General features: G+C 41.6%; 84 protein-coding genes, 1 pseudogene and 1 riboswitch. Of the genes and pseudogenes, 50 read left to right on the plus strand and 35 right to left on the minus strand.

Annotated features, from left to right (window positions below; translation table 11 throughout):
- Positions 1–76: 76 nt before the first annotated feature.
- Genes hisC through CHI10_RS02175 form a run of 4 tightly spaced genes read left to right on the plus strand, consistent with a single transcriptional unit; the run spans position 77 to position 3,889 of the window.
- Positions 77–1,171 (plus strand): histidinol-phosphate transaminase, encoded by a 1,095-nt coding sequence (gene hisC, locus CHI10_RS02160; protein WP_095242636.1) that lies wholly within the window; start codon positions 77–79, stop codon positions 1,169–1,171.
- A 5-nt stretch (positions 1,172–1,176) separates the two neighbouring features.
- Positions 1,177–1,797, plus strand: coding sequence for a flavin reductase family protein (locus CHI10_RS02165; protein ID WP_095242637.1), 621 nt, complete (start codon positions 1,177–1,179; stop codon positions 1,795–1,797).
- A 4-nt stretch (positions 1,798–1,801) separates the two neighbouring features.
- Entirely contained in the window at positions 1,802–2,725 is a 924-nt protein-coding gene (locus CHI10_RS02170; protein WP_095242638.1) for a fumarylacetoacetate hydrolase family protein, read from the plus strand.
- Positions 2,726–2,734: 9 nt separating this feature from the next.
- Positions 2,735–3,889, plus strand: coding sequence for a homogentisate 1,2-dioxygenase (locus CHI10_RS02175; protein ID WP_095242639.1), 1,155 nt, complete (start codon positions 2,735–2,737; stop codon positions 3,887–3,889).
- A 33-nt stretch (positions 3,890–3,922) separates the two neighbouring features.
- Here the strand turns inward: CHI10_RS02175 and CHI10_RS02180 are convergent, their stop codons facing one another.
- The 4 genes from CHI10_RS02180 to arcA form a co-directional block, all read right to left on the minus strand.
- Entirely contained in the window at positions 3,923–4,777 is an 855-nt protein-coding gene (locus CHI10_RS02180; protein WP_095242711.1) for a DegV family protein, read from the minus strand.
- A gap of 238 nt (positions 4,778–5,015) precedes the next feature.
- Positions 5,016–6,569, minus strand: a complete 1,554-nt coding sequence (locus CHI10_RS02185; protein ID WP_095242640.1) for an ABC-F family ATP-binding cassette domain-containing protein — start codon at positions 6,567–6,569, stop codon at positions 5,016–5,018.
- 207 nt (positions 6,570–6,776) lie between these two features.
- Positions 6,777–8,234, minus strand: coding sequence for a catalase KatA (gene katA, locus CHI10_RS02190; RefSeq protein ID WP_095242641.1), 1,458 nt, complete (start codon positions 8,232–8,234; stop codon positions 6,777–6,779).
- Positions 8,235–8,515: 281 nt separating this feature from the next.
- The gene (arcA, locus tag CHI10_RS02195; RefSeq protein ID WP_095242642.1) at positions 8,516–9,751 is read right to left on the minus strand and encodes an arginine deiminase; all 1,236 of its coding nucleotides are present in this window, start codon (positions 9,749–9,751) and stop codon (positions 8,516–8,518) included.
- Between the two features lie 352 nt (positions 9,752–10,103).
- On the opposite strand from arcA, the gene CHI10_RS02200 reads away from it, so the two are divergent.
- Positions 10,104–11,294 carry a glycine C-acetyltransferase gene (locus CHI10_RS02200; protein WP_095242643.1) on the plus strand — a complete coding sequence of 397 codons (1,191 nt, stop codon included), beginning with the start codon at positions 10,104–10,106 and terminating at the stop codon, positions 11,292–11,294.
- A gap of 51 nt (positions 11,295–11,345) precedes the next feature.
- Positions 11,346–12,290: an L-threonine 3-dehydrogenase gene (locus CHI10_RS02205; RefSeq protein ID WP_095242644.1), complete on the plus strand. Its 945-nt coding sequence runs from the start codon at positions 11,346–11,348 to the stop codon at positions 12,288–12,290.
- A gap of 34 nt (positions 12,291–12,324) precedes the next feature.
- Here CHI10_RS02205 and CHI10_RS02210 read toward each other — a convergent pair whose 3' ends face one another.
- Complete coding sequence (locus CHI10_RS02210) at positions 12,325–13,068, minus strand: arylamine N-acetyltransferase family protein (protein WP_095242645.1); 744 nt, start codon at positions 13,066–13,068, stop codon at positions 12,325–12,327.
- Between the two features lie 179 nt (positions 13,069–13,247).
- On the opposite strand from CHI10_RS02210, the pseudogene CHI10_RS02215 reads away from it, so the two are divergent.
- Positions 13,248–13,430: pseudogene (locus CHI10_RS02215) on the plus strand (Rdx family protein); the annotation flags it as partial.
- Positions 13,431–13,515: 85 nt separating this feature from the next.
- On the opposite strand, the gene CHI10_RS02220 reads toward CHI10_RS02215, so the two are convergent.
- Positions 13,516–13,917 carry an Hsp20/alpha crystallin family protein gene (locus CHI10_RS02220; protein WP_095242647.1) on the minus strand — a complete coding sequence of 134 codons (402 nt, stop codon included), beginning with the start codon at positions 13,915–13,917 and terminating at the stop codon, positions 13,516–13,518.
- A gap of 92 nt (positions 13,918–14,009) precedes the next feature.
- Here CHI10_RS02220 and selA point away from each other — a divergent pair, with 92 nt between their 5' ends.
- Complete coding sequence (selA, locus tag CHI10_RS02225; RefSeq protein WP_095242648.1) at positions 14,010–15,407, plus strand: L-seryl-tRNA(Sec) selenium transferase; 1,398 nt, start codon at positions 14,010–14,012, stop codon at positions 15,405–15,407.
- Positions 15,408–15,451: 44 nt separating this feature from the next.
- On the opposite strand, the gene CHI10_RS02230 is transcribed toward selA, so the two are convergent.
- Positions 15,452–15,598: a small acid-soluble spore protein P gene (locus CHI10_RS02230; RefSeq protein ID WP_095242649.1), complete on the minus strand. Its 147-nt coding sequence runs from the start codon at positions 15,596–15,598 to the stop codon at positions 15,452–15,454.
- A gap of 261 nt (positions 15,599–15,859) precedes the next feature.
- Between CHI10_RS02230 and CHI10_RS02235 the strand changes: the two genes are divergently transcribed.
- Positions 15,860–16,117: a DUF2524 family protein gene (locus CHI10_RS02235; RefSeq protein ID WP_095242650.1), complete on the plus strand. Its 258-nt coding sequence runs from the start codon at positions 15,860–15,862 to the stop codon at positions 16,115–16,117.
- Between the two features lie 33 nt (positions 16,118–16,150).
- Here CHI10_RS02235 and sspO read toward each other — a convergent pair whose 3' ends face one another.
- Entirely contained in the window at positions 16,151–16,300 is a 150-nt protein-coding gene (sspO, locus tag CHI10_RS02240; protein WP_095242651.1) for a small acid-soluble spore protein O, read from the minus strand.
- A 352-nt stretch (positions 16,301–16,652) separates the two neighbouring features.
- On the opposite strand from sspO, the gene acnA reads away from it, so the two are divergent.
- The 9 genes from acnA to CHI10_RS02285 all read left to right on the plus strand — a co-directional run bounded on the left by acnA (position 16,653) and on the right by CHI10_RS02285 (position 24,622).
- The gene (acnA, locus tag CHI10_RS02245; protein WP_095242652.1) at positions 16,653–19,361 is read left to right on the plus strand and encodes an aconitate hydratase AcnA; all 2,709 of its coding nucleotides are present in this window, start codon (positions 16,653–16,655) and stop codon (positions 19,359–19,361) included.
- A gap of 101 nt (positions 19,362–19,462) precedes the next feature.
- Positions 19,463–19,879, plus strand: a complete 417-nt coding sequence (locus CHI10_RS02250) for a hypothetical protein (protein ID WP_095242653.1) — start codon at positions 19,463–19,465, stop codon at positions 19,877–19,879.
- Positions 19,880–19,934: 55 nt separating this feature from the next.
- Positions 19,935–20,456 (plus strand): peroxiredoxin family protein, encoded by a 522-nt coding sequence (locus CHI10_RS02255; protein ID WP_095242654.1) that lies wholly within the window; start codon positions 19,935–19,937, stop codon positions 20,454–20,456.
- Positions 20,457–20,689: 233 nt separating this feature from the next.
- Positions 20,690–20,821 carry an FbpB family small basic protein gene (locus tag CHI10_RS02260; protein ID WP_179288929.1) on the plus strand — a complete coding sequence of 44 codons (132 nt, stop codon included), beginning with the start codon at positions 20,690–20,692 and terminating at the stop codon, positions 20,819–20,821.
- A gap of 62 nt (positions 20,822–20,883) precedes the next feature.
- The gene (locus CHI10_RS02265; RefSeq protein ID WP_035332449.1) at positions 20,884–21,027 is read left to right on the plus strand and encodes an acid-soluble spore protein N; all 144 of its coding nucleotides are present in this window, start codon (positions 20,884–20,886) and stop codon (positions 21,025–21,027) included.
- Between the two features lie 148 nt (positions 21,028–21,175).
- Positions 21,176–21,427 (plus strand): small acid-soluble spore protein Tlp, encoded by a 252-nt coding sequence (gene tlp, locus CHI10_RS02270; RefSeq protein ID WP_095242656.1) that lies wholly within the window; start codon positions 21,176–21,178, stop codon positions 21,425–21,427.
- Between the two features lie 126 nt (positions 21,428–21,553).
- On the plus strand, positions 21,554–23,863 hold the full coding sequence (locus CHI10_RS02275) for an AAA family ATPase (RefSeq protein WP_095242657.1): 2,310 nt from the start codon (positions 21,554–21,556) through the stop codon (positions 23,861–23,863).
- 2 nt (positions 23,864–23,865) lie between these two features.
- Entirely contained in the window at positions 23,866–24,303 is a 438-nt protein-coding gene (locus CHI10_RS02280; RefSeq protein WP_095242658.1) for an acyl-CoA thioesterase, read from the plus strand.
- 19 nt (positions 24,304–24,322) lie between these two features.
- Positions 24,323–24,622: a hypothetical protein gene (locus CHI10_RS02285; RefSeq protein WP_095242659.1), complete on the plus strand. Its 300-nt coding sequence runs from the start codon at positions 24,323–24,325 to the stop codon at positions 24,620–24,622.
- Between the two features lie 28 nt (positions 24,623–24,650).
- Here CHI10_RS02285 and CHI10_RS02290 read toward each other — a convergent pair whose 3' ends face one another.
- The 5 genes from CHI10_RS02290 to plsY form a co-directional block, all read right to left on the minus strand.
- The gene (locus tag CHI10_RS02290) at positions 24,651–24,944 is read right to left on the minus strand and encodes a HesB/YadR/YfhF family protein (RefSeq protein WP_095242660.1); all 294 of its coding nucleotides are present in this window, start codon (positions 24,942–24,944) and stop codon (positions 24,651–24,653) included.
- Positions 24,945–25,051: 107 nt separating this feature from the next.
- Positions 25,052–25,864 carry a CPBP family intramembrane glutamic endopeptidase gene (locus CHI10_RS02295; protein ID WP_179288930.1) on the minus strand — a complete coding sequence of 271 codons (813 nt, stop codon included), beginning with the start codon at positions 25,862–25,864 and terminating at the stop codon, positions 25,052–25,054.
- 65 nt (positions 25,865–25,929) lie between these two features.
- The gene (locus tag CHI10_RS02300; RefSeq protein ID WP_095242662.1) at positions 25,930–27,090 is read right to left on the minus strand and encodes a CapA family protein; all 1,161 of its coding nucleotides are present in this window, start codon (positions 27,088–27,090) and stop codon (positions 25,930–25,932) included.
- A 114-nt stretch (positions 27,091–27,204) separates the two neighbouring features.
- Positions 27,205–27,921 carry a sensor histidine kinase gene (locus CHI10_RS02305; RefSeq protein ID WP_286136856.1) on the minus strand — a complete coding sequence of 239 codons (717 nt, stop codon included), beginning with the start codon at positions 27,919–27,921 and terminating at the stop codon, positions 27,205–27,207.
- Positions 27,922–28,080: 159 nt separating this feature from the next.
- Entirely contained in the window at positions 28,081–28,665 is a 585-nt protein-coding gene (gene plsY, locus CHI10_RS02310; protein ID WP_095242664.1) for a glycerol-3-phosphate 1-O-acyltransferase PlsY, read from the minus strand.
- Between the two features lie 195 nt (positions 28,666–28,860).
- On the opposite strand from plsY, the gene CHI10_RS02315 reads away from it, so the two are divergent.
- From CHI10_RS02315 to CHI10_RS22845, 4 genes are all read left to right on the plus strand, one after another.
- Positions 28,861–29,181 carry a DUF3243 domain-containing protein gene (locus tag CHI10_RS02315; protein WP_095242665.1) on the plus strand — a complete coding sequence of 107 codons (321 nt, stop codon included), beginning with the start codon at positions 28,861–28,863 and terminating at the stop codon, positions 29,179–29,181.
- 129 nt (positions 29,182–29,310) lie between these two features.
- Positions 29,311–30,753, plus strand: a complete 1,443-nt coding sequence (locus CHI10_RS02320) for a phospholipase D family protein (RefSeq protein ID WP_095242666.1) — start codon at positions 29,311–29,313, stop codon at positions 30,751–30,753.
- 128 nt (positions 30,754–30,881) lie between these two features.
- Complete coding sequence (locus tag CHI10_RS22840) at positions 30,882–31,865, plus strand: stalk domain-containing protein (protein ID WP_353615956.1); 984 nt, start codon at positions 30,882–30,884, stop codon at positions 31,863–31,865.
- Positions 31,835–32,602 carry a glycosyl hydrolase family 18 protein gene (locus tag CHI10_RS22845; protein WP_353615957.1) on the plus strand — a complete coding sequence of 256 codons (768 nt, stop codon included), beginning with the start codon at positions 31,835–31,837 and terminating at the stop codon, positions 32,600–32,602. Before CHI10_RS22840 ends, CHI10_RS22845 begins: the two co-directional genes overlap by 31 nt.
- Before the next feature lie 26 nt (positions 32,603–32,628).
- Here CHI10_RS22845 and ade read toward each other — a convergent pair whose 3' ends face one another.
- The 8 genes from ade to CHI10_RS02365 all read right to left on the minus strand — a co-directional run bounded on the left by ade (position 32,629) and on the right by CHI10_RS02365 (position 41,253).
- The gene (ade, locus tag CHI10_RS02330; protein WP_095242667.1) at positions 32,629–34,371 is read right to left on the minus strand and encodes an adenine deaminase; all 1,743 of its coding nucleotides are present in this window, start codon (positions 34,369–34,371) and stop codon (positions 32,629–32,631) included.
- A 38-nt stretch (positions 34,372–34,409) separates the two neighbouring features.
- Entirely contained in the window at positions 34,410–35,777 is a 1,368-nt protein-coding gene (locus tag CHI10_RS02335; protein ID WP_095242668.1) for an NCS2 family permease, read from the minus strand.
- 88 nt (positions 35,778–35,865) lie between these two features.
- Positions 35,866–36,180 carry an XdhC family protein gene (locus CHI10_RS02340; protein WP_095242669.1) on the minus strand — a complete coding sequence of 105 codons (315 nt, stop codon included), beginning with the start codon at positions 36,178–36,180 and terminating at the stop codon, positions 35,866–35,868.
- The gene (locus CHI10_RS02345) at positions 36,159–36,992 is read right to left on the minus strand and encodes an XdhC family protein (RefSeq protein WP_095242670.1); all 834 of its coding nucleotides are present in this window, start codon (positions 36,990–36,992) and stop codon (positions 36,159–36,161) included. The genes CHI10_RS02340 and CHI10_RS02345 overlap by 22 nt, the downstream gene beginning before the upstream one ends.
- Before the next feature lie 8 nt (positions 36,993–37,000).
- Positions 37,001–39,289 (minus strand): xanthine dehydrogenase family protein molybdopterin-binding subunit, encoded by a 2,289-nt coding sequence (locus CHI10_RS02350; RefSeq protein ID WP_095242671.1) that lies wholly within the window; start codon positions 39,287–39,289, stop codon positions 37,001–37,003.
- Entirely contained in the window at positions 39,286–40,161 is an 876-nt protein-coding gene (locus tag CHI10_RS02355; RefSeq protein ID WP_095242672.1) for an FAD binding domain-containing protein, read from the minus strand. The genes CHI10_RS02350 and CHI10_RS02355 overlap by 4 nt, the downstream gene beginning before the upstream one ends.
- Positions 40,162–40,165: 4 nt before the next feature.
- The gene (locus tag CHI10_RS02360) at positions 40,166–40,762 is read right to left on the minus strand and encodes a nucleotidyltransferase family protein (protein WP_095242673.1); all 597 of its coding nucleotides are present in this window, start codon (positions 40,760–40,762) and stop codon (positions 40,166–40,168) included.
- A complete protein-coding gene (locus CHI10_RS02365; RefSeq protein ID WP_095242674.1) occupies positions 40,759–41,253 on the minus strand; it encodes a (2Fe-2S)-binding protein in 495 nt (164 codons plus the stop codon). Before CHI10_RS02365 ends, CHI10_RS02360 begins: the two co-directional genes overlap by 4 nt.
- 181 nt (positions 41,254–41,434) lie before the next feature.
- Positions 41,435–41,532: riboswitch (purine riboswitch) on the minus strand.
- Between the two features lie 164 nt (positions 41,533–41,696).
- Between CHI10_RS02365 and CHI10_RS02370 the strand changes: the two genes are divergently transcribed.
- The 25 genes from CHI10_RS02370 to CHI10_RS22175 all read left to right on the plus strand — a co-directional run bounded on the left by CHI10_RS02370 (position 41,697) and on the right by CHI10_RS22175 (position 66,096).
- Positions 41,697–42,047: a Na-translocating system protein MpsC family protein gene (locus CHI10_RS02370; RefSeq protein ID WP_095242675.1), complete on the plus strand. Its 351-nt coding sequence runs from the start codon at positions 41,697–41,699 to the stop codon at positions 42,045–42,047.
- A 253-nt stretch (positions 42,048–42,300) separates the two neighbouring features.
- Positions 42,301–43,629, plus strand: a complete 1,329-nt coding sequence (locus CHI10_RS02375; protein WP_095242676.1) for a nucleobase:cation symporter-2 family protein — start codon at positions 42,301–42,303, stop codon at positions 43,627–43,629.
- Positions 43,630–43,699: 70 nt separating this feature from the next.
- Positions 43,700–45,160: a dihydroorotase gene (locus CHI10_RS02380; protein ID WP_095242677.1), complete on the plus strand. Its 1,461-nt coding sequence runs from the start codon at positions 43,700–43,702 to the stop codon at positions 45,158–45,160.
- A 28-nt stretch (positions 45,161–45,188) separates the two neighbouring features.
- Complete coding sequence (locus CHI10_RS02385) at positions 45,189–45,779, plus strand: cysteine hydrolase family protein (protein WP_095242678.1); 591 nt, start codon at positions 45,189–45,191, stop codon at positions 45,777–45,779.
- Entirely contained in the window at positions 45,772–46,359 is a 588-nt protein-coding gene (locus CHI10_RS02390; RefSeq protein WP_483294945.1) for a UbiX family flavin prenyltransferase, read from the plus strand. The genes CHI10_RS02385 and CHI10_RS02390 overlap by 8 nt, the downstream gene beginning before the upstream one ends.
- Positions 46,356–47,693: a UbiD family decarboxylase gene (locus CHI10_RS02395; protein WP_095242680.1), complete on the plus strand. Its 1,338-nt coding sequence runs from the start codon at positions 46,356–46,358 to the stop codon at positions 47,691–47,693. The genes CHI10_RS02390 and CHI10_RS02395 overlap by 4 nt, the downstream gene beginning before the upstream one ends.
- A 25-nt stretch (positions 47,694–47,718) precedes the next feature.
- On the plus strand, positions 47,719–47,982 hold the full coding sequence (locus CHI10_RS02400) for a BMC domain-containing protein (RefSeq protein ID WP_095242681.1): 264 nt from the start codon (positions 47,719–47,721) through the stop codon (positions 47,980–47,982).
- Between the two features lie 32 nt (positions 47,983–48,014).
- Positions 48,015–48,974, plus strand: a complete 960-nt coding sequence (locus tag CHI10_RS02405; RefSeq protein ID WP_095242682.1) for a hypothetical protein — start codon at positions 48,015–48,017, stop codon at positions 48,972–48,974.
- An 89-nt stretch (positions 48,975–49,063) separates the two neighbouring features.
- Positions 49,064–49,471 carry a BMC domain-containing protein gene (locus tag CHI10_RS02410; RefSeq protein WP_353615958.1) on the plus strand — a complete coding sequence of 136 codons (408 nt, stop codon included), beginning with the start codon at positions 49,064–49,066 and terminating at the stop codon, positions 49,469–49,471.
- 23 nt (positions 49,472–49,494) lie between these two features.
- Positions 49,495–49,779 carry a BMC domain-containing protein gene (locus CHI10_RS02415; RefSeq protein WP_009334686.1) on the plus strand — a complete coding sequence of 95 codons (285 nt, stop codon included), beginning with the start codon at positions 49,495–49,497 and terminating at the stop codon, positions 49,777–49,779.
- A gap of 26 nt (positions 49,780–49,805) precedes the next feature.
- Positions 49,806–50,519 (plus strand): hypothetical protein, encoded by a 714-nt coding sequence (locus CHI10_RS02420; protein WP_286136873.1) that lies wholly within the window; start codon positions 49,806–49,808, stop codon positions 50,517–50,519.
- A gap of 6 nt (positions 50,520–50,525) precedes the next feature.
- Positions 50,526–50,804, plus strand: a complete 279-nt coding sequence (locus CHI10_RS02425) for a EutN/CcmL family microcompartment protein (RefSeq protein ID WP_095242684.1) — start codon at positions 50,526–50,528, stop codon at positions 50,802–50,804.
- A gap of 3 nt (positions 50,805–50,807) precedes the next feature.
- Positions 50,808–52,619, plus strand: a complete 1,812-nt coding sequence (locus CHI10_RS02430; RefSeq protein ID WP_095242685.1) for an adenine deaminase — start codon at positions 50,808–50,810, stop codon at positions 52,617–52,619.
- A 59-nt stretch (positions 52,620–52,678) separates the two neighbouring features.
- A complete protein-coding gene (locus tag CHI10_RS02435; protein WP_095242686.1) occupies positions 52,679–53,362 on the plus strand; it encodes a cyclase family protein in 684 nt (227 codons plus the stop codon).
- A 21-nt stretch (positions 53,363–53,383) separates the two neighbouring features.
- On the plus strand, positions 53,384–54,010 hold the full coding sequence (locus tag CHI10_RS02440; protein ID WP_095242687.1) for a DUF1989 domain-containing protein: 627 nt from the start codon (positions 53,384–53,386) through the stop codon (positions 54,008–54,010).
- Complete coding sequence (locus tag CHI10_RS02445) at positions 54,007–55,179, plus strand: M20 family metallopeptidase (RefSeq protein ID WP_095242688.1); 1,173 nt, start codon at positions 54,007–54,009, stop codon at positions 55,177–55,179. Before CHI10_RS02440 ends, CHI10_RS02445 begins: the two co-directional genes overlap by 4 nt.
- Complete coding sequence (locus CHI10_RS02450) at positions 55,176–56,513, plus strand: 5'-deoxyadenosine deaminase (RefSeq protein WP_095242689.1); 1,338 nt, start codon at positions 55,176–55,178, stop codon at positions 56,511–56,513. The genes CHI10_RS02445 and CHI10_RS02450 overlap by 4 nt, the downstream gene beginning before the upstream one ends.
- 70 nt (positions 56,514–56,583) lie before the next feature.
- The gene (locus tag CHI10_RS02455) at positions 56,584–57,444 is read left to right on the plus strand and encodes a GNAT family N-acetyltransferase (RefSeq protein WP_095242690.1); all 861 of its coding nucleotides are present in this window, start codon (positions 56,584–56,586) and stop codon (positions 57,442–57,444) included.
- A 72-nt stretch (positions 57,445–57,516) separates the two neighbouring features.
- Positions 57,517–57,930, plus strand: coding sequence for a CoA-binding protein (locus CHI10_RS02460; protein WP_095242691.1), 414 nt, complete (start codon positions 57,517–57,519; stop codon positions 57,928–57,930).
- Positions 57,931–58,246: 316 nt separating this feature from the next.
- A complete protein-coding gene (gene parE / locus CHI10_RS02465) occupies positions 58,247–60,229 on the plus strand; it encodes a DNA topoisomerase IV subunit B (RefSeq protein ID WP_095242712.1) in 1,983 nt (660 codons plus the stop codon).
- Positions 60,226–62,670 (plus strand): DNA topoisomerase IV subunit A, encoded by a 2,445-nt coding sequence (parC, locus tag CHI10_RS02470; RefSeq protein WP_095242692.1) that lies wholly within the window; start codon positions 60,226–60,228, stop codon positions 62,668–62,670. The genes parE and parC overlap by 4 nt, the downstream gene beginning before the upstream one ends.
- 344 nt (positions 62,671–63,014) lie before the next feature.
- Positions 63,015–64,445 carry an alanine/glycine:cation symporter family protein gene (locus CHI10_RS02475; protein ID WP_095242693.1) on the plus strand — a complete coding sequence of 477 codons (1,431 nt, stop codon included), beginning with the start codon at positions 63,015–63,017 and terminating at the stop codon, positions 64,443–64,445.
- A 104-nt stretch (positions 64,446–64,549) separates the two neighbouring features.
- A complete protein-coding gene (locus tag CHI10_RS02480) occupies positions 64,550–65,311 on the plus strand; it encodes a hypothetical protein (RefSeq protein WP_095242694.1) in 762 nt (253 codons plus the stop codon).
- Positions 65,312–65,386: 75 nt separating this feature from the next.
- The gene (locus CHI10_RS02485) at positions 65,387–65,860 is read left to right on the plus strand and encodes a staygreen family protein (RefSeq protein ID WP_095242695.1); all 474 of its coding nucleotides are present in this window, start codon (positions 65,387–65,389) and stop codon (positions 65,858–65,860) included.
- Positions 65,861–65,958: 98 nt separating this feature from the next.
- Positions 65,959–66,096, plus strand: a complete 138-nt coding sequence (locus CHI10_RS22175) for a hypothetical protein (protein ID WP_179288931.1) — start codon at positions 65,959–65,961, stop codon at positions 66,094–66,096.
- A gap of 376 nt (positions 66,097–66,472) precedes the next feature.
- Here CHI10_RS22175 and CHI10_RS02490 read toward each other — a convergent pair whose 3' ends face one another.
- The 3 genes from CHI10_RS02490 to CHI10_RS02500 all read right to left on the minus strand — a co-directional run bounded on the left by CHI10_RS02490 (position 66,473) and on the right by CHI10_RS02500 (position 68,048).
- Positions 66,473–66,844 carry an rRNA methyltransferase gene (locus CHI10_RS02490; protein ID WP_095242696.1) on the minus strand — a complete coding sequence of 124 codons (372 nt, stop codon included), beginning with the start codon at positions 66,842–66,844 and terminating at the stop codon, positions 66,473–66,475.
- A gap of 30 nt (positions 66,845–66,874) precedes the next feature.
- Positions 66,875–67,660 carry an LAGLIDADG family homing endonuclease gene (locus CHI10_RS02495; RefSeq protein WP_095242697.1) on the minus strand — a complete coding sequence of 262 codons (786 nt, stop codon included), beginning with the start codon at positions 67,658–67,660 and terminating at the stop codon, positions 66,875–66,877.
- A gap of 91 nt (positions 67,661–67,751) precedes the next feature.
- Positions 67,752–68,048, minus strand: a complete 297-nt coding sequence (locus CHI10_RS02500) for a hypothetical protein (RefSeq protein WP_095242698.1) — start codon at positions 68,046–68,048, stop codon at positions 67,752–67,754.
- Positions 68,049–68,282: 234 nt separating this feature from the next.
- On the opposite strand from CHI10_RS02500, the gene CHI10_RS02505 reads away from it, so the two are divergent.
- The 3 genes from CHI10_RS02505 (at position 68,283) to CHI10_RS02515 (ending at position 69,639) form a co-directional block, all read left to right on the plus strand.
- Positions 68,283–68,486, plus strand: a complete 204-nt coding sequence (locus tag CHI10_RS02505) for a DUF1657 domain-containing protein (protein WP_095242699.1) — start codon at positions 68,283–68,285, stop codon at positions 68,484–68,486.
- A 68-nt stretch (positions 68,487–68,554) separates the two neighbouring features.
- Entirely contained in the window at positions 68,555–68,761 is a 207-nt protein-coding gene (locus CHI10_RS02510) for a DUF1657 domain-containing protein (RefSeq protein WP_095242713.1), read from the plus strand.
- Positions 68,762–68,781: 20 nt separating this feature from the next.
- The gene (locus CHI10_RS02515) at positions 68,782–69,639 is read left to right on the plus strand and encodes a DUF421 domain-containing protein (RefSeq protein WP_095242700.1); all 858 of its coding nucleotides are present in this window, start codon (positions 68,782–68,784) and stop codon (positions 69,637–69,639) included.
- Between the two features lie 68 nt (positions 69,640–69,707).
- Here the strand turns inward: CHI10_RS02515 and CHI10_RS02520 are convergent, their stop codons facing one another.
- The 11 genes from CHI10_RS02520 to pepF all read right to left on the minus strand — a co-directional run bounded on the left by CHI10_RS02520 (position 69,708) and on the right by pepF (position 82,017).
- On the minus strand, positions 69,708–71,072 hold the full coding sequence (locus tag CHI10_RS02520) for an amino acid permease (protein WP_095242701.1): 1,365 nt from the start codon (positions 71,070–71,072) through the stop codon (positions 69,708–69,710).
- Positions 71,073–71,174: 102 nt separating this feature from the next.
- Positions 71,175–71,516 (minus strand): hypothetical protein, encoded by a 342-nt coding sequence (locus tag CHI10_RS02525; RefSeq protein WP_095242702.1) that lies wholly within the window; start codon positions 71,514–71,516, stop codon positions 71,175–71,177.
- Positions 71,517–71,770: 254 nt separating this feature from the next.
- Positions 71,771–73,648, minus strand: a complete 1,878-nt coding sequence (gene htpG / locus CHI10_RS02530; RefSeq protein WP_095242703.1) for a molecular chaperone HtpG — start codon at positions 73,646–73,648, stop codon at positions 71,771–71,773.
- Positions 73,649–73,766: 118 nt separating this feature from the next.
- Positions 73,767–74,702 (minus strand): phosphotransferase, encoded by a 936-nt coding sequence (locus tag CHI10_RS02535; RefSeq protein ID WP_095242704.1) that lies wholly within the window; start codon positions 74,700–74,702, stop codon positions 73,767–73,769.
- Between the two features lie 106 nt (positions 74,703–74,808).
- Entirely contained in the window at positions 74,809–75,420 is a 612-nt protein-coding gene (locus CHI10_RS02540) for a polysaccharide deacetylase family protein (RefSeq protein ID WP_095242705.1), read from the minus strand.
- Positions 75,421–75,458: 38 nt separating this feature from the next.
- The gene (gene phnC, locus CHI10_RS02545; RefSeq protein WP_095242706.1) at positions 75,459–76,232 is read right to left on the minus strand and encodes a phosphonate ABC transporter ATP-binding protein; all 774 of its coding nucleotides are present in this window, start codon (positions 76,230–76,232) and stop codon (positions 75,459–75,461) included.
- Between the two features lie 12 nt (positions 76,233–76,244).
- On the minus strand, positions 76,245–77,000 hold the full coding sequence (gene phnE / locus CHI10_RS02550; RefSeq protein ID WP_095242707.1) for a phosphonate ABC transporter, permease protein PhnE: 756 nt from the start codon (positions 76,998–77,000) through the stop codon (positions 76,245–76,247).
- 11 nt (positions 77,001–77,011) lie between these two features.
- Positions 77,012–77,914: a phosphate/phosphite/phosphonate ABC transporter substrate-binding protein gene (phnD, locus tag CHI10_RS02555; protein ID WP_095242708.1), complete on the minus strand. Its 903-nt coding sequence runs from the start codon at positions 77,912–77,914 to the stop codon at positions 77,012–77,014.
- A 62-nt stretch (positions 77,915–77,976) separates the two neighbouring features.
- The gene (selD, locus tag CHI10_RS02560; protein ID WP_179288932.1) at positions 77,977–79,026 is read right to left on the minus strand and encodes a selenide, water dikinase SelD; all 1,050 of its coding nucleotides are present in this window, start codon (positions 79,024–79,026) and stop codon (positions 77,977–77,979) included.
- 20 nt (positions 79,027–79,046) lie between these two features.
- Positions 79,047–80,060 (minus strand): glycosyltransferase, encoded by a 1,014-nt coding sequence (locus tag CHI10_RS02565; RefSeq protein WP_179288933.1) that lies wholly within the window; start codon positions 80,058–80,060, stop codon positions 79,047–79,049.
- A 169-nt stretch (positions 80,061–80,229) separates the two neighbouring features.
- Positions 80,230–82,017, minus strand: coding sequence for an oligoendopeptidase F (pepF, locus tag CHI10_RS02570; protein WP_095242710.1), 1,788 nt, complete (start codon positions 82,015–82,017; stop codon positions 80,230–80,232).
- Positions 82,018–82,206 lie beyond the last annotated feature (189 nt).

The following is an 82,206-nucleotide window of genomic DNA, read 5'->3' on the forward strand; positions in this document are numbered from 1 at the left end:
CGGAAATCAACGGGCAAAATTGAGAATTGAAGATAACATAAGAAAATAACCATATTTATAGAAGGAGGCAATCCAGATGGCTAGAATCCAGACAAAAAGCGCTGTGGAGAAGATTGTTTCTTATCCGCTTGGCAGCTCGCCGGAAGAGATCAAAGAAAAGTACAATTTAATGGCTGTCCGGAAAATGTCTGATAATGAAAATGTGTATGGGTGTTCACCCGAAGTCAGGAACAGCATCAGCAAAGCAATGAACAGTCTTTACTTTTACCCGGATGGCACTGTTTCCCTGCTCAAACGCAAACTGGCCGGCTTCTATAATATAAGAGAAGATAACTTTCTGGTCAGCAATGGTTCAGAAGAAATCATCCGATTATTGACTAGAGCATACATATGTGCTGGAGATGAAGCGGTCATGGCTCAGAATACATTTCCGCGTTATGAAACAAACGTCCTGATTGAAGGAGGCAGTGCGATAACAGTGCCGCTGCAAAAGGGAACACATAATCTAAGTGCCATGTATGAGAAGATAAACGAAAAAACAAAAATGGTGTTTATCTGCAATCCCAACAATCCTACAGGAACAATAGTCGGTAAAACAGAACTGCTGCAATTCATTGATAAAGTTCCTTCGAATATACTGATTATTCTTGATGAAGCATACTTTGAATATGTGAATTCCGAGGATTATCCTGACTCTATTTCGCTTCTTGAACAGAGGCCTAACTTAATCATTCTAAGGACTTTCTCCAAAATCTACGGTCTTGCCGGACTCCGTGTCGGCTATGGAATCATGCATCCGGAGATCGTGAATGACCTTCATAAAGTAAAAGATGTTTTTAATGTCAACCACCTGGCACAGGCAGCGGCTTCTGCAGCACTAAATGATCAGGACTTTATAAAGGATTGTGCACATAAAAATGCCGAAGAGATGAAATTTGTGTGCCAAAAACTAACAGAATTACATGTCGGCTATTTTCCTTCCCAAACTAATTTTATATATATTTTCAGCCAGCTTCCTATTGCAGGCAACTTGATTGCAAATGGCTTAGTGGTCCGAAAAATGAAGCTTGAAGGCTATCTTGATGCTTTTCGGATGACTTTAGGAACAAGGGAAGATAATGAAGCGGCATTGGCTGTGATAAACAAACTTCTAAATGAAAAGGCGGTGTAGGGCATATGGAATTAAATCCACAGAGTCTTGAGTGGAAAGACGCATATAAGCTGATGGTTGGCTCAATTCTGCCGCGACCCATTGCGTTTGTTACCACAATGGATACCGATGGAAATGTCAATGCAGCCCCATTCAGCTTTTTTACTGCCATATGTGCAGATCCGATGCTGATTTGCTTTTCACCGATGCGAAAAGGGACTGATGGCTCTAAGAAAGATACGCTTGCTAATATTGAAGCCACTAAGGAATTCGTTATTAACATCGTCAGTGAAGACTTTACCGAAAAGATGAATATTTGTGCAGCAGATTTTCCGGCTGATACAGACGAACTGGCCGCCGCGGGTCTCGATAAAGAAAAGAGTGCCGCTGTCAAGCCGCCTCGGGTTAAAGAATCAAAAGTCCATTTGGAATGCAGTCTCTATCAGGTACTTCACTTTGGAGAACATCCCGGTTCAGGAAGCCTGGTGATTGGAAAAGTGGAGCATGTGCATGTTGCTGAAGAGCTTTACGAAAATGGAAGGATTAATTCCGAAAAGCTGAAGCCTGTTGGCCGGATGGCGGGACATATCTATACAAGGCCAATGACTGATATATTTGAATTAATCCGAAAAACGGACCCAAGGTGATGCCATGAAATTCATAACCTTTCAAAAACCGGATGGATCTATAAGAGCGGGCTGGCTGAAGAATCTGGAGTATGCCGTTGATATGCATGAAGCGACCAATGGTGTTCTTCCAAAAACAATGCTGGCTTTCCTTGAAAATCATGAGTTTTTTATGGAATACCTAACTTCCAGCAAAAAACTGATGAACACCGATAAAGGAGTATATCCAGTATCCGATGTGAACTTAATGGCTCCACTGCCAAATCCAAAAAGCTTTCGGGATTTCTATGCTTTTGAAGAACACGTAAAAACGGCAAGAGATAACCGCGGACTTGATATGATATCCGAATGGTATGAAATACCCGTCTTTTATTTTTCAAATCATCTGAGCATTAAGGGTCCAAATGAAGAAATTTCACGTCCCAAGCATTGCGAATGGCTTGATTACGAGCTCGAAATTGCCTGTATCATCGGCAAAGAAGGAAAGGATATTAAAGCTGCCGAAGCGGATGATTATATTTTTGGGTATTGTATCCTGAACGACTGGAGTGCAAGAGATATTCAGCGAAAAGAAATGAAGGTAGGTCTTGGCCCTGCCAAAGGGAAGGATTTTGCCACTTCTGTCGGGCCATATATCGTGACAAAGGATGAGCTTGAGAATTTCCGTGTTGAAAATGGCTATGATTTGCTCATGACGGCAAAAGTCAATGGAACACTTTTATCAGAGGGGAATATGCAGGATATCTACTATTCCTTTAACGAGATGATTGAGCGTGCTTCTGACGGTGTAACCCTCTGCCCTGGTGAAATGATAGGATCCGGGACTGTTGGCAGCGGCTGCATTCTTGAACTTGGTACGGATGTGCACCGCTGGCTGAAGCCTGGAGATGAGATCGAGCTTGAGATTAGCAATCTCGGAATATTAAAAAATCGAATTGCAAATGAGTGAGGTGGAAATATGTTTTATCGTCAAATGGGAAGAATTCCGCACAAGCGCCATACGACCTTCAAAAAATCGGATGGGACCCTATTCAGGGAACAGGTAATGGGGACAAAAGGTTTTTCCGGGACACAATCCATTCTTTATCATCACTACATGCCGACAGAAGTAGCGCGAACTGAACTGATCGGAAAATATGTTCCTGAGTATGAAGATCAGGAGAGCTTAAAGCATCGGCATTTGTTCACAGATCAAATTGAAAAGAAAGGGGATGCACTTTCAGCAAGGGAATATCTGCTCGGGAATGATGACCTTTTAATAGGCACCATAAATATTACTGAGCCGATGAAAAGCTTTTACCGGAATGGCGATGGAGATGAGATGCTCTATATTCACTATGGAACAGGGAAAGTTGAGACCATGTTCGGAACTTTAACCTATCGCCCCGGAGACTATGTCATTATTCCGATTGGCACTGTTTACCGCGTGATTCCGGATAAAGAGCAGCTGACTAAAGTGCTCCTTGTTGAGTCTTTCAGCCAGATTACAACACCAAGAAGATACCGGAATGAGTATGGGCAGCTGCTTGAACATAGTCCATTCTGTGAACGGGATATACGGGGACCGGAGACACTGGAAACATATGATCAAAAAGGAGAATATGAAGTTATCACCAAAACCAGGGGATACTTGCATTCTCATATTCTGAATCATCATCCGCTTGATGTGGAGGGCTGGGACGGCTATCTTTACCCATGGGTCTTCAATATAGAAGATTTTGAACCGATTACTGGAAGGGTGCATCAGCCTCCGCCGGTCCATCAGACATTTGAAGGACATAACTTTGTTGTGTGTTCCTTTGTTCCAAGATTATATGACTATCATCCGGAGGCCATCCCTGCCCCTTACTATCACAGCAATGTCAACAGTGATGAACTGCTGTACTATGTGGAAGGCAATTTCATGAGCAGGAAGGGGATTAGAGAAGGCTCCATCACCCTTCATCCGAGCGGGATTCCACATGGGCCTCATCCGGGGAAAACTGAAGCCAGCATCGGGAAAAAGGAAACACTCGAACTTGCTGTTATGATTGATACATTCAAGCCTTTAAAACTGGTGAAAAACGCTAAGTTAATTGAAGATGAAAATTACATGTTCACGTGGGTTGAATAGAAAAAAAGCACTTTCCTTTTGGAGAGTGCTTTTTTAACTTTCGTTTTGCCATATAATGGCCAATGTTCCCTCACCGGCATGGGCAGCGATCGTTGAACTTATATCACCAATGAGAATATCAAGCCGCGGAAAATGAGACTGTATTTCTTCGGCCAGTTCCTCCGCTTTGGCAGGCACATTCCCATGCATGATTTGAACCTGGGGAATTGTGTGGTTTTCATAGGAATTCCCTAGCAATTCTATCATTCTTTTAAATGCTTTTTTTTCTGAACGGACTTTATCAAACAGTTCAAACTCCCCGTCCCGGTTAATGCGGATAATTGGCTTTATTTTTAATATGCTTCCCAACAGGTATTGTGTGCCAGACATTCTGCCGCCTTTATAAAATTGCTCAAGGCTTCCAAGCAATATATAGTTCTCGGATTTGTTTGTCTCACTTTGCAGGATATCTGCAATTTTATGTGCCGGCACATCATTTTCAGCAAGCTTTAATCCTTTATTGATCAATGATGTAATGGCATAAGACATGCATTTAGAATCAACTGCAAAAATAGGTAACTCAGCCAGCTCTGCTCCGGTTAAACAGCTATTCAGCGTGCCGCTAAGCTTGCTGGATACATGGACAGCAACTGCAGCATCATATTCATGCTTCAATGATTCAAATAGTTCGGCAAATCTTCCGGCAGAGGGCTGCGAAGTTTTTGGAACTTCTTTTTCATTCCGAATCCGGCTATAAAGCTGATCTGTATTTAAATCAATACCATCTTCATACGATTCCTCACCGAATGTAATGGTTAGAGGAACTACATAAACGTCAGGATGTTCCAGCAGCTCCTTAGTAACATAGGCTGTGCTGTCTGTAATCCAGGCAATTTTCTTTTTTATCATGAATGTTTTAAGTCCTTTGTCAATTATTTTGGTATAAATTGAACCGCTTCCATTATTGAAAACTCCCCTCATTATACACGAATAGACCATTACCTGTATTGCTTTTTAGTGATCCATTTATAGGAAAGTCCTTAGTATGTCAGTTAGAAGGTATAGATGGAGCACTTGAAGGCAAATAAGAATGTTTTGTGAACAATAAAAAAATCCCCTGCGTGGCAGGGGAATGCTTGATCTTTATTTAAAAAACTTTAGTTGTCCAATCCTCACAATTCCAAATATCTGTGGCAATTTCACGATAGAAATCCGGTTCGTGGGATACCATCAAAATACTTCCGCGATATGCCTTTAGAGCACGTTTTAATTCTTCTTTTGCATCCACATCCAAGTGATTGGTAGGTTCATCCAGAATTAATAAATTCGTTTCTGTGTTTAAAATTTTACATAATCGAACTTTTGCTTTTTCGCCACCAGAAAGAACTTCGACTTTACTTTCAATATGTTTCGTCGTTAACCCGCATTTTGCAAGAGCAGCACGAACTTCAGCCTGATTCATACTTGGGAACTCGCTCCAGATCTCTTCAATACAAGTGTTGTAGTTTGACTGTTTAACTTCCTGCTCAAAGTAACCGATGTGTTGATACTCACCGCGTTCCACTTTTCCCGAAATGGGGTTAATCAAGCCAAGAATACTTTTTAAAAGAGTAGACTTACCAATACCATTAGCACCCACGAATGCAATTTTTTGTCCGCGTTCCATTTTCAAATTCAGAGGGCGGGAAAGTGGTTCGTTGTAACCAATAACAAGATCTTCAGTCGTGAAAATCCAGCGGCTGGCTGCACGGGCTTCTTTGAAAATAAACTCTGGTTTCGGCTTCTCTCTCCCCAATTCAATAACTTCCATTTTGTCGAGCTTCTTTTGACGGGACATCGCCATATTACGAGTTGCCACACTTGCCTTGTTGCGGGCAACGAAATCCTTTAAATTGGCAATTTCCTGCTGTTGGCGCTTGTATGCAGCCTCCAGTTGCTGCTTTTTCATTTCATATACATTTAAGAAGTTATCATAGTCGCCAACATAGCGATTCAATTCCTGGTTTTCCATGTGATATATCAAGTTAACAACACTGTTTAAGAATGGAATATCATGAGAAATCAAAATAAATGCATTCTCATATTCCTGTAAATAGCGCTTCAGCCATTCGATATGCTGTTCATCCAAATAGTTTGTAGGCTCGTCCAGTAATAGAATTTCTGGCTTTTCCAGCAAAAGCTTAGCCAGCAAAACTTTGGTACGCTGCCCGCCGCTAAGATCATCTATATCCCGATCAAGTCCAACTTCGTCTAATCCCAGGCCACGGGCAACTTCCTCAACTTTTGAATTAATTTGATAGAAATCATTACTATCTAAAGTTTCTTGCAGCTCTCCAACTTCTGCAAGTAATGCATCGATATCAGCACCTTCATCACCCATTTTTGCATAAAGTTCATTGATTTCTGTTTCAGCATCAAAAAGATATTGAAAAGCAGTACTTAAAGCCTCACGCATAGAAGTGCCTTTTTTAAGTACAGCATGCTGGTCTAAGTAACCTACACGAACCTTTCGTGACCACTCAACTTTCCCCTCGTCAGGCTGCAGCTTCCCGGTCACGATATTCATGAAAGTAGACTTACCCTCACCATTTGCCCCAACCAGTCCAACATGTTCACCTTTTAAAAGCCGAAAAGACACATCATTAAAAATCGCACGATCACCGAAACCGTGACTTAAGTTTTGTACATTTAATACGCTCATTTTTTTACCCCTTCTCTAATATTCCATGTGGATATCTTACTAGATTTAGAATGTTTTTTCTATCTAAAGTTATTTCCTGCTTCATTATTGGATAAATAGTAGTCGCGGCAGTAATGTTGGGGATCAGTAAATAGGGGGTCATACTAGCACTTCACCACGAAAAAAGGTGCCAAGCAGCTTATGGCACCTTTCGCTATTTTTAGTAGTTTACTTTACTCCCTGCGGCACTGCAAGGCCAAGACCTTTAGCAATACGTGTGCCGTAGTCAGGATCAGCTTTAAAGAAATGCTGAATCTGGCGAAGCTTTATTTCTTCTTTTTCCACAGGCGTCATGGCAGCAACAATGTTTGCTACAAGACGGGAGCGTTCTTCCTCACTCATTAAGCGGTATAGATCACCGGCTTGTGTGTAGTGGTCATTATGGTCGTACGCAACGCTTTCGGCTAAACCGGATACAGGGTATGCAGCCTGCTTGTGCTCCGGTACTTCAGTTGGCCCCCCAAAGCTGTTCGGCTCGTAATAAACAGTTCCTCCGCCATTGTTATCAAAGCGCATCTGGCCGTCACGCTGGTAATTTTGCACTTCGTTTTTAGGGCGGTTGATTGGCAGCATCTGATGGTTTGCACCTACACGGTAACGGTGTGCATCATGGTAGGCAAACAGGCGGCCCTGAAGCATTTTATCAGGTGACACATCAATGCCAGGTACTAGAGTTCCGGGAGAGAAGGTAGCCTGCTCAACTTCAGCAAAGTAGTTTTCCGGGTTTCTATTGAGAACCATACGTCCTACTTCGATTAATGGGTAATCTCTTTGTGACCACACTTTCGTGACATCGAATGGGTCGAAACGGTAAGTATTTGCATCCTCAAGCGGCATGATTTGCACGCAAAGCTTCCAGGAAGGATAGTCTCCATTCTCAATTGCATTGAATAAGTCCTCTGTATGGTAATCCGGATTTTCGCCTGCCATTTTAGCTGCAGCTTCGACACTGAGGTTTTTAACACCTTGCTCTGTTTTAAAGTGATATTTCACCCAGACGCCTTCGCCCTTATCATTTACCCACTTGAAGGTATGGCTTCCAAACCCATGCATATGTCTTAGTGTTGCAGGAATTCCCCGGTCAGACATTAAGATGGTTACCTGGTGCAGCGACTCAGGGGATAAGGACCAGAAGTCCCAGACGGCAGTCGGATTTTTCAAATGAGTCTTAGGATCACGCTTCTGTGTATGAATAAAGTCAGGGAACTTGATGGCATCCCGGATAAAGAATACAGGCGTGTTGTTTCCTACAAGATCGTAGTTTCCTTCTTCTGTATAGAATTTAACAGCAAAGCCGCGCGGATCGCGTACAGTATCTGCAGAACCAAGTTCGCCGGCTACAGTTGAAAAGCGGATGAATAAAGGCGTTCTTTTGCCTACTTCAGATAGAAAAGCTGCTTTTGTATATTTAGTGAGGTCATTTGTAACTTCAAAATAGCCATGTGCACCGGCACCTTTTGCATGAACAACACGCTCAGGCACACGTTCTCTGTTAAAATGGGCGAGCTTTTCCAGCAAGTGTACATCCTGAATTAATGTTGGCCCTCTTGAGCCGGCAGTCATTGAATTTTGGTTATCGCCAACTGGCGCGCCCCAGCTTGTTGTGAGATTATTTTTTTTTGTCATTCTATAATCACCTCATAAAAGTTTAATAACTTGCTTATATTTGCAATGATAACACTTCTCAAAGTAAAATCAATACTTTTTTATAATAATTATAAATAAATATAAATTATTAAGAGGAACATCTTATAAAAAGAGCAGGCAATTGCTTGTTTGAAAAGGGCATTAGTATATTTATATTTTCGTTTTTACCTAAAAGAACTTGTTTTTTGAAAGGGGAAGGAGTAGGAGTTGGAATGATCTCTAATATAAAAAATCGGGCGGTTTGGCAACCGCCCGATTTATTAGCTAATATTCTCCCTTATGATCGGCATGCTCATGCATCTTGGGCCGCCACGGCCTCTTGAAAGTTCCGAGCTGAGAATTTCAATGACTTCAACTCCATTTTGCCGGAGTACGTCGTTTGAAACATAGTTTCTGTCGTAAGTGACAACTACACCGGGAGCGATGGCGAGTGTATTGGAGCCATCGTTCCACTGTTCGCGTGCCGATGCAATCGGGCAGCCTCCTCCGCAGGGGATTAACACTAATTCATTAAGATGAAGTACTTCTTTCAATGTTTCTTTCAGTGAGTTTTTCTCTGTAATCTTAAGAGTTTCTGAATTATTCTCCTGTTCCAGTATGTAAATCTTCATACTGCCATCTCTATCTTCAATAGCAGGATGGTAGGTGAATTTATCATGATCGATCATGGTGAAAACGGTATCCAGGTGCATGAATGCGCGGATTTTAGGGATTTCAACTGCCACAACCTTTTTAATGGCATCCTGACGGGAGAATAACTCTCGTGCAAGTTTTTCAATTCCTTGTGCAGAGGTTCTTGCACTGACGCCAATGGCAACCACTTCGTCACTTAAAATCAGCTCATCTCCGCCTTCAAGAGAGTAGAGGTCATCACGCTTAAAGTAAGCAGGGATCTCATGTTTATTAAAACGCGGATGATGATTCATGATGCAGTCCATAAAAATGGATTCCCTTCTCCTTGCAGGCTCATGCATTCGATTAATCGTAATGCCTTCACCGATAACCGCAGCCGGATCCCTCGTAAAATAGAGGTTAGGCATGGGGTCGAGATAAAAAGGATAATGATCCGGCATCATTTCATGAAGATGAATTTTCTTATCCTGATCAATATCCGACTTAACGACACCAGCCATCACTTTCTTAACCAGTTCATCGGGAGAAAGAGATAAGAGATACTCTTTCACTGTATCATAGGAACCATTGATATTAGATTGGCTTTCCCATAAGACCTTTTCAATAAAAGCCAGTCTTGCCTCGTCCTGCTGTATGGCTTCTGTCATCAATTTATCGAGATATAAGACCTCAATTCCCCGGTTGCTTAAAATATTGGCGAAATAATCATGTTCTTTTTGAATGGCAGGCAGAAATGGAATGTCATCGAATAAAAGTCTTTTCAAATATTGAGGCGTAAGGTTTTCGATTTCCTTACCCGGCCTATGCAGAAGGACCGTCTTTAATTCTCCTATTTCCGAAGTTACGTTTAGCGGATGTTTCATTATAATAATTACCTCCAAAGGCTTAATGCCTGACCTATTGTTCTATGTTTGATTGGTTCCCTGTGCAATCATAGAGTAAACAGATCAATTATGTGTATATTTATTCAATTTAGCTAAATATGCAGGTAAATTTTTTCTAGATAATAGGGAAAACTGTTTATAAGGAAATTTCAAAGAAACACCAATAGAAAATCTGTCCTTCATAAGTGTACAAAATGAAAAATTGTGTTAAAGTATAATGTGGAAAAACCTTTACATAGCTAACTTTATTTACTCAAAAAATGTCCACTCTAAAAGTACAGTTGTGTATTAGTTGGCGACATTCAATAAAAATGCACTGGGGGATACTGATATGACCAGCAAAATTTTAGATGCTTTTTTACAGGAAAACCTGGAGGATTTAAAAGATAGAGGACTTTACAACGTAATCGACCCGCTTGAAAGCCCAAATGGTCCAATAATCAAAATCAACGGCAGAGAACTAATTAATCTTTCATCCAATAATTATTTAGGTTTGGCAACTGATGAAAGACTAAAAAAGTCTGCAAACGAAGCAATTGAAAAATTTGGTGTTGGAGCAGGTGCTGTCCGCACGATCAATGGAACGCTTGAACTTCACACGAAACTTGAAGAAAAGCTGGCTGAGTTCAAACATACAGAAGCAGCTATCGCATACCAATCCGGATTTAATTGTAACATGGCTGCTATTTCTGCTGTTATGGATAAAAATGATGCCATTTTGTCTGATGAGCTGAACCATGCTTCCATTATTGATGGATGCCGCTTATCAAAAGCCAAGATTATTCGCGTAAATCATTCTGACATGGAAGATTTAAGAGCTAAAGCGAAGGAAGCGAAAGAATCAGGACAGTACAACAAAATCATGGTTATTACTGACGGAGTCTTCTCGATGGATGGGGATATCGCAAAGCTTCCTGAGATCGTGGAAATCGCGGAAGAGTTCGATCTGATCACATATGTGGATGATGCACACGGTTCAGGAGTTCTTGGAAAGGGAGCGGGCACTGTTAAGCACTTCGGCCTTTCCGACAAAATCGATTTTCAGATCGGCACACTTTCAAAGGCAATTGGTGTTGTTGGTGGATATGTGGCCGGCAAAAAGGATTTAATTGATTGGCTGAAAGTACGCAGCAGACCATTCCTATTCTCTACATCTTTAACACCTGCAGATGTAGCAGCAAGCACGAAAGCTATTGAACTGCTTATGGAAAGTACTGAACTGAATGAAAAGTTATGGGAAAATGCTAACTACCTTAAGGACGGGCTGCAAAAATTAGGCTTTGATATAGGCGACAGCGAAACGCCGATTACTCCTTGTATTGTTGGGGATGAAGTAAAAACACAGGAATTCAGCAAAAAGCTCAATGAAGAAGGCGTTTATGCAAAATCAATCGTCTTCCCGACTGTTCCAAGGGGAACGGGCCGTGTCAGAAACATGCCATCTGCAGCACATACGAAAGAAATGCTGGATCAGGCAATTGCAATATATGAAAAAGTCGGCAAGGAAATGGGAATTATTTAAGTTCGGCTATATATACAAACTAAGGCAAAGAGGAAACGTTGGAGGAATAAGATGAAACGGATTATGATTACGGGAGCATTAGGTCAAATCGGCTCTGAACTAACCTTGAAATTAAGAGAAATCTATGGAACAGATAATGTTATCGCAACAGACATCAGAAAAAATGATTCTGAGGCTGCTAATTCAGGACCATTTGAAATGGTTGACGTTACCGATGCAAAATCAATGATGGACACAGCAAAGAAATATAATGTAGATACAGTTATTCATATGGCTGCTCTATTATCAGCTACAGCTGAGGCTAACCCGGTATTTGCATGGAATTTAAATATGGGCGGACTTATGAATGCACTTGAAACAGCTAGAGAGTGCAATGCACAATTCTTTACGCCAAGCTCCATTGGTGCATTTGGACCTTCTACACCTAAAGACAACACTCCACAGGATACGATTCACCGCCCTACTACAATGTATGGCGTGAATAAGGTTGCAGGCGAATTGCTGTCGGATTACTACTATTACAAGTTTGGTGTGGATACCAGAGGCCTGAGATTCCCTGGTTTAATCTCCTATGTAACTCCTCCAGGGGGCGGAACGACTGATTACGCTGTTGAGATCTATTATGAAGCCATTAAAAATGGCCGCTATACATCCTACATCGACAAAGGCACATATATGGATATGATGTATATGCCGGATGCGCTGAATGCTATCATTGATTTAATGGAAGCTGATGCAGATAAACTCATCCACCGCAACTCCTTTAATGTAACAGCGATGAGTTTTGAACCTGAACAGATTGCGGCTGAAATCAGAAAGCATGTCCCAGGATTTGAAATTTCCTATGAAGTGGATCCTGTACGCCAGGGAATTGCAGACAGCTGGCCAAATTCGATTGATGCCTCAGCAGCAAGAGAAGAGTGGGGATTCAAAGCAGATTTTGACTTAGCAAAAATGACTGCTGATATGCTTGATAAATTAAGAACAAAATTATGATCAAATAAAAAGGGACGCCGCTTGGCTGTCCCTTTTACAATTTTATGTTAAATTGCCCGAGAAGAAAATCTTCTTTTTCCCCCACGGTTAGTTCGAATTTATTTTTACCGGATTCTTCAGACTTGGTAACAGCTAATCCTGATAGTGTAATACGGCCATCCTTTGTAGCAATAGTCGCCAGATCGCCATGTGTAAAATGGGATTCAGGTGAAGTCTGATTGAATAAACAGGCATCATAAAAGTGGTAAAGCTGCACCGGCCTATCAGAAAATCGGTATAGAATTTTCCATTTGGCATTCTCAAGACGCTGAAGATCAAACTTTCCTTCGGCTGTCGCTTTTATCCTGTATGTTCCGCTGACATCGGTTTTTTCCTCACCGGTTAAAGGCAGAGGCTGCCGGACGGAATCACCGAACCCTACATCAACCAAATAAGGAAGCTCGTGCAAGTAAACCAATATAGCTGCATGAGAATCATCTCTGACCCATCCATCAGGCTTTTTAACGGTGCAGGAAATGAGATGTGATTGATATCCCAGTTCTGCCAGAAGAAGTTGAAACAGACCGTTTAATTCATAGCAAAAGCCACCCCGGCTCCGCCCTAGTATTTTCTCAGAAAACAAATCTGTGTCCAGCCTTATGGGGATTTTTCGTGTCACATCCAAGTTTTCAAATGGAATATTGAGCATATGCCCGCTTTGCAGTTCTGTCAGATATTCAAGATCCAGATTACGGTCAGCCGAAACTTTAATTCGCTGCAGGTATTTTTGTGCATCCATCAAATCACTCCATAAATTTTTTTGCTTTCTATTTAGAAGGAAAAACAAATCGATTTGCAGTAATAAGACAGTTATACTAGAATGTCTTTATATTTACATTCTAACAAATTACACACGGAGGTTTAAATATGGCTTATGAAGTAAAAGTTGAATTTTGCATGATGTGAAACTACGCACCTAAAGCCGCGAGTTTCGCGGAAGAGCTATTTACGCATTTTCATTCTGAGATCTCGAAAATGGAATTGGTTCCAAGCAAGGGCGGAGCTTTTGAAGTAACAGTTAATGGAGAAAAGCTTTATTCTAAGCTGGATACAGGCGTTTTTCCTAAAACCAAAGAAATCATCGAAAAAATGCAAAAATAAAATGGTAAAAAACCTTCTCCGGGCGGAGGAGGTTTTTTGCTGATCTATGTAAACAAAGGGTAAAGGCAACCCCTATCTCAGTTTATTAATCGATGATTATCTCTCTATTGCATCCCGGTCCCGCTTCATTTTTATTAATAAAAATCTCTAATATCTCATTTGCAAAATCTGCACTAACCTTTTTATTTACAACGGAGAAAGGCAGTTTAACTTTTCGCATGCATGGTTGTCCGCGCCGAATTGCTTTTGTGTCATCTATTTTAGCAGCTTTGATGATTATGCTGTCTTCTTTTAGGGAAACGGTTACATCTTTTGAGGCACATCCCGTTAAAAGCGCCTCAACAATAATCTGTGCTTCTGTATCGTATAAGTCGATGCGGAATGTTATCTGATCCAAATAAGAAGAAAGCGGGTCCAGGTAATAATCCTCCATCCATTTTTCCAATTCACTCAAATTAAACGGATGGAAATCTTCCTTTTTGTTCAACTTCAAAACCCCCTTGTTTCCTTCTATAGTATTCATTTCATGCAAATTAGTGAAAAATGATATAATAACGGGGCAAATGCTGGAGGGATATTATGAAGAGTACAGTCAGAAAAATTTTGCCGGTGCATGAACTGCAAAAAGACCGGCGTTTTACTCATTTAATGAAACAGTATGGACTTGACTTTATACATACAACCAACATGTTGAAAGAGGTAATTTCTGATATTAGGAATACTATTCTTGCCGGGAACTGGACCGGTGAGGAGCCCGGTACGGAAAAGTTTACGGACCTTATATTTCAAAAAGCAGAAAAGTTAATCACTGTTCGGTATGGATATACACTTAAAAGGGTTATTAATGCTACTGGCACTGTTCTTCACACTAATCTTGGCCGGGCACGGTTAAGCAAGTCTGCAGCAGATCATATGCTTGAAGCTGCCATGAACTATTCCAATTTGGAGTATAACCTGGATAAAGGCGAACGGGGATCCAGGCATAGTCACCTGGAAAATCTGATCAAAGAACTGACAGGTGCAGAAGCAGCCATGGCAGTCAATAATAACGCTGCTGCCGTTTATTTCATTTTAAGAGCTCTTGCGGATGAAAAAGAAGTAATCGTTTCCCGTGGACAGCTTGTTGAAATCGGAGGCTCCTTCAGGGTATCAAGCATAATGGAAGAGAGCGGGGCAAAGCTCGTTGAAGTGGGAACAACAAATAAAACCCACCTGGAAGATTATAATAAAGTGATAAATGAAGATACAGCTATGATTATGAAGGTGCACACGAGCAATTTTAAAATTATTGGTTTTACGAAAGAAGTCGGCACCGGGGAACTTGCCCGCCTATCAAAAGAAAAAAACCTCATATTTTATGAAGATCTGGGCAGCGGTGCACTATTCGATTTTAAAAGCAAAGGAATCGGAAATGAACCAGCAGTCAGCGATGTTTTAAAAATGGGGGCAGATATCGTTTCTTTCAGTGGAGATAAGCTTTTGGGCGGCCCTCAGGCAGGAATTATTGCCGGAAGAAAGGAATTAATCGAAAAGCTGCAAAAGCATCAGCTTGCCCGGGTTCTCCGGGTAGATAAAATGACAATTGCTGCTCTCGAAGGCACTCTTATTGATTACATAAAAGGCGAAGAGGGTCTGAAAAATATTCCGGTGGTCCATGATGTTTTGATGACCAGTGATGAACTCAAAGTAAGAACGTCCCAATTTCTTAACAGATTACAAGCCGCCGGGAACGATTATGTATGCTCGATGAGACAGAGTACAGGGCAGGTTGGAGGAGGCACGATGCCTGATGTAGAGCTTCCATCCTGGATTGCTGTTTTAAAGCACCTTCAATATTCAGCAGATCATATCGGCCGCCAGTTAAGGATTAATTCCTCCATAATAGTCAGGATTCAAAAGGAAGAAATTCTGATTGACCTTAGGACAGTAACTCCTGAAGAAGAGGATACTATAATAAATGCTTTAACTGCTGTTTAAAGAAAAAGCAGGTGCCTGATGATGAGGCAGCTGCTTCTTTGTATTCACATATCGTGGTGTGAATTATGTTTTTGTCTGGTGTGGTTATGGTTTTTTACTTTCTTAGAGCCGCTCAATGGTTCAGGCTGTCCATCATTATTATGTCCTTTAGGTGCATTCTTTCGCATGTCTTTGCCATTGTTTTTGTTCAATTGAAGTCCTCCTCGGTTAATAGGATGTTTCTTCCGCTCCAGGCAGCTGATATGCCGCTTCCGTCTTAATGGCTGACGGGTAAAAAGATACAAGGTGATATTCACCTTCATCTCATGTGTTAGTTTGTCTCTTTTCCATTGAAAAATTGCCTTGCAAAATGTGGCTGAATGTCAAGATTTGCTCCTAAGAGATTCCTCGGAATATTTTATGATACTATTGCGCAATTTAATGGTACAAATTTTATTAGGAGTGAAATAAACATGCCATACCATAAAGATAAACAGCAGGCATTTCAGGCAGCACAGCAGGGAATGGAAGATGCCCAGGAGCTTTACGCTGAAATTGTAAGAGATTCTGCCAGTTATGGACATCAGCTAAAACATCTGAAGCAGGAAGTAAATGAAGCATACTCTCAAATTGAAAATGCCCTGGAGGTTGCATCTGACCATCAGCGAGCGCAGCTGGAAAGATTCCAGCAGGATTTAAGATCCATGGTTGATGATGTAAATCAGTATTAGAATTTACCCGGCTGCAGTTCAGCCGGGTATTATTTATTGATTCTTCTTCCGCTTTTTATTGTTTTGCCTTTGAGCTTCTGTTAATGGTTCATTCGCATATTCCTCATTATACCCTGCGCCTATGCCCTGGCCCTGTGCAGCGTTCATACCTTGAATAATATGATTAGACTTTCTTTTAGCCATAGTCATCACCTCCCTGTTACTATTTTTCCTTGGATAATGTCAATTTATGTTGTTTTTTGGACCGGCGGATTCCCTTTTTCGTTTTTGCAGAATAATAACCAGGCAAGGTATGGAATTTTTGTCTAATTGAAAAACACTATCAATTACGGCATTTAAAAGACTTAATCGAGTAAATGAGAAATTATGATAAGAAAAACTTATCAAAAACAATAACTTTCTTGTTATTTACTTATATAGCAGGTTGTATTAATATAGGAATTGTGAGAAAAGTAAGGATGGACGAAAATTCAAACTTTTCGACAATTACCTAACACTTGGTATATGATGTTTATTGAAAGAGGGGGTAATACATTTGGCAAAGAACGATGTGTTCAATTCCCGCAAATCCTTTGATCTGGACGGGAAGCGCTATCATTACTATCATTTAGGAGCTCTGGAACAAGCTGGAGTAGGTAATGTTTCCAAATTGCCTTATTCAATTAAGGTATTATTGGAATCAGTACTTCGTCAATATGACGGCCGTGTAATTACAAAAGAGCATGTTGAAAACCTGGCAAAATGGGGAACTTCTGAAGTAAAAGAAGTAGATGTTCCTTTTAAACCATCACGTGTAATTCTGCAGGACTTCACTGGAGTTCCGGCAGTAGTTGACCTTGCTTCATTGCGTAAGGCAATGGCTGACATGGGTGGAGATCCTGACAAAATTAATCCTGAGAAGCCAGTTGATCTGGTTATTGACCACTCTGTACAGGTAGATAAGTATGGAACACCTGATTCACTTGAGGCCAACATGGAGCTTGAATTCGAGCGAAATGCAGAGCGTTACCAGTTCTTAAGCTGGGCACAAAAAGCATTTGACAATTATCGTGCAGTTCCGCCTGCAACAGGTATTGTTCACCAGGTAAACCTTGAGTTTCTTGCGAATGTTGTTCATGCGCTTGAGACAACGGAAGGTGATTACGAAGCCTTCCCTGATACTCTTGTAGGTACTGACTCCCATACAACCATGATCAACGGTATCGGCGTTCTTGGATGGGGTGTAGGAGGTATTGAAGCTGAAGCAGGTATGCTTGGCCAGCCTTCATATTTCCCTGTTCCTGAAGTTGTAGGGGTTAAGCTTACTGGAGAGCTTCCTAACGGAACAACTGCTACTGACCTTGCATTAAAAGTAACTCAAGTACTGCGCAGCCAGGGAGTGGTTGGCAAATTTGTAGAATTCTTCGGCCCTGGTGTCCCACAGCTTCCATTGGCTGACCGCGCTACAATTGCTAACATGGCTCCGGAATACGGTGCAACTTGCGGTTTCTTCCCTGTTGATGCAGAAGCCCTTGATTACATGCGCCTGACTGGACGTCCTGAAGAGCAAATCAAGATTGTTGAAAAATACTGCAAAGAAAATGGAATGTTCTTCGATCCATCTTTAGAGCCGGTATACACAAATGTAGTTGAAATCAATCTTTCCGAAATTGAAGCGAACCTTTCAGGTCCTAAGCGTCCGCAGGATTTAATTCCGCTTTCAGCAATGAAAAAGGAGTTCAATGACGCGATAACTGCTCCACAGGGCAACCAGGGCTTTGGCTTGGATAAGAAAGAAATCGACAAAGAAGTCACTGTTGAATTTGCAAATGGCGATTCAACCAAGATGAAAACGGGTGCTGTTGGCATTGCGGCAATCACTAGCTGTACAAATACTTCAAACCCTTACGTTTTAGTTGGTGCAGGTTTAGTGGCGAAAAAGGCAGTTGAACTTGGAATGGAAGTTCCTAAGTTCGTAAAAACTTCTTTAGCACCGGGATCTAAGGTTGTTACTGGATACCTGCGTGATTCAGGACTTCTTCCATACATGGAACAGCTTGGATTCAACCTTGTTGGCTATGGCTGTACAACATGTATCGGTAACTCCGGTCCATTAAGAGAAGAAATCGAAAAGGCTGTAGCTGAAAGCGATCTTCTTGTAACATCTGTTCTTTCCGGTAACCGTAACTTTGAAGGACGTATCCATCCGCTTGTAAAAGCTAACTACCTGGCTTCTCCGCCATTAGTAGTCGCTTATGCACTAGCTGGAACTGTCGATATCGATCTTCAAAACGAGTCAATCGGAAAAGACAAGAATGGCAACGATGTCTTCTTTAACGATATTTGGCCATCTACTGCTGAAGTTAATGAAGTGGTTAAACAGACAGTTACACCTGAATTGTTCCGTAAAGAATATGAGCATGTATTTGACGATAATGCTCGCTGGAATCAAATTCAAACAAGCAATGAGCCTTTATATACATTTGATGATAATTCAACATATATTCAGAACCCTCCATTCTTCGAAGGCTTAACTCCTAATGCTGCTGAAGTTAAACCTTTATCAGGATTGCGTGTTGTCGGCAAATTCGGTGATTCTGTAACAACTGACCATATTTCTCCGGCAGGTGCGATCGGAAAAGATACGCCAGCAGGAAAATATCTTCGCGAGAACGGTGTTGAACCACGTGACTTTAACTCTTATGGATCCCGACGCGGTAACCATGAGGTAATGATGCGCGGTACATTTGCAAACATCCGTATCCGCAATCAAATTGCGCCAGGCACAGAAGGCGGATTTACAACTTACTGGCCAACTGGTGAAGTTACATCTATCTATGATGCTTGCATGAAGTATAAAGAAGATGGAACTGGCCTTGTTGTTCTTGCCGGCAAAGACTATGGAATGGGATCTTCCCGTGACTGGGCTGCAAAAGGTACGAACCTGCTTGGAATTAAAACAGTTATTGCTGAAAGCTATGAGCGTATCCACCGTTCTAACCTTGTACTAATGGGAGTTCTTCCACTTCAGTTCAAGGAAGGCGAAAGTGCAGAAACTCTTGGCTTGTCAGGAAAAGAAACGATCGATGTTCAAATCGACGAAAATGTTAGACCACGTGACTTTGTTAAGGTTACAGCTACAGATGAGAACGGCAACCAGACTACATTTGAAGTTCTTGTCCGTTTCGACTCTGAAGTTGAAATCGATTACTATCGTCATGGCGGAATCCTTCAAATGGTTCTTCGTGACAAATTGGCTAACTAATTTTAACCCGCCGCTATGTGTTTGCTCACATAGCGGTTTTTTTTTTACAAAACATACGGGTTTAGGTTTCTTGATAGTATCTTTAATATGGAGGGCTGATATTGGGTGCTTTTTTGATTGGACCAGTATTAGTGAAGTACGAATGGGTAATAGTCCTGCTTTCAGGAATTGTTTCTTATTTCACTTTTGTACAAGTCTTAAGAGACAGTGGGGAATATAAAAAAGTTTTTATGAATGTCATCTTGAATGCAGTTCTTATTGGCTTTTTTACTTATAAGTTTAGTTCAATCCTTTTCCAAACAGAAAATATTTTAAGCAGCGCGATGGGAATTCTATATTTCTCAGGAGGAAGGAAAGGAATAATTTTAGGAGCTTCTTTTGCTATATTCTATTTAGTATTGGCTATTAAGAAATACAACTATCCGCTGAATAAATGGATTCAAGGAATTGTTTACGGATCTGTCACATTTATGCTGTCTTATTGGCTGTTCAGAACCTTATTAATTTTGCTTTTCTAGGTTAAAATACAATCAAGGAAGCAAAAAGGCTTAAAAAGCCGGGAGGGAAAACAGCATGTTCAAAAAAATGTTTGCAGCATCTGTGTTATTAGTCATAATTACCGCGGTTTTTGCAGTGCAGGCTTTTGAAAAAGGTGAAGTCGAAAGTCGGCCCGTTAATCAGACAGGATTAGGAATAGGCTTGAAAGCCCCCGATTTCGAATTGAAAAATCTGCAGGGGGAAACAGTCAAGCTCTCAGATTACAAAGGAAAAAAAGTCATGCTGAATTTTTGGGCAACCTGGTGTCCTCCATGTAAAGCTGAAATGCCTGATATTCAAAAATTTTATACTCAGAAGGGAAATGAAGTTGCTATATTGGCGGTGAACATCGATCCTCAGTCTGATGTAGCAGGGTTTGCTAAAGAAATGCGAGTAAACTTTCCGATTTTACTTGATGTGGACGAAAAAGCTTCTAACGCTTATCAAATAATAACAATTCCAACCACTTTTTTTATTGATGAAGAGGGAATTATTCGGAATAAATATTTAAGTGCGATGTCTGTGGAGCTTATGAATCAGTATATAGATGAAATGTAGAAAAACATTTGCAAAAGCAGATGTTTTTTTTATAGGTTTATGCAGTCATAAAAAGGGAAAAATTTAATTAGAATTAATATTTTCTGAATGTTTTACCAATAAAAACGAACCTTATGAGCTTTTTTCACGTAGTCTGGGTATATGCGGATTAAATTTTCGAAAAGTTGTAATAATTTAACGGTTTTCTGGAGATAATGATTGTTACAATGTTATTAAAGGAAGGTGAAAGATTTATGAGAAAGCCTAGAAAACGCTCCTTTGCTGAATTAGTACTAGAAAATAAAAACCAGCTGCTTAAAGATCATGATGCTATGGAAAAAATCGAAGAGCGCCTCGAGCTCAAACGTCTGAATAAGGCTGAATAGAATTACTTGCCAATCATGAAACCCTCTTCAAATGCACAAACTTTAAATGAGGAGGGATATGAATGAGTAATCCAAAAAGACACCCTAATCATTTCAATCCGAACCATATCGGTACACAATCACGCGGATTTGGCGGCAACAAAGGCAAGAAGATGCAGGACAAATCCGGACAGCATGCTCAAGTAATACAAACTAAAGGCGAATAATTGAAAATAGAACCTGCCATTATTTTAACGGCAGGTTCTTTTGCTTCCGAATATATCAGGCAAGCAACCCACACTTTTCCGCCAATATTTTTCTTGTTCTTTCACAAACTAAATCTGTACCATCACCTAACAAAGGGAGGAACATACCATGGCATATAATAGACCAAACCCTGATGATCGCAGCGATAACGTTGAAAAGCTTCAATCCATGATCGTTCATACGATTGAGAACATGGACGAGGCTGAAGAATCAATGAAGTATGCCAATGCAGAAGATCTTGCCAGAATTGAAGCTAAAAATGAGCGCCGCCGGGAAAGTCTTGACTCTTTCCGTTCAGAAATCAAGGATGAATACCAGGCACAGCAAAACGGCAATAGCAGCGAGAAAAATAATTATTGACAGCTTCAAGACCTAATCGATTATGATTAGGTCTTTTCCTATGGAGATATGGAGCGCATCCTTATAGATAATTATTGAAATATGGTAAGATAAGTTGAGGAAACTAAGAAGAAGAAGTGATAATCGATGACACAGCAGAATAGACAGGTTAAATCAGAAATTAAGGTTGGCCAATGGAAAAATGAGCTTGATCAATACGGATACATACAAAATGAAGCAGAGTTGCTGAATGTAATTAAGAATATGAATGAAAAGACAAATCCAGGTCTGCTTTCGGAATTATTAGCCCTGGCTGCTATCTCCCGGTTAAATAAGAATACTGATGATACTCTTGCCAGTGCATGGCTGCAGAAAGCAGTTGAGCTGGACACTGGCAATACATTGGCAGCGGCCCAATTAGGAAAATCCGAATGGAAAAATAAAAGCAATCTCCTTGAAGCATTGACTTTCCCGCCGATACGGGAAACCGATAACAGAGCTGCTAAAAAGAAAACAGCTGAGCAATTTATAGAAATTTGCCGAAGCTTTATGAACAAAGCGGATGACGAGTTAGAAGACCTGCAAAAAAAGCAGCATGCCTATGAGGATGAGGAATACCGGAAGTTAACTGAAATACTTGATAAAGCTATTGAAGAGACAGCTTTTCTTTTAAAGGCTTCTGAGGAATATGAACAATCCATTTCAGGTGTCTTCCATACTTCAACATACTATACAGATATGAAAAATCACTTAAGTGCCATCAACAGACTTAAAAATGACTGGAAAGAGATATTTGAATCAGAGGAAGAGGAATCTGGAGTACAAACCGATCCACTGGATGAACTTAATGACATGGTTGGCCTTAACTCGGTCAAAAGCAGAGTTCATGACTTTTATCGGTTTTTAAAATATCAAAACGAACGCAAGTCACTGGGTTTTCAGACAAAGGATGAACTCAGCCTTAACATGATACTAACCGGAAATCCAGGTACGGGAAAAACAACTATCGCACGGCTGTTGGCAAAGATTTATCATAGCCTTGGTGTTTTGCCTCGGGAAGAAGTGATCGAAGCTGACCGATCACAGCTGGTTGGCGGATTTGTCGGGCAAACAGAAGAAAATGTCAGGGCTGCTGTTGAAAAGGCGATCGGCGGTGTACTGTTCATTGATGAGGCATACAGCTTAAAGCGTGAGGGGCAGACTGGCAGCGATTATGGACAAACTGCCATTGATACCCTTGTATCGCTCATGACTGGAACTGAGTACGGAGGAAAGTTTGCGGTTATCATGGCCGGTTATCCAGAAGAGATGAGACAATTTCTCGACAGCAATCCTGGTCTCCGCAGCCGTTTCCCGGAGTCGAACTTTATTGCACTGCCTGATTATACGAATATGGAGCTTTTGCAGATTGCTGAAAAGCTGTCTGCTGATAATGACTATGTCCTTACTGAAGGAGCAAAGCAGGAACTGGGCAAACGTATTGAAAAAGAACGGGTTGATGATACTTTCGGTAATGCGAGGACTGTCAGAAACATTGTTTTGGATGCGATTTTTAAAAAAGGCTCACAAGCAAAAAATAATGAAAACATCATGTCGTATACACTTTTGGAAAAAGAGGATTTTGAAAGTGAAGAAGAAGAAAAACTGATGAATCCACAGGAGCAGCTTGACCGGCTGGTTGGACTTGAAACAGTTAAAACAGAAGTTCAAAACTTAGTGTCCTTTGTTAAAATGCAGCAGATGCGCCGTGAAAAAGATCTTCCGGTTGTCCCAATCCAGCTCCATTCAGTATTCACCGGTAATCCGGGTACAGGAAAAACGACTGTAGCAAAGATCTATGCAGAATTGCTGAAGGAATGCGGATTCCTGAAACGCGGACATTTAATGGTTGCGAGCCGTGCTGATTTTGTAGCCGGCTATGTTGGCCAAACTGCTATCAAGACAAAGAAAAAGATAAGAGAGGCATTAGGCGGCGTCCTATTCATCGATGAGGCATATTCACTTCTTTCCCAGACATCAGGAGATTTTGGCAAAGAAGTCATTGATACGTTAGTGGATGAAATGACAAAGCATAATGAAAATCTTATCGTTGTTTTGGCTGGCTACCCGAATGAAATGGAGAAGCTATTGGCAAGTAACCCTGGGTTAAAGTCCCGATTCAAAAAGTTCTTTCATTTCAAGGATTATTCAACCGCAGAGCTCCTGGAAATTATTATTTCGTATGCTGGAAAATATGAATACACTCTAACGGAGGAAGCAAAGGATTACCTTAACCACACTTTATCAAAGATTGTAGTAAACGGGAATGGACGTTTTGCGGCCAATCTTGCGGATGAGGCCATTCAGGCACAGGCCATGAGAATTGTTTCAGCACTTGCTGAGGATATTGAGCAGGTAAGCATTTTGGAGAAGCCGGATTTCGAAATCGCTTTAAATAAAATAAGTAAAGGGGAATAGGGATGCTCATCTCAACAAGAGAAATAGAGGTTAGGTATGCAGAAACAGATCAAATGGGAGTAGTATACCATGCCAATTACCTGGTATGGATGGAGCTTGGCCGGACACAGATCATAAAAGATCTTGGATTCAGTTATGCCGAAATGGAGAAGGATGGAATCATCTCTCCTGTTCTGGATATCCTTGCTTCTTATAAAAAACCATTGCGCTACGGGCAAACTGCAACAATTAAGACCTGGATTGAAGAGTATGACGGTTTCCGCGTCAGCTATGGATATGAAATATTCAATGATGTAGGAGAGCTTGCCGTAACAGGCTTGTCCAAGCATGTTTGCGTCAAAAAGGATAATTTCCGCCCAATCTCAATTAAAAAGAAATATCCTGATTGGCATGAAGCATATGAAAAGGCAAAAAAACAGCCTGAAGGTGCTGTCAGATAATAAAGGATGGAGATTAAAAATGGCATTCGGCCTTCGAAGGAAAGATCTTCAAGAATGGAAGAGGAAAATAGACCGTGGTGAAATTGCTTTTTTAACTCATTATTGGTTAGATGAGCGATTCCCTGGGTGTAAAACGGTCACAAAGGTCGGCTGTTCAGATTTGAAGAAATTGATTGATTGGGGAGAATCGCATGGCCTTAAGCCGGAGTGGATTGATTATCGGACTGATGGCTACTCACACTTTGATTTGATTGGGGCCAGGCAGAAGGAAATCCTTGAAAAAGAGAAGCTGTTGGAGCAGCTGGAACAGCTGAAATGAAAGAAGAAGCAGGCAGTGTCTGCTTCTTTTACTCATTGGTATATTTGAATTCAGGTTCCTGTGCTTTTTTATTAAATGTCACGAACAAATCGTGATTATCAAAGTACCATAAGTCCTTTTCTTCGATAAAGTAAGTAATTCCGTTTTTTTCAGTCTGCACTCCTGCGTCATGTGGCTGTTCATTCGAGACGCCTAATGAAAATCCCTGCTGAACAGTGCTGCAGCCTCCATATCTTGCAAAAAAGCGGACGAAGTCACCCTTATTTAAGAGCATTTCTTCCTGATGCCATTGGGCAGCCTGATCTTCGATATGTATGTTCATTTGAAATTCCTCCTCTTGGGTGATAGTCATATTATAGGCTAGTTTTTCCTTATGCGCGAATAAAATGTCTGCTGCATTTCTTTTTTGATGGCCATGTCAGCACTCAACTATCCTGGAAAAGATATTAAACCGCTTAAAATCATAAATACGTTCATGGCCATATGCCATATGAAAGCAGGAAAGATGCTTTGGGATTTCACTGTGACGGCCGCGTAAAATATCCCTCCGACAGCAAACAGCAGACACAAAACAAATGAGTAGCCAAGCATGATATGAGAAAATCCAAATGCCAGCCCCGAAAAAAGAACTGCTGTCTTTTCTCCTGACAGTTCAGCCATTCTGGATAAGATGATTCCTCTCCATAAAAGCTCTTCCATTATCCCGTTTACAATCGAGAAGCCAATCAGGAATATTAAAAAGTCCCTTGAAAACGAGATATTTGCTGAAAAAATAGAATAAGCAAATGCAGCAAAATTAATTAGGATAGCAATCATAAGAAAATACTTTATTTTTATTGAATGGAAACCGCTCCATATGAATGGGAAAAATATGAGGGAATTCCAATCCGGTTTTTGCAGAAAGGGGAAGGCCGTTTTATTAAACTTTATTGAAATATAGACCAGAATCAGTATCGGGATCACCAGAAGAAACCGATTCAATATCAATAAGATATAGTATGGAAGGGGCAGTGCATCAAGCAGCTTATCACCATAAAGAAACAAAAGGCTGCCTGTTAAATATCCGGCAATGGTCCAGGAAAAAACACGCTCCTGCTTTGAGAGAAGCAATAAAAAAATGATAAGGCCAAACGAAAGAATGAAAGCGAAAGCGAAAAGCTTCGATTGAAAAAGCAATACGCCAGCGGTGAATACGCTTAGCTGCAAAAAAGGAAGAGACTTATTAACATTTACGGTTTTCATAATAGAACCTCCCTGCATACAAGATATTTTACCATTTTTTACACAAAAAAAGCGCTATAAGCGCTTTACTGAACATTTCCCATCATATGTTTCATAATTTCGGCAAATTTGGACTCTGCATGTGGTAAACCAAAGCTTCCCGCATCCTCGAGCGGTACGATCCGGTAATTACTCAGCTGTTTATTGCTGACGTAGGTCGGGACGAATTCCGGTTTGGTAAGTGAGATATCGACCCCGTTTTGGTCTATATATTTTGTAACCTCCACAGTGGCAAGCCCGCCTATATCTTTATAATCGCGCATCTGACCGGATAAAAAATTGCCAAGCGAGTAAACGACCAATGACCGGCCGCCGTCTTTTCTGTCAATCCACTCCATAGGCTGCAGCACATGTGGATGGTGGCCGAAGATAATGTCAACACCTTCATTTACGAGAGTCTCAGCTAATTTCTTTTGCTCCTCTGTTGGCTGAAGCTGGTATTCATTTCCCCAATGCATACTCATCACAACGACGTCAGCTTCGTCTTTAGCCCGGTTAATTTCTTTTTTTATGGCGGTTTCATCAATGAGATTAACGAGATATTCCTTACCTGCCGGAACAGGAATTCCGTTTGTGCCATAGGTATAAGAAAGATAGGCAACTTTAATTCCGTTTTTGCTGAGTATTTTCAAGGTTTGCTGCTCACGGGGTGTTCTGCTCGTTCCCACATGCGGCAAACCAATTTGATCCATATAATCCAGAGAGGCTTCCAAGCCCTTTACTCCCTTATCGAGTGAATGGTTATTGGCAGTTGATACAATATCAACGCCTGCATCAATGAGGGCATTCCCCACTTCCTGAGGGCTGTTGAACATTGGGTAACTGGAAATTCCTATCTTTGGGCCGCCAAGAATAGTCTCTTGATTGGCAAGTAAGAGATCGGGAGTACTTAATAGCGACTTTGCATGTTCAAACATCGGTTTGAAATCATAGCCTGTTTTTGTTTTAGCATCATTATATACCCAATCATGAATAAGGATGTCTCCGATAGCTCCCAAGGTCACCCTTTCAATAAGGATTTTATTACCCTCGGCAGTTTCCCTATTTTCAGCATGCAATTGAACAGGTTTGGCTTCGGCTGCCTCAGCCTTATATTCAGTGTGCATTTTATAGATTAAGAGACCCGAACAAATTACTAATGTGGTACAGAAAAATGCAGATAACAGGAAGGCTTTGGTGTTTTTCATCAAAATTATCCCCTTAATATAAAGCATCATAATATATATTAATAGTCTAATTTTAATATGAACTTTCGCATTTTTCATCATTTTTCTGCAATTTTTCCATATATTCAATGCCTTTTATTGGTTCGAAGCCATAGGAAGTTCAATTGTAAAAACACTGCCTTTTGAAAGAGTGGAATGGACTTTAATTCTGCCATTATGTTCCTCAATTATTTTCCGGCATATGGACAAACCAATGCCAGTCCCTTTTTCTTTCGTTGTATAAAATGGCAAAAATAATCTGCTGATCGTTTCTCCTGTCATTCCCGGTCCATTATCCTCAATAATGATTTGGATTTTCCGGCTGTTTGATTTGGCAGTCAGGCAAACCATTCCTTCTCCTGCATGAGCGTCTTCACATGCCTCCAGTGCATTTTTTATTAAATTAATCAGTACTTGCTTTATCTTATTAGAATCACCATAGATGGCGGGCTCTCCAGGACATAGGTTAACTGAAAGGTTTATATTTTTAATATTTGCCTGATTTTCGAAAGAAATCTTCATTTCCTGAATCAATGTGTTTAAGTCTATTTCCGTTTTCTTGTTTATTCCAGGTTTCGATGCATTTAGAAAATCATAAATCAGATCATTTGCCCTATTAATCTCATCAATCGCAATTTGGGCGTACTGTTCTTTGCCGATTTCAACTAAATGGGGCATCAAGAGCTGCATAAACCCTTTCACTGTTGTCAGCGGATTTCTGATTTCATGGGCTAATGCTGCTGCCAGCTGACTGCCGCTTTCGCAGATATCTCTTTCTGCTATTTTTATATACCTCTTTTTTTCCTTTTCCATCTCATTGTTCATCCTAACATTAGCGTTTTCGGCAAAAGTTAAGCCTAAACTAATGTATGGCGAAAGATATCAATATATGTTCTTTTATGTATAAAAATTTATTTACAAAGTAAAAAACAGCAGAAATAAGATCTGCTGCTTTGCGGTGCCGGCTGGTTTTTAGCCAAGCCATTTTATTTTGGGCTCGGTTTTGTCCCTGATTCGTTTAATGTTGGCCCTGTGCCTGTATATAACAAAGAATCCCAGGATGGAAACAACGATAATTAGCGGGATGTCACCTAAAATAAGAGCGTAAATGATGGATGCTGCTGCTGCCAGAATAGAGGATAAAGACACATACTTAGTTATGTAAAGGCTTAAGAAGAAAACACCCAATATGATAAGAAACATGAACGGTACATAGGCTAATAGCACTCCGCCTGAAGTTGCCACTGCTTTTCCTCCCCGAAAACCGGCAAACAGAGGATACATATGTCCAATAACGGCAAAAACTCCGGCAATAAGGTGATGCATATCCGAGCCAAAGAACAAGGGAAGGGATGCAGCAAGGGTGCCTTTTAAGATATCAGCTATGGTCACGATCATGCCGGCCTTCACTCCAAGGGTCCGGAATGTATTGGTACCGCCCAGATTTCCGCTGCCATGCTCACGAATATCCACTCCATAAAAAAGTTTTCCTACAATTAAACCTGAAGGAATGGAGCCAAGTAAATAAGCTAAAATAATGATAATTCCATAAATCATAAAAACTCTCCTTCATACTTTCTATGTTAGTATATTGTACCATGTGAGCAAAGCAGCATACCATGTGCAATTAAAAAGAAGTCCAATTTATTTCAGGGGGGTGCTTCAAACTCTCTGGCTTTTGTTTGATATGTTTGACACCGGGTATTAGTAGACTGTCACAGCAATCAAATCCAATTAAAGGAGAGATTCAGCATGGAACAAAATAATAACGTAAATGGACAAGCAGCTAATGTAGAGGGAAAGCTTGATAACATGGGGAGCGAGAAGAAAGATGAAATTCTTTCAAGCTTTGATGGATTTAAAGATTATTTAAGCGGAAAGGTTTCCATGGGACAGAAAATGGGCATGGATGAGGAGCAGCTTGCTAATACTGCTCAAAAGGTAGGAGATTATCTGGCTTCCAAAGAAGATCCGAGAAACCGGGAAGAAAAACTTCTTCAGGAATTGTGGAAGGTAGGAACAGAAGAAGAAAAGCATAAGCTGTCTCATATGCTTGTAAAGCTTGTTGGCTAATAATAGATATAAATGGCGAAGGCACCTGCCTTCGTCTTTTATTTTGCCTGAAGGCGCATAGATGAGTTTACAATAGTCAAAAATGGTCTATATATAGTTATCGCAGTCTAAGGAGCAGGGGGAGTCTTGGTGAAAAAGGTTCTGGGAAAAGTAAAAATAAAAAAGGTATGGATACCCATATTGAGCCTTGTGCTGGTATTGGCAGCAACCATCATCTATCAATCCAATAAATCACTGCCAAAGGGTCTTTCGTTTGAAGGGGAAGTATATTCTGCAGAGGATGCTCAGTTCCTTTACGATTTAACCTATGAAAAAGAAAATGGCAAAAGAGAAAGTGAACAGCAGATCTTTCAGCGCATTATAGAAGCAATTGACGAGTCAGAGGATTTTATAGTGATGGATATGTTTTTATTCAATGGCTTTAATGATGGGGATAAAAAATATCCGGATATTAGCGGTAAAATTGCTGATAAGCTAATCGAAAAAAAGCTCAGCCGCCCGAATATGGAAATTACCGTGATCACGGATCGGATTAACAGCACCTATGGATCGCATGAAGTTCCGGAATTCCGGGAACTTAAAGAGAATGGCATAAACGTGGTTTATACTTCACTAGTTCCTTTAAGAGATTCAAATCCCATTTATTCGGCATTCTGGCGTGTGTTTATTCAATGGTTTGGCCAGAGTGGAGAAGGCTGGCTGCCGAATCCGCTCGCAGAAAATGCTCCAAAGGTGACATTCAGGTCCTATCTCGATCTAATGAACATAAAAGCAAATCACCGGAAGGTTTTTGTGACGGAAAAAACAGGAATTGTTACTTCAGGAAACCCGCACAATGCCAGCGGATTTCATTCCAATATAGCATTTGAAGTAAAAGGGCCCATCTTAGCTGATCTCGTCAAAACGGAGCAGGCTGTGGTCGATTATTCAGCATCCGGCAAATTGGCAGATTTCAAACCTGAAAAGAGTAATAAAACCGGTCCGCTTAAGGTCCAGGTGCTGACTGAAGGCAAAATTTATAAACACATTCTTCAAGAAATCAATAAAGTCAAGAAAGGGGAAACCATCTGGCTTGGCATGTTTTATCTTGCTGACCGGAAAGTGGTTGACGCACTTAAAGAAGCAGCCGACCGGGGAGTTATAGTACAAATGATCCTGGATCCCAACCAGAACGCTTTCGGATCTGAAAAAATTGGGCTCCCTAATATACCTGTTGCTGCTGAATTGGATAAACTGGGCCATGAAAACATAAAAATCAGATGGTACAATACTGGATTTGAACAATACCATCCGAAAATCATGTATGTAACCGGCAAAGAAAAAAGTTTGATCATAGCTGGTTCAGCTAATTTTACAAGAAGAAATCTGGATGATTTAAACCTGGAGACAAATTTAAAAATCAGTGCTCCAGCCCAATCCCAGGTTATGAGGGATGTTGACAGGTATTTTAATAAGCTTTGGAATAATGACGGTGCCATTTATACAAAGAACTATTCATCCAACGAGAAAATGCCGGGGGTTAAATATATTACTTACAGACTGCAGAAGCTTACTCACTTTACAACATACTGATAAAAAGTTGAAACCTTTCCTGTATTAATTTCGTTAATATAGGAAGGGGTGAATAATTGAAGATATTCTAAATTTTCTTCCCATTATCTGATTATTTCGTTACGATGGAAGTAAGGGGAGGAAAAGGAATGTATGAAATAGAAACAAGTCAGAAAAAGGCTCCCGCTAAAAAATTTATTTTTGCGGGGCTTTTGTTTGCTTTTACACTGATAATCTCAAGCATAATCCTATTTTTATACCCTTTTGCTTCAAAGGAGAAGGCAGCTTACTTTAAAGGAGATCATCCGATTTTGTTTATGGGCAAACAGGCAGGAAATGCTTATTTAGAAGGGGAAACGATCTATCTGCCATTAACTTTTCTGCAGAAATTTGTTGATGACGCTATTATTGTTGATGAACATTCACAATCTATCATCATTGCCACTAAGAATAAAGTAGTACAGCTTCCGACTGAATCTTCGAGTTATTATGTGAATGAGGAGGCTGTTAAATTGGACTTTTCTGCTGTTAAACAGATAGGTGGAGAAAGGTATTTAGCGATTGAGCCCCTGGTGGCTTTCTATCCCATTACTTATTCAATACTCTCTGATACAGGTGCAGTTTGGATTAAAAAGAATGGGGAGACTATGGCTTCCGGTAAAGTGACGGAAAAAGATATTCATGAAGAATTTCTCCGGCTGCGGACAAAAGCAAGCCTGGATTCACCATATACAGCCACCGTATCTCCTAAGGAGAAAATTTTTATTGAGCAGAAAAAGGGAGACTACTATCTTATCAGAAAAGAAGACGGCAGAGCCGGTTATATGAAGAAGCAATACATAAAAAAGGGGGAGAGCAAGAAAATTGCTATTTCCCTTGAAGAAACAGAATATACAGTTCCCAAAATGGAAGGACCTATTCAGCTGACCTGGGAAGCTGTATATACTAAAAACCCGAATACTTCGAACATCCCGATGATGGCTGGTGTGAATGTCATTTCACCAACATGGTTTGAGCTGGCGGACGGAAAAGGGACTATTAAAAATCTTGGTTCAAAGGATTATGCAAATGGTCCAGAAAACAGGGATACCAAATTTGGGGCTTGTTTTCAAATGCATTTGACCCTGAATTAACACATGAAGCTTTTGGTTCTTTTGAAACAAGGCAGAATATGATTCGCCAGCTTCTGCATTTCAGTCAATTATATGGATTAAACGGGATCAATCTGGACATTGAAAATGTTAATCCTGTAGACGGGCCTTATATAACACAGTTTGTAAGGGAAGCCACTCCTTACTTTCATGAAGCAGGTTTAGTAGTGTCGATGGATATCACCTTCATTTCATCAAGCGGCAATTGGTCGGCTTTTTATGAAAGGGATAAGCTTGCCGGGATAGCAGATTATATGGTAGTCATGGCTTATGATGAGCATTGGGGCAGCTCACAGGTTGCGGGAAGTGTAGCGAGCCTCCCGTGGGTCGAGGAAAACCTGAAACTTTTGCTCGAGGTTGTGCCCAATGAGAAATTAATATTGGGTGTGCCTTTATATACAAGATTATGGGAACAAAAATCAAATGGGGATGTTTCTTCCAAAGCCCTATCAATGGGCAAAGTGAAAGAATGGCTCAGTCAAAATAAAATTACTCCGGTATACGATCCGGCAAGCGGGCAAAATTATGCGGAGCATTTTTCAGAAAAAGATAAAATCACATACAGAGTGTGGCTTGAAGATGAAATTTCACTATCCAAACGGGCTGAATTAGCTAAGAAGTATAATTTAGCCGGTGTTGCAAGCTGGAGCAGGTACTTTGCAGATGAAACAGCCTGGTCTGCCTTAACTTTAACTAATAAGGAAGCAGCTAAAAAATGAAAGAAAGGCCGGAGAACATCCCGGCCTTATTTTTCTGCCTCAGCTTTAATGTGGCTAAAAGATCTTACAGAAAATAAACCCTTATCAGTTAATTTGAGTTCAGGGATAACCGGAAGCGCTAAAAATGAGAGCGTCAAAAACGGGTTGAATTCCATGCTGCATCCGATTGTCATAAGTGCATGATTCAATTGGGATAAACGTGAATGGATAAATGAAGAATCCCGATCAGTCATGAGTCCTGCAATAGGCAGAGGCAGTTCGGCAAGAATCTTCCCATCCTGGACTACAGCAAGGCCGCCTTTCATGGCTGCGGTCTGCTTAATGGCAGCCAGCAAATCCTCATCTGATGTGCCTGCTGCGACAATGTTATGAGAATCGTGGGCAACTGTTGAAGCAATCGCGCCTCTTGTGATCCCTAATCCCTTCACAATGCCAAGTCCCAGGCTGCCTGTGCAATTGTGCCGCTCAACAACCGCCAGCTTTAAGAGATCTCTATGAGGATTTGGCTGGAAATATCCATCCATTACATCTGCCTTTTCCACCAGATGCCTGGTCACAATGCTGTTCGGTATAATGCCAATGATATTGCAGTCACCATTCCCAATCGGAATGCTTAAATTATCATAGCTCATGCTGCTGATTTTGACACTGTTCAAGATGGGTGCTGCAGGTGCAATGCTGTTGGGAACAGAATTCTTCATGAACCCGTTTTCTGCAGCAAGTATTCCGCTCTTTATTACTTTCTCCACCTTGACACTTCTTAGATCACTAAGAAAAACCAGGTCGGCTTCATAACCGGGAGCAATAGCCCCTTTATTTTTCAGGCCGAAACATTCTGCTGCATTCAGAGTAGCGATCTGTATGGCAAGGAGAGGGTCAATCCCTTCGCTAATGGCCATTCTGACATTATGATCAATGCTGCCTTCATTGATCAAATCATCCAGATGCTTATCATCCGTAACAAATAAACAGCGCCGTGCGTTTTGTTCGCTGACAGATTTGAGAAGGGACAATAAATCTCTCGCCGCAGACCCCTCCCGCAGCATTACATACATCCCTTTGCGCATCCGGTCCAGTGCTTCTTCTGGATTGATGCATTCATGGTCTGTTCTTATGCCGGCTGCCATGTAAATATTGATTTCATCCGCATTAAGTCCTGCTGCATGCCCATCAATGCATTTTCCTTTACTATAGGCTGCTTCCAGTTTTTTCAGCATTCCCTCATCATTGTTCATAACAGCGGGATAATCCATAACTTCACCGAGCCCCAGCACTCTTGGGTGACTGTAATATTTTTCGAGATCCGTATAACTGAGGGAAGCGCCGGCATTTTCAAATGGAGTTGCAGGCACGCAGGATGGAAGCATAAAAAATACATCGAGCGGGATATCTTCTGAAGATTCAAGCATGAAGTCAATGCCGTCAGTACCGCTGACATTGGCTATTTCATGAGGGTCTGCAATCACTGTCGTTACTCCATGTGGGAGGACAACATTACTGAACTCAGCAGGAGTAACCATCGCCGACTCTATATGAACATGCCCATCAACAAAGCCGGGAGCGATAAAGCTGCCCCCAGCATCAATAATTTCTTTGCCTTCATAGCTTCCTAAGCCAGCTATGAATCCATCTGCAACTGCTATGTCTTCCTCGATGATTTCACGTGTAAATACGTTTATTACCTTTCCGTTTTTAATAACCAGATCGGCAAGAGTTCTTTTAGCCGCCACATCAATTCTTTTTCGTAACATTTCAATGGTAAGCTTCATATGGACTCCCCACTTTGTAGAAAATATCAGTCATCAGATTAATGACCGCCCATAATGAAATTAATAATAAAGGCAACGCTTACAAAATACATGATCCAGTGGATTTGCTGATGCTTGCCAGTAAGAAGCTTGAGCAGTGTGTAAGAGATAAAGCCGAATGCCAGTCCCTGGGCGATGCTGAACGTTAAAGGCATGAGAACAATCGTTAAAAAGACAGGAATCACATCAGTAAAATCATCAAAGCTTATATGTTTAATTTCACTAAGCATTAAGGCTCCAACTAGAATGAGAATAGGTGCAGTTGCGACAGACGGTATGAAATAGATGAGCGGAGCAAAAATGAGCGACAGGAAAAACAGTACAGCTACAGTTAAAGAAGTTAAGCCGGTGCGTCCGCCTTCCGAGATCCCTGTGGCGTTTTCGACGTAAGCGTTTAAGGCAGTGCTTCCGAAGGCTGCACTTGCCATCGTTCCAACTGCATCTGCCTGAAGAGCACGATCCAGGTTTTCAATTTTTCCATTTTCATCTGTGAGGCCGGCTTTTCTTGATAATCCGATGAGGGTAGCTAAATTGTCAAATAATTCTACTATCGTAAAGGAGAAAATGACTGAGATGATGCCATATTTTACTGCTCCCATAATATCCATAGCTAAAAACGTCTCAGACATGCTAGGGAGATTGAGGGACACGATGTCACCTACTGCTTTTGGGTAGGCAATAAAACCAACAATCATGGCTGCTGCACTTGTACCTAATATACTAATAAGCAGGGCGCCTTTTACTTTCTTTGCCATCAGGAGGGCGGCAATAATTAATCCGAATAGGGCAAGAAGCGGACCCTTGGCGGTGATACTTCCCAATCCGACAAACGTAGCGTCATTTGCGACTACAAGCTCTGCATTTTTTAACCCGATGAAAGCAATAAATAAACCAATCCCTACACCTATAGCTGACTTTAAGACATCCGGGACACCATCTACGATCTTCTGCCGGACTCCGGTAACTGTCAAAATTAAAAACACAATCCCCGATATAAATACAGCACCAAGTGCTGTTTGCCAGGAAAGACCCTGACCAAGAACAACTGTATACGCAAAAAATGCATTCAGCCCCATGCCCGGGGCTACTGCTACAGGGAAATTTGCCCACAGTGCCATTAGAAGGGTACAGAAGACACTTGCGTAAATCGTTGCAGCCAATGCGGCTTCTTTTGGTATTCCTGCGTCAGCTAAGATAATCGGGTTGACAAAGATGATATAGCTCATTGTCATAAACGACGTAATGCCAGCCAGTATTTCTGTCTTTACATTTGTGTTCCGTGCGGAAAGCTTAAAGAGCCGTTCTAAGAGGTTCGCATTAGAGGCAGGCGGGAGGCCCGACCCAAGATCCTTTTCAATCATCGACATGAAAGGTCACTCCTTATTCATGGTTAATGTTCATCCAGAGACACGAACTGACTAGAACATGGAACAGGCGGGAGATCTATTTTCCTGGTTAGATGGGTTCAATAAAAACATCCATAATTCCACCGCATATTCCGCCATCTTCATAAAACAGCCCTTTTGTTAAATCTACGCGCTTTTGACTTGGGGTATTTGTTTGTATGACCTGGAAAGCCTTTTCAATTACTTCTGCTTCACCACAGCCTCCGCCAATTGTTCCTTCTATTCTTCCGCAGGGGAACACAATCATCCGGCTTCCAGTTTTTCTCGGGGTAGAGCCCTTCGTGCGGATAATTGTGGCGAGTGCTGCTTTCTCACCTCCTTTCCTGATATCGAGGGCCCGCTTTATAAGCTGCATTTGGTCCATTTGCCAGCCCCCTCATGGAAACCCATTTTTGCAAATCTTTTAATTTGCGAACTTAAGGAATCTCCTGATTTTTGATTTTTCACTTTCAGAATTTCTGCCATGATGCTGACAGCAATTTCTGCAGGAGTTTCAGCACCAATATCAAGACCCACAGGGGTGTATAGATTTTCAAAGCTTTCATCCCGAAAATCCTCCTGAAGTTCTTCGAATACACCCGAAATACGTCTTCTGCTGCCGATCATTCCAATATATCCTGCCTGACATTCCCTTTTTAAAAGTTCATTCAAACTGAGAACATCATACTTATGTCCCCTTGTAAGAAGGAGAATATACGATTTTTCTGAAATGTCGACATGCCTGAAATATTCCAGATAGGATTGGCAAACCACTTCATCCGCATTTGGAAAGCGTTCTCTGTTTGCATACTCTTTCCGATCGTCTATTACTGTCACGAAAAATCCGAGCATACGTCCCATTTCTGCCACGGGTTCACACACATGGCCGGCACCGGCGACTATCAAATGGAGAGGAGAAGGGAAGTACTCTGCAAAACATTCAACTAAACGTTCTTTCCACATAAATCTCACAGTGCCGGACCGTTTTTTGGTGACCAATTTATTGCAATGTACCGCTAATAAATCCCTCACATCAAGCGGCAGAAGGGAGGCTTCAGTGCAGAATTCTCCGCCTGGCCATAATAAAGCTTTGGCTCCAATGAGTTTTTCATCAGGATAATTTGTTATGGTCAGCAGAAATGTGTCTTTCCGGTTTTTGATTGACTGTTCTAATCTGGCAAATAAATGGCTGCTCATCAATAGGATCACCTTGTGGATTGGACTTTTTGTTTTTTGAGATCTTTTAAGGCATTAAACACTCTTTCGGGAGTAGCGGGCAGATGGCGGATTCTGGCTCCTGTTGCATCATATATGGCTGACATAATAGCAGCAATAATCGGAATCATTACCACTTCTCCAATTCCCTTCGCCCCAAAGGGTCCTGATTGTTCGGGCTCTTCTACCGAAAAGGTCTCAATCAAAGGAGTCTCGCGAATAGTAGGGATGATATAATCAGTGAAATTCCGCGTTTTATGATACCCATTCTCGATCAGTATATCTTCATACAGGGTATACCCGATGCCCATTACGGCTCCGCCTTCAGTCTGGCCCTCCAGCCCTTGCGGATTAATGACCTTGCCCGCATCCGGGATGGACACAACCCGCAAAACTTCCGTTTCACCTGTTAAAGTATCAACTTCCACCATCACCACATGTGTCAAATATCCGTATAAATGGTGGGGAGCACCGCCTGAACCTTTGATTTCTTCTTTTTCTTTCGGCAGGTAGAAGTGTCCTTCTACTCTAGTTGCCTGATGATGGTCATAAAGGTATTTATAGATAGACTTATAAGGGATGGTCTCTCCATGGGCTGAAATATGGTTCGGTCTTAAGTCAATTTGAGATGAATCTAAATTCAGCATTTCAGCTGCAGTTTGAATAAGAAGCTCAGTCATCCTGGGTGCTGCTGCCGCGACAGCTCTTCCTCCGGTATAGGTGGAGCGGGATGCAGTTACAGTACCGCTATCAAGTGTTCTATGTGTATCACCTTGAACGATGCTGATATTGCTGATATCACAGTTCAGCATTTCAGCGGCTATCTGGGCATAGGCGGTGCTGTTGCCTCCGCCAATCTCCTCGCATCCCACACCAACAAGGAATGTTCCATCCGGAAGAAGTTCAATAGAGGCGGCTCCATAGTCGGGAAGACCAATGCCCATTCCGATGCCATGAAAGGATGTTGCCACGGAAACTCCCCGTTTTTTCCATGGCTCACTTACTTCGGATTTGTATTTTTCCCGGTTCTTCCACAGGTCGCAATTCTCTGCTGTTTCCAGGGTTTTATAGGTTCCGACACTGGATTTGACAATATGGCCGACACTGGAAACTTCACCTTGGTGATAGACATTTTTTTTGCGCAATTCAATAGGGTCTATTCCAAGCTTTTCTGCAATCATGTCCATATGTGTTTCAATTCCCATGCATACCTGATTGACACCAAAGCCTCTGAAGGCACCGGCAATGCCATTATTGGTATACACACAGAATCCTTCGAGATCCACATTCGGAATTTTATAAGGGCCGCATGAATGTTCGATCGCAAGGGCAATGACTGCTCCTCCAAGTGATGCATAAGCACCAGTATCTCCTATGGCTTTCACCTGATTGGCAAGGAGTGTCCCGTCTTTTTTGGCAGCGGTCTTCATCTGGACTTTAAAAGGATGCCTTTTTATGCCCGCGATGACAGACTCTTCCCGGCTTAAATGGATTTTTACAGGCCGGCCCTTCGTATGGAGCGCAAGGAGAGCAAGATATATTTGAACCGTGATTTCATCCTTCCCGCCGAAGGCACCGCCAATTGGGCTCGAAATGACTCTTATTCTTTCAGGGTTATAAGCTAGGGACCTCGCAATCTGCATTCGATCGCGGTATGCATATTGTCCAGGACAGCGAATCGTGAGGAACCCTTCGTCATCCATAACACCCCAGCCGCCTTCTGTTTCGATAAAAGCATGCATTTGCCGGGGAGAGTAGAAGGTATTCTCTAAAATGATGTCAGCTTCCTCGAAGGCTTTCTCCATGTTTCCATTATTAATTTTGACATGACTGTGCAGATTGCCATCAGGATGAAGCTTTGGAGCAGAATCTGTCAGGGCATATTCAGCATCTGCAACAACTTCGAGGGGCTCATAGTCCACTTTAATTAAACTCAGTGCCTGCTCGGCGATTTCCAGTGTTTCTGCAGCTACCAGGGCTACAGCGTCACCAGTGCACCGGACAACATCAGAACACAGAACAGGCTGGTCGGGAACAACAATCCCAAATCCATTAAAGCCGGGAATATCTTTATGGGTTAGTACACATATAACTCCAGGCAGATTTTTGGCTGCTTCAAAATCAATGGAATTAATTTTTGCGTGCGGATATTCAGACCGCAGCACTTTGCCCCAAACCATATTGTCAAAATGGTAATCCGTCATATATTTTAATTCTCCGGTTACTTTTTCCGGGCCATCAATTCTTTTCACCCTTTTTCCAACCCATTTGGTGTTCAATGGTTATTCCACCTCCTGATTAAACGGTATAATCCTCTTTCCAATAAAGCACTCGCCATATCCCTTCTATATGTAGCAGTTGCTCTTCCATCTGTGATGGGCATGACCTCTTTCCAGGCAATTTTGGCGATATTCCGGATTAATTCATCATCAAGCTGTCCGAGGGGAAGCATAGATTCACACTTGCGTACCCGGATAATAGTTGGTGCCACAGATCCGAAGGCGATTTTTCCTTCCCTGCATTTCAGGTCCTGGTCCATTGTGAGTGAAATAGCAACATTCACAATGGAAATAGATTGTGCTTTGCGGGGGCCGAGCTTCTGGAAAATGCCTATTTCATTTGGTCTTTGCGGTTTTATGAGGATTTTTGTGATCATTTCATTTTCTTTTAATACCGTCCTGCCGGGACCAAGGATAAACTCTTCGATTGGAATGATTCGTTTATTCGACAGCGAGGTGAGCTCAAGCCTTGCTCCAAGAACATATAAAGCCGGAAGGGTATCGCCTGCAGGAGAGGCAGTGCCAATATTGCCGCCGATTGTTCCCATATTCTGCATTTGAGTGGCCCCGACTTCACGCGCTGCATCCACGAGAACATCCGCTTTTCTTTGCAGAAGCGGAGAATGAATAATATCTGTATGTGTGGTCAATGGGCCAATATGGATACAATCATCACTTTCCTCTATATACCGCAGTTCATTTAAGTTTTTTATATTGATCCAAACCTCCGGCCGCCATTTGCCTTCCTTCATCCGGACTGCAGCATCTGTACCGCCGGCTATCACTCTATGGATTCTGCCCTCCTTTGATAGCAGCATCAGACATTCGGATAGAGAGGAAGGGGTAAACATGTCAATCTCTGAAACAAGCATCGACTTACCTCCTGGTATATTTTTTAAGAGCATTTTTATAATCTTCCTGATGGTTCAGGTTAAGATGAATTTGCTCATTTTCCACTGGCACCTCTAGAAGAAATTTTTCATGCTGCTGAATAATATGTCTCAAGCCCATTTTCTCTTCCTTAATCGATAAAAGCTCGTGTCTCAATCTGGAGGAAAAGAGGATGGGGTGGCCTCTTTTGCCATGGTGGCTGGGGACTGCAATCAGACAGCCGCTTTTTGTAAGATTCCCGGCGAGATTATTAACGATGACAGCTTGAAGCGGCTGGTCCACGGATGTAATCAGAATCGTTTCTGATAACATGTCTGCAGCTTTCACCCCTGCAATGATGGACGAGCATTTACCATCTTGAAAATGTTCATTTATTATCATTTTTGCAGAATGATTTTTTCCGTGTGGAAGGAATTTTTCAGCTTCACATCCCAATACGACGACAAGATCAGTAAACACCGATTTACTGAGGGTGTTTAGCTGATGCTCGAATAATGTCGTTCCATTCCATGGCAGCAGTCCTTTTATAGTGCCCATTCTGCTGGACTTGCCCGCGGCAAGCAAAATAGCTGTATGTGTCATGGATTAACCGATTGTTTCCGGCTCGGATCTTTTTTTGAAGCAGCTGTCTGAACGGCCTTAATAATTTTGGTATAGCCTGTACAGCGGCATAGATTGCCTCCTAATGCGGTTTTAATTTCCCCAACGGATGGAACATGGTCAATTCCATCCAGGAAAGCTTTTGCTGATACGATGATTCCCGGAGTACAGTACCCGCATTGTGTTGCTCCTTCTGCAATAAATGACTCCTGAATCACATCCAGATTTGGTGATAATCCGACCCCTTCACAAGTGGTGATCTCCTGGTTTTCCGCCTGACCAGCGAGGATAAGACAGGAACATACAACCTCATTATTGATTAGAACAGAGCATGATCCGCATTCTCCCTTTCCGCAGCATTCCTTGCTGGCAGTCAGACCCAGATCTTCCCTCAAAACATCAAGGAGCGGTTTAGCAGGCGGGCAAAGGACTGTACATTCCTTTCCATTAACAATAAATTGAATACTTTTCAAATCTTCGCCTCCTCAGAGATTTTGAAACTATAATGGCAATGAAAAAATAGTGTGAGCAGTTTGTAGGGATATTAGCCTGGCGAGTAAGCAGGGGTATTTAAATTATGATATTATGCTTCTTCTTCTAAATAGACTAATAAGCACAAAAAAATTCCTGCACAAAAGGCACCTGTATGAAGTCCACAGGAAATATACCTTTCGTAGATAGGAATTCCGGTTCCCAGTAGAAACCCTCAAACCGATTATTGAGGTTATACGAAAAATTCTATTTAATTTTTCATGGTGCTGAAGGGAGGTTTTATTGGGACAATTATAGAAATAGAGGGGGAGTTGATTTGTAGTGTAATAGCTAAGTCAATATTTTGTCAAGTAAGAATTTTCTGAAAAAAAGATATTGACTTATAAAATTGCCTTGTTTAATATAGTGATTACAGGAGGATTACATGACTGTACTAACTTCAAAATTATCTCAGACAATCAAAAAAGATCTCGCTTTTCTTTATAATCGTGTCAACCAGGAGATCTATGGAACAGGCGTAAAAAAACAGCGTATTGAAACTTTTGATGATAGAGTCATCATCTTTGCCCAGCATAAGCGTGTTCAGGCACTGCAGATGCTGAGCCGGAACTTCCAACACCTGACTATTTCGGTTGATTCAGCATTGATTGTTGAATTTAAATCGCATTTAAAAGGATTGATTGAAAATGCTCTTCATTTGAAAGTCAAAACGATTTTAAAAGATTATGATCCTGTTACTGAAGAAGCATGCACTATTATTTATTTTGAAGAATAGTAGTTTTACATTATGTTGGGAGAGCTGTGCATGACGCAGTTTTCTTAAACCTGAATATAGGAGCGGTTCCTTTGTCTTTTGTTTAACGGAAGCTGGATGAGACCGCAGTAATAGAACATCTATGGTTTACTTTGATGTTTTCTATTGCTGCGGTTTTTTTTATACAAATATTTCTTTTGGGAGGTGATGCCGTTTTTAAAAAAGCTGGAGCAGGCTATGGCATAACAAAGAATTAAACCTGGGGGGAAAATCTTTGGAAAAGCTAAATCCTTGGAAGGTAGGGACTTTGGGATTTCAGCATGTGCTAGCCATGTATGCAGGTGCTGTTATTGTACCGCTGATTGTGGGACCGGCAATTGGGCTTAATGCCCAGCAACTTGCTTACTTAATATCGATTGATTTGTTTACCTGCGGGATTGCTACATTGCTTCAAGTTATAGGGGGGAAGCATTTTGGCATTAGGCTGCCTGTCATTCTGGGATGTACTTTTACAGCAGTCGGCCCGATGATTGCCATCGGGAATTTGCAGGGCATTACTGCCATTTACGGAGCAATTATTGCTTCAGGTATTATCGTCATGATCCTATCACAATTTATGAGTAAAATTATGAGGTTTTTCCCGCCGATCGTTACCGGTTCAGTCGTCGCTATTATCGGGGTATCACTAATTCCTGTCGCCATGAATAATGCTGCAGGCGGGCTGGGATCACCTGATTATGGAAGTTCGGAGAATCTATTCCTGGCTGCATTTACACTGGTGCTGATTATTTTAATGAACAGGTTTTTTAAAGGCTACATGAAAGCGATCTCTGTCCTGCTGTCATTGGTGGCCGGGACAATAGCAGCTTATTTTATGGGGCTCGTCAGCTTTGCCGAAGTCAGCCAGGCTTCCTGGTTTCATGTTGTTCAGCCGTTTTATTTCGGATTTCCTACATTCAATGCCTCAGCCATCCTTACGATGACTTTAGTAGCGATTGTAAGCATGATTGAATCTACTGGGGTATTTCTCGCTCTCGGAGATGTCTGTGAGAGAAAGCTGGACTCTAAAGACATAAAAAAGGGGCTGCGTGCAGAAGGACTGGCTGTTGTTATAGGGGGCATTTTTAACGCGTTTCCTTATACATCCTTTTCGCAGAATGTGGGACTGGTAGCATTGACTAAAGTAAAAACGAGAAATGTTGTTATCGCAGCTGGGGTCATATTAATGACTTTAGGCCTTTTGCCTAAAGTGGCTGCTCTGACTACGATTATTCCTATGGCTGTTCTTGGTGGAGCCATGATTCCAATGTTTGGGATGGTTATCTCATCAGGAATCAGAATGCTTTCTGCAGTGGATTTCAGCAAAAATGAAAATCTGCTGATTGTTGCCTGTTCAATAGGAATCGGACTTGGTTCAGCAGTTGTACCGCAGATTTTTGAGAGTCTGCCTACAAGTGCACGACTGCTGGTTGAAAATGGAATTGTATTGGGAAGCATCACAGCAATTTTATTAAATTTGGTATTTAATTATAAAGATTTAAATATAAGTGAAACTGAAAGAATCGAACAGCTGAAAGGAGATCACTCAGCTGAAATGATTTAATAGCAGCTGCTGTAACCATCTGCCTCAATTATAGAGGCAGAAATCAAATTAATAGATAGGGGCAGAAGAAATGGATTTAATTCTGAAAAATGCAAATATTCCGCAGGGAGATCGTCAGGTTTTAACGAATATACTAGTAAACGAGGGAAAGATTGTCGGCTACACAAATGACATTTCGTTTCTGAATGCATCTAAGGTCATTGATATTCAAGGGAAATTAGTCGTTCCAGGCTGTATTGATCCACATACTCATTTTATGGATCCCGGGTTTACTCACAGAGAAACATTTGCTACCGGCAGCCGTTCTGCAGCAGCCGGAGGCTTAACGACCATTATCGATATGCCTTGCTGCAGCAAGCCGTCTGTTCGCGATGGGGATAGCTTCAATAAAAAAATCGGACCAATCAGAGATCAGGCTTATATTGATTACTGCTTCTGGGGCGGCATGACTGGTGAAGATGCGCGTGAAGGCTGGATTGATAATATTTACCCTCAGATAGACCAGGGAGTTGTTGCATTTAAAGTTTATATGACTCCTTCTGTGCCTACCTTCCCTAAAGTATCTGACGCAGAAATGCTGGAGATATTCAAAAACGTGGCAAAAACCGGTCTTCCGATTGGTGTTCATGCTGAAAACTATGATATCTGCACATTCAATTCGAAGAAACTTGAAAAAGAAGGCCGCCTTGACGGACCGGCATGGGCTGAAGCGCGTTCAAGCCTCGCTGAGAAAGTGGCCATTGAACTGATTCTCAGCTTCGCGGAAGCTACAGACGCACGTGTACATGTAGTACATATGAGCACAAAGGAAGGCGTCGAGCTGGTTAAGGCTGCTAAGAAGCGTGGTGTCAAGGTTACAGCTGAAACCTGCCCTCACTATCTTGTCCTTAATGCTAAGGATTCCATGTCAGAGCGGGGCTCCTATGCAAAGATTGCTCCTCCGCTGCGTGGAAAAGAGGATAACGAATCCCACTGGCAGGCACTGGCTGATGGAACAATCGACTTTGTCGGAACTGACCATGCCCCATATGAAATTGCCACCGAAAAGGATTATCCAGGTGCAACGATCTGGAACACCTTCCCTGGCATCCCTGGGGTAGAAACGATGGTGCCGATCCTTGTCAGTGAGGGCTTAAATAAAGGCCGCTTATCACTATCCAGATTTGTAGAAGTAACGAGCCGAAATGCCGCCATCCATTATGGCATTTACCCTAAGAAAGGCTCAATGGAAATTGGCAGTGATGCAGATTTCACGGTTATCGATCTTGAAAAAGAATATGTAATTGATGAGCAGAAAACAGAATCAATGGCTAAATACAACCCGCTCCATGGCATGAAACTAAAAGGTAAGCCAGTCCAGACCATTATCCGCGGAAACGTGGTCTTTGAAGAAGACAAAGGGGTTGTCGGAGAAGCGGGATATGGTGAGTATGTTCCGCGCCAAAGCATCCAGAGGCTTGAGAGAACATTTAAGTATGAAAAATATGAAGCGGTAAATGTGAAAACTAAAGATCCTGTAGCACAGCAATAACTATTTATATCGAGGGAGGCAGAACGGAGTGGAACTTAGGGGAAAAAAACACTGTGTAGTCATTATTGATATGTTAAACGACTTTATCGGCGAAAAAGCAGCATTAAGGTGTGAAAATGGAGAAAAAATTGTTCCTAAAATTCAAGAACTTATTGAATTTGCTCATGATCACAATATACAGGTTGTTCATGTTCAGGAGGCTCATAGAAAGAATGACCGTGATTTCCGTGTAAGACCTGTCCATGCCATAAAGGGAACCTGGGGTTCGGAATTCATTCCAGAACTTCAGCCGGATGAGAGCAAAGGAGATTATGTGGTCCAAAAGAGGCGGCATAGTGCATTCAGCTATACCGATTTTGATCTCTTCCTCAGAGAAGAAGAAATTGATACGGTCGTCCTTACTGGAGTCTGGACCAATGTATGTGTACGCAGCACCGCCTCTGATGCCTTGTATCATGGCTATAATGTGATTTGCGTATCAGATGCCACTGCTTCACAGGATGATGATATGCACGTATCAGGCCTAAGGGACATTGACATTTTCGGAGATATATTATCTACAGAAGAATACAAAGAACTGGCAAAAACGAAATTCTCCCAAGACGAATCCGTTGTCTAACTCTTCATCAGTTCCAAGGAAAAAACGAATTTTAGTGGGCATAACCGGAGCAAGCGGATCATTGTATGCATATACACTGATCCGCGCTCTTCATCAATTAGAGATCGAAACGCATTTAATTGCTACGGAGATGGGAGAAAAAGTAATGCAATTTGAATGCGGGGTCAAGATGGACGAGCTGAAGGAGTATGCCGCTATCCACAGCAACCGGAATCTTTTCGCTGCAGTTGCCAGCGGTTCCTTTAAAACAGATGGAATGGTGATTGTGCCATGTTCGATGAATACATTGGGTGCGATTGCGAACGGGGTCGGCGATACACTTCTAAACAGGGCTGCCAGTGTGGTTTTAAAAGAGAATAGAAAATTTATTATTGTTCCGAGAGAAGCTCCTTTTAATTTGATTCATCTGCGCAATATGACTCTTCTTGCTGAGAGCGGTGCCTGCATTATGCCTGCATCACCAGGCTTTTACCATAAGCCGACCGAAATTTGGGAGTTGGCCAACTTTATGGTGGCGAGGATATTGGACATGCTGGATATTGACCATGAGCTCTTGGAGAGATGGGGGGAAAAGGCATGAACCCTGTAACAATGAGGGGTTTGCTTGATAGATGGGAAAGCAGGGGGCTTCTTCATCGGGTGAAAAAAGAAGTGGACCCTCTCTATGAACTGGGAGCAGTGATTAATACGAAAAATGGAACACAGCCTTTTTTATTTGATAGAATCAAAGGCTATCAATCTTCCATGGCTGCCGGTTTGGGAGGAGACAGAGATCTGACGGCAGACAGCATGGGAATCACCTCATCTGAACTTATTCCTAAAATCATCGAATCCATTGTTAATCCTATTCCAACAACTTTAAGGCAAACTGGTCCTGTTCAGGAGAATCTTGTGACCGGAGAATTCGATCTGGCAGATTTGTTTCCTATCCCAACCTATCATGCAGATGACTCAGGTGCTTATTATGTAGCAGGAATTCTGGTAGTTAAAGACTTGTCCGGCAAAAAGAGGTATACGTCGATTCGCAGGATGCAATACCTTGGCGGTAATCGAACAAATATTCTTATAACCTCTCCGGAACTGATGGAGCAATATGCCCATTATGAAAGCATCGGCGAACCGATGGAAGTGGCTGTTATGTTTGGTGTTGTTCCAGCTGTTGTCCTAAGTTCACAGATCAGTACGCATTTGTACCATACCGACAAATTGGATGTAGCAGGTGCATTGCTTGGCCAGTCTCTTGATGTTGTTCAGTGCAAAACAGTGGATTTGGAAGTACTGGCTGAAGCGGAAATCGTTCTGGAAGGCAAAATGCTGCCATTTGAAAGAGAACTGGAAGGGCCGTTTGGCGAACTGGCCGGTTATTATGGCACCAGAACGCCACAGCCGATAGTAGAATTTTCAGCCGTTACTTACCGGAATAACGCTATCTCACAGACTATTTTTCCATCAAGCTATGAAGAAAGGCTGCCAATGGCGCTTGTCAGGGAAGCCACCCTTTTTAGCACCGTCAGGCAGGTTGTTCCAAATATCAAAGCTGTACATATTCCGATGGGCGGTGTCGCCCGCTATCATGCAGTCATACAAATTGAAAAGAAACATGATGGTGACGGAAAACAGGCGGCACTTGCAGCTTTTGCAAGTGATAAGGATTTAAAGCATGTGGTTGTTGTGAATGATGACGTCGATATCTTTGATTCGGATGATGTTGAGTGGGCTATAGCGACAAGAGTGCAGGCGGGGGATGATATTTTCATCGTACAGGGTGCGAAGGGATCACCGCTCGAGTCTTCCCATCATTTAAAAGGAGTCAGTGATAAGATGGGCATCGATGCAACCTATCCGCTTGGAAAAGAAGAGTTATTTAAAAGAACTTCAATCCCCATTGAAGTGAATCTTGAAGACTATCTTTAAGCTTTTGCAGTAGAGGAGGTCAAAAATGAAGGCAATTGGCTTAATAGAAACAAGAGGCTTGACAGCAGCTATTGCAGCGCTGGACTCAATGGCAAAAGCAGCAAATGTCAGCTTAGTTGATTTAAAGAGAGTCGGATCCGGACTTATCACCGTCATTATTGAAGGGGATGTGGCGGCGGTCACAGCTGCTGTTGAGGTTGGGAAGACTGCTCATACTGTGGCTGGAGGAGAACTGGTTTCGGCTAATGTGATACCCCGCCCTCATTCAGAACTTCGCAAAATTCTATAAGAAGATGTTCCATAAGTGGAGGTGCATAATGTGTGTCTGACTTTATTAAAAGTGTTGTAGAAGAAGTGATGAAGCCCTACAGCAAGCAAAAGATGAATCCTATTAAGGGAGCTGCCAATTTTTCCCCGCCCCGCCGCAAGCCGGGATTGGAGTCGGGTATACCGGGCATCAGCCGGCCAAATTATCAGAAAGAAAAAATGAATAAAAGAATAGCTGTTAAGCATGCAGACCCGCCCCAGGCTGCTAATCCACAACCAAACCTTAGAAGGCAGACAGTTTCACTTTCTTCACCTACGCCTTCTGCTAAAGAAAAAATTGCACAGCTTCAGACCTTGTCCCTGGTTCAAGGGAAACAGAGGGCTTCTGGCAGGGCTGAATCCGCTGAAACAAAACCCGGCCGAAATGTTAGAGAAAGCCAGCTTATCGGACAAACTCCGGAGGGTGTTAAAGTCTGGCTGTTCTCAGATCTTCACCCCACTTTGGAGGGCTCCTTTCAGCGGGAATTAAAAACAGCCTCAATCGGGGTAGTTACTTCAGAGAAATGTACGCCCGGACAGCTATTTTTACTGAATGACCTTTTAAGAGAGTTTCCTTCTTTAAGATATTGCCTGTCTTGGGACAAAAACAGCGGGCAATCCTTTTCGCTGGAGCTTTATGAAGAGGATGATGGATTACTGTTAAACGCTTTAAAGAGCTTCTTTAAAAAACTTTCCCAAAAAAAATTTAAAACGATTACAGCGCATAAAGAAAAGTCCCCCAGTCCATGGCTTACAAAACAATTGGGACTAAACTCGTCAATTGGCGGTGTCGCTGTCATTGAAGGAATCGACTATTATTCCAGCATTTTGCTCCTTGACCGGCACATGAAAAAAAATACGGAAGAACAAATCAAATTTTTGATAGAGAAAAACTATTTGCTTCTTCACGGACAGTTTGATGAGGTATCCCGGATCACGGATCTGCTTTGTAAGGAGTTCGACAGGATTAAATAAGGCTTGGTCAGCAGCACAGTCGCAGATCAGCTCATTAATTCCTGAAAATTTAGCCGGTCTGATAATTTCATAGGAGGAGGATTCTTCAGTTGCAAGCATTGGGTTTGATTGAAACCGTTGGTTATTCAACAGCAGTTTCTGCAGCAGATGCAGCCGTAAAAGCAGCAGATGTAGAAATTGTAGGAATTGAAAAAGTAATAGGAGTGGATGGCTACCTTGGCGTCACAATCCATTTCAACGGTGATGTGGCGGCTGTAAAGTCTGCAGTCGATGCCGGTGTGAGTTCAGCAGAGAGAATAGGAAAAGTAATTTCTGCTCATGTCATCCCGCGTGCACACAGTGAAGTGGCAGGGAAGCTGCTTCCGAATTTCAAACTGAAAGACATGCATTCGGAAGCAGGTGCTGAAAAAGAGGTTAAATCCGTTGAAAAGACACATGAAAAAAAGCAAGCAAAAAAACAAAATGAACCTGACGATAATGATAAACCATCAGTTTAATAATCTTAAGGAGGAAACACACAATGGGTGAAGCATTGGGATTAATCGAGACGAAAGGCCTTGTCGGCGCAGTAGAGGCAGCGGATGCAATGGTTAAAGCAGCAAATGTGGAGATCTGCGGATATGAAAAGGTGGGATTCGGTCTTGTAACAGTTATGGTCAGAGGAGATGTGGGAGCGGTTAAAGCTGCGACCGATGCTGGAGCCGAAGCTGCCAGCAGAGTAGGAGAACTGATCTCGGTACATGTCATTCCGAGACCGCACAGCGAAGTTGAAAGAGCTCTTTTATCAAAAAATATCGGTGAATAAACATGAGGAGCAAAAAGCAGAGTGTTATGGCGAAAAACACTCTGCAGGCGCTTTATATGCGAAATGAAAACTGCAGAGACAGAAAACCTCATGTCCTGGCTCTATTAACCTCTCATTTGATAGGAATGGATCCGGGATTTTCTTACTTAAAAAAGCTAACAGTGGAAGATATTACACTTAGAATGGCTGCAGAAGAAGAAATGCTGACCCAATTTCCGCTTGAGGAGTTAGTTTCTCTGACCGGGAATGACGATTGGATCTCTGCTTCCATGATCAATGATCAGCTTCTTGATCATTTTGATGAAATTCTTTTGCCAATTCTATCTTTTTCTTTAATAGCAGATCTATTGAATCTTAACGAACAAAGGCCATTGGTGCAGATCATCCTAATGGGTTTATTAAAAGGGAAACGGGTCACGGCTTTGAAGGCTGGAGGTGATCCTTTCAGCCAGTATTGGAAATTGAAAGGATTGGATAAAGGTCCGGACCTATTAAAAAGAAAGCTCAATCAGCAGATGGCAGAGCTGAAGCTGCTTGGCATCAGATTAATAGATTTAAATGATAGGGCAGAATTTGCTGTTCATCAAATGAAGAAAACGGTTATATCCGAGGAGACAGTCCGGTTTGCCTATTTGAACAATCATGATCAGCTGACTGTTCCAAAAGGGGCTATCATAACCCCCCTGGCAAAAGATACAGCAAAGGAACTTAAGATCGAAATTATTTACATTAAGGGGTAGGTCTTTATGCAAATGGGAATCGTGGTTGGCCGTGTAACTGCCACTAGAAAAGATGATAATCTGGTGGGTACAAAATTATTAATTACCCAGCCTGTAGGATTGGACGGCTCAATGTTACCAAACCCCATTATAACCGTTGATACTGTTGGTGCCGGCATTGGCGAGAAAGTCATCTATGTGACTGGTAGCATGGCATCAAGAGCTGTTCAGAATAAAGATGCACCTATCGATGCTGCCATAATCGGAATTATTGACAGTGTAGAAGGAATGGAAACAGGGGGTTAATAAATGGATGCAAAAAATATCAAAAAGGCAGTGCAGTACCGCAAGCTTATTGATGTGTTGCTTGATTCCAGCCAGTATGCTGATGTAGTTCTGAAAGGGGGATACTTCATTAATGTGATCACCCGTGAGATCTATGTAGCAGACGTTGCGATGAAAGGCGAATACATTTTAATGGCAGGAGACGCAAAAGACTTAATTGGACCCAAAACGGCAGTGGAAAACATTCAGGGTAAATTCGTTTGTCCAGGGTTCATTGATTCTCATATGCATTTTGAGAGCGCGATGCTGACTTGTACGGAATTCTCTAAGCTATCCATTCCGACAGGAACCACCACGCTGATAGGAGATCCGCATGAAATAGGGAACGTCCTGGGTGTTCACGGGATGCAGGCAATGATTGAAGAAGCTAAGACACTTCCAAACCGGGTATTATTCACGGTGCCTTGTGCTGTTCCTGATGCTCCAGGTCTTGAAACATCCGGTTTTGATGTGACATCAAAGGATATGAAAGAGCTCCTGGCAGACCCATATGTACAGGGCATTGGGGAAATCCAAAGTTTCAGCAATATCGGTCCGGTATATGAGCATGCCCCGGAATTAATAGACGACCTTGTTGCCGCAGTTTCATATGCAAACAGCATTGGGAAAACGGTCGAAGGGAACGCGCCGGGATTGTTTGGCAAAGAGCTTGCCGCACATATAATCAGCGGAGGCAACCATGTGTCATGCCACGAAACTACGACGAAAGAAGAAACAGTCGAAAAGCTTCGCAATGGCGTAAGTGTGTTCATGCGTGAAGGCTCTTCCCAGCGAAATATGGCAGATTGCATCAGGGCCATTACAGAGGATGGGCTGGATTCCCGCCGTGCAATCCTTGTATCGGACGATATGGTGCCTGCTGATCTGTTAAATTACGGACATATGAATGATATCGTCCGCCGAACCATTGCAGTTGGGATTGATCCAGTGGAAGCCATCCAAATGGCGACCATTAATCCTGCCACCCACTTTGGCTTTAAGGATGTGGGGGTAATTGCACCAGGCAAAAGAGCAGATGTCGTCGTGATCAGCGATCTGAACAATATGACAATTGATCAGGTATACCTGGCAGGGAAAAAAGCAGCTGAAAAAGGCGAATTAACTATAGATATTGCTCCTTACATATATCCGGAAAGTGTGAAAAAGTCAGTGAAGCGGAAGCCTGTAACAGTGAAGGAACTCGCCATTGAAGCTCGAGGAAGCCGTGCAAAAGTAAGGGCAATTGAAGCGATACCTTTCCAGAACTTAACTGGCGGCAGCGAATATATGCTGAATGTCAAAGACGGCATTGTGCAGCCGTGCTTAAAGCAGGATGTGCTGCCGCTGCTGGTAGTTGAACGCCACGGCAGAACAGGAAAAATCGGCAAGACGTTTCTTCATGGCTTTGATCTGAAAAGCGGAGCTATAGCAGAAAGCGTTGCTCATGATACACATAATATTATTGTAACAGGAACTAACTACGTAGATATGGCCATGGCGGTTAACCGTGTCATTGCCATGGATGGCGGAATAGCCATGATAAAGGATAGCAAAGTAGTAGGTGATCTTCCTCTCCGGATTGGCGGTTTAATGACAGATGAATTAACTGGAAAAGAAATGAGTGAAAAGGTCGACGAATTATCGCATCTTGCGAAAGAAGTTCTTGGCTGCGGTATGGAAGTTCCCTTTATGCATTTATCATTCTGGTCATTGGTAACAAGCCCGAAATGGAAAATTACAGATATGGGGCTTATTGATGTAGATAAGTTTGAGGTTATCCCGACCATTATTAATTGATCATCTAAGCGGCGGTCTCTGCCGCTTTTGATATAAACAGCAGGTTAAGGAGGAATACCATGGGAGTAAAGCTTGTCGATTTAACGCAGGAAATATATCAGGGGATGCCTGTTTTTCCCCTTCATCAGAAAACAATGATCTTCCCGAATATCTCCCACGAAGAAAGTGAAAAGCAAATTGGTTTCATGTTTGCAACTAATAATCTATTAATCAATGAACATGGTCCAACTCATAGTGATGCAACTTATGAATATGATCCAAACGGCCAATACATCGATGAAATGCCGCTAGAGTATTTTTACGGGCCGGCAGTTTGCCTTGATGTATCCCACATCCAGCCCCATCAATATATTACAGACCGTGATCTCGAGGATGCACTGAGGAACTCACAGCAGTTTATTGAAAAAGGTGATATCGTCCTCCTCTATACCGGCCACTACAATCGGTCTTATGGTACTGATAAATGGCTCACAACGTATACTGGCCTGGATTATCAGGCTGCAAAATGGCTGGCTGATAAAGGTGCAGTTAATATAGGCATTGATGCCCCGGCTATTGACCATCCGGATGATCCAAAGTACTCCGGACATCTCATTTGCCGTGAATACGGAATAACCAATACGGAAAATCTCTGCAATCTCGACCAGGTCGCAGGCATGCGATTTCTATATTTCGGACTCCCTCTCAGAATTCGGAAAGGAACGGGATCTCCGATTCGTGCGGTTGCAGTTTTCATTGAATAACAACAAAGGCTGGTGTTCTAAATGAAAGAGGATTTTAACAAAGGCAAGATCCGGGACGAAATTATTATTCCGCCGTATGAAGGAAGAAGCGCCCTGATTCACAAAGGAGAAGAGCTGATTATTATAGATATGGAAGGAAAACAGGTTGGGGACTTTGTCTGCTTTAACTATGAAGATCCCGGAGAACATGTTTCACCTGTCCATATGCGGGCTTCACTAAGCAGCATACGGCTTAAAACGGGAGACTGGCTATACAGCAACCGCCGCCGTCCATTAATGCAAGTGCTGGAAGATACTGTTGGAAAACATGATTTCTTCTTTCCGGCATGTGATTATTACCGCTACAAAGTTGATTTCGACAAGGAGGACCACCCTAATTGCCACGATAATATTGCGGATGCACTGAAAAAGTATAATATTCATCCTTCAGTTATTCCGGATCCTATTAATATCTTTATGAATAATGTCCTTGATGATGCGGGGGATTATGTCATTGCAGAACCCCTTTCCAAGCCTGGTGATTACATAAGGCTGAAAGCACTGTGTGATGTTGTCATTGCCTGTACAACGTGTTCCCAGGACATGGCTCCTGTTAATGGATATAAAGTGACTCCTATTAAAATGCAAATTATGGAGGCGGATTCATGAATGATATTCAGTTTCTTCAGCATCTGCTCCAAATTGACAGCTCCAATCCGCCCGGAAACGAACATTTAGTGACCGAAGCTTTTATTAATAGATGCAAAGAAAAAGGTCTGCCTTTTCAGGTGACCATGCTTGATGAGACCCGAAGCAATTTTGAAGTTACGCTTCCCGGAAAAAGCGGTAAACAGCTATTCTTATGCGGCCATATGGACACGGTTTCACCTGGGACAGGAGAATGGGTACACTCCCCTTTTTCCGGGGAAATCGCAAATGGACGGATATATGGCAGAGGCGCTTCTGATATGAAAAGCGGGCTTGCAGCAATGTTCCTGGCTTTGGAGGAGCTGTATCTCACCAATACTGTTCCGACTGCTGGCGTTACCTTTTTGGCAACTGCCGGGGAAGAAGTCGACAGCTGTGGTGCCAGGGCATTTTTAAAAGAAAATGATGGCCGAAAAATAGATGCACTTGTCATTGCCGAACCGACAAATGAAAAAATTGTGATTGGCCATAAGGGAGCTCTTTGGCTTGAGATTACGGCCTATGGAAAAACCTCACACGGTTCGATGCCGGAACAGGGAATCAATGCAGTAGATCATATGCTGAAAATAATCCGGGTATTGGATGAAATGAAAATTGAATGGAAGACAGAAAAGAAGCCCCTCGGAGAAAGCAGCCTGGCTGTTACCATGATTGAAGGCGGAGTGCAGACCAATGTCATTCCAGATAAATGCAGCATCAGAGCAGATATTCGAACAGTTCCCCCTCAATCCCATTCCCATTTTATAAACAAGCTAAAATCCAAACTGGATGTTCTATTGGATCAGGGTGAAATTTTTAAATACAGTGTTGAAACCCTTCTTGATCGTCCATCTATTTTAACTGATCCAGCCCGGGACATTATTCAAATTGCGCAGATGGTAAAGGGCGAATCGGAAGCGGACCATTACGGGGTGTCCTACTATACAGATGGTGCCGTACTTAATCCAAGGAGTGAAATTCCTACCTTGATTTATGGCCCGGGTGATGAAAAGCTGGCGCATCAGCCAAATGAGTGGGTTAGTCTGGCGGCATATCAGCGCTCCATTCAGTTTTACAGACAGCTTATTATGTCATATGGAAAGCTTGTGCCTTCAGAAGTCACTCCAATGCAAGGGGGAGGAAGAAATTGAGCAGTATTCTTATAAAAAACGCTGAAATTATAACAATGAATGCAGCTGAAGAAATCATTTTCGGAGATTTATATATTGTAGATGACCGCATTGCCCAAATAGGACAGAACTTAACACATCAAGCGGATAAAGTAATCGATGCCAGCGGAAAGACAGTCATTCCTGGATTTATTCAGACACATATCCATTTGTGCCAGACATTATTCCGCGGGCAGGCTGATGATTTGGAGCTTCTTGATTGGCTGAAGCAGAAGATCTGGCCGCTGGAGGCATCACATGATGAAGAGTCCATCTATTATTCTGCCATGCTCGGAATTGGCGAATTGCTCCAGAGCGGAACTACAACTGTAGTGGACATGGAAACCGTGAATCATACCGAATATGCCTTTCAAGCCATTGCTGAAAGCGGCATACGGGCACTTGCCGGAAAGGTCATGATGGATAAAGGGGATGAGGTCCCTGTTCCGTTAAGAGAAAATACCTCCAAATCCATCCAGCAAAGCGTGGATCTCCTTGAAAGATGGCACAATCGTGATAACGGTCGTATACAATATGCATTCTGTCCCCGATTTGTCGTTTCCTGCACAGAGGAATTGCTTACAAATGTCAGGGATCTCTCTGCACAATATAACGTGAGGGTCCATACTCATGCATCGGAAAACGCCAATGAAATTCTCCTTGTTGAAAGAGAACTGGGCATGCGGAATGTCGTCTATCTGGACAGCATAGGGCTTGCCAATGAAAGGCTGATACTGGCCCATTGTGTTTGGCTTAATGAAGAAGAAAAAAGAATCATCAAAGAGCGGGGCGTAAAGGTCAGCCATTGTCCGGGATCCAATCTGAAGCTGGCATCTGGTGTGGCAGAGATTCCTTCCTTATTGGATCAGCAGGCATTTGTCAGCCTTGGTGCTGATGGGGCTCCGTGCAATAACAATCTGGATATGTTCAATGAAATGAGATTGGCTGCCATCATTCAGAAGCCTGTGCACGGCCCAACAGCAATGAACGCGAGAACCGTCTTCAGAATGGCGACGATCGGCGGTGCTAAAGCAGTTGGAATGGAACAGGAAATCGGAAGTCTGGAGCCCGGAAAGAAAGCAGATCTTGCTATCCTTAATCTGAATGATTTTCATGTCTATCCGTCTTTTGATATCGATACCATCTCGAGGATTGTCTATTCAGCCACTCGTGCAGACGTAGAATCCACCATTGTTAACGGGAAAATGGTGATGGAAAAACGGAAGCTGAATACAGTTGATAAAGAAATAGTTTTAAAAGAAGCGAACACCAGCATAAAGAGGCTCCTCAAAAGATTAGAGACAGCAGTTTATTAATCTTCTAATTCGGCTGACAGCGAAATCAGCCGTTTTTTTATGGTAAAATATAGTTAAAGGATGTGATGTTTTGAAAGCTGAAATTTTAGAACATTCAAATCTAATGCAGGCAGCTGAGTTTATTGCCGAAATGAACGCCTTGCCAGAGTGTCATATAGGGTATTTGGGGACAAGCCAAAACGATATATTTCAAAGTCTGGAAGAAATGAATCATGATCCCGAATCAGCTGCGTTTATTGTCCGGGAGGGTAATGCACTTGCTGGTTATCTGGGTATAGATTCCGATCTTAATAAAGGGACAGCGGAGTTATGGGGACCTTTTGTACAGAAAAATGAATTTATGAGATTATTATGGGAAAAAGCACTCCATTATTTTGAAGGAAATCTGCATACATACTATTTATTTGCTGACACATACAACCATACTGCAGCCGGATTTGCCTCCAAAAACGGATTCAGGCTGCAATCGGCTCAAACCTACATGGAACTGAAAGAACATTCATGCAATGGTTTAAGAAAGGTCAGTTTATTGCCCTTTCACCGCCATGGAGAATTTATTCATTTGCATGATACTGTGTTTCCTCATACATATTATTCAGGAAAAGAGATTATCGAAAAAATCAATGCTGATCACAAAGTCTATACATCTGATGATGCGGATGGATTAAATGGCTATTTATATGCAGAATACAATCGTGAAGAAAAAGAAGGAAGCATTGAATTCATTGGTGTGGATCCCTGTAAGCGCAAGAAGGGGATTGGAAAGAGTTTACTGGAAATGGCGGTCCATGATCTTTTTGTAAATAGCGGAGCCAAAAGCATTAAGCTTTGTGTAGGGACAACAAATGAGAAAGCGCTGTCTATTTATAAAAAAGCAGGGTTTAAAGTTGAGAGATCATTGAATTTTTATAAGCTTGATATTCGGGAATAAGAGCAATAAGTTAGTGTGCTTTTGTGTTTTTAGGTAAAATATATTTAACCAGATAAAATTGGAGGGAACATAATGGCTATTGAAAACCCAAGCAGGGACGAAATCGGTATCCTTTTAAAAAAGGCAAAACGGATAGCTGTTGTAGGATTAAGCGGAAATCCTGATCGTACATCCTATATGGTATCAGAAGCGATGCAAAAAGCTGGATTTGAAATCATACCGGTTAATCCGTCTGTTGATGAAGTACTTGGTGTAAAGGCAGTGCCGAGTCTTAAAGACATCGAGGGTCATGTAGATATTGTTAATGTATTCAGGCGATCTGAGTTTCTTCCGGAAATCGCGAGGGAATTTGCTGAAATAGATGCTGACATCTTCTGGGCTCAGCTCGGAGTGGCAAACCAGGAAGCATATGATTTTCTGAAAGAAAAAGGGTACACTGTCATAATGGACCGCTGCATTAAAGTTGAACATGCTCTGACAAAGTAAACTAAAACATGAGGTCTCTATAAGATCTCATGTTTTTTAATTTTTTTCAGAAAGCCTGTAAATAAAGGGTTTGTGTAACGGAAATAATCAGGATAAATCTTTTAAATCTCAAGAACTTATTTGCCAAAACCAAATAAATAGATAAAATAAAGCATAGACCATCCTAATTTATATGGTAAAATATAAATATGGAACACCTGTTCGAACAATGATTTTTACAAAGAAAATTGGCTGTATAGCCGAATTCTTATAGGGGTGTTCCATTGCCGTGATTTCGGCGGCAAGTGTTTTTGCAGGAAATGAAAGGGGTATGTTCGTGGCAAGAAATCAGGAAGCTTTTGACTACAATGATGATGCCATACAGGTACTCGAAGGGCTTGAAGCAGTTAGGAAACGCCCTGGGATGTACATTGGAAGCACGGATGCAAGAGGTTTGCACCATCTTGTATATGAGATTGTCGATAATGCTGTCGATGAAGCACTGGCAGGTTACGGGAATCATATCATTGTCAGAATACATAAAGATAATTCTATTAGTGTACAAGATAAAGGACGCGGTATGCCTACAGGAATGCATAGAATGGGCAAGCCGACTCCGGAAGTCATATTAACTGTCCTTCATGCCGGGGGAAAGTTTGGCCAGGGAGGCTATAAGACGAGCGGCGGGCTTCATGGTGTTGGTGCATCTGTTGTCAACGCCCTTTCCGAATGGCTTGTGGTTAAAATTAAACGTGACGGCTTTGTATATGAACAGCGTTTCGAGCTGGGCGGCAAGCCGGTGACCACATTGGAAAAGATCGGCAAGACAAATCAATCAGGGACTACCATTCACTTTAAGCCGGATCCGTCGATTTTCTCGACAACCACATATAATTACGAAACGCTTTGTGAGCGTCTTCGTGAATCTGCTTTCCTTCTAAAAGGAATGAAAATAGAAATCATAGATGAGCGTAATGATTTTCATGACGTTTTTCACTACGAAAACGGCATAGAAGCATTTGTAGAATATTTAAATGAAGAAAAGGATGTTCTGCACCCTGTCGTAAGCTTTGAAGGCGAAAGCAATGCAATTGAAGTGGATTTTGCTTTTCAATTCAATGATGGCTACTCGGAAAATGTTCTTTCATTCGTCAACAACGTCCGCACAAAGGACGGCGGAACGCATGAGGCAGGGAGCAAAACTGCGATGACGAGAGCTTTTAATGAATATGCCCGCAAAGTGAATCTTCTGAAGGAAAAGGATAAAAACCTGGATGGAGCGGATCTGCGTGAAGGATTCACTGCGATCATCTCTGTTCGTGTTCCAGAGGAGCTTTTGCAGTTTGAGGGACAGACGAAAGGCAAGCTGGGGACCAGTGAAGCACGTTCTGCTGTTGATTCAGTTGTTTCCGAGCATTTATCTTATTTCCTTGAAGAAAACCCTGAGACAAGCTCTCTTTTAATTAAAAAGGCGGTAAAAGCTTTCCAGGCAAGAGAAGCGGCCCGCAAAGCACGTGAGGAAGCAAGAAGCGGGAAAAAGCGGAAAAAATCAGAAGCAATGCTTTCCGGAAAACTGACTCCGGCCCAATCCCGGAACCCTCAAAGAAATGAATTGTATCTGGTTGAGGGTGATTCTGCCGGAGGGTCTGCCAAACAGGGCCGTGACAGGCGTTTTCAGGCTGTGCTTCCGCTTAGAGGTAAAGTAATCAATACAGAAAAAGCAAAGCTTGCGGATATCTTTAAAAATGAAGAAATCAATACCATTATCCATGCTGTTGGGGCGGGTGTTGGCGCGGATTTTAATCTGGATGATGTCAACTATGATAAGGTAATCATCATGACAGATGCCGACACTGATGGAGCGCATATCCAGGTGCTTTTGCTCACGTTCTTTTACAGGTATATGAAACCGCTGCTTGAAGCGGGGAAGGTATTCATTGCGCTGCCTCCTTTATATAAAGTCAGCAGAGGGTCAGGCAAAAAAGAAGTGATCGAGTATGCTTGGAGTGATGATGACCTTCAGGATACCATTAAAAAAGTGGGTAAAGGCTATATGCTCCAGCGCTACAAAGGGCTCGGGGAAATGAACGCCGACCAGCTGTGGGAGACAACTATGGATCCGGAGTCGCGCACATTGATCCGCGTTAAAATTGATGATGCAGCCAGAGCTGAACGCCGTGTAACCACCTTGATGGGTGATAAGGTTGAACCCCGCCGCAAATGGATCGAATCGAATGTGGCATTCGGCCTTGAAGAAGATGGAAGCATACTTGAAAATGAAAATATTTCAGTACTAGAGGAGGAGGGTGTTGACTCATGAGTTCTGCTGAAAAATTCCGTGACCTTCCTCTTGAAGATGTATTAGGCGACCGCTTTGGGCGTTATAGTAAATATATTATTCAGGATCGTGCTCTTCCAGATGCACGTGATGGGCTAAAGCCCGTTCAAAGACGGATACTTTATGCCATGCACGTAGAAGGAAACACACATGAAAAGGGCTTTAGAAAGTCCGCAAAAACAGTCGGGAATGTAATCGGCAATTATCATCCGCATGGCGATACTTCAGTTTATGACGCGATGGTGCGGATGAGCCAGAATTGGAAGGTCCGTAACCTTCTTGTGGAAATGCACGGCAATAATGGGAGCATCGATGGAGATCCCCCGGCAGCCATGCGTTATACAGAAGCCCGTTTATCTCCCCTTTCTTCCGAATTGCTGAGAGATATTGAGAAAAGAACCGTTGAATTCATTCCGAACTTTGATGACACGTCCAGTGAGCCAACCGTTTTGCCGGCAGTTTATCCGAATTTGCTTGTCAATGGCTCAACAGGCATCTCTGCGGGGTATGCAACTGATATTCCGCCCCATCACCTAAATGAGATTATTGATGGTGTTATTTTACGGATGGATAAGCCTGATTGTTCGATAGATGATCTGATGGAGCATATCAAAGGTCCGGATTTCCCTACAGGAGGCATAATCCAGGGAGTCGATGGAATAAAAAAGGCTTATGAAACAGGAAGAGGCAAAATCATTGTCCGCGGAAAGGCTGAATTTGAGGATTTGCGCGGAGGGAAAAAACAGATTGTCATCACTGAGATTCCATATGAAGTGAATAAAGCAAATCTGGTCAAGAAGATTGATGAGTTCCGCCTTGACCGGAAAGTGGAAGGTATTGCTGAAGTCCGTGATGAAACAGACCGGACCGGCCTTCGCATTGTAATCGAGTTAAAAAAGGATGCAGACCCTGAAGGAGTGCTTCACTACCTGTACAAAAACAGTGACCTGCAGATTCCCTATAACTTCAATATGGTCGCCATTCACAATCGCCATCCGAAATTAATGGGGTTACGAGAGCTGCTGGATGCTTATATAGGCCATCGTAAAGAAGTCGTTACACGCAGATCCCAGTATGAGCTGCAAAAAGCCGAGGCGCGCCAGCATATCGTTGAGGGACTCATGAAAGCTCTTTCTATCCTGGATGAAGTGATTGCAGCGATCCGTGCTTCCAAAGATAAACGGGATGCGAAAGATAATCTGATTGCAAAGTTTGAGTTCACTGAACCTCAGGCAGAAGCAATCGTTTCCCTGCAGCTATACCGCTTAACCAATACAGATATTACCGCATTAAGAGCAGAGGCTGAGGAGCTTGCTAAGCTAATCGGCGAGCTTAAAGCTATTCTCGAAAGCGAGAAAAAATTGCTCTCGGTTATTAAAAAAGAGTTAAGGGATGTTAAAAAGCGCTTTGCGGATGAACGCCGTACCAGAATTGAAGCGGAAATCGAGGAGATTAAGATTAATCTTGAAGTTCTGGTAGCGAGTGAAGATGTTATTGTAACGGTAACGAAGGAAGGCTATGTCAAGCGTACCAGCCAGAGATCGTTTGCCGCCTCTAACGGACAGGATTTCGGCATGAAGGATTCAGACAGAATTATTGCCCAGCTTGATATGAATACAACCGATGTTCTCCTTGTATTTACGAATAAAGGCAACTATCTGTACTGCCCGGTTCATCAGCTTCCTGATATCCGCTGGAAGGACCTCGGTCAGCATATTGCCAATATCATTTCGATTGACCGGAATGAATCGATTGTCCGGGCCATTCCTGTAAAGGATTTTGAGACGGAAGAATATCTTCTGTTCATGACGAAGAACGGCATGGTAAAGAAAACCGAACTGAAATCATATAAGGCGCAGCGATATTCTAAACCGCTGGTTGCTGTCAACGTTAAGGGCGATGATGAAGTTCTTGACGTTTATTTAACTGATGGCACGAAGGAAATTTTCCTTGCGACCCACCAGGGATACGGCCTCTGGTTCCATGAGGAAGAGGTCAGCATTGTAGGGGCAAGGGCTGCCGGTGTAAAAGGCATCAATCTCAAAGACGGCGACTTTGTCACAGGCGCTCAGCTTATAGAGGACCAGAAAGAGCAGGCTGTTGTGATTGTTACACAGCGGGGCTCCATTAAAAAAATGAAGCTGACTGAATTTGAACGGACCTCACGTGCCAAGAGAGGCGTAGTGATGCTTCGTGAATTGAAATCAAACCCTCATCGTATTGTCGGGTGTGTAATTGTCCGCAGTAAAGATAGTTTATACATTGAAACAGAAAAAGGCCATATAGAAGCAGTTAATGCTTCGGCAATCCGCTTTAATGACCGCTATTCAAATGGATCGTTCATCATTGATGATTCCGAAAGCGGCAAAGCAAAATGCATTTGGAAGGCTGAGGCAGAAAATGCCGTCAATGCAACTGAATAGAATTAAGAGCCCCTGTGAAAACAGGGGTTTATTCGTCTGCTGAAACGATAAATTTCGGTGTATAGATCATTTATTTATATAAAACTGAATCCAAAATAGTTTGAATAATGTTATTCTTATGAAAGTTTAATTGTATAAAAAGTTTATACTAGTTTAAATGAAAGCGATTAAAAATATTTAATTACCTTGTTAAAAAATCCATTATAATTCGCATGAAATCAAGGTTTATATTGAATTTCCACTCCTGCGAATGAATATTCGACTTGTCTATTAAAAATTCTTTTGATAGATTATAAGGAGTGTGTTGTTTTTGCAAGATAATAAAAATATTTAGGGGGAATAGCATGGCTTTACTGGAAACAATAGTAGGCTTTCTAAATGATCTTTTATGGACGTACATTTTGATTGCCGCATTAATTATTCTTGGTTTATATTTTAGTTTTAAGAGCAGGTTTGTCCAATTAAGATATTTTGGTGAAATGTTCAGAATATTGGGCGATAAAGCAATGGTATCTGCTGAAGGCAAAAGAGGGATATCATCTTTTCAGGCCTTTACTATTAGTGCAGCTTCCCGTGTTGGTACTGGTAATATTGCCGGTGTAGCTACTGCGATTGCTGCAGGTGGAGCGGGTGCTGTCTTCTGGATGTGGCTTATCGCATTTATCGGGGGAGCTTCAAGCTTTATTGAAAGTACTCTTGCCCAGATTTACAAAGTCAAAGATAAGGATGGTTTCCGCGGAGGTCCCGCCTACTATATGGAAAAGGGCCTTAACAAACGCTGGATGGGGATCATTTTTGCAATCATTATTACATTCTGTTTCGGATTAGTTTTTAACTCTGTCCAATCGAACACCATCTCTTTAGCGTTTAATGAAGCGTTTGGCACAAGCCGTTTAACAATTGGAATTGTGTTAGCGGTATTAACCGCGGCTATCATTTTCGGCGGCGTTAAACGGATTGCGTATGTCTCTCAAGTCGTTGTGCCGATCATGGCGGTTATCTACTTAGCTGTCGCTATCGTCATTGTCATCATGAACATTACTGAAATTCCTAATCTGATTATCAGCATTGTCAAAGGTGCTTTTGGTATTGATCAGGCTGCCGGCGGAGCAATGGGTGCAGCAGTGATGATGGGTATAAAAAGGGGTCTTTTCTCAAATGAAGCAGGTATGGGTAGTGTACCAAATGCAGCGGCAACAGCAGCAGTTTCCCATCCTGTAAAACAGGGATTAATACAGACACTTGGTGTTTTTGTGGATACCATTTTAATCTGTTCTGCTACTGCGTTTATTATCCTGCTATCAGGTGATTATGCAAATTCTGATCTTACTGGCATAGAATTGACACAGGCAGCCCTTAGCACACATGTTGGATCATGGGCACCAATTTTTATTGCAGTTGCTATTTTCCTATTTGCCTTTACTTCGGTTATTGGAAATTATTATTATGGAGAAACCAATATTGAATTTATTAAAGAGAGCCGCACTGCGCTGTTTGCTTATCGCATAGCTGTTATCGGAATGGTTATCTTCGGTTCTGTAGTTGATTTAGCTATCGTTTGGAGCCTTGCTGATTTATTCATGGGCTTAATGGCGATCATTAACTTTATAGCGATTATTTTGCTTGCAAAAGTTGCCTATGCCGCTTTGAATGATTATAAGGCACAGAGGAAAGAAGGAAAAGACCCTGTGTTTTATGCTGATTCTATCCCAGGTCTAAAAGGAATTGAATCCTGGGAAACAAAAGAAAGTGCTTTAAAAAAAGAAGCTAAATAATGTATTTATTACAGCCTCTTATCCTTAGGATAGGAGGTTTTTTTGATTTTACATGTTATTTCCAAAATTGGGCAAGATAATAAAAAAATAGGGAGGATACGTAAATGAAGAAGGAATTGCTTTTTGCGTTTGCGGCTTTCTTTTTTATGTCTTTATCCGCTATAACCGGTGTATATGCTGGTGAACAAGAACAAAAGACTGTAACGCTGTCAAAAGATAAAGTGGATGTCACCGGTGATAATAAGGCGGACACTGTCTATATTAAAGGTGTCTATTATGAGGAAGGCGCTTCATTTTTAAAGGAGATTTCACTTGAAGTAAAGGCGTCAGACGGCAATACGTATAAAGCGGAGCTTGAGGGGGGATATGAACCTCAAATACAGTTTGAAGATTTAAACCGTGATTCAATCAAGGATATGTATATTAGTATTCCAACTGGCGGAAGCGGAGGTCTGTCGAATTTTTATTTATATACTTTGAAGGACTTTAAGCTGGTTGACCTCTCCGTTCCAGATCCTTTAGTAATCAATAGTCAATTTGAAAATGGCTACAAAGCGAATATCAGCATCCAGGATACAAAACAATCGTATACGTTCGATTTAAGGGACCGGAGTGAAGAATATGAACGGCTCGGTCTGTATGTAAACGGCAAGCTTAGCGAGCCAACTGAGCTTATGGTAAATCCTTATAGCACTTTGAAGATCATCCCTGTTGAAGGGAAAGAGGGATTAATGGGTGTTCAAAGAATAAGCGGGGCCTATAATGCAGATACCATTGCCTTTGTAGAGTCATTTTGGCTGTATGAAGATGGGAAGTGGAATTTAAAAGACACCAAAGTCATGAAAATGAATTCCCGTAAGCGTTAGTGACTGGGCATTTGTCACGTTTCTTTAATGCTCCCATATACTGGGCATAAGGAAATTTGTATAGGGGGCCTTCATGTGAGCAAATTTAATCCATCTAAGCTGTCGGTAAAATATTTGCCTCCTGCGACGGAATTCAGACCCGTAGACAGCAGGAAATATACACTTACACACTCAGATGCAACTGGAGAGTTATTTTTGGCAATAGGCGGATGCTATGATTTTAGTGCAATTAACACTAAATTCCGTGATGAAGTTTTTGCTGAATGGATACCTCAAATGGGGCAGTATGTTCTGAGCGGGAGGGTGTATATCAGCAGCGGGGAATTTGATCAGCAATACTCGAAAATAAGGTTTCTCATTTTCCAGAAAGAATTGGATCTGGCGCTGACAGCCATGGTCTATGGTGACCGGTCATTTTACTCCAACTATCCATGGCTGCTTGATTCGCCAATCTTTATATACTTTGAATCTGTATATCCGGAATTCAGCAAGCTGATTTATTATGGGACACCAAGAAAGTATTTAACTGCCGCACTGATGCCAGTGTGATACGCATAACTCGAACATGCGTTTGCGCTGTGATAAAAACGCATTTTATTAACGTAAAAGACGCTGTACCAAATCTTATAAACACTGGAGCGATTGAAATGAAGAAGGAACCAGATAATACATTTGAATTAAGTTATGAATCTGATGGAAAAATGGGCGAAAAAGATAAAAACAATAAAAAAGAGAATAAAGATCAGACAGAAATGTTCTTTAATAGTACACAGGATAGTGAATAAAAGAACTGACGAAGGTTGCACGTAAATATATTATGTAAACTAATTAATATAAATAGAAATTATAAAAGGGGCTTATTAATCATCAGAATGTCCCTTAAATAAGGACTAAACTAATACAGCTGGAGCATCGAACATAAAACCAGGAGTTTAGTGAAAATGAATTTTGGCTGTAAATAATTTCAGCTGAAATTCATTTTAAAATTCTATAAATGTAAATTAAACAATTAGAATAAATTTGATGAAAATTTCAGTACTGTCTCACTATCTTAAGTATACTTTGATAATGAGACAGCGTTTTTATTTCATTTCATTACTTCCTATAATATATATTATGTTCGGGGCGTTGAAATATAATTTAAGAATAAAGCAGCATCTGCTACTCTACCCTGTTCTTATAGCTGCTGTTTTTTATTTTCTCCAGATTGATAAAACGTACACTGTATTCAATAACATCATTTATAAAAAGTCCATGGTTGTTAGCGAAATCTTTAACTTGTTCCAATAAAACTTTATCGTAGGTTGTTTTGTATTGTACTCGATCCTTTGGCCGAGTTTTTTTATCATATGTAATAAAATCATGATTCAAGACTTCTTGAAGTCCACTTTCAAGCAGATAGTTAATATGAGTGTCATGTTCTGCTGATAGAGGTTCTAATTGATTAAGTACAGCCTTACTTATATTTGTACGGAATTTTACTCTGGATTCATCAGTTTTTTGAATTAACTTGCCGTTTACTAATTCCCACATTATTAAGCCCGCCTCCTATACAATGGTTAATTAATTATTTAAGGTCGAATGTATCAGCATATTTGTCTTCTTTTGTGATTCCAAGTGCTCAACAGCATCATTATATAGAATATTTGCAAGCAAAGGAAGATAGGTTTTTCCTTTTACCCATACTCGATATATGAGGTTTCCTGTGCTGCTCACTTCAATGGTTATTTCGCTTCTTAATTTCCAATTTTGAAAAACAGTTAGTAAGCCTTTGGCAAATGTTTGGCTTGCTGTTGTAATGTTCATTACATACCCTTTTTTCTGCACCCATCCATCTCCATCTATTACGCCTCTTATAAAAGAAGGCATATATTCTTCTGGAACTTCGGGAAATGGAACGATCAATGATTTATTTGCTGTAATACCTATCGTTAACAAATCATTTTTTATTCTTTTTGAATTAATGACTAATGTCGGAGTTGCTTTATTTTTTCCTCCAGGTGCCAGGATATAGTCTGCTTCCATATACTTTGCGGCTAATCTTAATATATCTTCATTTTTCTGAGTTAGAGTTATTGTGTTTATAGTTTTATTTATACACCCGTCTGTAATTATTAACCCTAAGACCCATGCCATTTCATTAGACCATGTCTTAAAGAAATCCTCATTAACCATATTCTTTCTGGGTTGTCCAGATGAACGGCTCCGATTCATAACTATTTTATGTTTATATAGTACATTGCGAATGGCTCTGTCGCTTAAACCTATAATTTTTGTCATTTCCTTAAAACTCATTCCGCTTTTATACATATTTATTATCTGTTTATCATCTATATCAGAATTAAGCATTCTATTCCCTCCTTTTTATTACATTATAGCAAACATACGTTCCCTTTTGTTAATAAATAAAAAACGCCCACAAACATGTGGGCATTTTCATCTATTGCTTCTTCTTCTCAAAACCAAGCTCATCTGCCATTTCAGTGAGTGCTGACAGGTTTTGGTTCTTAAAAGCATTGTTCATATTTGAGTTGTTCATGATTTGCTGCATGGGATGCATATTGGCGTTGTGGTTTCGGCTTCGTGTAAAAGCTACTGCCGCTGTGCTCAGCACTATGCTGATGAGCGATCCCCATAACCAGCCCCAGTTGCTCTTTCTTTTTACGCCAAACATATTCATCATTGGCCTGCGCATATTCCCCATATTATTGAAAAGCGCTGAAATCCAGTTATTCAACTGCAAGCACTCCCTTATTATAAAACGAATTTGGATGAGATTTTAACTCTTCCGGTTCTTAATTTTCACTTGTGGAAATGCAAATATGCTGGCAATTTTTTTTGATGATCTTTAACTGCAGTTAAGCAAATACTTCTTGAATACCCAGCAAAAATCAGCCGATGAATCACATATAAAAATTGAAAAAAGCCAAAATACACGTGTAATTTACTTAAACAGAAAGCAGGTATGACAATGACAGTTGGAACTCAAGTAAAACAAGCGATTGTAGGCCTAAAAAGCGCGCAGGCCAGCTTTGAAACCTTTGCCCTTGCAACCGACAATCAAAATGCTAAGCAGCTGTACCAAAGCGCTGCTGAGCAGACACAATCCATCATTGATAGCCTTGAACCAAGGCTTCAGGAGATTCAGAAAGAAGAACCTCAATATAATCAATAAATCAAATGGCTGGCTTTTGCCAGCCGCAGTTTTATATAAAAACTCTTATGAATGGTGTGATTTTCTCGATGACCATTGCTTCTGATGTCAGTCAATGTCTTGCAGCAATACGTTCTATTGAAGCACAATTATCCAGCCTTGCATTAACTTCAATGGACGAAGAAGCTAAACGTCTTTTTCACGAATCTATGCTGGAGATGAGCACAATAAAAAATGATTTGGAAAACAGAAAAAAGATTATTGAGTTAGAGGAGCCCCAATATAAACCAAATTAATCAAATATGGAGATGAAATTATGCCAGAGTGGCTGCTGATTGGTGCCCGTTCTATATTGTTCGTAGGTGTTCTATTCGTTATTACTAAACTGATTGGGAAAAAACAAATTTCTGAGCTTTCATTTTTTGAATATGTATCAGGCATCACCATCGGGAGTATAGCCGGTGAGATTATTATGGGATTAGATAACCACTGGGCCAGCGGAATAGTATCCATTATGATCTTTGGTCTTGTAACATTATTTGCTGATATGCTCGCTCTGAAAAGCAAAAGCTTCCGTGATTTTTTTGAAGGAAAAGGAACAATATTTATTAAAGATGGGAAAATATTAGAAGACAACTTAAAAAAAGAACGATACTCCATAGATGACTTATCCTCCCTGCTCCGACAAAAAAATGTCTTTAAGGCAGCCGATGTGGAGTTTGCAGTTCTGGAGCCTCGTGGCGACCTTAGCATCATGCTGAAGAAGGAAAACCAGCCGCTCACTCCAAAAGATCTTCAACTGAACCTGCCTCAGGAAAAAGAACCGCAAACGGTTATTATGGATGGTAATATTCTAAACGATCCATTGGCCGGGTCAGGAAAAAACCAAAAGTGGCTGAAAGCTGAGATCGAGAAATTAGGCCTCGCTCAGGAAAATATTTTTTTGGGACAAATTGATTCTTTTGGTGATTTAACTGTGGATGTATATGATGATTCAATTAAGGTTCCTGCACCCGAACAGCGTCCTCTGCTTCTGGCCATGATTAAGAAGTGTGCAGCGGACCTGGAGATATTTTCATTGCAGACTGATTCAAAAAGTGCACAGAAAATGTATGAAAGAAATACTGAAAAGCTGAATCAAATTATTCAGAAACTGGCTCCGTACCTAAAGTAATCTATCGCCTTCCCTCCTTCGTTCTTCCATCCATCAAAAAACAAACACCAGACATTTGGTGTTTGTTTTTAACAGGTTCCTTTTCCTTCGTTCTTCCATACTGCCTTTTGCATAATCAGAGCTGCAATCGCTATTATTGCAACGAAAAGTAAGCTTACGAAAAAACCAAACCTAATTGATTTTTCAAGTAATGTTCCGCTGACCGCAGCAAGGATCAGGATCAGTCCAAAAATGGCAAGGAGCTTCCCAAATATCTTGTTCTCCAATATCCGCAGCGCAGAAATAATGATGAAAGACCAATTGAATAAAATCATGATTCCTGCAGCAGTGGTAATGTATTCATAAATTTTCCCTGGCAAAAGCAGAGCTGTTACAATGGATGCAATTAAACCGGCTGTTGCAAGTGCGAGCGATGGCAGCGGCAGGTCCTTCCACTTTTTTATCCTTTTTGAAAAAAGACTTGGTGCATCGCCATCATTTGCCAGGGTAACCAGCAATGATGTTACTCCAAACAGTGAAGCTGTCATTGTAGAGAAGCCGGCAATGATGATGGCTGCATTAAAAACGTGCGGGAAAAAGTCCAGGTTATAATGTTCCATGGCAGTCACAAACGGACTTTCTTTTTCATTAAATTCCCCATGTGAAGCCATGTAAACAGCTAAGCCAAGGGAAATGACATATATGATGACAAGGACGATCAGCATAATAATGCCGGCTTTTGGGGCATCTTCTTTCTTCTTTAATCTGGTAGCCATCAGCCCGATTACTTCTATTCCTCCGTATGCATAGAACGCATATATTAAAGATGACCAAAAGCCTTTAAAGCCCTCTGGAAACCAGTCACCGGCAGACCCCGGGAATCCCGGATGTTTGACATCTCCATCCATTATCCCTGCCAATGCAGCAAAAGCCAGGATGATAAACATGATGATAGCAGCAGTTTTAATAACTGCAAAGAGGTTTTCTGCCTTATCAAAGCCCTTGCTTCCTGTTAGGACTACAATAATCGAAAGAATGGCATAGCCCGCTGCAAAAATCCAAAGCGGGACATGCGGGAGCCAAAATCTCGTTAATATGGATAGAGCGGTTAACTGGCTCCCCATAATTAATATATTTGAGCACCAGTAATTCCAGCCGCAGCTAAATCCTGCCCACTTCCCATACGCTTTATTGGCATAATAGCAGAAAGATCCTTCCTGAGGGTCTTCTGCAGTCATCTTAGCTAAAAGATTATAGACTATATAAGTTCCGATAGCTGCTAATATAAATGAAAATACAATAGCTGGTCCGGTAATCTTGATTCCGATGGCAGAACCCAGAAAAAATCCGGTCCCGATGGTGCAGCCCACACCAATCAGTGATAATTGCCACCATTTTAAATCACCTGATTCACTTTTTTTCGAGGAATTGCCGCTTGGCAGAAAAAAATCCATGTTGTACCTCCCTCTTTCCATCACATACTGGCAAAAAAATAAGCCGATTCAGATGATGATCGGCTTCCATTTCGATGCCACATGGAAAATTGCCAAAAAACCTTATTTCTTTTTCTCGGAACTGTCGCTCTTTAATCCAGTTACAGATCGGAACAGCTGAGTGTGCATGCTTCCCTGCACAATATCCTCGAGGAAAAATTGCTCAATCAGCTTTTTGTATTCCTCATCTTCAAACATCTTTTTGTTTTGCAATTCCATCTCTGCAAGGCCCTCATAAGTGGACAGGAAAGCATATGTATGATCATCTCCTGAAATTGGCGATAACAGCTCAACCTTGTGCTGGTAATTTTCGTTCCGATAGCTTTGGATCATCCTCAGATTTTTTAGAGCTTCAACGAAATTATCCTGCTTCACTTCAAATGATTGGTAAACGAAAACTGACATGTTTATCTCCTTCCCGATTTTAGAATGTATTTGTTAACCTTCCACCAGGTGGAATAGTTGCTGGGAGTTTTCAATATTATCGAGGCTGTACTTTTGTCAAGAGTAGTATAGTACAGATCAAGACATAAATTTCAGCGTAAAAACATAGCACTCCATTATTGCTTAGTGTGTTTATTAGTACATAAAATATTCCTTGGAGTTGTTAAGTAAATAACAAAAAACAGCCCAATGGAATCGGGCTGTTTGTATATTTATTAGACCATAACTTTGCAGATATCATTCGTAAACTCCACAGGGTCGCTGATTGGCAGGCCTTCAATCAGCAAGGCCTGATTATATAGGAGGTTTGTATAGAGACTTAACTTTTCCTTATCATTTTCCATTGCATTTTTTAAAGCCTGGAACACCTCATGGCTTGAATTGATTTCCAGTACCTTGTTTGCTTTAACATTTTGATTGTCAGGCATGCTGCTGAGTATCTTTTCCATTTCAATGGTGACTTCGCCATCTGCAGTCAGGCAAACCGGATGGCTTTTAAGTCTTTTGGAAATGCGGACATCAGTTACTTTTCCTGCTAAAATCTCCTTCATGCTGCTGAACAATTCCTTATGCTCTTTTTCTTCTGATTCGGTTATCTTTTCTTCCTCATTCTCTATGCCGAGATCGCCGCTTGAGATTGACTTAAATTCCTTCTCTTTATAGGACATCAGCATTTTAATGGCGAACTCATCAATATCCTCTGTAAAGTACAGAATTTCATAACCCTTATCCGCCACCAGTTCGGATTGTGGAAGCTTTTCGATTCTTTCGTATGACTCACCAGCAGCATAATAAATATATTTCTGGTCATCCTTCATTCGGGATACATATTCATCGAGTGATGCCAATTTCTTTTCTGTTGAAGAATAGAACATCAATAAATCCTGGAGTGTTTCTTTATGGGTTCCGAAATCACTGTATACACCGTATTTTAATTGTCTTCCAAATGACTTGTAAAATTGTTCATATTTTTCCCTCTCATTTTTCATGAGACTTTGGAGCTCATTTTTTATTTTTTTGCTAATGTTTTTCGCAATAAGCTTCAGCTGCCGATCATGCTGGAGCATTTCCCTTGAGATGTTAAGGGATAAATCTTCAGAGTCCACCATCCCTTTGACAAAACTGAAATAATCAGGCAAAAGGTCTCCACACTTATTCATGATTAAAACGCCATTCGAATAAAGCTCCAGGCCTTTTTCGTATTCTTTAGAGTAATAATCAAATGGAATATTTTCAGGAATATATAAAATCGCATTATAGCGGATTGTACCATCCACACTTATATGGATATGCTTTACCGGCTTGTCAAAGCCATAATGCTTTTCCTGATAGAACTTTTCGTAATCCTCGTCTGTCAGTTCACTTTTATTCTTTCGCCAGATTGGGACCATGCTGTTTATGGTCTGCTCTTCAATATTTTCCTCATACTCGTTTTCGGCATCACTTTTAGGCTTACTTAACTTAACATCCATTTTAATAGGATAGCGGATGAAATCAGAGTATTTTTTTATGATCGACTTTAAACGGTACTCCTCAAGGTATTCATCATAGGTTTCATCTTCTGTGTTTTCTTTAATTTTTAATATAATTTCAGTACCGACCGCGTCTTTTTCAAATGGTGCAATCGTATAACCGTCAGCACCATGGGATTCCCATTTGTAGGCCTGGTCACTGCCAAGTGATTTGCTGATCACTGTTACAACATCTGCGACCATGAAAGCAGCATAAAATCCTACTCCAAATTGGCCAATAATATCATGGCCATCTTTAATCTCATTTTCTCTCTTAAAAGCGAGAGAACCGCTTTTGGCGATGACACCCAGGTTGTTTTCCAGTTCTTCCTTCGTCATGCCAATGCCGGTATCTTTGATTGTTAATGTCCTGTTCTCTTTATCAGGAACGACTTTTATGTAGTAACTGTCTTTGTCAAACGTTAAAGAATCGTCTGTAAGTGCTTTGTAGTAGATCTTATCGATGGCATCACTGCTATTGGAAATAAGCTCCCTCAGGAACACCTCTCTTTGAGAGTAAATGGAGTTAATCATCATTTCCAATAATCTCTTGGATTCTGCCTGAAACTGTTTCGTTTCCATGTTAGTCTCTCCCCTTACCGTTCTTTATTGCATTAGCACTTAAACCTTTAGAGTGCTAAACAATATTTAAATATCATATTAGCTGATTTCTGTCAATTAGCTTGAACTTACTTTCTTTCTAAATGATTTCTTCCGCACATTCAACAAGATTGCGTATTGTTTCTTTTAATTGCTTCGACAGCTGTTCGGAAGTCCATTTCGCACTCTGATTGTCCAAATCTAATTGGATTAACAGCATCATCCAAACTGAAAAAACAGCTGAAAATAAATAGTAGTCCTGTTTGAATTTCACCCTGTCAGGAACTGGGATTTGGGATTCCTCGCAATAACAGTCCAGAATCTTATTTCGTAAAGTGTGGTCATCAGGCTTAGGGAAATCAGGATGTGACATATCGATTAAATGAAATAAATCCCAATAAGGTATGTTTAAGTGGCAATGTTCCCAGTCCAGAACCACCGTTTTACCGGCCGCATACCCAAAATTCCCCTGATGCAAGTCCCCATGGCAAAGAACCTTCACAGCAGAAAAGGGTTTAGAGGTAAATGTACTGAAAAGGATGCTTCCTAATCGTTCTGAAATATTGTGTAACCTGAAAATAGTAAAAACCTTCTCTTTGTTCTGCAGAATATGGTTCGCCATTTCCTCAATAGCCGGTTTAGGGCCACTCAGCTTTGTATTGGAAAACCGCTCGGCGGGTAAAGAGTGCCATTTGGCCATTAATGCAGTTAGTTCAAGTGCAATCTTAGAATCAAAAGTATGTGTGATGGTGCCAAGATCCTCTAAGATAATCCAATTATTGCTTAGTGTGGTCTGAACGGAATACGACAGGATTTTTGGAAACTTTAGCGGCAGTTCTGCCAATACATTTTCGAAAATCCATACTTCTTTTCCAAGCTGAGTATTGTTTGTAAGAGGTTTAAAAATATAGCTCTTGGTTTCATCAATAAAAAAGCGCTCGACAAACCGGCCGTTCGAGCCCTGATATAAATTCTCTCTCCTTAAAATGTAACGGTCATTTAGTGTCCCGTTTGCAGTCACAATATTAGTAAACAAGCTTTCGCTCCCCCTTATAGGAATCCTACCTAACAATATATATAAAACGGCTTTTAAAAATAATACTTCTTTACACAAAAAAAAGTACCCTCAGAGAGGATACTATTTACAGCAAACTGAATTCGTAGCCTTTCCCCCTAATCTCAGCAATTAACTCAGGCAGGGCTTCGACAGTCTGGCTTAATTCATGCAATAGAATGATTGCTCCGTCTTCCAGGTTCTCTAAAACGTTTGTGATAATTTGTTCAGGCTCTTCTTTGAGTTCCCAGTCCATGGACGAGATTCTCCACAATATGGTGGAGAGCCCGAGCTCTTTCGCTGCAGCAATGGTATGTTCATTATACTGTCCAAATGGGGGCCTGAATAGCTTCACTTCCTGGCCTGTGATGGATTCAATCTTTAATTTGCTGCTCCTTAGGTCCTGGATTTGTTCACTTGGAGTCAATTTAGCATAATTGGAATGCTTTGAAGAATGTGTTCCTAACTGATGGCCTTCTTCGAGAACTCTTTTCCACGGACGACCGGGGTATAAAAGCCTTGATTGCCAGAAGAAAACAGCTGGAACCTTTTCTTTCTTCAATATATCCAATAGTTCCGGAAGAATTCTTGCCGGCCCATCGTCAAAAGTCAGTGTCACTGTTTTCTTCGATGGATGTCCGGCATTAAATAACTTGATGTCTGGGTCGTTCGAAACGTACACGACGTTCGAGCTATCCACTACTCATGGACAATTGGCCATTCTTCTGCCTCCTGTTCTTAAGTTGATCGGATATATGATTTTTCTATATAACTTTCTGCATCATATGTAAATACATACATATCATCTGTAAACTGTTCCGGGTTACCATCAAAAACAACTTCCCCATCCTTTAAAGCAATAATCCGGGTTGCGTAGCGTTTAGCCAATTGAACATCATGGACATTAATGATGGTTTGCAGACCATGCCGGTTATGCATCTCCTGCAGCAGGCTGAAGATCCGGTCTGAAGTTCCAGGATCCAGACTGGCAACAGGCTCGTCTCCCAGAAGGAACCTTGGCTTTTGTAGGAGAGCCCTAGCAATACCGACTCTCTGCTTCTGCCCTCCGCTAAGATGCTCAACCCTGCGGTCTGCAAAGTCGGTTAAGCCCACCTCTGCAATGACTTGTTTAGCCTGAGCTTTTTCTTCCTCTGTAAACCAGCCAATGAGGTTCTTAAAACTGCTCCTGTAGCCGAACATGCCTGTCAGAACATTTTGCAGGACAGTCAATCGCGGAACTAAATTAAAGTGCTGAAAGATCATGCCCATCTCCCTGCGGATTATCCGAAGCTGTTCATCACTAAGTGCAGAAAAGGATTGGCCATCCCAGAGGATTTCCCCTGATGAAGGGGACTGCAGGCCATTTAGACAGCGGATCAGCGTGGATTTTCCGGCACCGCTTTTACCTAGCACGCAAACAAAGTCTCCAGGGTGTATCGTCAGATTTATTGAATTAAGCGCATGATGCTTCATGCCGGGATAACGGACAGTTATATTTCGAATCTCAAGCATTTCCGGCCTCCTTTATATCACTCGGTTCCTGACATAGCTTCCAAAAAGGTCCACTAGAATCACGATGATCATAATCACCAGGACATCGAGCGAAACTGAATTGTATTGGAAGGTTTTAAAATCATTAAAAAGTCTTTGGCCAATTCCTCCCCCGCCAATGAAGCCTAAGATAAGGGAAGTCCTTATGGCAACCTCAAACCGGTAGAAGTAATTTGACAATACATTTGGCCATATTTGAGGCAGAATGCTGAACAGGGAAGCAAACCAGCTCTTTGCCCCAACTGCTTTCATGGCCTCCTGCGGGCCGGGATCGGATGCTTCAATGAGTTCTGAGATCAGTTTTCCCAGAACCCCAATATTATGAAACATAATGGCCAGGACAGCCGGAAAAGGACCAAGCCCAAGAGCTGTCAAAAGAATCAAACCAAAAACAATTTCAGGAATGGATCGGACAAAGCTGAGGCCGACTCGGGTTATATGGTAAACAAACTTTGAGCCGGAAGTGTTTTTGGCGGCCATAAAGCTTAACGGAAGACCGATAATAAGCCCGAAGAAGCTTCCCAGAAATGCCATGGCCAAGGTTTCCAGACTGTCTTCCAGTATCCTTGGAAGGAGAGAAAAATTCATCGGGAACCAATGGGACAGGAAATCAATCATGTTGCGGAAGTCTCTGAATTTCGCTAAGTCGAATTCTGTCAGCTTCATGCTTAGAAAAATAAATAAAGCCAATACGGTATATGTTAATATGCTGCGTTTTTTAAACCACAATCTTATCAGCCCTATTCTTTAATAAGTCCCTCTTTTAGGGCAGCCTGACGGATGCTTTCATAATCTTTGTTGCTTGCTTCAGTAAATCCGCTTGCACCGAATGCATCCAGAATTTCGGGATCTTCAATAGCAAGAAATGCTTCCTTCAATGCTTTAATTGTTTCTTCATCGGTGTTTTCATGTACAGCCCAAGGGTACTGGAAAAGCTTTTCTGATTTCCAGATCGTTTTAATCTGCTCTCCATCTACTTTTCCTGATTCCACTAATTGATTATAAATGGCGCTGTCGATCGCACCGGCATCCACCTGTTTATTTTGAACTGCTAATGCAGTGGCATCATGTGAACCCGTGAATCGGACGGATTTAAAGCTGTGTTCATCCTCTGATTGGTAAACTTCACGGTCCTTTAATTCTATGGATGGGATAAGGGATCCTGAAGTTGAATTGATATCACCGAAAGCAAAGTCAGAATCACTGCTGTTTTTCAGTAAATCTTCAAGTGAGTTCCATGGATTGTCCTTGTGGGTGATGATATAGGAATAATAGAATGGCTCTCCATCAATCAGCTGTGTAATGATGGCTTTTGCTCCGCTCTTTTCATGGGCCACAACATATGTTAACGGGCCGAAATAGGCCATATCAATTTTATCGTAGTTCATGGCTTCCACTACCCCGTTGTAATCCGGATAAACTTCGACAGCTACTTCCCGATCGAGTTTTTCAGATAAGGTTGACTGCAGTTTCTCCATGGCAGCTTCCATCGATCCCTCTGTTTGAACAGGGATGACCCCAATAGTGAACTTTTCTTTCGATTGATCTTTTCCATTTTTATCTGTGTTATCTGTTTCATTTCCGCTGCAGGCTGACAGAAGCATTATTGAGAAGATAGTCAGGAGCATTAAGAATTTTTTCATGTTAGCACTTCCTTATTCTGTTTTTTTAGTAAAGGTAAAAAAGGACTCTATTCGAGTCCTTTTTAGATCACCGTAATCTTTCCGGGATTCTGATCTGTGACTGTTCCGATGATGGAAGCCCATTCGACTCCTTTTTCCTTCAGGTCATTTAGGAGTGGTTCAGCTTCTGATTCAGGAACGGTTATTAAAAGTCCTCCTGATGTTATAGCATCACATAGAATCACTTGGTCTACGTCATCAATATTTTCGTATTGAATACGTCCGGAGAGCCATTTATGATTCTTTTTGGAGCCACCGGGAATAATGTTCTGCTGAGCAAGCTCCCTGGTTTTTGGAAGAATAGGCACGGCTGTGCTTTCAACAGTTATCCCTGTGCCGCTTCCTTCCGCAATCTCCATGGCATGGCCAAGAAGTCCAAAACCAGTAATGTCTGTGCATGCATTAACCTGGTAGTTATCCATAGCTTCAGCTGCCTCTTTATTTAAAGCAGCCATGACTTCCATCACACGGTCAATGCCTTCCTGATCCAGCATATCCCTCTTAATTGCTTGAGTAAGGATGCCTACGCCAATTGGCTTGGTTAAGATTAGTTTGTCGCCAGGTTTGGCTCCTGCATTTGTTCTTACCCGTTCAGGATGTACGGTTCCTGTCACAGATAAGCCAAACTTTGGCTCCTGGTCGTCAATGGAGTGCCCTCCAACTAAAACAGCACCGGATTCTTTCACTTTATCGGATGCGCCAGCCAGAATGTCTGCAAGTATGCCTTTATCCAATTTGCTGATAGGGAACCCTACAATATTCATGACGGTTATAGGCTTGCCGCCCATAGCGTAAATATCACTCAGCGAATTGGCTGCGGCGATTTGACCGAACATGTATGGGTCGTCAACGATAGGAGTGAAGAAATCCAGTGTCTGCACAAGGGCAGTTTCATCATTTATTTTATATACGCCTGCATCATCCGATGTATCCAATCCTACCAGGAGGTTGGGGTCAGGTACAGACTTAGGCAAATGACGCAGAACCTGCGCCAGGTCTTCAGGACCAATTTTGCATCCTCAGCCGCCTTTTGTTGATAAAGAAGTTAATTTTACGATTTCTTCTCTCGACATAGTTCTCACTCCTTGCTCAATCATTGTTTGCTTGGGGACTTTTCTAGGATGGTTTCGTAAATTTTTTGAAGTGTTTTGGCTTCATATTCCGAAGAATGACTGCCCTCCACGTAGAGTTTGGCAGCATGCCCCAATTTAATCCTCAATTTGTTATTATTCACTAGTTTGTCTGCATTATCAAGAAATTCGACCGGATTAGTATAGATTAAGCCGGTTTCCTGATGTGAAATGATATTCCGGTTGCCCAGGTTATTGGCTGCAAGAACTGGAAGGCTATACCCCATTGCTTCTAAAATGGCGGCAGGCTGGCCTTCAGAATGGGATGTGTTCAATACGGCATCCGCTTGCCTGTATAGCTCTCCCATATGGTGATGCGGGATCTGGCCAAGATATTGAACCCATTCTTTATTTTTTTCAGTGAGAGTCTTTATAATATTTCCCTCTTCTTCTTCAATAACAGGGCCCGCCAGCCAAAGACGGATTCGGTGATTCTTTTCATATAACGCTTTAAGTTTTTCTATGGCAAAAGGAATATTCTTCACCTTGCGGATTCCTGCAGGCAGCAAAAATAAAAAAGTGCCGTGTTCTTTTTTATAGTCGGCTCCAGTTTCAGAAAATATTACAGTACCTTGATGGATAACATTGATTTTATCTTTTGCTTCAGGAACTGCACCTGCCAGTACATGCTTAGCTTCTTCATCAAATACATGTACAGCTTCGGCATTGATAATGGTTTGACTGATTTCGCTTTTCTTAACCGGATCATGAAGGTCGATATTTAAATCAGTGCCGGTCATGGTTACGACATATCTTTCAGGCTTTTCACCAATCCCCTTAATAAATTGGCCAAACCGATAAGCGTTAAAGCCATGCACAATATCGGCTTTTGGCAGTCTGGATAATTTGCAGCCGTCTGTGATATTGATTATGTCAGTCTCAATGCCCAGCTTATTAAGGTTATCGGATATACGCTGAACAGTAACTGTGTTTCCTCTTGCCTGGTGAAAATTCGGGCTTGCCAGAAGTACTTTCATCCTTTCATCCTTCACAATTATATTTGCTCTCTCTTCGTTTTAATTAAAGTTTGCATCAATTATTGCAGGAATATTTCATCCTGTCCATTAATTGTATTTCAGCATGCTGTTCTTTTCATTATGACTGTAAAAAAGCCTGTTTCTTTATCAAGAAACAGGCCCAATCCTTCTATTGGTTTCCGAATTCTTCTACAAGATCTCTAAATTTCCGAAGGGAGTTTTCAATAGGATATGGAGAAGTCAGATCCACTCCGGTTTTCTTTAGCAGCTCAAGCGGATAATCGGCGCTTCCGCTTTTTAAGAACTCGAGGTAGTTTTGCAGCGTTTCCTTGTCTCCTTCAAGAATTTTCGCTGCCAAATGAATGGCAGACGCAAATCCGGTTGCGTACTTATACACATAAAATGGACGGTAAAAATGAGGGATCCTGCTCCAGCCGAATTTCACCTCTTCATCAAAAACAATGTCATCCCCGTTATATTCGCGGAATAAACGTTCATAAATCATGCTGAAGACTTCAGCGTTAAGCGGCTCTCCCTTTTCCGCTAATTCATGGGTTTTCATCTCAAACTCAGCAAACATAACTTGAGTGAAGAAGGTTCCTTTAAACTGATCAATAAAATGATTAAGGAGATGCCTGCGGACATCTTTATCCTTCTCCGTGTTCAGCAGATAATGAATCAGGAGTACTTCGTTCACTGTGGAAGCCACTTCCGCCACAAAGATGCTGTAACGGGCAGTGATCTGCGGCTGGTGCTGTGAGCTCAGCTTACTGTGGACACCATGCCCGCATTCATGAGCAAGTGTAAAAAGGCTGTCCAGATCATCACGGTGATTCAGGAGGATATAAGGATGAACTCCATAAATGCCGAGATTATAAGCACCTGACCGCTTCCCTGGAGTTTCATGCACATCAATATAGCGGCCAGACTTAAATTCCTTCAGAATAGAAATATAATCATCCCCAAGAGGCTCGAGCGCTTTACACATGGTGTCATAAGCTTCTTCATAGGATATTTCAGGTTTGACTCCCTTTACTAAAGGAACGCTCAAATCATATTGCCTCAACTCGTCAACGCCTAACTGTTCCTTGCGAATCGCAGTATACCGATGCATTGCCCCGATATTCTTTTTAGTCGTCTCAATTAGATTGACATACACTTCCTTTGGCACCTGATCACCGAATAGTCCTTTTTCAAGTGCTGAAGGATAATTGCGGATTTTGGCCATGGTGACATTGTTTTTTATTGCGGCAGAAAGGGTGGAAGCAATGGAGTTCTTCAGCTGCACATAAGGCTGGTAATAAGCCTTATAGGCTTCTTTCCTCTTTTCCCGGTCTTCTTCTTCCATGATTTTCGCATACATCCCCCGCGTCAGTTCAACCTTCTCGCCATCCTCTTTTGTTACATCACCAAACTTTATATCTGCATTATTCATCATTCCAAAAGTATGGCTGGGAACGGAAAGTGCTTCGCCGAGATGTGATAGAACTTCTTCCTTGTCCTTATTAAGGACATGCGGCTTATAACGGAAGGATTCGAGCAGGTCCTCTTCAAAGTATTTCAGGCCCTTTTCTTCAGCAATATAGCCTTTTAGGGTTTCTTCATCCAGGCTTAAGAGGTAAGGCATAAAAAAGGATGTGGAAGAACTGACTTTGACGCTTAATTGCTTTGCCCTATCTACATAGGCCTGCGAATCTGTTACTCTTGTGTCTTCATCGGTTTTCAGCATCGCATAGGCATACAGCTTATTAAATATGTAAGAGAGTTTTTCTTTTTTTTCAAGGTATTGATAAAGGGAGTTGCCATCGTGAATCTGTCCGTCAAAGGTTTTCAGCTTATCGGCCAGTTGTTCAATAAGCTTGTAATCTTCTTCCCATTGTTCCAAACTGGAGTATATGTCTTCCAGATTCCATTTCTCATTCAGCGGAACGTCATTTCTGTCTTTGAATGTCTTCATCTTATAGACTCCTTTACAGTAAACTGTTGTTTTATAAGGCTGTTTTCGTAAAATTTGTTGCTTTTACATAACTGAGTAACTGAGTATAATTTGCTGAGTTGATTGGAGCGGAGGGCACTTGATCCTCGAAAATACTGACGCATTTCCTTCGTGCGGTGGTCATTCGAGGAAGCTTATTCAATGTCCTGC

This window comes from Bacillus sp. 7894-2, from assembly GCF_002272225.1.
Classification (GTDB): Bacteria; Bacillota; Bacilli; order Bacillales; family Cytobacillaceae; genus Cytobacillus.

What these genes read in the sequence shown, in the direction of transcription:
- hisC (WP_095242636.1), top strand. Translation starts at nt 77, where the DNA reads ATGGCTAGAATCCAGACAAAAAGCGCTGTGGAGAAGATTGTTTCTTAT.
- CHI10_RS02165 (WP_095242637.1), top strand. Translation starts at nt 1,177, where the DNA reads ATGGAATTAAATCCACAGAGTCTTGAGTGGAAAGACGCATATAAGCTG.
- CHI10_RS02170 (WP_095242638.1), top strand. Translation starts at nt 1,802, where the DNA reads ATGAAATTCATAACCTTTCAAAAACCGGATGGATCTATAAGAGCGGGC.
- CHI10_RS02175 (WP_095242639.1), top strand. Translation starts at nt 2,735, where the DNA reads ATGTTTTATCGTCAAATGGGAAGAATTCCGCACAAGCGCCATACGACC.
- CHI10_RS02180 (WP_095242711.1), bottom strand. Translation starts at nt 4,777, where the DNA reads ATGATAAAAAAGAAAATTGCCTGGATTACAGACAGCACAGCCTATGTT.
- CHI10_RS02185 (WP_095242640.1), bottom strand. Translation starts at nt 6,569, where the DNA reads ATGAGCGTATTAAATGTACAAAACTTAAGTCACGGTTTCGGTGATCGT.
- katA (WP_095242641.1), bottom strand. Translation starts at nt 8,234, where the DNA reads ATGACAAAAAAAAATAATCTCACAACAAGCTGGGGCGCGCCAGTTGGC.
- arcA (WP_095242642.1), bottom strand. Translation starts at nt 9,751, where the DNA reads ATGAAACATCCGCTAAACGTAACTTCGGAAATAGGAGAATTAAAGACG.
- CHI10_RS02200 (WP_095242643.1), top strand. Translation starts at nt 10,104, where the DNA reads ATGACCAGCAAAATTTTAGATGCTTTTTTACAGGAAAACCTGGAGGAT.
- CHI10_RS02205 (WP_095242644.1), top strand. Translation starts at nt 11,346, where the DNA reads ATGAAACGGATTATGATTACGGGAGCATTAGGTCAAATCGGCTCTGAA.
- CHI10_RS02210 (WP_095242645.1), bottom strand. Translation starts at nt 13,068, where the DNA reads ATGGATGCACAAAAATACCTGCAGCGAATTAAAGTTTCGGCTGACCGT.
- selA (WP_095242648.1), top strand. Translation starts at nt 14,010, where the DNA reads ATGAAGAGTACAGTCAGAAAAATTTTGCCGGTGCATGAACTGCAAAAA.
- CHI10_RS02235 (WP_095242650.1), top strand. Translation starts at nt 15,860, where the DNA reads ATGCCATACCATAAAGATAAACAGCAGGCATTTCAGGCAGCACAGCAG.
- sspO (WP_095242651.1), bottom strand. Translation starts at nt 16,300, where the DNA reads ATGGCTAAAAGAAAGTCTAATCATATTATTCAAGGTATGAACGCTGCA.
- CHI10_RS02255 (WP_095242654.1), top strand. Translation starts at nt 19,935, where the DNA reads ATGTTCAAAAAAATGTTTGCAGCATCTGTGTTATTAGTCATAATTACC.
- CHI10_RS02260 (WP_179288929.1), top strand. Translation starts at nt 20,690, where the DNA reads ATGAGAAAGCCTAGAAAACGCTCCTTTGCTGAATTAGTACTAGAAAAT.
- CHI10_RS02265 (WP_035332449.1), top strand. Translation starts at nt 20,884, where the DNA reads ATGAGTAATCCAAAAAGACACCCTAATCATTTCAATCCGAACCATATC.
- tlp (WP_095242656.1), top strand. Translation starts at nt 21,176, where the DNA reads ATGGCATATAATAGACCAAACCCTGATGATCGCAGCGATAACGTTGAA.
- CHI10_RS02275 (WP_095242657.1), top strand. Translation starts at nt 21,554, where the DNA reads ATGACACAGCAGAATAGACAGGTTAAATCAGAAATTAAGGTTGGCCAA.
- CHI10_RS02280 (WP_095242658.1), top strand. Translation starts at nt 23,866, where the DNA reads ATGCTCATCTCAACAAGAGAAATAGAGGTTAGGTATGCAGAAACAGAT.
- CHI10_RS02285 (WP_095242659.1), top strand. Translation starts at nt 24,323, where the DNA reads ATGGCATTCGGCCTTCGAAGGAAAGATCTTCAAGAATGGAAGAGGAAA.
- CHI10_RS02290 (WP_095242660.1), bottom strand. Translation starts at nt 24,944, where the DNA reads ATGAACATACATATCGAAGATCAGGCTGCCCAATGGCATCAGGAAGAA.
- CHI10_RS02295 (WP_179288930.1), bottom strand. Translation starts at nt 25,864, where the DNA reads ATGAAAACCGTAAATGTTAATAAGTCTCTTCCTTTTTTGCAGCTAAGC.
- CHI10_RS02300 (WP_095242662.1), bottom strand. Translation starts at nt 27,090, where the DNA reads ATGAAAAACACCAAAGCCTTCCTGTTATCTGCATTTTTCTGTACCACA.
- CHI10_RS02305 (WP_286136856.1), bottom strand. Translation starts at nt 27,921, where the DNA reads ATGGAAAAGGAAAAAAAGAGGTATATAAAAATAGCAGAAAGAGATATC.
- plsY (WP_095242664.1), bottom strand. Translation starts at nt 28,665, where the DNA reads ATGATTTATGGAATTATCATTATTTTAGCTTATTTACTTGGCTCCATT.
- CHI10_RS02315 (WP_095242665.1), top strand. Translation starts at nt 28,861, where the DNA reads ATGGAACAAAATAATAACGTAAATGGACAAGCAGCTAATGTAGAGGGA.
- CHI10_RS22840 (WP_353615956.1), top strand. Translation starts at nt 30,882, where the DNA reads ATGTATGAAATAGAAACAAGTCAGAAAAAGGCTCCCGCTAAAAAATTT.
- ade (WP_095242667.1), bottom strand. Translation starts at nt 34,371, where the DNA reads ATGAAGCTTACCATTGAAATGTTACGAAAAAGAATTGATGTGGCGGCT.
- CHI10_RS02335 (WP_095242668.1), bottom strand. Translation starts at nt 35,777, where the DNA reads ATGTCGATGATTGAAAAGGATCTTGGGTCGGGCCTCCCGCCTGCCTCT.
- CHI10_RS02340 (WP_095242669.1), bottom strand. Translation starts at nt 36,180, where the DNA reads ATGGACCAAATGCAGCTTATAAAGCGGGCCCTCGATATCAGGAAAGGA.
- CHI10_RS02345 (WP_095242670.1), bottom strand. Translation starts at nt 36,992, where the DNA reads ATGAGCAGCCATTTATTTGCCAGATTAGAACAGTCAATCAAAAACCGG.
- CHI10_RS02355 (WP_095242672.1), bottom strand. Translation starts at nt 40,161, where the DNA reads ATGCTTGTTTCAGAGATTGACATGTTTACCCCTTCCTCTCTATCCGAA.
- CHI10_RS02360 (WP_095242673.1), bottom strand. Translation starts at nt 40,762, where the DNA reads ATGACACATACAGCTATTTTGCTTGCCGCGGGCAAGTCCAGCAGAATG.
- CHI10_RS02370 (WP_095242675.1), top strand. Translation starts at nt 41,697, where the DNA reads ATGACTGTACTAACTTCAAAATTATCTCAGACAATCAAAAAAGATCTC.
- CHI10_RS02380 (WP_095242677.1), top strand. Translation starts at nt 43,700, where the DNA reads ATGGATTTAATTCTGAAAAATGCAAATATTCCGCAGGGAGATCGTCAG.
- CHI10_RS02395 (WP_095242680.1), top strand. Translation starts at nt 46,356, where the DNA reads ATGAACCCTGTAACAATGAGGGGTTTGCTTGATAGATGGGAAAGCAGG.
- CHI10_RS02400 (WP_095242681.1), top strand. Translation starts at nt 47,719, where the DNA reads ATGAAGGCAATTGGCTTAATAGAAACAAGAGGCTTGACAGCAGCTATT.
- CHI10_RS02415 (WP_009334686.1), top strand. Translation starts at nt 49,495, where the DNA reads ATGGGTGAAGCATTGGGATTAATCGAGACGAAAGGCCTTGTCGGCGCA.
- CHI10_RS02420 (WP_286136873.1), top strand. Translation starts at nt 49,806, where the DNA reads ATGGCGAAAAACACTCTGCAGGCGCTTTATATGCGAAATGAAAACTGC.
- CHI10_RS02425 (WP_095242684.1), top strand. Translation starts at nt 50,526, where the DNA reads ATGCAAATGGGAATCGTGGTTGGCCGTGTAACTGCCACTAGAAAAGAT.
- CHI10_RS02430 (WP_095242685.1), top strand. Translation starts at nt 50,808, where the DNA reads ATGGATGCAAAAAATATCAAAAAGGCAGTGCAGTACCGCAAGCTTATT.
- CHI10_RS02435 (WP_095242686.1), top strand. Translation starts at nt 52,679, where the DNA reads ATGGGAGTAAAGCTTGTCGATTTAACGCAGGAAATATATCAGGGGATG.
- CHI10_RS02440 (WP_095242687.1), top strand. Translation starts at nt 53,384, where the DNA reads ATGAAAGAGGATTTTAACAAAGGCAAGATCCGGGACGAAATTATTATT.
- CHI10_RS02445 (WP_095242688.1), top strand. Translation starts at nt 54,007, where the DNA reads ATGAATGATATTCAGTTTCTTCAGCATCTGCTCCAAATTGACAGCTCC.
- CHI10_RS02460 (WP_095242691.1), top strand. Translation starts at nt 57,517, where the DNA reads ATGGCTATTGAAAACCCAAGCAGGGACGAAATCGGTATCCTTTTAAAA.
- parC (WP_095242692.1), top strand. Translation starts at nt 60,226, where the DNA reads ATGAGTTCTGCTGAAAAATTCCGTGACCTTCCTCTTGAAGATGTATTA.
- CHI10_RS02475 (WP_095242693.1), top strand. Translation starts at nt 63,015, where the DNA reads ATGGCTTTACTGGAAACAATAGTAGGCTTTCTAAATGATCTTTTATGG.
- CHI10_RS02480 (WP_095242694.1), top strand. Translation starts at nt 64,550, where the DNA reads ATGAAGAAGGAATTGCTTTTTGCGTTTGCGGCTTTCTTTTTTATGTCT.
- CHI10_RS22175 (WP_179288931.1), top strand. Translation starts at nt 65,959, where the DNA reads ATGAAGAAGGAACCAGATAATACATTTGAATTAAGTTATGAATCTGAT.
- CHI10_RS02490 (WP_095242696.1), bottom strand. Translation starts at nt 66,844, where the DNA reads ATGTGGGAATTAGTAAACGGCAAGTTAATTCAAAAAACTGATGAATCC.
- CHI10_RS02495 (WP_095242697.1), bottom strand. Translation starts at nt 67,660, where the DNA reads ATGCTTAATTCTGATATAGATGATAAACAGATAATAAATATGTATAAA.
- CHI10_RS02505 (WP_095242699.1), top strand. Translation starts at nt 68,283, where the DNA reads ATGACAGTTGGAACTCAAGTAAAACAAGCGATTGTAGGCCTAAAAAGC.
- CHI10_RS02510 (WP_095242713.1), top strand. Translation starts at nt 68,555, where the DNA reads ATGACCATTGCTTCTGATGTCAGTCAATGTCTTGCAGCAATACGTTCT.
- CHI10_RS02515 (WP_095242700.1), top strand. Translation starts at nt 68,782, where the DNA reads ATGCCAGAGTGGCTGCTGATTGGTGCCCGTTCTATATTGTTCGTAGGT.
- CHI10_RS02520 (WP_095242701.1), bottom strand. Translation starts at nt 71,072, where the DNA reads ATGGATTTTTTTCTGCCAAGCGGCAATTCCTCGAAAAAAAGTGAATCA.
- CHI10_RS02525 (WP_095242702.1), bottom strand. Translation starts at nt 71,516, where the DNA reads ATGTCAGTTTTCGTTTACCAATCATTTGAAGTGAAGCAGGATAATTTC.
- htpG (WP_095242703.1), bottom strand. Translation starts at nt 73,648, where the DNA reads ATGGAAACGAAACAGTTTCAGGCAGAATCCAAGAGATTATTGGAAATG.
- phnC (WP_095242706.1), bottom strand. Translation starts at nt 76,232, where the DNA reads ATGCTTGAGATTCGAAATATAACTGTCCGTTATCCCGGCATGAAGCAT.
- phnD (WP_095242708.1), bottom strand. Translation starts at nt 77,914, where the DNA reads ATGAAAAAATTCTTAATGCTCCTGACTATCTTCTCAATAATGCTTCTG.
- CHI10_RS02565 (WP_179288933.1), bottom strand. Translation starts at nt 80,060, where the DNA reads ATGAAAGTACTTCTGGCAAGCCCGAATTTTCACCAGGCAAGAGGAAAC.
- pepF (WP_095242710.1), bottom strand. Translation starts at nt 82,017, where the DNA reads ATGAAGACATTCAAAGACAGAAATGACGTTCCGCTGAATGAGAAATGG.